Consider the following 115,343-nt stretch of genomic DNA (forward strand, 5'->3'; position numbering starts at 1 on the left):
TGGCACCAAGATCACCGTCAGCGGCGTGTCCATGGCCATGAGAAAGTCCCCATCTGTGGCCAGTAGGAAGTCCCCACTGGTGGCCAGGTAGAAGTCCCCACTCCTTTGCGGGCTCGTCGTGTCTTTTCCGGGAGCTGAGGGCCTGGGCGGTGACGGTGATAGCGCCAACTGTCACTTGATCACCGCCCAGGGAGCTCTATTGAAGTCTGCAAGGGAGCGTATGAACATCATTTCGGCGTATCACCAGGTCGGGTCGTATCGCGGCGCGGCCGAGCTGTGCGGTACTACGCACAAGACGGTCAAGCGGGTCATCGAGCGGGCCGAGGCCGGTGGCGCGCCCCGCGGGAACCACGGCCACGCAACCTCGACGCGTTCACCGATCTAGTCGCCACCCGAGTCGAGAAATCACACGGCAAGATGTCGGCGAAGCGGATGCTGCCGATCGCCCGAGCTGCCGGGTATCAGGGCTCGGCCCGTAACTTCCGCCGCCTGGTAGCCGAGCAGAAAGTATTGTGGCGCAACGCTAACCGGCATCAACGCCGTCCGGCGGTCTGGTCACCCGGTGACTATCTGGTGATGGATTGGGCCGAAGCTGCACCGGGGTTGATGGTGTTCTGCGCGGTGCTGGCCTATTCGCGGTGGCGGTTTGTGCGGTTCGCCGCCGACGAGAAAGCCTCGACCACGCTGGCGATGATCGCCGAAGCCCTCGAGGCGATCGGTGGGGTTCCGGCCAAGATCCTGGCCGACCGGATGGGCTGCCTCAAAGGTGGTGTCGTCGCCAATGTTGTTGTTCCAACACCGGATTATGTGCGATTCGCGTCCCACTATGGCTTCGTTCCGGACTTCTGCCACGGTGCGGATCCGCAATCGAAGGGCATCGTGGAGAACCTCTGTGGCTACGCTCAGGACGACCTTGCGGTGCCGCTGCTGACCGAAGCTGCGTTAGCCGGTGAGCAGGTCGACCTACGTGCCCTCAACGCCCAGGCGCAACTATGGTGCGCCGAGGTCAATGCCACGGTCCACTCGGAGATCTGCGCCGTGCCCAACGATCGCTTGGTTGACGAGCGCACCGTCTTGAGGGAGCTGCCCTCGCTGCGGCCGACGATCGGCTCGGGGTCGGTGCGCCGTAAGGTCGACGGCCTCTCGTGCATCCGTTACGGCTCAGCTCGTTACTCGGTGCCTCAGCGGCTCGTCGGTGCCACCGTGGCGGTGGTGGTCGATCATGGCGCCCTGATCCTGTTGGAACCTGCGACCGGTGTGATCGTGGCCGAGCACGAGCTCGTCAGCCCAGGTGAGGTGTCCATCCTCGATGAACACTACGACGGACCCAGACCCGCACCCTCGCGTGGTCCTCGCCCGAAAACCCAAGCAGAGAAACGATTCTGCGCATTGGGAACCGAAGCGCAGCAGTTCCTCGTCGGTGCTGCTGCGATCGGCAACACCCGACTGAAATCCGAACTCGACATTCTGCTCGGCCTTGGCGCCGCCCACGGCGAACAGGCTTTGATTGACGCGCTGCGCCGGGCGGTTGCGTTTCGCCGGTTCCGCGCTGCCGACGTGCGCTCGATCCTGGCCGCCGGCGCCGGCACCCCACAACCCCGCCCCGCCGGCGACGCACTCGTGCTCGATCTGCCCACCGTCGAGACCCGCTCGTTGGAGGCCTACAAGATCAACACCACCGACGGGACGGCCTCATGACCACCGCTGCCAAGCCGGTGGCACCGTCCTCGGCGGCACCGCTGGCTGCTGACCTTGACGCGGCGCTGCGGCGGTTGAAGCTGGCCACGGTGCGCCGCAACGCCGCCGAGGTGTTGCAAGTCGCCAAGACGCAACGCTGGACACCGGAGGAGATCCTGCGGACGTTGGTTGAGGCCGAGATCGCTGCCCGCGATGCCTCCAACACCGCCAACCGTCTCAAGGCCGCAGCCTTCCCGGTCACCAAGACCCTCGACGGGTTCGACGTCACCGGATCGTCGATCACCGCAGCCACGTTCGACTACCTGTCGAGCCTGGAATGGATTCGGGCACAACAGAACCTGGCGGTCATTGGCCCACCTGGTACGGGCAAAAGTCACCTGCTCATCGGCTGCGGGCACGCTGCCGTCCACGCCGGATTCAAAGTCCGCTACTTCACCGCCGCCGACCTGATCGAGGTCCTCTACCGCGGCCTGGCCGACAACACCGTCGGCAAGATCATCGACACCCTGCTCCGCGCGGATCTGGTCATCTTGGACGAGATCGGCTTCGCCCCGCTCGACGACACCGGGACTCAACTGTTGTTCCGGCTCGTGGCTGCCGGCTACGAGCGCCGCTCCCTGGCCATCGCCTCGCATTGGCCCTTCGAACAATGGGGGCGATTCCTGCCCGAGCACACCACCGCCGCCAGCATCCTCGATCGGCTGCTGCACCACGCCAGCATCGTCGTCACCTCCGGCGAGTCCTACCGGATGCGCCACGCCGACCACAAGAAGGGAGCCGCCAAGAATTAGCCAACCACCCGCAGCGGAGTGGGGACTTCTGCTGGCCACCAGCGGGGACTTCTACTTGGCCATTGACAGGTGTCGTCATCGCTGAGTGGGTACAGGCCGATATGTGTTTCGCCTCGCAGGTGGGCATCAACGACCTCAGGGTCAGTGGTAGGTAAGGCGCGTCGGCCCGGTTCATACCCTTGCGCCAAGATCCTTTGATCGCCGGCATCCAACCTGAACGGCCATCTCGACGATTTTCCCAGCGCAACGCGTAAACATCGGTGCGACAACGGAACAAATCGAAGAAGAACCGCACCTTATGAGCGGAGCTGGAGCCCATTGTCACCGGTGAGGCCCGCGCCCCCGTCAGCGTCGCCTGGTCACTGGAGGCCGCGCGTGCCTGTTCCTCACTCAATTGCAGGAGATGACGCAAACGCGCGTTGTCGGCACGCAGCGTGTCTAACTCACCGGGGAAACTCTCGACACCGCCAACGGCCAACTCCTTTGTGCAGCACACTCTTCGGCGGAAGGGTCTACTCCCGCCAGCGCTCCCCGAGCGCTTTCGCCGCTGTAGACACCTTCATGACCAGACGACGCTCGCGGTTCGTGACGGGGACGAAGTGGTAGTGCTCGTAGAAGGATTGCGCCTCGTCGTCTATGGCATCAACGACGATGAGCCGGCCGCCGCCGATTTCCGATGCGGCGACGGCTTTGCCTAGTGCGTCCAGAAGCAGCTGCTCGCCATATCCCTGACCCCGCAGCGATGTGTCGATCGCCAGGCGGGCAATCAAGTATCCGGGTATGCGGGAATAGCCACCGGCCATGGATCCCGAGATGCCGTCGTCGTTGCGTACTACTTCGGTGGGGCGGATGGCGAAATAGGCACTGACTTTCGGTTCGCCGAGCGGGGTCCACACGTAGACGTGCGCGACCCCGCTGCTGTCCGCGCGACGGGCATGGGCGATGAGCCAGGTATTCAGCGACTCCTTACCGCAGTCGAACCCTTCCAGCGTGTGGGCGTCAGTGAGTCGCGCGGACTCGAACACTGTTCAACGCCTTGTGAAGACCGCTGGTTTGCGTGCGGCTGCCGCCAGCCGCGGCGCGTCGTCAGCAGCCTCGAGTGAGGACATCAGTTTGTCAAACTGTTCGGGCTCCATTGCCGTTACCAGCTCTTGGCGCAGGATGTCTTCGGCCCGTTGCATCGCAGCTTTCCGCACGAACTCCGAGTTCTGCTCATGGACAAGGTTGGCGGCGCGCTGGATGCGGTCCAAGGTCGCTTCCTCAGCGCGAAGCTCGATGCGCTTCGTTTTGACTGCCACGACAACACTCCTTCTTCCTTTAGTCATCTCTGCTCGCAATTGCCGATCACTTTATTGTACGGTGAATGTACGTACAGGGCTAGGCAAGGCTGCGATCGGCGCTGGGGACCAACCGAGGACCACACGCGATGCGCGATGCCGAACGGCCTGCACGTCCATTAACTTGAAGCTCGATGCGATGGCGGCGGAAACCGCCAGCGACCTCGGAAAACGTGCTACCCCCACTTCCTGGGGGTCAAGTGGTCGCAGGTTCAAATCCTGTCAGCCCGACCAACCGGCTACGGCTGAAAGGCCGGGAGCACAGTCCCGGAATCGCGAATCTCCCAGATGGTGTTCGCCCGCACCCCATCGAAGTTGATCTTGTTCAACGTGGCCCGCGAATACGTCAGGTCGATGGCGACCTGCGTCGAGGTGTTGCCGTACGGATCGGTCATCGGGAAGGTGCCCTGCACATTCACCGCGGACGCGTTCGGGTAGGTCGCGTGCGCGTACTTGAGAATCTGAATGGTGTCCGAGCGCGCACCGTCCCTGATCATCTCTTCGCTGTAGTTGTCGCGGATGGCGAACCGGGCGTCCACCACGTCGCCGTCGGGGGCCGCGGCGGTGGTGAAGGTGACGCCGTCCGGCTTCTTGGGACCGGCCGGCGTCGGGGGTGCCGGCTCGGTGGATCCCGTCGCGGCCGAAGTCGCGGTGGCGCGGGCGGCCTTCTCCGGGTCGAAGGCCCAGCTCTTGGCGAAGATGAGCAGCAGGACGACGACGCCCAGGGCCGCCAGGGCCAGGGCCGCCTTGCCGGAGGTGCCGTTCTTGCGTTGCTCGGTGAAGAACGCCCACTCGCCCGTCCAGCTGGTGCCGTCGAAGTAGCGTTTCAGCCCATGACCGACCGCGGGATCGGGGTACCAGCCGGGCGCCGATTTGGGAGGGGGCGGCGCAGGTTCGGAAGGCATCCGTCCATTTTCATCGTGACGCCGACGTCCCGGCCACCCGGCCGACGGCTACCGCGCTCTGCGCAGGTCGGCCAGGGAGTTTCTCAGCCCACCGTCCATCCGGATCTGGACGGCCGCCACCGCCACCATCACCGCGGCGGTCACCAAGTGCACGACCGCGTCGGTGATGTTGTTGGGAAAGGTGAACAGGAACGCGACCTGGTGGGAGAAGAACGCCCAAATGCCCGGCAGCGCACCGGCTATCGCGGCCAGCAGCAGATAGAGCACCGACCAGGACTTGCGGGTGGCGAACACCAGGCCGGGAGCGAACAGCGCCAGACCGGCGACCGCGTGCCAGCCGTTGTAGTCCATCCCGAGCAGCTGGACGGTCGGGGCGTTCGGCCCGGTGGCGAAACTGGGATTCATGACCAGACCGACCACGGCCTGGATCACGTGGACCACGCAGATGACCAGCAGACCGACCTGGGCGACACTCCACCTCACACTGCACCTCCTTGTGCACCGGGGAACCACCTCGAATACTACGTTTCGTAGTAGACCGCCACAATGGTATTCGGGTTCTGTTCGGGGCGATCGGCCACGAAGGGCTTCCGAACACTCAGACCAGGTGCAGCCCCTGGGCCAGCTGGGACACCCCGACCACGGTGAACAGCGCGACCAGGATCTGCCGGTGGTAGGTGCGCACCCAGTCGTGCAGCACCAGCAGCAGCGACTGCGTCTTCCCCGGTGTGGCCAGGTACCCGACCAGGATGACCTCCACCACGGCGTACATCAGCACGACGAACGCCACCGACGCGCTGACCTGCGCGGTGACGGAGGCTCCCGAGGCCGCGATGATCGCGACGATGAACAGCACACCGTCGACGGGTACGGAGATGACGCCGATCACCCAGGCCACCCACGACGCCCCGCTCTCCCACGCGCCGTGCATCCGCCCGAGCAGCCGCCGCAGCACCGACCGGTCGTCGGGGGACACGTCCTGCGCCCGGGTCAGCAGCCGCGGCATCGCGATGGTGGCGCCCGGGGCCGCTGACAGTTCCGAGGTCCGGTCGTCGGGCGGTGGCGCGGCGGCGCGCTGGCGGGCCGCGAAGCGCACGGTCAGCACCGCGGCGATCGACAGCCCCACCACGCCAAGGCCGATCTGAATCTTCCCCAGGGCCGAGCCCGTGGACGGGGACGCGTGCGAGGGATGGCCGAACATCGGCGTGAAGTTCAGCAGCAGCACCGGGATCAGCAGCTCGGGCACGCACACGGTCAGCCCGCCGATCCAATACGCCAGCAGGCTCGGCCCGGGCCGCGGCCGCGAAATCATCAGCAGAGCCAGACCCAGACGAACCGGATTGAGCGCAGCCAGCATCCCCAAGCCCAGCACCGACCCCCACATGGGCGCAGCTCTACCCGCGGGTGTCGGGCTCTAAACGCGGCCTTCGCGCGCCGGGGTGCTGCGGTGATGCTCGAGCAAAGCGAACCTATGCGTCCGCTGTGAACGACGAATTGTGCTTGCGTGCAACGGTTTCGGACACCGCCTCCGATCGGCGCCCGGGCAGGTGAGGCGGCGGATCCGGGGCCGACGACCCAGTCGGTCACGGCGGCGCCGTGAAGCGGTTGGACCACGCGCGCCGGTGACCGGCCGGCGAACGCCCGACGAGTCCGAGGTCCGTGAGATCAATCACAAACAATCGGTGTGATTCCCCGGGGCGGGCGGCCACGGCGGACATCGGCGGGTCCAGGGGGCTCCCGCTGCGCCCACGGCCCCGTCAGCTACCACCGACCAGGCGCGCCGGCGCCGGGCAACGACGATCTCGCCCGCGACACAGCAACATCCGTACGTTTTCCCATGGTACGGCAGGGATTCGGCGCGTCGGGCGGCATGCGGCGCCCACCGGAGGGCGCCGGCTTAAAGGGCTGTTAAGGTCGCGTTCATGCCGCAGGCGCGGTCGCCAATTCGCCGGCCCCGCAGCCTATCGGGCCGATGACCGGCTGAGACGGGCGCCGGCGGGCAAACCCGCCGCCGTGGCCGGCGAGGTGGCGCATCTGAGCGCGGGCAAACCGCATCGGCGACCGCCGGCGACCCGGCCGCAAAAGCCGGTGGCGGCGGGAGCGGCCGGGCAAAAAGGCGTTTTGCTCAGTGCCGCACACGAGTCGAACAGTAGAATCGCCGCGGATCGGTTATGTAGGAACGGAATTCATATGTTTTGCACAGCATCGGTTGGGTATCCGCCGACCGAGGATCGCGGCGTCGACAGTCGTAATGCCAGTTCAACGGGGATGCACCGCCCGGCGAACGGCGGGTGTCGGCGCAGGGCCGGAATCGGCGCCGCCGCGTCACGGTGCCGGATCTTGGCGACCAGGCTCACCTGCACCGGTGTCCAGCCGGTGGGCTGGTTGACGTGGCGGCCCGGCCCGATGGGCTGAATCCTTATGCGCCGCAAGGGCGTTCATGCCACACGCGGTGCGACGGTGGTAAATCTGGAATCAGGTCTCGGTGCAAAGGGGGGTCCATCGCCATGCGGCTCAATCCGTTCGACGACGACGGCGGCCGATTTTTCGTCTTGGTCAATAACGAAGAACAACACAGTCTTTGGCCAACGTTTGCCGACATTCCCCCGGGTTGGCGGGTAGTTTTCGAGGAAGCCGACCGCACCGCATGCCTGCAGTACATCGAAGAGAGCTGGCCCGATATCCGGGCGAAAAGTCTGCGCGACACGCTGAGCGCCGGTTTGTGATGCGCCGACGGCTGTCGGTATGAAGGGTTGCGGGGTCGAGCTCTGGGGGTCAATTAGTGAAACGCGGTGACCGGGCATATCCGGTGACGCGAGGCCAGCTGGACATCTGGCTGGCGCAGCAGACCGGCCACTTCGATGTGGCATGGCAGCTGGGCGTGCTGGTGCGCATCGACGGCGCCATCGACCCCGCGCTGCTGCACCAGGCCATGCGACACGTGGTCGGCGAGGCCGAGAGCCTGCGCGCCAGCTTCTTCGAGGCCGACGGCCAGGTCTTCCAGAAGGCGGTCGAATACTCCGACGTCGACCTGACCTTCTACGACCTGAGCGGCTCGTCCGATCCGGAGCGGGAAGTCCGCGAGATGGCGGCGTCGATCCAGCGCACCCCGATGCCGCTGACCGGTCCGATGATCAAATTCGCTTTGTTCCGAACCGGTTCCGCCGAGTACTACTGGTTCACCACCTGCCATCACATCGCCATCGACGGGATGGGCATCGCGCTGGTGGGTCGGCGGATCGCGGCGGTCTACACGGCGCTGGCGTCCGGCAAACCGATTCCGCCCGCCTTCTTCGGTTCGCTGCAGGACCTGGTCGGCGGCGAGCTGGAATACGAGGCATCCGCGAAATTCCTTGAGGACAAGGATTATTGGCTTGCGCACCGTCCCGGCGACGGCACGGCCGGCCATCCGCCGCGGCCGGCCGACGACGGGCGAGACCCGTATTCGCCCTCCCCGCCGGTGCAGTTGGACGAGTCGGTGATCGGCAGCGTCAAGGAGTTGTCCAAGGCGTTGGGCGTCCGTCGGTCATCGGTGCTCACCGCCGCCTGCGCGTTGTTGGTGCGCGGATGGTGCGCCGACGGCTCCGACGAGGTGGTGCTCGACTTCCCGGTCAGCCGGCGGGTCGATCCCAAGTCGAAGACGCATCCCGGCATGCTGGCCGGGGTGGTGCCGCTGGTGCTGCACGCCCCGGCGACCGCCACGTTCGCCGACTTCTGTCGGCATGTCGATCAGCGCTCGCGAGAAGCGTTGCGGCATCAGCAATTCCCCACCCGCACGCTGGACGGGGAAGGCGACTTCAGCGGGCCGAGGCAGGCGCCGAACCGGGTTGTCGTCAACTTCGTCCCGGCGCGTCTCACCCTCAGCCTGGCCGACGTGCCGGCCACCGCGACGTACACCAGCTTCGGCCCGGTGGGGCACTTCGGGCTGTTCTTCCTGGGATTCGGTGACCAGCAATTCCTGAGCACGGTCGGCACCGGGCAGCCGTTGGCGAACTTCGACGCGACTGACCTGGCGGAGCGATTGCAACGCATCCTGGCGGCCATGGCCGCCGACCCGGCCCGGCTGCTGTCGTCGTTGGACGTGCTGCGCGACCCCGAGCACGCGCAGCTGGAAGCGCTCGGCAACACGGCGGTCCTGACCCGGACGCCGGGCCCGGCGGTGTCGGTGCCGGAGCTCTTCGCGACACAAGTGGCCCGGGCGCCGCAGGACGTGGCGCTGGTGTGCGAAGGCCGTTCGCTGACGTACCGGCAGCTGGATGAGGCGTCGAACAGGTTGGCGCATTTGCTGGCCGGGCTGGGCGCGGGCCCGGGACAGTCTGTGGCGCTGCTGTTTTCGCGGTCCGCCGAGGCGGTTGCGTCGATTCTGGCGGTGCTCAAGACCGGCGCGGCCTATCTGCCGATCGACCCGGCCGCGCCGGAGACCCGGATCGGGTTCATGCTCGCCGACGCCAAACCCGTTGCGGCGCTGAGCACCGCGGAGCTGGCCGGCCGGCTCGAGGCCCACGGCATGACGGTGATCGACGTCAACGATCCCCGTCTCCAGGACCGGCCCGCCACCGCGTTGCCGGTGCCCGCGGCCGACGGTGTCGCCTATGTCATCTACACGTCGGGCACGACGGGTGTGCCCAAAGGCGTTGCGGTCACGCACCGCAACGTGACGCAGCTGCTGGAGCCCCTGGATGCGGGACTGCCGTCGCCCGGGGTCTGGTCGCAGTGCCACTCGTATGCCTTCGATGTGTCGGTGTGGGAGATCTTCGGCGCGCTGCTGCGGGGCGGGCGCCTGGTGGTGGTGCCCGAAGACGTCACCCGCGCGCCCGAAGAGCTGCACGACGTGCTGGTCAATAAGCAGGTCTCGGTCTTGACGCAGACGCCGTCGGCGGTGGCGATGCTCTCGCCGCAGGGGTTGGAGTCGGTGTCGTTGGTGGTGGTGGGGGAGGCCTGCCCGGCTGAGGTGGTGGATCGCTGGTCGGGCGGGCGGGTGATGGTCAACGCCTACGGCCCCACCGAGACGACGATGTGCGTGGCCATTAGCGCGCCGCTGGCCCCGGGTATGGGGTCACCGCCGATCGGTGTGCCGGTGGACGGTGCGGGGTTGTTTGTGCTGGACGCGTGGTTGCGGCCGGTGCCGCCGGGTGTGGTCGGCGAGTTGTATGTTGCCGGTGCCGGGGTGGCCGCGGGGTATGTGGGCCGGTCGGGGCTGACGGCGTCGCGGTTTGTGGCGTGTCCGTTCGGGGCGCCCGGTGCGCGGATGTATCGCACCGGGGACCTGGTGTGTTGGCGTTCCGATGGGCAGTTGGACTATCGGGGTCGCGCCGACGAGCAGGTCAAGGTTCGCGGGTATCGGATCGAGCTCGGCGAGGTGCAGGCGGCGCTGGCCGGGCTGGATGATGTCGAGCAGGCGGTGGTGATCGCCCGTGAGGACCGGCCCGGCGGCAGGCGGCTGGTCGGCTACATCACCGGTACCGCCGACCCGGCCGAGGCGCGCACCGCGCTGGCCCAACGGCTGCCGGTGTACATGGTGCCGGCCGCGGTGGTGGCGCTGGACGCCATCCCGTTGACGCCCAACGGAAAACTCGACACCCGCGCCCTACCCACACCCGAATACAGCACCGGCGAATACCGCGCCCCCGAATCGCCCACCGAGGAGATCCTGGCCGGCATCTACGCCGAGGTGCTCGGTGTCGAACGGGTCGGCGTCGACGAGTCGTTCTTCGAACTCGGCGGCGACAGCATCTTGTCGCTGCAGGTGGTGGCCCGCGCCCGTGCCGCCGGGCTGACGTGCCGGCCGCGAGACGTTTTCGTCGAGCAGACCGTCGCCCGGCTGGCCCGGGTGGTCGGCTCCGGCGACCGGGCGGCCGAGGTGGCCGACGAGGGCGTCGGCCCCGTGCCGCCCACCCCGATCATGCGGTGGCTGCAGGCCGCCGAACGGGCCGGCGGGGCCACTGACCAGTTCAACCAGACCGTCCTGGTGCAAGCGCCCGCGGGTGTGACCGAGACCGAGGTCGCAATCGTGTTGCAGGCGTTGGTAGATCGGCACGCCATGCTGCGGTTGCGGGTCACCGACGACGGCGCCGACGGCTGGTCGTTCGAGGTGCCCGAGGCCGGGTCGGTGCAAGCCCGCGACTGCCTGCGGTCGGTGGACGCGCTGTCCGACGAGGCGCTGCTGGCGGCCCGGGCCCGGCTGAACCCGGCCGCCGGGACGATGCTCGCCGCGTTGTGGGTCGAGGCCACCGGCCAGCTGGCGGTGATCATCCACCACCTGGCCGTGGACGCGGTGTCGTGGTGGATCCTGTTGGAGGACCTCAACATTGCCTGGTCCCTGCACCGCGCCGGCCAGCCGGTGGAGCTGGCGCCGGCGGGCACGTCGTTCGCCCGGTGGGCCCGACTGCTCGACGAGCACGCACGCGACCCCGAGGTGGTCGGCCAGCTCGACCGCTGGAAGACGGTCACCTCCACACCGGCCGCGCTGCCGGCACCGCGACCCGACGTGGACACCTACGCCAGCGCCGGTCGCCTGTCGGTGGAGCTGGACGCCGAGACGACCGCGATGCTGCTCGGTGAGGTGCCGGCGGCGTTCCACGCCGGCATCCACGACATCCTGCTGATCGCGTTCGGCCTGGCTTGGACGGAATTCCTGGGCGAGCCCGGCGCTCCGATCGGCATCGACGTGGAGGGCCACGGCCGCCACGAGGAACTCGGCGCGGACATCGACCTGTCCCGCACCGTCGGCTGGTTCACCACCAAATACCCGGTGTCGCTGGACGTCGCCGGGTTGCGCTGGCCGCAGGTGGCCGCCGGCGACCCGGCGCTGGGCCCCGTCCTCAAACGGGCCAAGGAGCAGCTGCGCACCCTGCCGGAACCGCTGACCTACGGGCTGCTGCGTTACCTCAACACCGACGTCGACCTGGCCGGGGCCGACCCGTCGATCGCGTTCAACTACCTGGGACGCCAAGGCGCCGCGTCTGATTCGGCGGCCGACGGGTGGCGGATCAGCCAGGACATGTCGCTGCTCGGCGCCGCCGCGGCGGTGCCCATGCCGCTGATGCACGCCGTCGAGCTCAACGCCGGCACCATCGACACCGGCGCCGGCCCGCACCTGCACGCCGAATGGACTTGGGCGCCTTCGGTTCTCGGCGCGGAGCAAATCACCCGGGTGAGCCGGCTGTGGTTCGAGGCGCTGGCCGGTGTCTGCGCGCACGTGCGCTCCGGCGGCGGCGGTCTCACCCCGTCGGATATCGCCCCGGCCCGGCTGACCCAGCAGCAGATCGACGAGCTGCAAAGCCGGCACCGCATCGCCGACATCCTGCCGCTGACCCCGCTGCAGCAGGGACTGCTCTTCCACTCCAGCACCGCGCAGGGCAACGACGGCATGGACGACATGTACGCGGTGCAACTGGATTTCACCCTCACCGGCCCCCTCGACGCCGACCGGCTGCGCGAGGCGGTGCGCACCGTCGTCCACCGGCATCCCCACCTGGCGGCCCTGTTCTGCGACCAGTACGACGAACCGGTGCAGATCATCCCCGCCGACCCCGCCGTCGAGTGGCGCTACGTCGAGCTCGACGGCACGGGTGCGGCCGATGCCGACGACCTGATCGAGCAGCTGTGCGCCGCCGAACGCGCCGCGGTGGGCGATCTGGCCGGCCAGCCGGTATTCCGCACCGCGCTGGTGCGCACCGGAGGCGACCGGCACCGGTTCGTGCTGACCAGCCACCACATCCTGCTCGACGGCTGGTCGCTGCCGATCCTGCTGCGCGAGATCTTCGCCGGCTACTACGGGCAGCGGCTGCCCGCCGCCGGCTCCTACCGGGCCTTCCTCACCTGGCTGGCCGAGCGCGACCTCGACGCCGCCCGCCGGGCCTGGGGCGAGGTGCTGTCCGGTTTCGACACGCCCACCCTGGTCGCGCCGGAGGGCCGGTTGGGGCAGGGCCGCCGCGGCTTCGAAAAGTCTTGTGTCCCTGAGCAAACCACCCGGGCGCTGGGCGAGCTGGCACGCTCCTGCCACACCACGCTGAGCACCGTGCTGCAGGCGGCCTGGGCGGTGGTGCTGACCTCGCTGACCGGCCGGCACGACGTCGTCTTCGGTACCCCGCGCTCGCGGGTCGGCCAGCTCGAGGTCGACGACGCCGAACAGATGGTGGGCCTGCTGATCAACACGGTGCCGGTGCGCGCCGAGATCGCCGCGACCACCACCACCGCGCAGCTGCTGGCGCAGCTGCAGAACAGCCACAACGACACGCTCGAGCACCAGCACCTGGCGCTCAGCGAGATTCACCGCGTCACCGGGCACGACCAACTCTTCGACACGCTGTTCGTCTACGAGAACTACCCGATCGACAGCGGCATGACGTTGGGCGCGGACGGGCTGGCCATCGCCGAGTTCACCAACCGCGAGTACAACCACTACCCGCTGACGGTGGAAGCCCTGCCCGGCCCCGAACTCGGCCTGCACATCGAGTTCGACACCGACGTGTTCGACACGGCGAGCATCGAATCCCTGGTGCAGCGCCTGCAGCGGGTGCTGGTCGCGATGAGCACCGATCCGGCCCGACGGCTGTCGTCGCTCGACCTGCTGGATCGCGGCGAGCGGCAGCTGGTGCTGTCGACGATGTCCGGCGCCGGGGTGAGCGCACCGATCGGGGTGGCCCCGCGGCTGCTGGCCGCGGCGGTGGCCGCCGACCCGGACGCGCCGGCGATCGTCGACGGGGCGCGGGAGCTGTCCTACCGCGAACTCGACGAATGGTCAACACGCCTGGCGCGCAAGCTGATCCAGCACGGGGTGGGCCCCGAGCGCGCGGTCGGGGTGGCGATCGAGCGGTGCGCCGAGCTGGTGGTCGCCTGGTGGGCGGTGACCAAGGCCGGCGGCGTGTACGCGCCGGTGAATCTGGACCACCCGGTCGAGCGGGTCGCCTCGGTGCTGGACACGGTGGACGCGGTGTGCGTATTGACCTGCGGCACGGACGAAGTCGCCGGCGCGGGGCCGCGGCCGATCCTGCGGATCGACGGTCTCGACCTGTCCGGCCAGTCCAGCGAGCCGATCACCGACGCCGACCGGCGCTTCCCGCTGCGCGCCGACGACACCGCGTATCTGATCTTCACGTCGGGTTCCACCGGTGTTCCCAAGGGCGTCGCGGTCAGCCACACCGGCCTGCTGGGCTGGGCCGCGGCCCAGCGCGAGCTGTTCGGCCTGGGCGCGGACGCGCGGGTGCTGATGGTCGCCTCCCCGACCTTCGACGCATCCGTCGGGGAATTGTTGCTGGCCGCGGGATCCGGGGCGGCGCTGATCGTGGCGCCGCCGCAGGTGTACGCCGGTGAGGCGCTGACCGCGTTGCTGCACAACCAGCGGGTCGGCACGGCCATCCTGACCCCCACCGTGATCTCGACGCTGGACCGTGGCCGGCTCGACGGGCTGCACACCCTGGTCGCCGTCGGGGAGGCCTGCCTGCCCGAGCTGGTCGACGGCTGGGCGCCGGGCCGGCAGATGTTCAACGGCTACGGCCCCAGCGAGACCACCATCTGGGTCACCTGCGCACGGCTGACGGCGGGCCAGCCGGTGCGCATCGGCGCCCCGATCCCCGGCGTGTGCGCCCGGGTGCTGGACGGCTGGCTGAAGCCCGTCCCGGTCGGCGTGGTGGGCGAGCTATATCTGAGCGGGCCGGCGCTGGGCCACGGCTATCTCGGCCGGGTGGACCTGACCGCGGAACGGTTCGTGGCCAACCCCTTTGGCGGCCCGGGTGAGCGCATGTACTGCACCGGCGACCTGGTGCGCTGGACGCCCGAGGGGACGCTGGACTACCTCGGCCGCGCCGACAACCAGATCAAGCTGCGCGGGCAACGCATCGAGTTGGGCGAAATCGAGAACACCCTGCTGGCCTGCCCGCAGGTCACCCAGGCGGCCGTCACCGTGCAGGACAGCGCCGCCGGCTCCCAACTGGTCGCCTACGTGACACTCGATGACGGGCCGAGCGACGCGGACGTCCGCCACGACACCGACGACGCCGACGACGTCGCGCAGTGGCAGCACCTCTACGACGACCTGTACGGCGCCGACCTCGCCGCGACGTTCGGCGAGGACTTCCGCGGCTGGAACAGCAGCTACACCGGCGAGCCGATCCCGCTGCAGGAAATGGCCGAATGGCGTTCCGCCACAGTCGATCGCATCATGTCGCTGCGGCCGCGACGCGTGCTGGAGATCGGCGCGGGCTCGGGGCTGCTGTTGTCGCAGATCGCCCCGCGGTGCGACCGCTATGTCGCCACCGACTTCTCCGCGGTGGCGATCGACAACCTGGCCCGATCGATGGAACAGCTGCAGCTGCCCTGGCGTGACCGGGTCGAGCTGCTGACCCAGCCCGCCCACGTCACCGACGGGCTGCCGCCGGGCCGCTTCGACACCATCGTCATCAACTCGGTCGTCCAGTACTTCCCCAACGCCGGGTATCTCGCCGACGTCATCGACAACGCCCTGGAGCTGCTCGCCCCCGGCGGGTCGCTGTTCATCGGCGACGTCCGCAACCACGCCCTGCAGGGCGCCTTCCAAACCGGCATCGCCCTGGCCCGCGGCGGCGGCGCCGATGCGGCCGAGATCCGGCAGCGCGTCCGCCACGCCATGCTCGGTGAAACCGAATTGCTTTTGGCGCCTGAGTTTTTCACCAACTGGGCCGACTCCCGCCCCGCGGCGGCCGGACTCGACATCCAGCTCAAGCGCGGACTGTCCGACAACGAGCTGAACCGCTACCGCTACGACGTCCTCATCCACAAGGCGCCCGCGCCGGTGCGGTCGGTCGCCGCCGCGCCCACCTGGTCGTGGACCGACTGCACCGACTGCGCCGGACTGCGCGACCAACTGGCGGCGCGGCGCCCCGCCGTTGTCCGCGTCACCGACATTCCGCAGGCCGGGGTGATCGACGACGTCCGGGTCGAAGCCGCGCTGGCCGCGGGGCTGCCCGTCGCCGACGCGCTCGCCGCGGCCGGATCCGACACCGCAGCCGCCGTCGCCGAGGAACTGCATCGCGTCGGTGAGGCCACCGGTTACCGCGTCGCCGTCACCTGGGGCGCCCAACCCGGCACTCTCAGCGCGGTTTTCGTGCAGGACGGCGACCAGGCCGCCGAGCCGCTGACCGATCTCTACCTGCCGCCCGCCGGGGCCCGACAGCGCACCCGGCACACCAACGACCCGCGCGCCAACACCAAGATCGCGCAGGTGCGGGAGCGGCTGAACGCCTGGCTGCCCGAATACATGGTGCCGACGCACATCGTGGCGCTCGACGAATTCCCGATGACCACCTCGGGCAAGCTCGACCGCAAGGCCCTGCCGGCGCCGGACTACCAGGACGCCGACCGCTACCGCGCCCCGTCCACCGCCGTCGAGGAGATCTTGGTCGGCATCTACGGCCAGGTGCTCGGGCTGGAGCGGGTCGGCGTCGACGACTCGTTCTTCGATCTCGGCGGGGATTCCCTGTCGGCGATGCGGCTGATCGCCGCCGTCAACGCGAGCCTGAACACCGACCTCGGGGTACGGACCGTCTTCGAGGCGCCCACCGCCGCCGAGTTGGCGCTGCGCGTCGGCAGCGAGGCCGACCGGCCCGAGCCGCTGGTGGCGGGTGAGCGCCCGGCGGTGATCCCGCTGTCGTTCGCCCAAACCCGGCTGTGGTTCATCGACCAGTTCCAGGGCCCGTCACCGATGTACAACATCACCGTGGCGTTGCGGCTGTCCGGGCGGCTGGACGCCGACGCGCTGCGCGCGGCGCTGGCCGACGTGGTGGCCCGGCACGAAAGCCTGCGCACGGTCTTCGCGACCGCCGACGGAACCCCGCAGCAGGTGGTCATTCCTGCCGATCGGATCGGCTTCGCCTGCGACGTCGTCGACGCCCGCGGCTGGCCGGAAGACCGGCTGCGCGAGGCGATGTCGGCCGCGGCCCGCTACACCTTCGACCTGTCGGCCGAAAGTCCGCTGCACACCGAGCTTTTCGCCCGCGGCGACGACGAACACGTGCTGGTCGTCGCGGTCCACCACATCGCCGCGGACGGCTGGTCGATCACCCCGTTCGCCCGGGACCTCGGGGTCGCCTATGCGAGCCGGTGCGCCGGCCGAGACCCCGACTGGGCGCCGTTGCCGGTGCAGTACGCCGACTACACGCTGTGGCAGCGCGCGCATCTGGGTGACGTCGACGATCCGGGCAGCCGGATCGCAGCCCAGCTGGACTTCTGGACCGACGCGCTGGCCGGGCTGCCGGAGCGGCTGCAGCTGCCCACCGATCGGCCCTACCCGGCGGTGGCCGACCACCGCGGCGCGCGGCTGGCGGTGGACTGGCCGGCCGAACTGCAGCAACAGCTTCGCCGGGTGGCCCGCGAGCACAACGCGACCAGCTTCATGGTGGTCCAGGCCGCGTTCGCCGCCCTGCTCGCCAAGGTCAGCGCCAGTTCCGATGTGGCCGTGGGTTTTCCGATCGCGGGCCGCCCCGAACCCGTGCTCGACGAGCTGATCGGTTTCTTCGTCAACACGCTGGTGCTGCGAGTCGACCTCAACGAACTGGGCGGCGACCCGACCTTCGCCGAGCTGCTGGCCCAGGTGCGCCGGCGCAGCCTGGCCGCGTTCGAGCACCAGGACGTGCCGTTCGAGTTGCTGGTGGAGCGGCTCAACCCGACCCGCAGCATGTCCCACCACCCGCTGGTGCAGGTGCTGCTCGGCTGGGAGAACTTCCCCGGCGAGGTCACCGCCCCGGCCGCCGGGCTGGCCCTGGGCGACCTGCAGGTCACCCCGATGCCGTTGCACACCAACACCGCCCGCATGGACCTGACCTTCTCGCTGGCCGAACGCTTCACCGAGTCGGGTCAGCGCGCCGGCATCGCGGTGACCGCCGAATATCGCACCGACGTGTTCGACGGCAGAACCGTCGAGGGCCTGATCGAGCGGTTGCAGCGGTTGCTGACGGCGGTCACCGCCGATCCGCAGCGCCGCCTGTCGGCGGTCGACCTGCTCGACGCCAACGAGCATGCCCGGCTCGAAAAGTGGGGCAACACCGCGGTGTTGGCCCGGCCGGCCACCCCGGTGTCGGTGCCCGACCGGTTCGCCGCGCAGGCGGCGCGCACCCCCGACGCGGTCGCGCTGACCTGCGACGGCCGGTCCATGACCTACCGCGAACTCGACGAAGCGGCTAACCGCTTGGCGCACTTCATGATTCACCATGGCGCCGGCCCGGGTGAGCGGGTGGCGCTGCTGTTCCCCAGGTCGGCCGAGGCGATCGTGGCCATCCTGGCCGCGCTCAAGTCGGGGGCGGCCTATCTGCCGATCGACCCCGCCCTGCCGGCGGCCCGCGTCGAGTTCATGCTCACCGACGCCGCCCCGATCGTCGCGGTCACCACCGCCGCGTTGGCTGAGCGGCTGCACGGCTTCGACCTCACCGTCGTCGACGTCGCCGACCCCGCCGTCGCCACCCAGCCCGCGACGGCGCCACCGGTGCCCGACCCCGATGACGTCGCCCACATCATCTACACCTCCGGCACCACCGGTGTGCCCAAAGGCGTTGCGGTGACGCAATACAACGTCGCCCAGCTCTTCGACGACCTGCGGATCGGCATCGAGTTGTCGCCGCGGCAGGTGTGGACCCAGTTCCACTCCTACGCCTTCGACTTCTCGGTGTGGGAGATCTGGGGCGCGCTGCTGCACGGCGGCCGCCTGGTGGTGGTGCCCGAAACGGTGTCGCGCTCCCCGAACGAGTTCCACGACCTGCTCGTTCGCGAACACGTCACCGTCCTGACCCAAACCCCGTCGGCCGTCGGGCTGCTGCGCACCGACGGGCTGGACGGCACCGCGCTGGTGATCGGCGCCGAACCCTGCCCGCCCGAGCTGGTGGACCGCTGGGCGCCGGGCCGCACCATGGTCAACGTCTACGGCCCCACCGAAACCACCATGTGGGCCTGCAAGAGCGCACCACTGACGGCCGGGTCGGGCTTCCCGCCGATCGGCGCCCCGGTGACCCGGGCGGCGTTCTTCGTGCTCGACGATTGGCTGCGCCCGGTGCCGCCCGGGGTGGTCGGCGAGCTGTACCTGGCCGGCGACGGCGTCGGCGTCGGCTATTGGCGCCGACCGGGATTGACCGCCGCGCGCTTCCTGGCCTGCCCGTTCGGCGAACCCGGAACCCGGATGTACCGCACCGGCGACCTGGTGTGCTGGGGCCCGGACGGGCAACTGCGCTACCTGGGCCGCGCCGACGAGCAGGTCAAGGTCCGCGGCTACCGCATCGAGCTGGGCGAGATCCAGGCGGCGCTGTCGGCGCTGGACGGGGTGGAGCAGGCCGTCGTCGTCGCCCGCGAGGACAACCCCGGGGACAAGCGCCTGGTCGGCTACGTCACCGGGTCGGTGGCCCCGGCCAAGGCGCGCGCCGCGCTGGCCGAGCGCCTGCCCGCCTACATGGTCCCGGCCGCGGTGGTGGTGCTGGATTCGCTGCCGATGACCGTCAACGGCAAGCTCGACACCCGCGCCCTTCCCGCGCCCGACTACCGGCACACCGGCGGGTACCGCGCCCCCGAATCACCGACCGAGGAGATCCTGGCCGGCATCTACGCCGAGGTGCTCGGCGTGCAGCGGGTCGGCGTCGACGACTCGTTCTTCGACCTGGGCGGCGACTCGCTGACCACGATGCGGCTGATCACCGCGATCAACTCCGCGCTGGACACCGACCTGCCGGTGCGCACCGTCTTCGAGGCGCCCACCATCGCCCAGCTGGCGCCGCGCATCGCGCAGAGCGCCGGCGGGCTGGCGCCCCTGGTGGCCGCCGAGCGGCCGGACGTGGTCCCGCTGTCCTTCGCGCAGAACCGGTTGTGGTTCATCGACCAATTCCAGGGCCCCTCACCGCTGTACAACATGGCCGCGGCGCTGCGGCTGCGCGGCAGGCTCGACGCCGGGGCGCTGGGCGCGGCGCTGGGCGACGTGGTAGCCCGGCACGAGAGCCTGCGCACCGTGTTCCCGTCGCACCAGGGGACGCCCCGCCAGCTGGTGGTGCCCGCCGAGCGCGCCGAATTCGGTTGGGACGTCATCGATGCCACCGATTGGCCGGCCGACCGGCTGGACGACGCCGTCCAGGACGTCGCCCGCCACGCCTTCGACCTGGCCGCCGAAATACCAATCCGCGCAGAGCTTTTCGCGGTATCCGAGGATGAGCACGTGCTGGTGATCGTCGTCCACCACATCGCCGCCGACGGCATGTCGCTGACGCCGCTGGGCGTCGACCTGAGTCAGGCGTACGCCAGCCGGTGCGCCGGGCATGCCCCGGGATGGGCCGACTTGCCGGTGCAGTACTGCGATTACACGCTGTGGCAGCGTGCCCAGTTCGGTGATCTCGACGACCCCGACAGTCGCATCGGCACGCAGCTGGCCTACTGGGAGGACGCGCTGGCCGGCATGCCCGAGCGGCTGGCGCTGCCCACCGACCGGCCCTACCCGGCGGTGGCCGACCAGCGCGGCGACAGCGTGGCGGTCGACTGGCCCGCCGAGCTGCAGCAGCGGGTGCGCCGGGTCGCGCGTGAACACAACGCCACCAGCTTCATGGTGGTGCAGGCCGCCCTGGCGGTGCTGCTGTCCAAGATCGGCGCGAGTTCCGATGTGGCGGTGGGCTTCCCGATCGCCGGGCGGCGCGACCCCGCGCTCGACCGGCTGGTCGGCTTCTTCGTCAACACGCTGGTGCTGCGGATCGACCTGACCGGCGACCCCAGCTTCGCCGAGCTGCTGGCCCGGGTTCAGGCCCGCAGCCTGGCCGCCTTCGAGCATCAGGACGTGCCGTTCGAGGTGCTGGTGGAGCGGCTCAACCCGACCCGCAGCCTGACGCATCACCCGCTGGTGCAGGTGATGCTGGCCTGGCAGAACTTCGCCGGGCACGACGACCCCGCGGCCGCTTTGGCACTGGGTGACCTCGACGTGGCGTCGGTGCCGGTGCACGACCAGTCCGCCCGGATGGACCTGGTGTTCTCGCTGGCCGAACGCTGGAACCCCGACGGCGAATTCGCCGGCATCGGTGGGCGGGTGGAATTCCGCACCGACGTGTTCGACGCGGCCACCATCGAGACGCTGATCGAACGGCTGCGGCGGGTGCTGGAGGCGATGACGGGCGATCCGGGCCGGCCGCTGTCCGCGGTGGATCTGCTCGACGATGCCGAGCGCGCCTACCTGGAAGAGGTTGGCAACACGGCGATTTTGACCCGGCCGGCGAGCGGGCGGGTGTCGGTGCCCGAACTGTTCGCCACCCAGGTGGCCCGGGTGCCGGAGACGGTGGCGCTGGTCTGCGACGACCTGTCGGTGACCTACCGGCAGCTCGACGAGGCGTCCAACAGGCTGGCGCATCGCCTGGCCGCGGCCGGCGCCGGCCCGGGGCAGACTGTGGCACTGCTGTTTTCGCGATCCGCCGAGGCGGTCGCCGCCATCCTCGCGGTGCTCAAGACGGGGGCGGCCTACCTGCCCATCGACCCGTCGGCCCCGCAGACCCGCGTCGAGTTCATGCTCGGCGACGCCGAACCGATCGCCGCCGTCACCACCACCGAGCTGGCGCAGCGGCTCACCGGCCGCCCCGTGACCGTCGTCGACGTCGACGATCCGGGCATCGAGACCCTGCCGGACACCGCGCTGCCGCTGCCCGACCCGGACGGCATCGCGTACCTGATCTACACCTCCGGCACCACCGGTGCGCCCAAAGGCGTTGCGGTCACTCACCACAACGTGACCCAGCTGCTGGGGTCGCTGGACGCCGGCCTGCCGTCGCCGGGGGTGTGGTCGCAATGTCACTCGCTGGCCTTCGACGTGTCGGTGTGGGAGATCTTCGGCGCGCTGCTGCGCGGCGGACGCGTGGTGGTGATGCCCGAGGCGGTGGCCCGCTCGCCGCACGACCTGCACGACGCCCTGATCGCCCGGCACGTCACCGTGCTGACCCAAACCCCGTCCGCGGTGGCGATGCTCTCCCCGCAGGGGTTGGAGTCGGTGTCGCTGGTGCTGGCCGGCGAGGCCTGCCCGCCCGAGGTGGTGGACCAATGGGCGCCCGGACGGGTGATGGTCAACGGCTACGGCCCGACCGAAACCAGCATGTGCGTGAGCATCAGCGCCCCGCTGACCGCGGGATCCGGCATACCGCCGATCGGGTCGCCGGTCGATGGGGCGGCGCTGTTCGTGCTCGACGAATCGCTGCGGCCGGTGCCGCCCGGCGTGGTGGGCGAACTCTACGTCGCCGGATCCGGTGTGGCCGCAGGGTATCTCGGGCGACCGTCCCTGACCGCGGCCCGCTTCGTCGCGTGCCCGTTCGGGGCGCCGGGTGCGCGGATGTATCGCACCGGGGACCTGGTGCGCTGGCGCGCCGACGGGCAGCTGGACTACCTGGGCCGGGCCGACGAGCAGGTCAAGGTCCGCGGCTACCGCATCGAGCTGGGCGAGATCCAGGCGGCGCTGTCGGCGCTGGACGGGGTTGAGCAGGCCGTCGTCGTCGCCCGCGAGGACAATCCCGGGGACAAGCGGCTGGTCGGCTACATCACCGGCACCGCCGACCCGGCCGAGGCCCGCGCGCGCCTGGGCGAGCGGCTGCCCGCCTACATGGTCCCCGCCGCCGTGCTGGGACTCGACGCAATCCCGTTGACCCCCAACGGAAAACTCGACGCCCGCGCCCTGCCCGCCCCCGACTACGCCGCCGGCGAGTACCGCGCCCCCGAATCACCGACCGAGGAGATCCTGGCCGGCATCTACGCCGAGGTGCTGGGCGTGCAGCGGGTCGGGGTCGACGACTCCTTCTTCGACCTGGGCGGCGACAGCATCTCGGCGATGCGCCTGATCGCGGCCGTCAACGCCGCCCTGAACGCCGACCTGCCGGTGCGCACCGTGTTCGAGGCGCCCACGGTCGCCGCGCTGGCGCCCCGGATCGGGGAGGGCGGCAGCGGACTCGAGCCGTTGACGGCCGGTGAGCGGCCCGCGGTGGTGCCGCTGTCGTTCGCGCAGAACCGGCTGTGGTTCCTGGATCAATTGCAGGGCCCCTCACCGGTTTACAACATGGCGGCCGCGCTGCGGCTGGACGGCCCGCTGGACACCGAGGCGCTGGGCGCGGCGCTGGGCGACGTGGTGGCCCGGCACGAGAGCCTGCGCACCCTGTTCGCGGCCCCCGAGGGGCGACCCCAGCAGGTGGTGCTGCCCGCCGAGCGGGCCGACTTCGGGTGGGAGGTCGTCGACGCCAGCGGCTGGTCGGCAGACCAACTGGACGAGGCGATCGGCGCCACCGCCCGCTACACCTTCGACCTTGCAGCCCAAATCCCGTTGCGCGCAGAGCTTTTCCGTCTCCGCGACGACCGGCACGTGCTGGTGGCCGTGGTGCACCACATCGCCGCCGACGGCATGTCCATCACCCCGCTGGTGCGTGATCTCGGTGCGGCCTATGCCCGCCGGTGCGACGGGCGCGGCCCCGACTGGACGCCGCTGCCGGTGCAGTACGTCGACTACACGCTGTGGCAGCGCGCGCAATTCGGTGATCTCGACGATCCCGGCAGCCGCATCGCCGCCCAGCTGGCCTACTGGCAGCAGGCGCTGGCCGGCATGCCCGAGCGGCTGGCGCTGCCCACCGACCGGCCCTATCCGCTGGTGGCCGACCAGCGCGGCGCCACGGTGGAAATCGACTGGCCGGCCGAGCTGCAGCAGCGAATCGGCGACCTGGCCCGCCGGCACAACGCCACCAGCTTCATGGTGATCCAGACCGCCCTGACCGTGCTGCTGGCCAAGCTCGGCGCCAATCCCGATGTGGCGGTGGGCTTCCCGATCGCGGGGCGGCGCGACCCGGCGCTGGACGACCTGGTCGGGTTCTTCGTGAACACCCTGGTGCTGCGGGTGGACGCGGCCGGCGATCCCAGCTTCACCGAGCTGCTGGCCCGGGTCCGCACCCGCAGCCTGGAGGCCTTCGAGCACCAGGATGTGCCGTTCGAGGTGCTGGTGGAGCGGCTCAACCCGACCCGCAGCCTCACCCATCACCCGCTGGTGCAGGTGATGCTGGCCTGGCAGAACTTCGCCGGGCAGGACACCGGCCCGGCAGCGGGGCTGTCCCTCGGCGATGTGGAGATCACGCCGATACCGGTGGACACCCACACCGCGCGGATGGACCTGACCTTCTCCGTCGGCGAACGCTGGTGCGAGAGCGGCGAACCGGGCGGGATCGGCGGCACGGTGGAATTCCGCACCGACGTGTTCGACCCGGACAGCATCCAGACGCTGATCCGGCGACTGCAGCGGGTGCTGGAGGCGATGACCGCCGACCCGACACAATCCGTGTCGTCGGTGGACCTGCTCGACGAGCGGGAGCACGCCCGCCTCGACACCCTGGGCAACCGGGCGGCGCTGACCGGACCTCCGCCCCGGTTCGATTCCCTCCCAACACTTTTCGCCGAGCAGGCCGCCCGCACCCCGGACGCCGTTGCGCTGGTCTGCGGCGGCCGCCGGATGACCTACCGGGAGCTGGACGAGGCCGCCAACCGGGTGGCGCACCTGCTGCGCGTGCGGGGTGCCGGCCCGGGACACACCGTGGCACTGCTGTTTTCCCGGTCGGCCGAGGCGATCGTCGCGATCCTGGGGGTGCTCAAGTCGGGGGCGGCCTACCTTCCGATCGACCCGGCGCTGCCGGGCGAGCGGATCGGGTTCATGCTGGCCGACGCCGCGCCGCTGGTCGCGATCAGCACCGCCGAGCTGGCGCCGCGGCTGCACGGCCAGCACGACGTGCCGGTCATCGACGTGCACGACCCCGCGATCGAGGCCGCGCCCTCAAGCGCGCTGCCGCCGCCGGGTACGGACGACATCGCCTACCTGATCTACACCTCGGGCACCACCGGCGTGCCCAAGGGCGTTGCGGTGAGCCATCGTAACGTCGCCCAGTTGCTGACGGCCGAGTCGGGGCTGCCGCGCGAGGGTGTGTGGTCGCAGTGGCATTCGCTGGCCTTCGACGTGTCGGTGTGGGAGATCTTCGGCGCCCTGCTGCACGGCGGGCGGCTGGTCGTGGTGCCCGAATCGGTGGCCCGTTCACCCGAAGACCTGTACGCGCTGCTGATAACCGAACAGGTCAGCGTGCTCAGCCAGACCCCGTCGGCGGCCGGCGCCCTGTCACCCGAGGGCCTCGAGGACCTCACTCTGGTGGTGGCCGGCGAGGCCTGCCCGAGCGAGCTGGTCGACCGCTGGGCGCCGGGGCGGACGATGATCAACGCCTACGGCCCCACCGAGGCCACGGTGTACGCGGCGATCAGCGCGCCGCTGCGGCCGGGAGCGCTGGGTGGTGTGCCGATCGGCTCCCCGGTGCCGGGCGGGGCGGTGTTCGTGCTGGACGAGTGGCTGCGCCCGGTGCCGCCGGGTGTGGTGGGCGAGCTGTATGTCGCCGGCGCCGGGGTGGCCTGCGGCTATTGGCGGCGCGGCGGGTTGACCGCGTCGCGGTTCGTGGCGTGTCCGTTCGGGCGGCCGGGTGCGCGGATGTATCGCACCGGGGACCTGGTGCGCTGGCGCGCCGACGGGCAACTGGACTATCTGGGCCGCGCCGACGAACAGGTCAAGATCCGCGGCTACCGCATCGAACTCGGCGAGGTGCGCGCCGCCCTGGCCTGGGTGGACGGTGTCGACCAGGCGGTCGTCGTCGCCCGCGAGGACCGGCCCGGGGACAAGCGGCTGGTCGGCTACGTCACCGGGGCCGCCGACTCGGCCGCGGTGCGCGCCGCGCTGGCCGAACGGCTGCCCGCCTACATGGTCCCGGCGGCCGTCGTCACGCTCGACGCAATCCCGTTGACGCCCAACGGAAAACTCGACACACGCGCCCTGCCCGCACCCGAATACTCCGACGCCGACCGGTATCGCGCCCCCGACAACGCCGTCGAGGAGATCCTGGCCGGCATCTATGCCCAGGTGCTGGGCGTGGAGCGGGTCGGGGTCGACGACTCGTTCTTCGACCTGGGCGGCGACAGCATCTCCTCGATGCAGGTGGTGACCCGGGCCCGCGCCGCCGGCCTGGTGTGCAAGACCCGCGACATCTTCGTCGAGCAGACAGTCGCCCGGCTGGCCCGGGTCGCCGAGGTGGCCGACGCCGACGCCGCGGCCGACGAGGGTGTCGGCGAGATCACCGCCACCCCGATCATCCGCTGGCTGCAGGACGTGGAAAGCGCCGGCGGCCAAGTCGATCAGTTCAACCAGGCCATGCTGGTGCGGGCGCCCGCCGGCGTCACCGAGGCCGACGTGGTCACGGTGTTGCAGGCCCTGCTGGACCGGCACGCCATGCTGCGGCTGCGCGTCGAGCGCGACGACGCCACCGGCGAGTGGTCGCTGCAGGTGCCCGAGCCCGGGTCGGTGGACGCCGGCGCCTGCCTGCATGCGGTGGACGAGCTGTCCGACGCGGCCGTCATCGAGGCGCGGTCGCGGCTGAACCCCGCCGCCGGCGTGATGCTCAGCGCGGTGTGGGCGAACGCCACCGGGCAGCTGGTGGTGATCATCCATCACCTGGCCGTCGACGGTGTCTCATGGCGAATCCTGCTGCAGGACTTGAACATCGCCTGGGCGCAGCATCACGGCGGGCAGCCGGTGGCGTTGCCCGCGGCGGGCACCTCGTTCGCCCGGTGGGCGTCACGGCTGGCCGGGCACGCCCACCACCCGGACGTGGCGGACCGGGCCGGCGCCTGGCAGGCGGTGGCGGCGACCCCGCCGGCGCTGCCCGCGGTGCGTCCCGACGTGGACACCTTCGCCACCGCCGGCCACCTCTCGACCGAGCTGGACGCAGAGACCACCGCCATGCTGCTCGGTGAGGTGCCGGCGGCGTTCCACGCCGGCGTGCAGGACATCCTGCTGATCGCGTTCGCGCTGGCGTGCGCGGAGTTTTGCGGCACCCGCGGCACGCCGATCGGCATCGACGTCGAGGGCCACGGCCGGCACGAGGAACTGGGCCGCGACATCGACCTGTCCCACACCGTGGGCTGGTTCACCACCAAATACCCGGTCGCCCTGACCGTCGGCGCCCTGGATTGGGCGCAGGTCGTCGCCGGCGCGCCGGGGCTGGGCGACACCCTCAAGGCCGCCAAGGAACAACTCCGCTCGCTGCCCGACCCGCTGAGCTACGGGCTGCTGCGCTACCTGAAGCCCGGCGTGGACCTGGACGGGGACGACCCGCCGATCGGGTTCAACTACCTGGGCCGCCAGGGCGGGGCCACCGAGTTGACCGCCGACATGTGGCGGCCCGAGCCGGACGGCTGGACGGCCACCCGCGCGGCCGCCGCCATCCCCATGCCGCTGATGCACACCCTGGAGCTCAACGCGGTCACCGTCGACTCCGCGTCGGGCCCGCGGCTGCACGCCAACTGGACCTGGGCGCCCTCGGCGCTCGACGATCAGCAGGTCGCCCGGCTGAGCCGGCTGTGGTCGCAGGCGCTGACCGGCATCTGCGCGCACGTGCGCGCCGGCGGCGGCGGGCTGACGCCGTCCGACATCGCGCCGGCCCGGCTCACCCAGCAGCAGCTCGATCAGCTTGCGCGGCAACACCGTATCGCCGACGTGCTGGCGCTGACCCCGGTGCAGCAGGGTCTGCTGTTCCACGCCAACACCGCGTCAGGCAGCGACGACCTCTATGCCGGGCAGCTCGACATCGCCATCGCCGGCCCGCTCGACGCCGCGCGGCTGCGCGACGCGGTGCACGCCGTGGTTCACCGGCACCCCAACCTGGTGGCCCGGTTCTGCGACCGCTACGACCAGGCGGTCCAGATCATCCCGGCCGACCCGGCACCGGCCTGGCAGGTCGTCGAGCTGCACGGCGAGGAGCAGATCCGCCAGCTGGGCGCCGACGAGCGCGCCGCCGTGTGCGCCGATCTCACCGAGTCGCCGGCCTTCCGGGTGGCGCTCGTGGGCACCGCGACCGACCGGCACCGGCTGCTGCTGACCAACCACCACATCGTGCTGGACGGCTGGTCGATGCCGATCCTGTTGGGCGAGATCTTCGCCGCCTACTACGGTCAGCGGCTTCCGGCGCCGGCGCCCTACCGCGGCTTCGTCGACTGGCTGGCCGAACGGGACCTCGACGCCGCCCGCGCGGCGTGGGCCGAGGTGTTCGCCGGCTTCGACACGCCGACCCTGGTCGGGCCCCAGGACCCGGTCGAGCTCGGGCCGCAACAGGTCGAGACGTTCACCCTGCCCGCCGACCTGACCCGGGCCGTCACCGACCTGGCCCGGTCCTGCCACACCACCGTCAACACCGTGCTGCAGGCGGCGTTCGCGCGCCTGCTGTGCGCCCTCACCGGGCAACGCGACGTCGTCTTCGGCACCACGGTGTCGGGCCGGCCCGCGGAGGTGCCCGGCGCCGACACGATGGTGGGCCTGCTGATCAACACCGTGCCGGTGCGGGCGAACATCACCGCGACCACCAGCACCGCCGACCTGCTGCACCAGCTGCAAGGCGCCTACAACCACACCCTGGACCACCAGCACCTGGCGCTCAACGAGATCCACCGAATCACCGGCCAGGACAAGCTTTTCGACACGCTGTTCGCCTACGAGAACTACCCGATCGACGCCGGCGCGCTGTCCGGCGACCAGGAGCTGGCCGTCACCGACATCACCAGCCGCGAATCCACCCACTACCCGCTGACCGTGCAGGCTCAGCCCGGGTCGCAGCTGCGCCTCCAAATCGAATACGCCACACGGGTTTTCGACGACGAGGACATCGCGACGCTGATCGAGCGGATGCGGCGGGTGCTGGTCGCCATGACCGCCGACCCGGCACGGCCGCTGTCGTCGATCGACGTGCTCGACCCGGCCGAACACGAGCGGCTGCACGACTGGGGCGCCCGGGCGGTCCTGGACCGGCCCGCCACCCGGACGTCGATCCCGGCGCTGTTCACCGCGCAGGCACAGCGCAGCCCGCAAGCGCCGGCGGTGACCTTCGAGGGCCGCACCACGACCTACCGGGAGCTCGACGAGGCGTCGAACCGGTTGGCGCACTTGCTGATCGGCCGCGGGGTGGGCCCGGGGCAAGCGGTGGCGCTGCTGTTGCCGCGGTCCGCCGACGCGATCGTGGCGATCCTGGCGGTGCTCAAGACCGGGGCGGCCTACCTGCCGATCGACCCCGCGCTGCCGGCGGCCCGCATCGAGTTCATGCTCGACGACACCGCGCCGACCGCCGCGGTCACCACCGCCGCGCTGGCCGGCCCGCTGCGCGGCCGCGACCTGACCGTCGTCGACATCGGCGACCGCGCGCTGTCCCGCCAGCCGCACACCGCGCCGCCGGCGCCGGACCCCGACCACGTCGCGCACATCATCTACACCTCGGGCACCACCGGCGTGCCTAAAGGCGTTGCGGTCAGCCACCACAACGTGACCCGGCTGTTCGACGCGCAGGCCGTCGGCGTCGAGTTGTCCGCCGATCAGGTGTGGACGCAGTTCCATTCGTACGCGTTCGACTACTCGGTGTGGGAGATCTGGGGCGCGCTGCTGCACGGCGGCCGGCTGGTGGTGGTGTCCGACGCGGTGGCCCGCTCACCGATGGACTTCCACGCCTTGCTGGTGGCCGAGAACGTCACCGTGTTGAGCCAAACCCCGTCGGCGGTGCGGATGCTCTCCCCGCAGGGCCTGGAATCCGCGGCGCTGGTGATCGGCGCCGAGCCCTGCCCGCCCGAGCTGCTGGACCGCTGGGCGCCCGGGCGCGCCATGGTCAACGTCTACGGCCCGACCGAAGCCACCATCTTCTCGACGGCCAGCACACCGCTGGCGGCCGGTTCGGGGGCGCCGCCGATCGGCTCGCCGGTGCCCGGGACGGCGCTGTTGGTGCTGGACGGCTGGCTGCGCCCGGTGCCGGCCGGCGTGGTCGGCGAGCTGTACGTGGCCGGCCGCGGCGTGGGCTACGGCTACCTGCGCCGGGCCGGGCTGACCGCGTCGCGGTTCGTGGCGTGTCCGTTCGGGGCGTCCGGGCGCGGATGTATCGCACCGGCGATCTGGTGCGCTGGCGCGCCGACGGGCAGCTGGACTACCTGGGCCGCGCCGACGAGCAGGTCAAGATCCGCGGCTACCGCATCGAGGTCGGCGAGATCCGCTCCGCCCTGGCCGCGCTCGACGGCGTCGACGAGGCGGTCGTGATCGCCCGCGAGGACCGGCCCGGGGACAAGCGGCTGGTCGGCTACATCACCGGCGCCGCCGACCCGGCCGAGGCCCGCTCCCGGCTGGCCGAGCGGCTGCCGGCCTACATGGTCCCCGTCGCGGTGGTGGTGCTGGACGCGCTGCCGATGACCGTCAACGGCAAACTCGACCTGCGCGCCCTGCCGGCGCCCGAATACGCTGCGGCCGGCTACCGGTCGCCGACCACCCCCACCGAGGAGATCCTGGCGGGCATCTACGCCCACGTGCTGGGCGTGCAGCGGGTCGGGGTCGACGACTCCTTCTTCGACCTGGGCGGCGACAGCATCTCGGCGATGCGGGTGATCGCGGCCATCAACAGCGCCCTGGACGTCGGTGTCCCGGTGCGGGCCATCTTCGAGGCGCCCACGGTCGCGCACCTGGCGCCGCGCATCGGTGAGGACGCCGGCCGGCTGGACCCGCTGACGGCGGGCGAACGTCCCGCGGTGGTGCCGCTGTCGTTCGCGCAGAGCCGGCTGTGGTTCCTCGACCAGCTGCAGGGGCCGTCCCCGGTGTACAACATGGCGGCCGCGCTGCGGATGCACGGCCGGCTCGACGACCGGGCGCTGGGCGCGGCGCTGGCCGACGTGGTGGCCCGGCACGAGAGCCTGCGCACGGTGTTCGCCGCGCCCGACGGAACGCCGCAGCAGGTGGTGCTGCCGGCCGAGCGCGCCGACCTCGGCTGGCGGGTGGTGAACGCCCGCGACTGGTCGGCGAGCCGGCTGCGCGAGGCCGTCGACGCCGCGGCCCGCGAAACCTTCGACCTGGCAACCCAAATCCCGTTGCGCGCAACACTTTTCCGCATCGGCGAGGACGAACACGTGCTGGTGGCGGTGGTGCATCACATCGCCGCCGACGGCTGGTCGTTGCGGCCGCTGGTGCGTGACCTGGGGGTGGCCTACGCCAGCCGGTGCGCCGGTCACGCCCCGGGCTGGGAGCCGCTGCCGGTGCAATACGTCGACTACACGCTGTGGCAGCGCGCCCAGTTCGGCGAGCTGGCCGACAGTGGCAGCCGCATCGCCGCCCAGCTGGCCTACTGGCAGCAGGCGCTGGCCGGCATGCCCGAGCGGCTGGCGCTGCCCACCGACCGGCCCTACCCGCAGCTCGCCGATCAGCGCGGCGCGGCCGTCGACGTGGACTGGCCGGCCGATCTGCAGCAGCAGGTCGCCCGGCTGGCCCGCGAGTACAACTCCACCAGCTTCATGGTGGTGCAGGCCGCGCTGGCGGTGCTGCTGGCCAAGCTCAGCGCCAGCACCGACGTCGCCGTCGGCTTCCCGATCGCCGGGCGGCGCGACCCGGCCCTCGACGACCTCGTCGGGTTCTTCGTGAACACCCTGGTACTGCGGGTCGACCTGTCCGGCGATCCCAGCTTCACCGAGCTGCTGGCCCGGGTCCGCACCCGCAGCCTGGAGGCCTTCGAGCACCAGGATGTGCCGTTCGAGGTGCTGGTGGAGCGGCTCAACCCGACCCGCAGCCTCACCCATCACCCGCTGGTGCAGGTGATGCTGGCCTGGCAGAACTTCGCCGGCCAGGACACCGACCCCGGCGCCGGGCTGGCCCTGGGCGACGTGCGGGTCACCTCGATGCCGCTGGACACCCAGGTCGCCCGCATGGACCTGACGTTCTCGCTGGCCGAACGCTGGACCGAGGACGACGAGCCCGCCGGGATCGGCGGACGGGTGGAATTCCGCACCGACGTGTTCGACGCGGACACCATCGAGACGCTGATCCGGCGACTGCAGCGGGTGCTGGAGGCGATGACGGCCGACCCGACACAATCCGTGTCCTCGGTGGACCTGCTCGACGCCGGCGAGCACGCGCACCTCGACCGCATCGGCAACCGGGCCGCGCTCACCGGGCCGGTAGCCCAATTCGACTCCATCCCAACGGTTTTCGCTGAGCAGGCCACCCGCACCCCGGACGCCGTCGCGCTGGTCTACGAAGACCGCTCGTGGACCTACCGCGAGCTCGAAGAGGCCGCCAACCGGGTGGCGCACCGGCTGGCGGGCTTCGGGGTGGGCGCCGGCGAGCGGGTGGCCCTGCTGTTTTCCAGGTCGGCCGAGGCCATCGTCGCGATCCTGGCCGTGCTCAAGGCCGGCGCCGCCTACCTGCCGATCGACCCGGCGCTGCCGGACGAGCGGATCGGGTTCATGCTGGCCGACGCCGCGCCGATGGTCGCGATCAGCACCGCCGAGCTGGCGCCGCGGCTGCACGGCCACCACGTCGTCGTCCTCGACGTGCACGACCCGGCCGTCGACACTCAGCCGTCGACCCCGCTGCCGCCGCCGGGTGCGGACGACATCGCCTACCTGATCTACACCTCGGGCACCACCGGTGTGCCCAAAGGCGTTGCGGTGAGCCACCGCAACGTGACGCAGCTGCTCACCGCCGATTCCGGGCTGCCGCGCGAGGGCGTGTGGTCGCAGTGGCATTCGCTGGCCTTCGACGTGTCGGTGTGGGAGATCTTCGGCGCCCTGCTGCACGGCGGCCGGCTGGTGGTGATCCCCGACTCGGTGGTGCGCTCGCCGGACGACTTCCACGCCCTGCTGGTCGACGAACAGGTCAGCGTGCTCAGCCAGACCCCGTCGGCCGCCGGCACCCTCTCACCCGAGGGCCTCGAATCGACCGCCCTGGTGGTCGCCGGCGAGGCGTGCCCGGCCGAGCTGGTCGACCGGTGGGCCCCGGGCCGGACGATGATCAACGCCTACGGCCCCACCGAGGCCACCGTCTACACCGCGATCAGCGCGCCGCTGCAGCCCGGGTCACCGGCCGGGGTGCCGATCGGCTTCCCGGTCCCCGGCACCGGCCTGTTCGTGCTCGACGAATCGCTGCGGCCGGTGCCGCCGGGCGTGGTGGGCGAGCTCTATGTCGCCGGCGCCGGGGTGGCCTGCGGCTACTGGCGGCGCGGCGGGCTGACCGCATCGCGGTTCGTGGCGTGTCCGTTCGGGCGGCCGGGGGCGCGGATGTATCGCACGGGCGATCTGGTGCGCTGGCGCGGCGACGGGCAGCTGGACTACCTGGGTCGGGCCGACGAGCAGGTCAAGGTCCGCGGCTACCGCATCGAACTCGGCGAGGTGCGCTCGGCGCTGGCCGCGCTGGACGGGGTGGACCAGGCCGCCGTCGTCGCCCGCGAGGACCGGCCGGGGGACAAGCGGCTGGTCGGCTACATCACCGGGGACGCCGACCCGGCCGAGGCCCGCGCCCGGCTGGGCGAGCGGCTGCCGGCCTACATGGTGCCGGCGGCCATCGTCGCGCTCGACGCAATCCCGTTGACGCCCAACGGAAAACTCGACACCCGCGCCCTGCCCGCACCCGAATACTCCGACGCCGGCCAATACCGCGCCCCCGAAACCCCCGTCGAGCAGACCCTGGCCGCCATCTACGCCCAGGTGCTGGGCGTGCAGCGGGTCGGGGTCGACGACTCCTTCTTCGACCTGGGCGGCGACAGCATCTCCTCGATGCAGGTGGTGACCCGGGCCAAGGCCGCCGGCCTGGCGGTGCGCACCCGCGACATCTTCACCGAGCAGACCGTGGCCCGGCTGGCCCGGGTGGCAGGCGTGGCCGACGAGGACGGCGGGCCGGCCGACGAGGGCACCGGCGAGGTGACGGCCACGCCGATCATCGAATGGTTGCGCGGCGTGAACGGCCCGGTCGATGAGTTCAACCAGACGATGGTGCTGCAGGCGCCCGCCGGCGTCACCGAGGCCGACGTGGTGGCGGTGCTGCAGGCCCTGCTGGACCGGCACGCCATGCTGCGGCTGCGCGTCGACACCGCGGCGGACACCGGCGAGTGGTCGCTGCAGGTGCCCGAGCCCGGGTCGGTGGACGCCGCGCAGCGGGTGCACACCGTGGACGAGCTGTCCGACGCGGCGATCATCGAGGCGCGGTCGCGGCTGAACCCGGCCGCCGGCGTGATGCTCAGCGCCCTGTGGGTGGGCTCCACCGGCCGGCTGGTGCTGATCATTCATCACCTGGCCGTCGACGGGGTGTCCTGGCGGGTGCTGCTGGAAGACCTCAACATCGCCTGGGGCCAGCATCACAACGGCCAGCCGATCGTGCTGCCCGCGGGCGGCACGTCATTCGCCCGGTGGGCGTCGCTGCTGGCCGAGCACGCCTCCTCGCCGGCGGTGGTCGAGCAGGCCGACGCCTGGCGGCGGGTCGCCGCGACGCCGCCCGCGCTCCCGCCGGTGCGCCCCGAGGCGGACACCTACCAGAGCGCCGAGAACCTGGCGGCCACGCTGGACACCGAAACCACCCGCACGCTGCTCGGCGAGGCGCCCGCGGCGTTCCACGCCGGGGTCAACGACATCCTGCTCATCGCGTTCGCGCTGGCCTGGGCCGAGTTCCTGGACAGCGCGGACGCCCCGATCGGCATCGACGTCGAGGGCCACGGCCGGCACGAGGAACTGGCCGCCGGCGTGGACCTGTCGCGCACCGTCGGCTGGTTCACCACCAAATACCCGGTCGCCCTGACCGTCGGCGCCCTGGAGTGGGAGCAGGTGACCTCCGGCGCGCCGGGGCTGGGCGCACTGGTCAAAGACGCCAAGGAGCAACTGCGCGCCCTGCCCGACCCGCTGAGCTACGGGCTGCTGCGCTACGTCAACACCGACGTCGACCTGGACGGCGCCGACCCGCCGATCGGGTTCAACTACCTGGGCCGGCTGGGCGGCGCGGCCGCCGAGCTCTCCGACGAGCTATGGCGGATCAGCCGCGACGGCTCCTCGGCGACCGCCACCAGCACCGCGGTGCCCATGCCGTTGATGCACACCGTGGACCTCAACGCCGGCACCATGGACACCGAGCACGGCCCGCAGCTACACGCCAACTGGACCTGGGCGCCCTCGGCGCTGAACCGCGACCAGGTGACCCGGTTGAGCCGGCTGTGGTTCGACGCCCTGGCCGGCATCTGCGCGCACGTGCGCGCCGGCGGCGGCGGACTGACCCCGTCCGACATCGCGCCCGCGCGGCTGACTCCGCCGCAGATCGACCAGCTCGAGCGCCAACACCGGATCGCCGACGTGCTGCCGCTGACCCCGCTGCAGCAGGGCCTGCTGTTCCACGCCAACACCACCCGCGGCGGCGACGACCATCTCTACGTGGTGCAGCTGGATCTGACATTGACCGGCCCGCTCGACCGGGACCGGCTGCGCGAGGCCATGCACACCGTGATCAGCCGGCACCCGCACCTGGGGGCCCGCTTCTGCGATCAGTTCGACGAGCCGGTTCAGGTCATCCCGGCGGATCCGACGATGGCGTGGCGGTACCTCGAGCTGCATGCCAACGGCAGCGAGTCCGACGCGCAGATCCGGCGGCTGTGCGCCGGCGAACGTGCCGCGGTCTACGACCTGGCCGAGGCGCCGGCGGTCCGGGCCGTGTTGATCCGCACCGGGCCCGACCGGCACCGGCTGGTGCTCACCATCCACCACATCGTGCTCGACGGCTGGTCGGTGCCGATCCTGCTCAACGAGACGTTCGCCTGCTACACCGGGCAGCGGCTGCCCGCGCCCGCGCCCTACCGCAGGTTCGTGACCTGGCTGGCCGAGCGCGACCTCGACGCCGCCCGCGCGGCGTGGGGCGAGGCGCTCGCCGGTTTCGACACCCCGACACTGGTCGGGCCGCCGCATTCGCTGGAGCCGGGCGCCCGAGGCGTCCAAGCGTTTGCGGTGTCCGCGGAGATCACCCGGGCGCTCGGCGAGCTGGCCCGCGCCCACCACACCACGGTCAGCACCGTGCTGCAGGCCGCGTGGGCGCAGCTGCTGGTGTGGCAGACCGGTCAGCACGACGTCGCGTTCGGCACCACCGTGTCGGGCCGGCCCGCCGAGGTGCCCGGCGCCGACTCGATGGTGGGCCTGATGATCAACACCGTCCCGGTGCGCGCCCGCATCTCCGCGGCCACCACCACGACCGATCTGCTGGCCGAGCTGCAACGCGGTCACGCCGACACGCTGGACCACCAGCACCTGGCATTGAGCGAGATCCACCGAATCGCCGGCCAGGACAAGCTGTTTGACACGCTGTTCGGCTACGAGAACTACCCGCTGGACACCTCGGCGCTGGCCGTCGACCACGAGCTGACCATCAGCGACGTCAACCTGTTCGAGCGCAACCACTACCCGTTGACCATGCAGGCCGCCCTGTCCGGCGACCGGCTGGGGCTGCGGGTGGAATACGACGCCGGCATCTTCGACGCGGCCACCATCGAGGCGCTGAGCCGGCGGTTGGAGCGGGTGCTGATCGCGATGACCGCCGACCCGGCCCGGCCGCTGTCGTCGGTCGACCTGCTCGACCCGTCCGAGCGTCAGCGCTTGGACGACATCGGTAACCGGGCGGCACTGGCCGGGCCGCCGCCCGCGCCGCCGTCGATCCCGGTGTTGTTCGCCGCGCGGGCGGCGCAGACCCCGGATGCGGTGGCGATCAGCTGGGATGGCCTGTCGATGACGTACCGGGAACTCGACCAGGCCGCCAACCGGCTGGCGCACCTGCTGGCCGATCACGGTGCCGGCCCGGGACAGTCTGTGGCGCTGCTGTTTTCGCGGTCGGCGCACGCGATCGTCGCGATCTTGGCGGTGCTCAAGACCGGGGCGGCCTATCTGCCGATCGATGCGGCGGCGCCGGCCGCCCGGGTCAGGTTCATGCTCGCCGACTCCGCGGCGGTCGCCGCGGTCACCACCGCGGGTCTGCGGTCGCGGCTGGACGGCTGCGACGTGGCGGCCATCGACATCGAGGACCCCCGGATCCAGACCCGGCCGAGCACGCCGTTGCCGGCGCCCGCACCCCACGACATCGCCTATGTCATCTACACCTCGGGTACCACGGGTGTGCCCAAAGGTGTTGCGGTCACGCACCGCAACGTGACGCAGCTGCTGGAGCCCCTGGATGCGGGACTGCCGTCGCCCGGTGTGTGGACGCAAAGCCACTCGTATGCCTTCGATGTGTCGGTGTGGGAGATCTTCGGCGCGCTGCTGCGGGGCGGACGCCTGGTGGTGGTGCCCGAGGCGGTGACCCGCTCCCCGAAGGACTTTCACGCCTTACTGGTCGACGAAGAGGTCACCGTGCTGACCCAGACGCCGTCGGCGGTGGCGATGCTCTCGCCCGAGGGGCTGGAGTCGGTGTCGTTGGTGGTGGTGGGGGAGGCCTGCCCGGCCGAGGTGGTGGACCGCTGGGCGCCCGGGCGGGTGATGGTCAACGCCTACGGCCCGACGGAGACCACCATGTGCGTGGCCATCAGTGCGCCGCTGGCCCCGGGTATGGGGTCACCGCCGATCGGTGTGCCGGTCGATGGTGCGGGGTTGTTTGTGCTCGACGCGTGGTTGCGGCCGGTGGCCCCCGGCGTGGTCGGCGAGTTGTATGTTGCCGGCGCCGGGGTGGCCGCCGGGTATGTCGGACGGTCCGGGCTGACCGCCTCGCGGTTCGTGGCGTGCCCCTTCGGCGAGCCCGGAACCCGCATGTATCGCACCGGGGACCTGGTGTGTTGGCGTCCCGATGGGCAGTTGGACTATCGGGGTCGCGCCGACGAGCAGGTCAAGGTTCGCGGGTATCGGATCGAACTCGGCGAGGTGCAGGCGGCGCTGGCCGGGCTGGACGATGTCGAGCAGGCGGTGGTGATCGCCCGCGAGGACCGGCCCGGCGGCAAGCGGCTGGTCGGCTACATCACCGGTACCGCCGACCCGGCCGAGGCGCGCACCGCGCTGGCCCAACGGCTGCCGGTGTACATGGTGCCGACCGCGGTGGTGGCGCTGGACGCCATCCCGTTGACGCCCAACGGAAAAATCGACACCCGCGCCCTACCCACACCCGAATACACGGGCAGCCGCTACCGGGCCCCGTCCAACGCCGTCGAGGAGACCGTGGCCGGCATCTACGCCCATGTGCTCGGCGTGGAGCGGGTCGGCGCCGACGACTCCTTCTTCGAACTCGGCGGCGACAGCATCTCGGCGATGCGGGTGATCACGGCGATCAACGCCAGCCTGGGCGTCGAGCTCGCGGTCCGCACCTTGTTCGAGGCGCCCACCGTCGCAAGCCTGAGCCGGCGGGCGCAGACGGATACCGCTCGCGGCGGACAAGCCGAAGAGATCGTGCCCGTCCAGACCCTGAAAGAGGGGACCGGCGCACCGCTGTTCTGCATCCATGCCGCCGGCGGGCTCAGTTGGTCATATCAGGTGCTCGGCAATCATCTGGATTGCCCGATCATCGGAATTCAACAAGCCGAACCGCAGCACGCCGCGCCGCGGTCGATTCGCGAGATGGCGCAAAGCTACGCCGACAGAATCCAGGAAACCTATCCCGACGGCCCCTACCATCTCGTCGGCTGGTCGTTCGGCGGCGTCGTCGCCCACGAACTCGCGATCGAGCTGCAGCGGCGCGGGTGCGCAATCGCACGCCTTGTCCTCCTCGACGCTCAACCCGGTCTCGACGGCAGCGTCACCGCACCCGACGCTGCCCTGGCCGAGCAGCACATGATGGAAGAAGCCCTGCGGTCGCACCTGGCCGCCGCCGATCACGACCAACCGCACGCGCATCGGCAGTTCAACCAACTCGTCCGTGAAGCCGGAGCCGAAGGCATGTCTCGACACAAGCGCCTTTTCGATGTGCTTTTCGGGAATGCCCGAAACAATATCGAGCGCAGCAAGATTCACGAGCCCGGTGTTTTCCTCGGCGATGTGACCATCTTCTCCGCGGTGCGTGATCACGAGGATCGCAGTGCGCTCCTCGCCGAGAATTGGCGTCCGTACGTTGCCGGCGACATCGTCATCCACGAGATCGACTGCACGCATGACGAGATCCTCAATGCCGATGTGGTGGATTCGTACGGGCAGCGCCTCGGGCAACTGCTGGGCGCGCAACGTCGCCGGGAACTGACCCCACCGCAACGATTCGGGGCGGACCCCGGCGACGACGAGCCGCCCGTCCGGTGATGAGCGATTTCGCCGGCCCGTCGCGACGGTGCGATTCATTTCACACCGGCGTCGATCGCGGTGATCACCGCGCACGGATCGCGGCCGTAGCTGGGCCGTTGCAGCGCTTTTGGCGGAGGTCACGCGCGCTGGGAATCGGGCAACGGTAGGGTCGAAGAGGTGTGCGGAGTCACCGGGGAGGTACGACTCGACGGGCGGGCGCCCGATGTAGCCGCGGTCTCGGCGATGGCCGCCGTGCTGACACCACGCGGCCCCGACGCCGGCGGCGCCTGGTCGCAGGGCCGCGTCGCGCTCGGGCATCGTCGCCTCAAGATCATCGACCTGACCGAAGCCGGCGCCCAGCCGATGGTCGACTCCGAGCTGGGCCTGTCCATCGCTTGGAACGGCTGCATCTACAACTACAAGGAACTGCGCAGCGAGCTGTCCGGCTACGGCTACCGGTTCTTCTCGCACAGCGACACCGAGGTCCTGATCAAGGCCTACCACCGGTGGGGCGACGACTTCGTCAGCCATCTGTTCGGCATGTTCGCCTTCGCCATCGTCGAACGCGACAGCGGTCGGGTGCTGCTCGGCCGCGACCGCCTCGGCATCAAACCCCTCTACCTGACCGAGGACAGTCACCGGGTCCGGTTCGCCTCGACGCTGCCCGCGCTGCTGGCCGGCGGCGGCGTGGACACCCGCATCGACCCGGTCGCCCTGCACCACTACATGAGCTTCCACTCGGTGGTGCCCGCCCCGGCCACCATCCTGCGCGGGGTCCGCAAGGTGCCGCCCGCCTCGCTGGTCGCCATCGAACCCGACGGCAAACGCACCGTCACCACCTACTGGGCGCCCGATTTCACCCGGCACGCCGACCGCGCCGACTGGTCCGAACGCGACTGGGAGGACGCCGTGCTGTCCACCCTGCGACTGGCCGTCAAGCGCCGGCTGGTGGCCGACGTCCCGGTGGGCTGCCTGCTGTCCGGTGGTGTCGACTCCAGCCTGATCGTGGGTCTGCTCGCCGAAGCCGGCCAACACGGGCTGTCCACCTTCTCCATCGGCTTCGAGTCGGCGGGCGGGGTGAAGGGCGACGAGTTCCAGTACTCCGACATCGTGGCCCAGCGCTTCGAGACCAACCACCACCAGATCCGCATCGACTCCGCCCGGATGCTGCCCGCGCTGGACGGCGCCATCGGCGCGATGAGCGAACCGATGGTCAGCCACGACTGCGTCGCCTTCTACCTGCTCAGCCAGGAAGTGGCCCGGCACGTCAAGGTGGTGCAGTCCGGGCAGGGCGCCGACGAGGTGTTCGCCGGCTACCACTGGTACCCGCCGATGGGCGATCCGGCCGCCGCCACCCTGGACGGGGCCGTCGCCCAGTACCGGCGGCCTTCTTCGACCGAGACACCGCCGGCGTCGCGCAGCTGGTCGGACCCGGCATCCTCGCCCCGGGCGACCCCAGCCTGCGGTTCGTCACCGAACACTTCGCCCAGGCCGGCGCCGAGACCGGCATCGACCGCGCGTTGCGGCTCGACACCACGGTGATGCTGATCGACGACCCGGTGAAGCGGGTCGACAACATGACGATGGCCTGGGGGCTGGAGGGCCGGGTGCCCTTCCTCGACCACGAGCTGGTCGAGCTGGCCGCCACCTGCCCGCCGGAGTACAAGATCGCCCACGAAGGCAAGGGTGTGCTCAAACAGGCTGCGCGACGGGTCATTCCGTCCGAGGTGATCGACCGGCCCAAGGGCTACTTCCCGGTCCCGGCGCTGACCCACCTGGAAGGCCCCTACCTGGACATGGTCCGTGACGCGCTGTACGCGCCGACCGCCAAGGAACGCGGTCTGTTCAACACCGACGCGGTCGACGCGCTGCTGGCCAACCCCAACGGCAAGCTGACCCCGCTGCGCGGCAACGAGCTGTGGCAGATCGCCCTGCTCGAGCTGTGGCTGCAGCGGCACGGTGTGACGGGCCCGGTTGCATGACCATGACCGATCCGGCAGAGGATCACCCCTCCGAGGCGATCACCCTCGGGCTGCACGACGCGTCGCCGCCCGAGATGGTGGACGCGATGGCCAAGGACGTCGAGCTCGAATTGGGTTGGGGCCGACTGATTTTCGGGCAAACCTTCGCCAATTCCCAAGAGCTGGTCGAGGCGCTGCGGCGGGAAGGGCCCGGCCGGCGCGACATCTGCATCTACGCCCGCGAATCCCATGTCGTGGTCGCCGAGGCGCCCACCGAGCTCTTCATCGACCCCAGCCACACCTACCGGCTGCGGTTCACCGGTAAGGAGAAGAGCCTGGCGCCCACACCGCTGGGCGTCACGGTCCGCACGCTCAACGACCCGATCGACGCCGACGCGATGAACCGGGTGTACGTGCGCTGCGGCATGGTCCCGGCCGGGGTGGACGTGATCTGGGAGAACCATCAGCACGTGCCCGCGGTGAAATACCTGCTCGCGGTGCGCGACGAGGACGGCGCCGTGGTCGGCACCGTCACCGGCGTCGACCACGAGTTGCTGTTCAACGACCCCGAGCACGGGTCGAGCCTGTGGACGCTGGCCGTCGACCCGGCCGCCGGGCTGCCCGGGGTGGGCGGCGCCCTGACCCGGGCGCTGGCCGAGCACTTCCGCAGCGCCGGCCGCGCCTACATGGATCTGTCGGTGGCGCACGACAATGCCGCCGCCATCAGCCTGTACGAGAAGCTGGGCTTCCGCCGCGTGCCGGTGCTGGCCATCAAGCGCAAGAACGCGATCAACGAGCCGCTGTTCAGCCCGCCGCCGGAGACGGTCGACGACCTCAATCCCTACGCCCGGATCATCGCCGACGAGGCGCTGCGCCGCGGGATCTGGGTCGAGGTGCTCGACGCCGAGACCGGCGAGATGCGGCTAACCCACGGCGGCCGCAGCGTCATCACCCGGGAATCGCTGTCCGAGTACACCTCGGCGGTGGCCATGTGCCGGTGCGACGACAAGCGGTTGACCCGCCGCCTGGTCTCCGAGGCGGGCATCACCGTGCCGCGCGCCCGGCTGGCCACCTTCGACGAGGGCGACTTCGCGTTCCTCAAGGAGGTCGGCGAGGTCGTCGTCAAACCCACCCGCGGCGAGCAGGGCAAGGGCATCACGGTCGGGGTCACCGCCGAGAACGGGCCCGACGACCTGTCCGCCGCCCTGGCCCGGGCCCGGGCGCAATACCCGGACGTGCTGATCGAGCAGCGGGTGCCCGGCGACGACCTTCGGCTGGTGGTGATCGACGGCCGTGTCGTCGCCGCCGCGCTGCGGCTGCCGCCGGAGGTCATCGGCACCGGCGAGCACAGCGTGCGGGACCTGATCGCCGCCGAGAGCCGGCGCCGCTCGGCGGCCACCGGCGGCGAATCGCGCATCCCGCTCGACGAACTCACCGAGGCCACCGTCGCCGAAGCCGGCTGGAAGCTCGACGACGTGCTGCCCCAGGGCACCCGGCTGCGGGTGCGCCGGACCGCCAACCTGCATCAGGGCGGCACCATCCACGACGTCACCGCGCAGGTCAACAGCGAACTGTGCCGGGTCGCGGTGACCGCGGCCGAAGCGATCGGCATCCCGGTGACCGGCATCGACCTGCTGGTGCCGGACGTGACCGGCGCCGACTACGCCTTCATCGAAGCCAACGAGCGGCCCGGGCTGGCCAACCACGAACCGCAGCCCACCGCCGCGGCCTTCATCGACTTCCTGTTCCCCGGTCACCCCGGCCAGCCGCAGGCCTGGACTCCCGAGGAATCCCGCTTTGCCCGGGGCTGACGCATGAGCGCCGGCGCGCAGACCAACACCATCACCACACACGTGCCGGCGCGGCTGGACCGGCTGCCGTGGTCGCGGTTCCACTGGCGGGTGGTGATCGGCCTGGGCGGGGTGTGGGTGCTCGACGGGCTCGAGGTCACCATGGTGGGCAACGTCTCGGCGCGGCTGATGGAGCCGGGCAGCGGCATCGCGCTCAACCCGGCACAGATCGGCATGGCGGCCGCGATCTACATCGCCGGAGCATGTTCCGGTGCGCTGTTCTTCGGTCACCTGACCGACCGGTTCGGGCGGCGGAACCTGTTCATCCTCACCCTGGCCCTCTACCTGATCGCCACCGTGGCGACCGCGTTCGCGTTCGCCCCCTGGTATTTCTTCCTGACCCGGTTCTTCACCGGCGCCGGCATCGGCGGTGAATACGCCGCCATCAACTCGGCCATCGACGAGCTGATCCCGGCGCGGGTGCGCGGCCGCGTCGACCTGGTGATCAACGGAACCTATTGGCTGGGTTCGGCGGCCGGCGCCGGCGGCGCCCTGATCCTGCTGGACACCTCGAACTTCGCGGCCGACCTCGGCTGGCGCCTGGCCTTCGGCATCGGCGCCATCCTCGGCATCTTCGTGCTGCTGGTCCGACGCAACGTCCCGGAAAGCCCGCGCTGGCTGTTCATCCACGGCCGCGAGGAGGAAGCCGAGCACATCGTCGGCGAGATCGAGGAGGCGGTCCAGCAGCAGACCGGCCGGCCCCTGCCCGAGCCGCAGGGCAAGGCGCTGCGCATCCGTCAGCGCACCGCGATCTCGTTCCGGGAGATCGCCGCGGTGGCCTTCAAGCTCTACCCGCGGCGCGCGGTGCTCGGCCTGGCGTTGTTCATCGGGCAGGCGTTCCTCTACAACGGCGTCACGTTCAACCTCGGCACCCTGCTCAGCCAGTTCTATGCGGTGCCCTCCGGCATGGTGCCGGTGTTCTTCGTGCTGTGGGCGTTGAGCAACTTCGCCGGGCCGCTGCTGCTGGGGCACCTGTTCGACACGGTGGGCCGCAAACAGATGATCACGCTGACCTACATCGGTTCCGCCGTCGTCGTGGTGGCGCTGGCGCTGGTGTTCCTCACCCAGGCCGGCGGGGTGTGGGCCTTCATCGGCGTGCTGATCGTGGCGTTCTTCCTGGCGTCGGCGGGTGCGAGCGCGGCGTACCTGACGGTCAGCGAGATCTTCCCGATGGAGACCCGGGCGCTGGCGATCGCGTTCTTCTACGCGATGGGCACGGCGATCGGCGGTATCACCGGCCCGCTGCTGTTCGGTCAGCTGATCGACTCGGGCCAGCGCGACCACGTGGTGTGGTCGTTTTTGATCGGGGCGGTGGTGATGGCGGCGGCCGGGCTGGTCGAGCTGTGGCTCGGCATCGCCGCCGAGCAACGCCCGCTGGAGGACCTGGCCCTGCCGTTGACGGTGGACGACGCCGAAGACACTGAGCCCCAAGGGGATTCGGCGCCCGTCGACTGATCAGCCGGTGAGTTTGGTCAGCCAGCTGGGGTCCTGATAGTTCACCGCCCTGGTGCCGTCCCAGACGAACGGGGTGGAGTTGGCGTTGACCCCGGACAGCGTCGAGTAGCCGTTTGCCGCTTTGGTCTTGGCGGTGCCGAGCTCGTCGCCGGACTTGATGCAGGCGATCGCGTCGGCCCCCGCGCCGACCGTCTTGGCCAGTTGGGCGAGTTCGCCGTCGGTGCGGTCCTCGACGCCGTTGCCGGCCAGGTCCTTGCCGTCGATCAGCCGCATGTCGACGTAGAGCTGGCCGTCGATCTCCCCGAAGTCGTGGATCGGCACCACATGCGGTTCGTGCAGCCGCCCGGCGGTGCGCGCCTCACGCTGCATCCGCGACCGGAAGACCGGGTCGTTGGACAGGGCCGGCGACATCAGCTTCAGCGCCACGATGCGTTCGCGGACGGTGTCCTCGGCCGCGTAGACGTCGCCCATGCCGCCGCGACCGACCAACTGCCACAGGCGATACGGCCCGAATTGCGAGCCCTCCCGCGAATCCGTGCTCGTGTCATCCATCGGCGACTCCTCGTCCGCCAGCCATGCGCCGCAAACCGGCTGCCGGCGCCCGGGCAGTGGCGTGCAGGCATAAGGCGCGGGGCACGGCGAAGAGCGAAAGCCAGCTAATTCGGTGGGGCGCTCAACGCGGGTCGTCGTCGCCGATGGCGCGGTCGGTGAGCCCTTCCCGGGAAAGCGCCCGCACGAATCCGTAGGCCTGCATCCCGGACGGGCCGGGATTGTCCAGAATCCACTCGTTGATCTTGTCCAGCGCGTTGGCCAGGTCGTCGCGCTTGACCCGGATCAGGTAGGTCTTGCGGTCGTCACCGGGATCCTCGGTGGCCTCGGCGACGGCGACGGGATTCTTGAACGCATACGCGATGCCGTGCACGGCGTCGTGGTTGAGCGCCCATTGGATTTCGCTGGGGCGCAGCCGGTTCACCGCCAGGTTGCGGTAATCGCGGTCGTGGTCTGAACTGCTCACCTGGCCGGCGATCCTTTTCTGTGGGCACGGGTTGCGTGGGCGCTGGGCAGCGGTCAACTGAATCAACTGAAAGGTGATGTCGCGGGAGGCGATTCGATCACGTTTCGAGCCGGGCATTTTCATCATAGGAACAGGCGTGGCCGGCTGCATGCCGAGCGCGGCGGCTCAGCGGCGGTACCGCAGGAACAGATAGTCGTCGCAGACCAGTGCGTGCGCCAGATGCAGGCCAACCGGGGCGGTCAGCCGCGCCGGGTGCACCCGGTAGCCCAACGGCTGGCTGGCGGCCAGCTTGGGGGCCAGCGTCACGCACAATTCGGTGAGGGCGTCGGCCTCCACCAGCTCGTCGAGCAGGGTGGGGCCGCCCTCGCACAGGATGCGATGCATGCCGGCCTCGCGCAGCATCGCGACGGCGCGGGCCACATCCACCGTCTCCTCGCCGGCCACCAGCACGTGCTGTGCGTCGAGGTCGGGCCGGGCCGCGGTGCGCGCGCAGGTCACCAGGATGGGCGGCTGCTCGGGGTCGCTGAACAGCCGGGCGGGCAGCTCGCCGCTGCGGCTCACCACGGCGATCGGGGGCGGCGCGGCGCGCCCTTCGTGCAGCCGGCGGGCCCGCGCCGCGTCGGTCAGCCGCACCGGGCCGTAGTTCTCGGCCCGGGCGGTGCCGGCGCCGACCAGCACGACGTCGGCCAGCCCGCGCAGGATGCGCAGCAGCCGTTGATCGGTGCGGCAGGACAGCGGGCCGGCGCGGCCGCCGAACGCGGCGGCGCCGTCGGCGCTGAAGATCATGTTGGCGCGCACCCCATCCGGGGGATCGGCATAGAAGGGCGCGAGCTCGATGATGCCGGGCACGGCGCTGATCCGGGGCGGCGAGTTCACCCTTACGCCTCGTGTCCCGGTTCCAGGTGGCGCACGTCGCCGAAGGACACCCAGCTTTCCAGCTGCCGCGGCGGGCTCCCGTCGACGGGGGCGAGCAGGTGCCCGACGTGATCGCCCAGCGAGAAACGATCCAGGATCTCGCCGGCGAACCATGCGGCGGCGTCGTCGAGGATGGGCAGGCGGTGCGGGCCGGGATGCCAGGAACAGCGGTCGAACTTGTCGACCTTGTCGCTGGTCTGGCTGCCGAACAGCTCCGCCACGTCCAGGTGGTCGTGGTCGAACACGTGCACGGCCAGGTGGGTGGCGTCGCGCGCGGTGCGGAAGGTGTGGTTGCGCCGCGACAGGCCGACCAGGAACCGGGGCGGGTGGATGCTGGCCTGGCTGGCGAACCCCACCAGGCAGCCGGCCGGGGTGCCGTCGGACTGGGTGGTGACGACGAACATGGGGTAGTTCAGCAGCGCCACCAGCTTTTCGAACGGGTCGGTGCGGGGATCGGCCATTTGCTCAGTCTTCCCCGTCGCCCCGTCGCGGAACCATCCGCAGCGCCCGGCAGTCGCACCGCGCCGCGGCCGGCCCGTGTGACGTATCGTTTGACAGCATGGCGACAGCCAGCCGAGCCGCCGTTGCGCCGCTGCCATCCGCCGCACCGGGCGGCGTCGCCCGGCAATTCCGCGCTGCGCCAAGCGAATCGAGCCACGTGTTGCCGCCGGCCGGCGGCGGCCCCGGGCGGTGATGGTGGCGGTCACCCGGCGCGACTTCTGCAAGTGGGGTGGCATCGCGGCACTGGCCGCATGCGCCGGGCCGCCGCACGGTAAGGCCGATTACACGCTGCGGATCGCCACGGGGACAGTCGAATTGGCGCCCGGGCGGGTGGTGTCCACCCTCACCTACAACGGCCAGTTTCCCGGCCCGCTGCTGCGCTTCATGCAGGGCCGGCGCACCTGGGTGGACGTGTACAACGACACCGACGCCCCCGAGCAACTGCATTGGCACGGCCAGCACATCGGTGCCGACGTGGACGGCGCCGCCGAGGAGGGCACGCCGTACGTGCCCGCGCATGGCATGCGCAGGATTTCGTTCGTTCCCGGCCCGGCCGGCTTCCGCTTCTATCACACCCATGTGGTGCCGCGCGCCGATCTGTCCCGCGGCCAGTACAGCGGATTGGTCGGGCCGGTGCACATCGCGTCCAAGGACGATGACGCCGGTGCCTTCGACCAGGAAACCTTCTTGACGCTCAAGGAATTCGAGCCGTCGTTGAGCCGGGGCGGCGACATGGCCGTCGACTTCCTCGCCGGCGCGCAGGAGCCGGATCTGAGGGAGCGGGGCGAGTCGTCGATGGCGGCCTCGCGCGGCCGCGGCGAGCAACCCGGCTACGAGGTCGGCTACCGGGCCTTCGCGATCAATGGACGCATGCTGGGCCACGGCGATCCCATCCGGGTGCGCACCGGCCAGCTGGTGCTGCTGCACGTCCTCAACGCCGGCGCCACCGAAACCCGCAGTTTGGCCCTGCCCGGTCACGCCTTCACCGTCGTCGCGCTGGACGGCAACCCGGTGCCCAACCGGGCGCCGGTGCCGGTGCTGTGGCTCGGCGCGGGGGAACGCGTCTCGGCGCTGGTCAGCATGACCAATCCGGGCGTGTGGGTGCTGGGCGACCTGTCCGACGACGACCGCGAGCACGGGCTGGGCGTGGTCGTCGAATACGCCGGCCGCGCCGGGGAACCGCAATGGGTGCCCCCGCCGCCGTTCACCTGGGATTACCGGCTGTTCGCCGGCCCGCACCCGGCGCCGGTCGCGCCGCCCGATCACACCATCGACCTGCTGATCGAAAAGCGCAACGCCGCCGACAACGGTTTCAACGTCTGGACGGTCAACGGCACACCGTTCGCGATGGACAGCAACCAACCCGTGCTGGACGTCGAACGCGGCAGGCGTTACCGGCTGCGGTTGCGCAACGCCAGCGACGACCTGCACCCGATGCACCTGCACCGGCACACCTTCGAAATCACCCGGTTCGCCGGGACGCCCACCGCGGGCGTGCGCAAGGACGTCGCGATGCTCGGCGGCTACCAGAGCATGGAGATCGACTTCGTGGCCGACCAACCGGGCCTGTCGCTGCTGCACTGCCATCAGCAGATCCACATGGATTACGGGCTGATGCTGCTGCTCAACGGCGTCTGATCGGCGAAACTCTTTGTGTACCAACGTCATAGCGTTGGGGGAGTGGCCGTTTCCCGCCCCAGCGGGTCGTTGCGGCGCACCCCGCCGTACATGCCCCACCGCACGATCAGGGGCATCACCACGCGTTGCACCGACCAGGACGGGAAGCGCACGGTATGACCGCTGGGCAAGAAGACTTCCAGCCCGTCGGGCTGGATCCCCACCAGCGAACCCCAGCGCCGCCTCGGCGCCCGGAAGCCGCGCAGCGGCCGGCCGGTGAACTCGGCGACGACGTTGCGCGCCACCAGCGCGTCGCCGCGGTTGCGCGCCGAGCTGCGCAGCGGATCGGTGGCCGCGACGTCGCCGACCGCGAACACGCCGGGATGGCCGGGCACCCGCAACTGCGGGGTGACCCGGACGAAGCCGCGCTCGTCGAGCAGCTCGGCGGGCAGCCACCCGGTGTTGGGCCGCACCCTTCCGATCGCCCACAGCACGGCGTCGGCCGCGGCCGGCGGTTGCCCGGTGCTCCACTGCACGGGCCGGCTGGTGAGCTCGTCGCCGGCGAAGCCGTCGGGCAGCACGGCGCGATGCCCCGGGTGGACGCCGACCCCAGCCGGGTCAGCCGGGCGTGCAGCCGCCGCCAGGCGCGGGGATGATGCCCGCTCAGGGCGGTCTCGCCCGGGAAGTACAGGTCGATCCGCTTGTCCGGCCAGGTCCTCGCCATGTTCAGGGCGCTGCTGACCGCGGCCGCGCCGCCGCCCACCACGATCACCGACCCGGCGGCGGCCAGCCGCTCGTGCGCGTCGCGCAGGTCCGCGCCGATCTCGGCGGCCGACTGCAGGGTGGGGCGTCGCCAGAAGCCGTTGCTGACCCCGGTGCAGATGACCAGCGCGTCGTACGGCTCGGCGACGGGTGCGCCGTCGTCGCCGCGCCCGAATACGGTGCGGGCGGCCAAGTCCACCCCGGTGAGCGTCGCCTGCACCGTGCGGACGCCGTCCAGGCGCCGGAACCGGTCGAACGGAATCCAGTAATCGCGGGCCCAGTCGTGCGGGCGGGACAGCCGGACCCCGAGTTCCTGGCCGCTCACCAGGGCGGGTTTGGCGGAGATCCCGACGACGTCGGCGTGCCGGGACAACCGGATCGCCGCCAGGACGCCGACGTCCCCGAGGCCGGCGACAACGACACGCTTGCGGTTCATGCGGTTATCCTGCCCTGCGTAGCTGACCGCCGTTGACCGATCCGAGGAGGGAGGAGGCCACGCCAGTTGATCGTCTCGCGCCGATCCGTTCGTCCGCCGGCCGCGGCGCCGGCACCTCCCCGGGCGGGCGCCCTGCTGCGCGCTGCGGTGCGCGCCTCGGCTCCCCGTCCCGCCGCGGCGCGGCGCGCCGCCAAGGACTTCGAGAAGGATCTCCTTCCCGCGGTCCTCGCCGAGATCCGCTGGGCGTTCACCCCGCCGCGCACCTGGCTGATGGGTGTGTTGGCCAACGTGATCGCCGCCGCCGCCTGGCTGCTGGTGCAGCCGCTGACTCTGGGCCACCATCACGACTGGGTGATCCTGGTGGGCACCTACTTCTCGTCGTGGGTGCTCGCCGATGTCACCACCACCAACTTCCTGGGCGCCGATCACTACCGCATCCTGCGCGGGTTGGCCGACGGGGTGCCGTTCGGGCGAATCCTGCTGGTCAAGAACCTGGCCCTGCTCACGATCGTCGGGCTGCCCACCCTGGCCGCCGCGATGGCGCTGACGCTGTGGCTGGAAACGCCTGCGCGGCTTGCCATTACGGTGCCCACCGTGGCGGTGCCGATCCTGTCCTGGCTGGGCGTCGGCAACCTGATCTCGGTGCTGCACCCGGTCAGCGTCGAGCCGCTGATCCGGCGCTGGCGCCAGCGCGCCGATCTGCGCCGCACCCGCAGCTGGCTGCTGGCCCTGGCGCTGCCGTATGCGCTGTATTACGTGGCCGACCCGATGAACGGTGTGGAGCACCGGGTGTTGTGGCAACAGCTGCCCGCGCTGATCTGGCCGGTGTTCGGGCGCGACACCAAGAGCGTGGTCCATTTGGCCATCGCCGTCAGCGTCTGGATCGCCGGCAGCCTCGCGGCCGTGTCCTGGGTGCGCCGGCGCGGACTGCAGATCCGCTGACCTACGCCAGCTGGGGCTTGATCTCTTCGATGACCCACTGCGCGTAATCGAGGTATTCGTCCGCGCCGCCGACGGCGGGCACGGGCACCGCGGTCACCGTCACGCCCTGCTCGGCCAGCCAGCCCAGCCGGTCGACGATCTGGCCCGCGCTCATGCCCGGCCGGTCCCTCACGTCGCGGCGGGCGACGTGTCCCTCGCCGACCCGGTTGGTGCCCAGCCCGTGCATCACCTCGAAAGGCCGCCCGTCGTAACAGGGTTGGGACTTGATGTAGTCGAGTTTTTCCGCGATCTGCTCGGGTGGTGTCAGAAACGGCCACCACCCGGAGCCGAACCTGGCCGCCCGGCGCAGCGCGGCGTCGGCGTCACCGCCGATCCAGACCGGAAGGTGGGGTTTTTGAACGGGTTTCGGTTCGAAGGCGATGTCGGCGAACGACACGTAGCGGCCGTCGAAGCGGGGTGTGTCGCTGGTCCACAGCTCGACGATGGCGGCCAGATATTCGTCGGCGATGCGGCCGCGTTCCCCGAACGGCACGTCGAGCAGCTCGAATTCGCGGGCCAGCCATCCCACGCCGAAGGTGACCATCATCCGGCCGCCGCTCATCCAGTCCGCGGTGGCCAGCGCTTTGGCCAGCACGATGGGATGCTGCAGCGGCAGGATGGTGACGCAGGAGTTGATGGCCACCCGCTCGGTGGCCCCGGCGATGAACGCCTGCGCGGTGGTCGAGTGCAGATAATGCGACCCGGACAGCTCGACCTGGTCGACGGGGATGACGAGGTGTTCGGGCACCGCGATCATGTCGTAGCCCCACCGGTCGGCGCATTGCATCATGCGCCGCTGTTCGGGCCCGGTGACGGCCGCTTCCCAGGGCTGCGCAATCGCCTTGAGGCGCATCAGGTGCGGAACGGGAAAGGCGAATTTCACGGGCGTCCCAGCCAGCGGTCCATGACCCCCAATCTAGGGGCGGTGTTGTTAACCTGGCGACATGGCCTCCGAAACGGACCCTGCCAGCCAGAAGCCGGCGCTGGCCGCCACCAGCTGGGCGCTGCTGGGCATGATGTCCTACGAGGAGGAGGTCTCGGGCTACGACCTCAAGAAGTGGATCGACTGGAGTGTCGACCTGTACTACTGGAGCCCGTCCTACAGCCAGATCTACACCGAGCTGAAGAAGCTGGAGGCGCTCGGGCTGGTGACGTCGCGCGTCGAACGCGACGAGGGCACCCGCAGCCGCCGGCTCTACAAGATCACCCCGGCCGGCATGGACGCTGTCACGCAGTGGACCAACCATGCACCCGTCGACCCGCCGGTGCTCAAACACAGTGTGCTGCTTCGGGTTACGTTCGGGCACCTGAGTAATCCCGGTCGGCTCAAGGAATTGCTGCAGGAGCACGTGGCCTACGCCGAGGCCCGGCATCGCAAGGCCATGGAGGACGCCGAGGGAGCCGAGGCGGAGCCCGCCTGGGCGTATTCAGTGCTCGCATTGCGCTGGGCGGCAAAGTATTACGCTGCCGAGCGCGAGTTCGCGCTGGAGATGATCAAGGAGATCGACGAGGCCGACGCCATCCTGCAGCGCGCCGCAAAGGGTGGGTACGGTAAGCCCCGGCCCACGCCGGGTTACTGGCGTGAGGTCGAGAAGCAGGTCCAGGCGAAGCGCGAGGCGGAGTAGTACTCGGCTTTCCGGATATCAAAAACGCATAGCGAAATCCCTTGTGTTACTTTGGTTTCTGTGGTCACATTGCGGGGCTTTTTGTCGGTGGGCTCGCCTAGTTTGCGAGGTATGAGTAGTGATCGGGAGGCGGTGTCGGCGGCGTTCGACGCCATCGATGCCGCCCTGGACGATCTGCTCGACTGCGACTACGCCGCGTTGGCCACGCGCGAGAAGTTGGCGTTGCTGAACCGCTGCGAGAAACTGCGCCGGCGGCTGCCGGCGGTCGAGCATCCGCTGATCAACGCGCTGGCCCGCGACGCCAGCCCGGCGGAGTTGGGGGGCCGGCTTTCGCATGCGATCGCCGAGGCCACCCTGATCAGCCGCGCCGAGGCCGCCCGGCGGGTGCACACCGCCGCCGACCTGGGCCCCCGCGTCGGGCTGACCGGGGAACCGTTGCCGCCGGTGCTGGCGGCCACCGCCGCGCGGCAACGGGAGGGGTCGTTGGGCCTCGAGCAGGTGGCCGTCATTCGTAAGTTCTGCCACCAGTTGCCGGGCTGGATCGACCAGGCGACGCGGGAGCGCGCCGAAACCGACCTGGCCAGGGAAGGCACCCGGTATCGTCCCGAACAGCTCGCCGCGTTGGCCGGCACGCTGGCCGATTGCCTCAACCCCGACGGCCTCTACCGCGACGAAGACCGCGCCCGCCGCCGCAGCCTCACCCTGGGCAACCAACACGCCGACGGCATGTCCGAACTCCGCGGCTGGCTATCCCCCGAGCTGCGCGCCACTCTCGAGGCGGTGCTGGCCAAACTCGCCGCCCCCGGCATGTGCAACCCACTCGATGAAAACCCGTGCGTGGACGGCAGTCCCACCGAGCAGGCCATCGACGGTGATGCCCGCTCGGCGGCTCAACGCAACCACGATGGGCTGCTGGCCGGGCTGCGCGCCCTGCTGGCCTCAGGAAACCTCGGCCAACACAACGGCCTCCCGGCCTCCATCATCGTCACCACCACCCTGGCCGACCTCGAAGCCGCCGCCGGACGGGGTCTGACCGGCGGGGGCACCCTGCTGCCCATGTCCGATGTGATCCGGCTATCCCGGCACGCCCGCCACTACCTCGCCATCTTCGACCACGGCAAAGCCCTGGCCCTGTATCACACCAAACGCCTGGCCTCCCCCGCACAGCGCATCGTGTTATACGCCAAAGACCGCGGCTGCACCGCCCCCGGCTGCACCGTCCCCGGCTACTACGCCGAGGTGCATCACTGCACCGACTACGCCACCTGCCACACCACCGACATCAACGACCTGACCTTCGCCTGCGGACCCCACCACCGCCTGCTACAACCCGGCGCCTGGACCACCCACAAAAACGCCAAAGGCGAAACCCAATGGATCCCACCACCCCACCTAGACCGAAACCAACCCCGCACCAACACCTTCCACCACCCCGAAAAACTCCTACGTGGGGAAGACGAGGACGAGGACGAGGACAGCGACGACGCCGGTTAGTCGGGCTGAGCGGCGCTCGGGCGCGCCGCCTCTTGGGCGGCGATGTAGCCGTACACCAGCCCCTGCGCGATCGTCGCCCCGGCGCCCGGATACGTCGTGCCGAACGCATTGGCGGCGGTGTTGCCGATGGCGTACAGCCCGGCGATCGGCCCGCCGTCCTCGCGCAGCACCCGCGCGCGCTCGTCGGTCTTCAGCCCGCCGCAGGTGCCCAGATCCGACAGCACCATCCGCACCGCGTAGAACGGTCCGTCGAACAACGGCCGCAGGTTGGGGTTCGGCTTGACCGTCGGGTCGCCGTAGTAGCGGTCGTAGGCGCTGCGGCCGCGGCCGAAGTCGGGATCCTCTCCGGCGGCGGCGTTTTGGTTGAACCGGGTCATCGTCTCGACGAACTCCGGCACCGGCACGCCGATGCCCGCGCCCAGCTCGGCGAGGTTGTCGGCCCGCACGGCGATGCCGGCGTCATACCACGCCTGCGGGATACGCATCCGCGGAAACAGTTCGGCCCCAAAGACATAACTGTTGCGGTACTGCTGATCGAAGACGATCCACATCGACTCGACCGGGCTGCCGGACCGCTCCAACTCGAGCAGCCGCTGCCCGAACGACATGTAATCGGTTGCCTCGTTGACGAACCGGCGCCCGTGCTGGTCCACGATCAGGCAGCCCGGCAGCGAGCGTTCCGCGAGCATCACCGCGGGCGCCTTGCCGGGCAGCGGCGCCACCGCGGGGAACCACCACGCCTGATCCATCAGGTCGATCGCGGCGCCGATCTCCTGGCCGGCGCGGATCCCGTCGCCGGTGTTGCCGGCGGCGCCTAGACTCAGGTCGGCGCCCAACGATTCCGACTGAAACTTCCACCGCATCTCCATCCGATGGTCGAAGCCGCCGGTGGCCAGCACAACGCCGCGGCGCGCGCTGATCGTCACCTCGCGCCCGCCGTGCTCGACGACGGCCCCGCTCACCCGCTCACCCCGGCGCGTCAGACGCGTCAGGGTGGTGCCGGTCCAGATCGGGATCCCGGCGCGCAGCACCCCGGTGAACAGCCCGGCCATCAAACCCTGACCGCCGGCCGCGTAGCGCCGGCCCAGCATGCGTCCGCCCACGCCCTGCACCAGGCGCTTGGCGTAGACGGGAATCCCCTTGCGCGGCAACCGGGCCACCAGGTTCATCCACCGGTAATCGGCGCCCGTCGTCGGCATCGGAACCGTCACCTCCATCAGGCCGGGCTCCAACCGGGTGCGGTACTCGCCGAGCAGCGAAGTGTCGAAGGGGCGGCATTCACAGGTGCGCCCGGCCGCACTGCCGCCCGGCTCCTCCGGGTGATAGTCGGAGTAATCGCGGGCCCAGAACAGCCGCAGCGGCGTGGTCCGGCGCAGCATCTCCACCGTCGCGGACACCTGCGCGACGAACGCCGCCGACCGCTGCGGCGGCGCCGAACCCGCGACCACCGAATCCAGGTAGGTGCCGGCGCGTTCCGCGGTGTCGCCGGCGTTCGCCTCGTCCAGCACCGGGCTGGCCGGCAGCCACAGCGCGCCGCCGGAGCGGGCGGTGGAGCCGCCCACGTACGATGATTTCTCCACGATCAGCACCGACAACCCCAGTTCGTGGGCGGCCAGCGCCGCGGCCATGCCGGTGCCGGAGCCGACGACGAGCAGGTCGACGGCGGTGTCGGCCACGGGAAGTCCGGCAGGAATCGTCGCGCTGTGCGTCGTCACAGCGAAAACGGTATGTCGCGGCACCGTGATACCGGAATAGCCGTCCTGATGAGTGGAACAGACACCCCCACGGGCGGGTCCGGCTGCGTTGAATCGTGCGCATGCATGACACCGACGAAATCCGGCTCATCGAGGCCCAGGCCGTCCCGACCCGGTTTGCCCGCGGCTGGCATTGCCTGGGCCTGATCCGGGATTTCGGTGACGGCAAGCCGCACCCGATCAACGCCTTCGGGCAGAAACTGGTCGTCTTCCGCGGCGGCGACGGCGCCATCAACGTGCTCGACGGCTATTGCCGGCACATGGGCGGCGACCTGTCCAGGGGTGAGGTGAAGGGCAACGAGATCGCCTGCCCCTTCCACGATTGGCGCTGGGGCGGCGACGGCCGGTGCAAGCAGGTGCCCTACAGCCGGCGCACGCCCCGACTGGCCCGCACCCGGGCCTGGACCACCCTGCAGCAGGACGGCATGTTGTTCGTGTGGAACGACCCGGAGGGCAATCCGCCGCCGCCGGAGGTAACGATCCCGCGCATCGAGGGTGCCGGCAGCGACGAATGGACCGACTGGCATTGGTATAGCACTGTCGTGCAAAGCAATTGCCGCGAGATCATCGACAACGTCGTGGACATGGCGCACTTCTTCTACATCCACGGGTCGCTTCCCAAGCAGTTCAAGAACATCTTCGAAGGCCACGTGGCCACCCAATACATGAACAGCGCCGGGCGCCCCGATATCGGCGGTGAGGGCGCGAGGATGCTCGGCACCACTTCGGTGGCCTCCTATTGGGGACCGTCGTTCATGATCGACGACCTGACCTATCACTACGAGGACGCCGACCACCAAACGGTGCTGATCAATTGTCACTACCCGATCGACGCGAATTCTTTTGTGCTGCAATACGGCATCATCGTCAAGAAATCGGATGCGCTGCCCGACGACCTGGCCATGCAGACCGCGATCGCGCTCGGCGACTTCGTCAAGCTCGGCTTCGAGCAGGACGTCGAGATCTGGCGGCACAAGGCGCGCATCGACAACCCGCTGCTGGTCGAGGAAGACGGGCCGGTGTATCAGCTGCGCCGCTGGTATCAGCAGTTCTACGTCGACGTCGCCGACGTGCAACTCGACATGGTCGACCGCTTCGAATTCGAGCTGGACACCACCCGACCCTACGCCGCATGGATGAAAGAGGTCGAGGCCAACTTGGCGGCCAGGACCTGAAGGTGCTGAAAATGCCTGTGCGCGAGGATGTTCGGCTCGTCGACATGCCCATGGCGCCGGTGATGTGCCAAGACTGCGGAGCGCGGGTCATGGCCCGCAAAAGCAGCTGGAACCAAACCAGCGTGCAATGGGATGCCGACGCTTCGGCTCGCTGCATCGAGCGCCGCGACGCCGAATGCCTGGCCGGCCATCACCGGGGGCCGTTCCTGGGATGTACCGCGCTGCGGGAGTCGATCCAGGCCGCCGTCGCCAGAGGAGAATTGGCGATCGTCGACCCCCTCGGCTGACGTAGTCTGACCGCATGAGTGGTGTGAGGCGGGTGGCCGTGGTGACCGGCGCGAGCCGCGGCGCGGGACGCGGCATCTCGGCCGCGCTGGCAGATCGCGGCTGGCGGGTGTACGCGACGAGCCGCACCATCGGCGACACCCCGTCCGGTGTGGTGCCCGTCCGCGTCGATCACCGCGACGACGCGGCCGTGTCGGACCTGTTCGACCGTGTGCGGCGGGAGAGCGGGCGGCTCGACCTTCTGGTCAACAACGCCGCGACGATCTCCGACAATTTGGTCAGGCCAAAGCCCTTCTGGGAGAAGCCACTCGACTTGGCCGATGTGCTCGATGTGGGATTGCGGTCGTCTTATGTGGCGTCCTGGTACGCCGCGCCGCTGTTGGTTGCGGGCGGACGCGGGCTGATTGCGTTCACGTCGTCGCCGGGGTCGGTGTGCTACATGCACGGTCCCGCGTACGGCGCGCAGAAGGCCGGAGCCGACAAGATGGCCGCAGACATGGCGGTGGACTTCCGGGGCACCGGGGTTGCGACGGTGTCGATATGGATGGGCATCCTGCTGACCGAAAAGCTGCGCGCCGCTTTCGGTGCGGATCCGGCCGCGCTGGCCGCGACCGCCGAGCATGCCGAAACCCCGGAATTCACAGGCTATGTGATCGATGCGCTGTTCGACGACCCGGGTCTGGCGGAGCTCAGCGGGCAGACGCTGATCGGGGCGGAACTCGCGCAGCGCTACGGCATCACCGACGAGGGCGGCCGCCGCCCACCGTCCCATCGGGACATGCTCGGCTCGCCCCGGACGCCGAGCAGCGTCGTGGTGCGCTAGTGCGCTAGCGCCGGTCAACCCTCAAAGACGCCGAGCGCTCCGACGTACGCGCGGTCGCCCATGGCCCGCTCGGTCAGGCACCACGATCCGTCGGTCGGCAGTCGTGTCAGGCGTGTGCGCCGCCGTCGACGCGAATCTCCGTCCCGGTGATGAACGCGCCGTCGTCGGAGGCCACCATCGCGATCACCGAGGCGACTGCGCTCGGGTCGCCCAGTATTTCACTGTCTTTGCCGTGCAGGAGCGGGGTTTGCTTGGCCCACAGGCCGACGTCATACCCGTCGGGCATTTTGTCCAACGTGCTGTTGGCCAGTGCCGTCGAGACTCCGCCGGGTTGGATGTTGACCGCGCGCAGCCCTTGCTTCGCGTACTCCAGCGCCAGCGAATGGGTGAAGCTCAAGATGCCGCCCTTGCTGGCGGCATACGCGGCCATGTAGGGATGTGCGAACGATGCGGCGGTGGAGGTGAAGTTCACCACCACACCGCGCCCGGAGTCCAGCAGCGCCGGCAGCGCCTGGCGGGTCATCAGGAAGGTGCCGGTCAGATTGACGGCCAACGTCCTGTTCCAGTCGGCCAGCGTGGTCTGGTGAGTGTGCGAACACGTCTGTATGGCCGCAACATTCACCAGCACCTCAAGGCCGCCGAGGTCGGCTACCGCGGCATCGACGGCGGCAATGACATCCCCTTCGACCGAGATATCCAGGACGGCGGTGGTCAGGCGTTTGCCGGTGCCGGCGTCGTCGGCGGCGGCCCTCGTGCGCGCCAACCCCTCCGCGGAGATGTCGTAGGCCACGATGGTGGCGCCCTCGTCGAGCAGCCGGGCTGCGGTGGCCGCACCGATCCCGGAGCCGGCCCCGGTCACGATTGCGCGGCGGCCTGCGAAACGGTCCATGACGCAATGCCTCTCGGTGATCAGGCCGGCTGAAACGCGCTCAGCGGCGCTTGGTCGGGATAGCTGGTCGGACCCCCCACGTCATAGGCGGCGTTGAGGGCAGCGATGAATTCTGGGTCATGCAGTGGCGCGCTCGGGGCGTCGAGTTTGATGCCCTTGGCATGGAGGTCGTCCAGCATCATGTCGATCGCGCGGTCGATGGTGATGTCGTCGGAGCCTTCCATATTTTTCTTGAGCTCGTCATAGTCGGAGAAAACCTCGGCCGACCAGTGGACCAGGAATCGCAACTCGTCAGTGTGGTGGCGGGCGATCACGTCCTCGCCGTTCTTGAGCAACCAGTGGTTGCGATCGGACGGGTCACCCGTGAACACGGTGTCGAACGCCAAACCGGACGGAATCTGTTGTTCCAGTGGCCCGTTGGCTTCGCCGCGGTGAACCATCATCTCGTTTTGCACCACCACGCCGCGGTTGTTGATCGGCGGCAGCACTCGCGCCGGGGCTTTCAACGGACCGTCGGGCCAGTAGGTGAAGCCACTTCCGGTGTCCAGGCAGAACCACGTGATCACCTGGGCCATTTTGATCAGGTAGTCGGAGAACAATCCCGACTTGCCCATGACGCTGCACAGCCAGGTGGGTGCGTTCTCGTGGCGCACGCCGCGAAAACTCGGCGAATCCAAGTGGCCGGGATCGCGGTTGGCGCAAGGCCCATTGATGTTGAACAGCATCATCTCCGGCTTGGCGTACTCAGCGTTCCAGTAGCGCTTGGCATGTTCAAGGAAGGCGGCGTTGTAGAAGCAGTCGTGTAGTTCCGGGTACAGCACGGTGCCATAGTTGGCGAGGTAGCCGCGGAACGTCGGCGTGAGAAACAGGTCCAGCGAGGGCGTGAACCCCTCGGGAAACGCACCGCTCATCGTCGCCATCAGTTCGTCGGCCGACGCGAAGTGCTGCGCGATGATGAGGCGCCACGGACCGCGCGTGTGCACCACATTCAATAGGCGCTCACGCTGATCGTCGGTGTACACATTGTCGATTTCGCGGGGCGGCGCGACCGGCCGCAGTACGTCGGAAAGCTCCATCCGGCGCTCGTCGCTGAGCATCACCTGCCTCCTTTGCGGTCACGATCGGTCGATTGTGCGCAGCGTTACCGCGTTGGGGTGGAATGCCGTCCGGTGATCGGGACGTCAAACCGGAGCGGATGAGTAAACTTGGCCCGCAGCAACCCACCGATCTCCGCGATGGCCAGCCGGCCGCGTGCTGTGGCATCGGAGCGCATCAGGAAGCCGTGGTACATGCCGGGATATCGGGTGACGGTGGTCTGGACGCCGGCGTCACGCAGGCGGTCCGCGTAGCGCTCGCCCCAGTCCCGGATGGGGTCGCAGCCCGCGGTGACCACGATCGCCGGCGGCAGACCCGACAGGTCGGCCGCATACGCCGGGACCAGATACGGGTCGGTCGGAGGACCGGCATCGCCGTCGACCAGCGCGTGCATGTAGTCGATGTCGTCGCGAATGAGCAGCGGAGCGTCGGGCATTGCCGCGATCGAGGCAACGGACATGTCGCGGTCCAACCCGGGATACAGCAGCACCTGCGCGCAGATCGGCGGTCCGCGGCGATCGCGCGCGGCCAGGGCGACGGCCGCGGCCAGCGAGCCGCCGGCGCTGTCGCCGATGACCGCGAGCCGATCGGCATCGACGCCTAATTCCCCGGCCTTCCGCGATACCCATTCGGTGGCGGCGTAGGCGTCGTCGAACTGGGCGGGCGGCGGTGACTCCGGGGCCAGCCGGTAGTCCACGGCGACGACCGTGGCCGCTGACGCGGAGGCGAGCTCGCGGGCCAGTGGTTCGAATGAGCGGTTGGATCCCATCACCAGTCCGCCGCCGTGCAGATACACCAGCACCGCCACACCGGAATCCGTTGTGGGCCGGTAGATCCTGACGGGGATGCCGCCGGCGGCGCTGGGCACGAGCGCCTCGGTGACGCTGGCCATCTCGGGCATGGTCGCCGGCCGCGGTGCGGACTCCAGCCCGGCGCGCACCGCGGGCAGACCCCGTTGCCGCATCGGAGCGGTCTCGCCGAACGAGGCGATGCGGGCGGCCGCGTCGGGATCCAGTGGGGGAGAAGTCATGTCTTGTCAGTCTGGCGCGGAGTCGAACCGTGTCTCGGTCCGCAGTCGTGGGGCCTGTTGCGCGGCAAGCACTTTGGCCCGTTCGCGCATCGCCGCGCCGACGCTTTCCGGATGAGTGTGCAGGTAGAAGTGACCCTCGGTCGATTGCCTGAAGATCATCTCGGCGGCTTCCAGCGCATCCATGGACGCGGCCTTGATGCCGAGCATGGCCGAGCGGTGGGCTTCGGCCGCGGCCGCATCGGTGGCTGCATCGGGGTCGACGCCGCCCGCCGACTCGAAGATGTTGGAGCGCACCGGCCCCGGCAGCACGGCCTGGACGTGAACGTGATCGTCGTGCCCGGTGGCCTGCACCTCGAGGTGCAGGCATTCGGTCAGCGACAGCACCGCGTGCTTACTCACGATGTAGGGCGCCTGCAACGGCATCGCCACCACCGCACCCACCGATGCGATGTTCCACACCCACGCCTGCTGTCCGGCGGCCATCATCTTCGGCAGAAACGCGCGTACGCCGTAGAACACGCCGCTGACGTTGACGTCCATGACGCGCTGCCAGTTGACCACCGGTGTGTCCCACAAATAGCCGAACTGTTCGATGCCCGCATTGTTCACCAGCAGGCGCACCGGCCCGATGTCATAGGCGCGGTCGGCGAGGTCCTGCACGGCGGCGGGATCGCGGACGTCGCAGGCGGCGTCGTGCGCCGCGCCGCCTCCCGCGGCCAACTCGTCGCGCAACGCCGCGACGGCGTCGCGGTCGATGTCGGCCAGCACGACCGTCATGCCCAACCCACAGGCGTAGCGGGCCAGGCCGGCGCCGAGGCCGGACCCGGCGCCGGTGATCACCGCGACTCCACCCGCGAAGGTGCTGCGAGCGTCCATCCTTATGAGCCCACACCGCTTTCGGCGTGCAGTTCGGACAGGAGCACCGAGCTGGTGGTGTCGAGAATTACGTCCATCTGGCTGAACTCCAGTCCGTGGGCACCGCGCCGAACGCCGACGTTGACGACGGCGCTGGACACCGCGAACGGCACGAAGTTGGCGATCTGGTTGACAAAGAGGTAGAACCGCGCCCGGGTGATGTCGCCGTCGGACCCGATGCGGTGCACGTTGGTGGCGTGATGCCGCAATGGGTACGGACTCTGCTTGCGGTGCTCCGACAGCCATTCCATTACCGCGTCGCGACCGCTGAGTTTCGGTGACATGAGCTCCTCGAAAGGGCTTGCACCGGAATCGCTTCGGGTCAGGTAGTGCACATCCTCGGCGTAGCTGGCCGCGAGCTCGTCGTAGTGCGCCTCATCGTAGTGGTACCAGAAGGCCCCGATGAATTCCTGTAATTCGGGCAGCGTGATGTCGTCGCTCATCCCGTCAGTCAACTCCGAGCGTGCAGTTGCTAGCACCTCGGATGCCCGGTCAGTGGAACACCGTCGGGGCTCAGTTGGTGATCAGCCTGCGCGGCGAGACTATTTTTCTGGATTACGGTAGGTGCCCGTGCGCGCGTGGGTCGGCCGCGTCCCGCTGAGTAGGCACGGGCCTGCTGAAGGCGGCGGACCGCTTCGATACTCGTAGGCATGAGCACTGGCATGCCCGTCACGACTGAAAGCGCAAGAGCGGCGGGTCCGGACCCCTACGACGTCGGCGAACTGCGGGCCAACCTGCGGCAGGCGGATCCCGGGGTGCTCGTCGCGGTGCTCGCCCAGCTGACCGGGGACCCGGCCGTCGCCGATCGGTTCGCGCCGAAAATCACCCATGTGCCCGACCCGCCGGAGCAGGCGGGCGTCACCGACCCGGAGACGGCCGCCCAGCTCGTCGACGAGATCGTCACGGCGTTGAGGACGCCGCGGCGAGCGGACGCGGTACCCGCCGACGACCTCGACCTCTTCGCTCGTGTGGCGCCCGTCGCGCTGGGCGGAGAAGTCGGCCCCGAGTATCTCGGACTGCTCCTCGAGCAGGGCGGTTTCCAGCCTTCCCAACCGGTACTTCCGCGCACCGCAAAGCTTCCCGCGGGATTCCGGGTGGTCATCATCGGCGCCGGGATCGCCGGCATCACCGCCGCGCTCGCCTGCGCGGACGCCGGCATCGAGTATCAGATCATCGAGCGCAACGACGAGGTGGGCGGAACCTGGTACACCACCAGGTATCCCGGCATCGGGGTGGACACCCCCTCGGCGTATTACTCACTGTCCCGCGACATCAACGGTGACTGGTCGAGCTACTACCCGCAGGGTGCGGAGTATCAGGCCTATCTGGTATCGGTGGCGGACAAAAACGACCTGCGCAAGCACACCCGGTTCGGCACCGAGGTGGAAGCGTTGTGGTGGCAGGAGCGGCGTCGGCAGTGGCAGATCCATTCGGTCGGCCCGGACGGAACCCGCGACGTCAGTTACGCGAACGTGGTGATTCCGGCCGCCGGCTACCTGAATCGGCCGCGGTGGCCGGAACTGGCCGGCCGCGAGACGTTCTCGGGGATTTCGATCCATTCCGCGCACTGGGACCTCGAGCTGGATCTCACCGGTAAGAGGGTCGCGATCATCGGAGCCGGGTGCACCGCGGTCCAGATCGTCGACGCCTGCGTGGACCAGGTTGCGCACCTGACGGTCTTCCAACGCCAACCGCACTGGGTCGCACCGCGCCGACGGGCATCCGACGACGTCCCCGCCTATCAGCGCTGGTTGGGCACCCGACTTCCGTACTACGCCAACTGGATTCGGCTCAAGTCATATTGGGGGACGGCGGACACCAACTATCCGGTAATCCTGCATGACCCGCAATGGGCGGCCGAGCACCTGTCGGTTTCGCCGGCCAACGACGTGTTGCTGCGCATGTGTCTGGATTACATCGATCGCGTGTTCGGCGCGGGCAGCGAGCTGGCCCGCAAGGTCACCCCCGACTTTGCGCCCTACGGCAAACGGATCATCCGCGATCCGGGCGGCTATTACGCGGCGCTGGCCCGCGAGCACGTGGACGTCGAGGCCAGCGAACCGGCCCGCGTCAATCAGGCCGGAATCGTCACGGCCGACGGCCGCCAAATCGACCTCGACGTCATCATCTACGCGACCGGTTACTATCTGGATTTCCTTTCCACCGTGGACATCCGGGGCCGCGACGGCAAGAAGCTGACCGACGAGTGGGGCGACGCCCCCCGGGCCTACCGGGGCGGAATGGTGCCCGGGTTCCCGAACATGTTCATCTCCTCGGCCCCCAACTACAGCCCGGGTCACGGGGCCGGGCACAACTTCGGGGTCGAGGTGATGGTGCACTACGTGATGGAATGCCTGCAGTTGATGGCGCTGCGCCGGGCCACCACCGTGGAGGTGACGCAGCGCGCCTACGAGGAATACGTCGCGGACATCGATGCCCTCATGGCGGGCACCGTGTGGTGCCACACGCCCTCGGCGCACACCTATTACCGCTCGGGCGGAGGCCGGATCGTGACCGCGTTCCCCTATCGGCTCGTCGATTTCTGGCGCGACCATCGTGCGCCGAGCGAGGAAGATCTCGAGTTGCGATGAGCCGCTTACTGTCCGGCAAAACGGCGTTGGTCACCGGTAGCAGCCGCGGCATAGGTCGCGCGGTCGCGCAGCGCCTGGCCGCCGCAGGGGCCACGGTCGCGGTGACCGCACGCTCGCACTCGTCGTCCCCATCGACGCGGGCCGGTACGGCCACCGCGCTGCCCGGCACCATCGGCGAAACGATCGAACTGATCGAAGCCGCCGGTGGTTCGGCGTTCGGGATCGCGGCCGACCTCGAAGACGCCGACCAGCGGGACGGTTTGGTCGATGCGGTCCTCGACCGCACGGGCCGCATCGACATTCTGGTCAACAACGCCGGTTTCGCCGACTACTCGTTGGTCGAAGACATGAGTTTGGAAACGTTCGATCGCACCGTGGAGCACTACCTTCGCGTCCCGTTCGTCCTGACGAAATGCGCTGTGCCGCATATGCGCAAGCAAGGGGCGGGGTGGATCGTCAACATCGGATCGGTCACGGGCGTGGCCCCGGTCAGGCCGTACCGGGAGTACAACAAGGCCTCCGGCGACGTGGTCTACGCGGCCATGAAAGCCGCCCTGCACCGGTTCACCCAGGGAGTGGCCGCCGAGTTGCTCGACGCCAACATCGCCGTGAACTGCGTCGGCCCGTCGACGGCGGTCCGGACACCCGGTGCCGCGCAACTGATCCCGGAGTCTTTCCCTACCGAACCGGTGGAGTATCTGGCCGAGACCGTGCTGGCGATGTGCCATCTGCCCGCCGCGGAGCGAACAGGGCTGGTCGCGTTCAGCCTGCATTATCCGTGGTCACAGCAGCTACCCGTGCACAGCCTGGACGGCGCGAACCTGTTGCCGCCGTTGCGTCCCCCGGCAAATGCCAATCCGAACATTCTTCCCGCGGGGGTCTAGGTCAGAACCGGATCGGTGCTGATGCAGAAGCTGTGGCAGACGCGGTCGCGCACGATGACGTCGGGACACTCCGGGTCGAACCAACGGTCCACCACCGCCCAATGGATCGGGTGCATCAGGTAGGGCCCCATCAACCCGTCCACGTCGGTGAAGAGCTGTTCGAACACATGGGTCCACGCCGAAGCTCCGGTCGCCTCCTCCACCCGGCTCAGCTGCCAGCCGGTGATGGTGCGCACGTATCGCGGCATCAGCCGCAGGTCCGCCTCGAACCGGGCGACGGTGTCCTCGGCGGTGTCGGGCGACACCGCCAACAGCAGCGTCCGGTACACGGTGCCGGGTTTTTGGCCGGCGTGAACGGGCGTTCCGGAGTAGGTCGTACCGTTCACCCGGCCGACGGCGGGGTCGTCCAGGATGGCCGCGAAACATGCGGCCGTGCAATCCCATTGGCGTTTGGAGGCGAAGCGAAGGTGCACCAGGAGGTCGCCCCCATTGCGGGAGCCGGGCAGTGTCGGCCCCGCCACCCAGTGCAGCGCGCCGGCGTCGGACGCCGCCCGACGCAGTGCGGCAGCCATCCGGTCGCGGTCCTGCTCGGCGATATCGATCAGCCGGGTGACGCTATACATCGCAGAGTACGTCGACGTCCGCGGCGCGCGCGGCGAAGGACCGGGACCGCTCGGCCACCAATTCCCCGATCCGCGACCACCATTCGCCCACGGCCGGATCGGGCCGGCCTTGCCACGTCATCTCCCACCACGCCCGGACGTTGGGCAGTGTCCAGGTGATGGTGACGGTGTTCACCTGGCCCTCGGATGCGTCGAACCAGATGGGTGGACTCACCAGGACGTCGTGCAGCGTCATGCCGCGTTCGCGCGCGCCGGGGGCGTACTCGGCCAGATAGGTGTCGACGAATCGCCGGGCGCATCCGGGCCGGGTCACCACCCGGTCGATGACGAAGACTGCACCGTCGGCCATGAGCCGACCGTATGACACCCGGGGGACGCAGCGGGGCCGGCTCCCGACCACCGGGAACCTCCGGTCAACCGTCGAAGCCGTCGCGTTACCGCCGCAGCAGATCGGCCAGGGCGGCCGCCGCCTCGTTGCGCGCCCGGTGCGCGATGTCGAGCATCGGCATCGTCATGAACCCGTGGATGCCGCCCTCATAACGCAATTGCACGGTCGGCACGCCCGCCGCTTCGAGCGCGGCGCCGAAGGCCAATCCTTCGTCGCGCAGCGGATCGTGGCCGGCGACCACCACGACCGCGGGCGGGAGTCCGCGTAGGTCGGCGTTCAGCGGCGTGGCGTAGGGGTGCGCGCGGTCTCGGGTCGAGGGCACGTAGCAATCCCAGTACCACCGCAGCGCCGGCGCCGGGTTGTAGTAGCCCTGGCCGAAGAGGCGGTACGACTCGGTGTCGAAATCGGCCGCGATCACCGGATAGATCAGCAGTTGGGCCGCCGGCGCCGGGCCGCCGCGGTCGCGACACATGACCGTGGTCACCGCGGCCAGGTTGCCGCCCGCGCTGTCGCCGCCCACGACCAGTCGTGCGGGGTCGGCCCCGAGCGCGTCGGCGTGGTCGCGGGCCCAGCACGTCGCCGCGTACACGTCTTCGGCGGCCGCCGGCCACGCGTTCTCCGGGGCCAACCGGTAGTCGACCGAAACGACAACGGCGGGAACAAGATTGGCAAGATTGCGGCACAGGCCGTCGTGACTGTCAAGGTCGCAGAACACGAAGCCACCGCCGTGGGCGTACACGAGGGCGGGGAGCGGCGCCGCCGCTTCGGGTCGGTATACGCGTATGCGGAGGGGGCCGCCCGGACCCTCGACCAACCGATCGGCCACCTCGGCGACGGGCTCGGGCTGGGCCGGCGGCACCAGCCTGGATCGGATCAGCGCTCGGGCCTCGGCGCCGCTCATCTGCTGCACGGGTGGAAACCCGCTGTCCAATTGCTCGATGATCGCCGCGATCTGCGGCTCGAGGCTCACGCGTACTGCAGGGCGGGGCGCGGCTTGGGCACCGGATGCTGCGGCCGCATCGGCGGCAACGGCCGCAGGCGCTGCAGGGTCGGCGCGACCCGTTGCGGGCCTCCCTCCACGTTGCGCCACACGCCCATCGCGGTCATCCGTACCGGCGCTGCCAGCCGCTGGTCGAGCGCCATGCGCTGCAGCGGACCGCACACCGACACGGCTGCGGCAGCTTCGCCGGGACCGCCGATTGGAGCTGCGACACAGCCAAACCCGAGCAAGGATTCTTCGCGTTCGAAAGCGACGCCGTGCGCCCTGACCTTGGCGAGTTCGGCCGCCAGTTGCGGGGCGCTGGAAATCGAGTATTTGGTCGGGCGAGCCCCCAGGTCGAGGTCGGTCGCCTCGTCGCGGTAAGCCAGGATCGCCTTGCCGACGGCCGTACAGTGCGCCGGCTGACGGCCCCCGACCCGGCTCGGGATCACACTGTTCAGCCGGTCACCGACCTTCTCCAGATAAACGACGTCGGGGCCGTCCAGCACCGCCAGGTGCACGACAAGCCCGGTGGCACGGTGCAATTCGACCAACAAGGGGGTGGCTGCGCGCACCAGACGATCCTGGTGCACGGCCAGCGAGCCCAGCTCGACGAGGCGCATGCCGAGTTCGTAGTCACGGCCGCTGCGGCGCAGCCAGCGCAACTGGACCAACCGCTCCAGCATCCGGTGCGCCGACGAGCGCGGCAGGCCGGTGCGGCGCACGATCTGGGCCAGCGTCAGGCGTCCCGGCCCGTCGAATGCGTCCAGCACCAGCGAGATGCGGTCGATGACCGCGGTGGGGGTTTCGGCGGGCGCGGGCATATGTCCTCCTGGATGGCATATTCCTATTAGGAATATCTTCCTACCACACCGCTGTGTTCGTTGTCACACAGGACACGCCCCGGGGCGACATTCGCGCGTGTAACGCCACGGCGGGTTCCGGGGTGATTTCTCCGCCGTGGCGTTACACGCGCGGCAAGCGACAACCGGCGGCCGAGGCGCCGGCGCGGCGGCCGTAGAAGCTGCCGTCGCCGAGCGAGATGCCGCTGGCGTAGCCCCAGGCGGCCAGCCCGGCGGTGCACCGGCCGGCCGCGAAGAGGCCCGGGATGGGCTGCCCGCTGACGTGCAGCACCTCGGCGTCCAGCGTGGTGGCCAGCCCGCCCAGGGTGAAGCCGCCGGTGCTTTCCCGCAGGTCGACCGCGCCGACGGGGGAGCCGATCGGCCTGATCCACTCGGGCTTCTTGTGCAGCAGCGGATCCTCGCCGCGGGCGGCGCCCGCGTTGTAGGCGGCCACGGTGTCCTGCAGCGAACCGGGCGGCAGGGCCATGTCGCGTTCCAGGTCGGCCACCGTGTCGGCCACCCAGGTCGCCGGGCGCAGCATCAGCTTGGGCGACCACGAGGCCATCGCCTCGTCCTGGGCGTCGCCGTCGATGATCAGGTAGGCGGTGTTGTCCTGCTGGTAGAGGGTGAGCTGCCCGATCCGGCCCGGGTAGGTGTCCTCGGCGACGTAGCGCTGGCCGCGGCCGTTGACCAGGATGCCGCGCACCAACTGCTGGGGATCGATGAAGATCGCCACCTCGGTGGCGTCCATGTGCGCGAGGTCGGCGCCCAGCGCCTGGGCCATCCGGATCGCCTGCCCGTCGTGCTGCTCGATCGAGGCGGCCGGGCGTCCAGCGATGCGCGGCGCGTAGCGGGCCACCATGGAGTCGTTGTAGGCGAAGCTGCCGGTCGCCAGCACCACGCCGGTACGCGCCCGGATGTTCATCTCGGTGCCGTACCTTCGCGCGCGCATGCCGACGACCCGGCCGTCGGACTCGGTGATCAGCCGCTGCACCCGCACGTCGTAGAGCGCGCGGGCGCCGGCGGCGGTGGCGCTCTCGACGAGCGGCTTCATCAACATGTAGCCGGCGCTGGCTTCGCCCTGCTTCTTGTTCTGCATCTGCGGGACGTGCCCGCGCGGAGCGGGGGAGGCGATGGTGTTGAACGGATACGAGTTCTCCCCGCCGCTGTACATCAACCCCTGATCGCCCATCGGCTCCCAGCCGGGCTCGCCGAAGAACTCCGCCTTGAACGGCACTCCGCAGCCGACCAGCCACTCGAAGTGGGCGAGGCTGCCCGCGCAGTAGTCGGCGATCCGGTCGGCGTCGGCACCCGGGCCCATCGCAACGTTGAGGAACGCCGCCATGTTGTCGACGGAATCGGTGAAACCACAAGCCTTCTGGATGGGCGTGCCGCCGCCCAGGTAGATGAATCCGCCGGCCATCGCTGCCGCGCCGCCCCAGGATCCGGTGCGCTCCAGCACCAGGACGTCGGCCCCGGCGCGGGCCGCTTCCACCGCCGCGGCCGCACCGGCCACGCCGTAGCCGGCGATGACGACGTCGGCCTCGTGGTCCCACGAGGTGATCGACGACGCGGGTATCGGTGTGACGTCGGTACTCACATGCGCATCGCCGCGGGTGGTTCCGGAATCCACTCGTGGCCCCAGTAGCTGTCGGCGGTGATTTCCTCTGCGGTGTAATAGGTTTCGTCGACCCGCATCCCGTCGGTGCCGAATTCGATGTCCCAGTCGCCGGGCGCGCGGACGTAGAAGGACACCATCTTGTCGTTGGTGTGCCGGCCCAGGGTGGACGCGACGGTGAAGCCGTCGGCATTGACCCGGTCCAGCGCCTGCCCGACGGCGTCGAGGCTGTCCACCTCCACCATGACGTGGACCAGCCCCGGGTCGCGCTGTTGGGCGGCCGGGCAGATCGCCAGGCTGTGGTGGCGTGCGTTGATGCCCAGGAACCGCACCCGGATCGGGCCGAACTCCGCGGGCAGCGGCACCCGGAACGCGCCACGAGACCGGAATCCCAGTACCTCGGTGTAGAAGTCGAACAGACCGTTCGGGTCGGTGGCGGGCACCACCACGTGGCCCAGACCCTGGTCGCCCGTCACGAACTTCGCGCCGAACGGGGTGATGACCGGGCTGTGGTCGAGCACCGCGCCGTGGAACACCTCCAGCGTCGTGCCGGCCGGATCCTCGAAGGTGATCACCTCTTCGACGCGGCGGGCGTCGGCCTCTTGGAGCGACAATTCCTTGAAGGCCACCCCGGCGCCGTCCAGCGTGGCCTTGACCCGCTGCAGTGCCTGGTGGTCACGCACCTCCCAGCCGACCGTGACCACCCGGTCAACGTCGCCGGGCACGACGATGATCCGGGCCGCGCGTTCGTCCATCCGCAGGTACAGGGCCGACTCGTCGGGTCCTTTACCCTCCGCGAACCCCAGCACACCGAACGCGAAATGGCGCCAGCGCTCGATGTCGGCCGTCGAAACTGTGATGTAGCCAAGGCTTTTCAGGTCAGACATGGAAAACCTCTCAGATCAATGCTCGCAGCGGGCCTTCGGGCGGGTCGATGCCGATCGAACTCAGCGCCGACGCGTGATAGGTCGTCCCGGGGACGTGGATGGCGTGCATCTGGCCGACGTGCACGTCGCGCCAATACCGTTGCAGCGGCTTGTCCATTCGCGCCGCGTTGCCGCCGGAGCGGGCGAAGATCTCGTCGACCGCCGACACCGCCCGCCACACCGCGCGGACCTGGGTGCGCCGGCCGGCCGCGCGGTCGGCGAAGGACACCTCCTTGCCGGAGGCGACGATGTCGTAGATCCGGTCGGCGTTGGCCAGCAGTTCCTGGCGGGCGGCGTTGATGTCGGCCGCGGCCTCGCCGATGGCGTACATGACGTAGGGGTCGTCCTTGATCGCCGTTCCGGTGGCGCCCACCCGGGAGCGCTGGTAGTCCAGGTGTGCGGCCAGCGCGCCCTCGGCGATGCCGATGGTGGCCGCCGAGATGCCCAGCGGGAACATCGTCGACCACGGCATCAGATACAGCGGCTCGGTCATGCCGGCTTCGCGCTGGGCGGTGCCGTCCATCACCTTGGTCGCGTCCATGGTCCGGTAGCTGGGCACGAACGCATCCTTGACGATGACGTCCTTGGAGCCGGTTCCGCGCAGCCCCACCACATTCCACGAGTCCTCGACGATCTCGTAGTCCTTGCGGGGCAGGATCATGTGCAGCATCTGCGGCGGCATCAACGGCACACCCTGCTCGTCACCGAGCATGGCGCCCAGGATGATCCAGTCGCAGTGGTCGGTGCCCGAGCTGAACTGCCAGCGCCCGTTGAAGATGTACCCGCCGTCGACCGGCTTGGCCACGCCCTGCGGCGCGTACGGCGAGGCCATCCAGGTGTCGACGTCGTCGGCCCAGACTTCGGCCGCGACCTTCGGGTCCGCGTAGGCCAACTGGTAGGGGTGCACACCCACCACGCCGACGATCCAGCCGGCGGCCGGGTCCAGCGCCGCGGTGGCCATCACGGTCTCGGCGAACTCGCGGGGGTGGACCTCGAAACCCTGGTACTGCTTGGTTTGCAGCAGCCGGATCAGGCCGGCGCCCTTCATCAGCTTGACGGTGTCGTCGGTGAGCCGGCCGAGTTGTTCGGCTTCGGCGGCCTGGTCGCGCAGCTGGTCGGCCATGGCCATGACCCGGTCGATTACCCGCTCACTCATGTTGTTGTCCTTACCTGTGGGTGCTTAGTAATGGTCTACCGCAGTCGTGGCCCGTCCCAAAGGAAATCCCGATGAGCGGACGAAATTGGGCGCCGCGGCATGTGTCGTCGTTGCAAGGCTTGCGTCCTAAGCCTTGGCCAGCAATCCGGCGTCGACCACGATCTGGGTGCCGGTGATGTAGCGCGCCTGGTCGGACGCCAGAAACACCACGGCATTGCTCACGTCGACCGGCTCCACCCAGGGAACCGGCAGCAGGTGCCGGGCGCTGAGCGCCTCGGCGGCGTCGTCTGCCGTCGGGTTGTCCAGGTCGGGCCGCAGCCGCCGGAAGGTGGCCTCGTCGAGCACCATCGCGGTCGCCACCGCCCCGGGGTGAACGGTGTTGACGCGGATGCCTTGCGGTCCCAGCTCGTTGGCGAGGGTGCGCGCCAACCCCACGACGGCGTGCTTGCTCGCGGAGTACGGGGCGGCGCCGGGCGTTCCGCGAATACCACTGGTGGAGCTGATGATCACGATCGATCCGCCTCGGGCGGTCCGGCTCATGTGGGGTACGCCCGCCTTGACGGTGTGCCACACGCCGGTGAGGTTGACATCCAACGTCTGCTGCCAGTTCTGCGGGGTGATCTCCCACGCGGGCGCGGCGGCCGGGTGGATTCCCGCGTTGCCGACGAGCACGTCCAGGCGACCGAGTCGGCCGACGGCCTCGTCCACCGCGGCCGCCAACGCGGCGAAGTCGCTGACGTCAGCCAGAGCGGTCGCCGCGCGCACGCCGCGCTGTTGCACCGCGGCGGCGGTCTGCGCGAGGTCGGGAGCCGCCGCGGGCACATCCACCGCGATCACGTCGGCGCCCTCCTCGGCGAACCGCTGGCAATGGCTGCGACCGATCCCGCGACCGGCGCCGGTAACCAGCACTACCCGTCCGCGCAGACCCGACATCAGCGGGCCTTGACCAAGGAAAACCCCTTGTAGCCGGCATTGGCGACCTCGGCGCAGATGTCGAGATAGACGCCGAACCCGCCGACGAAAAGCATGAAGACGCGCGGCTTTCCGGGCACGTTGGCACCCAAATACCACGAGTCGGCTTTGGTGAACAGGGTGGCGTCGGCGCGGCGCGCGCACTCGGCGCCCCAGTCGTCGACCGCATCCGTCGTCGCCTCGACAGCGGTGTAGTCATGGGCGTCGAGATATGCGATGCAGTCGGCGATCCAGTTCACGTTCGCCTCGGCATGCAACACCATGTTGGCCAGCACGGCGGGCGCGCCGGGACCCGAAACCAGGAACAGGTTGGGGAATCCGTCGACGCCGAGGCCCAGGTACGTGCGCGGGCCGCCGGACCAGTCGTCGCTCAGCCGCCTTCCGTCGCGGCCCACGATGTCGATCTTGGCCAGCGCGCCGGTCATCGCGTCGAATCCGGTCGCCAGCACGATCGCGTCGAGGTCGTAATGGGCGTCGGTGGTGTTGATGCCGGTCGCATCGATGGACATGATCGGCGTCTTGCGGACGCTGATCAGCTTCACGTTCGGGCGGTTGAAGGTCTGAAAGTAGTTGCTGTCGGTGCAGATTCGCTTGGTGCCGATCGGATGGTCATTCGGGATGAGCAGGTCGGCCAGCGCCGGGTCGTCGATGACGGCGCGCACCTTCTCCTCGTAGAACTTGCGGGCCTCCTCGTTGGCGACCGGGTCGATCATCTGGTCGGCGAATGTCTTGGAGAACAGCACTCCGCCGAGCTCCCAGCGCTTTTCGAATGCCTCACGCCGTTCCTCGGGGGTTGCCTCCATCGTCAACTTCGGGTGGGCGACGTGGGGCGAGCCACCCCCGCTGCGCCACGACATCCGTCGTCGTTCCGCGTAATGGGCTTTCACCTCGGCACGGTCGGAGTCGCTCAACGGCCGGTTACCCGCCGGCACACTGTAATTCGGGGTGCGCTGGAACACGTACAGCTGCGATGCGGCCTCGGCGATGATCGGAATCGATTGGATGCCAGAGGATCCCGTGCCAATGACGGCGACGCGCTTGCCGGTGAAGTCCACCGGTTCGTGCGGCCAGGCCGCGGTGTGGTAGACCTGCCCGGCGAAGGTATCCAAACCGGGGAACGGCGGAGTCATCGCCGCCGACAACGGGCCGGTGGCCATCACGCAGAACCGGGCGGTGACGCGCTCGCCCGCCTCGGTGGTCACCGTCCAGCGCAGCTGCACTTCGTCGAGCACGGCGGAATTCACGCGGGCGTTCAGGGTGATGTCGCGGCGCAGATCCAGCCGGTCGGCGACCCAATTGATGTAGGCCAGAATCTCGGGTTGGGTGGCGTACTTCTCCGACCAATCCCACTCCCGTTGCAGCGCGTCGGAGAACGAGTAGCAGTAGTCCACGCTCTCGACGTCGCATCGGGCCCCGGGATAGCGGTTGAAGTACCAGGTGCCGCCGACGTCCGGCCCGGCCTCGAACACCCTGACCCGCAGGCCGTTCGATCGCAGTTTGTGCAGCGCGTACAGGCCGGCGAAGCCCGCGCCGACGACCACCACATCGACATCCGGGGTTGCGCGCCGGTCACTGCCACTGGTCACGGATGCCTACGTTAGGTCCCGGCGGTCGTCCTCGGCCGGGATATCCCGGTGACCGGTACGCCGGCATGATCGTCTCCCGGCCATCGGACACACACCGACCCCGGTGCCGCCCGCGCCGGCAGAATCGCCGGATGCCACAAGTCAGTGCCACAGGGCGGCTGGCGGGGAAGGTCGCGTTGATCACGGGCGCGGCGCGGGGAATCGGGCGCGCCCAAGCCGTGCGGTTCGCGCAGGAGGGCGCCGACATCGTGGCCCTCGACCTGTGCGGACCGGTGGACACGGTGATGGTTCCGCCCAGCACACCCGACGATCTCGACCACACGGCCTCGCTGGTCGGCGAGGTGGGCGGGCGAATGCACGCGGAGCTCGTCGACGTTCGTGACCTCGATGGCGTTCAGGCCGCCACCGAGCGCGGTGCGCGACGGTTCGGCGGGTTGGACGTGGTCTGCGCGACCGCCGGCATCACGTCGCGCGCGATGACGGTCGAGATGGACGAGAGCGTCTGGCGCACCATGCTCGACGTGAACCTCACCGGCGTATGGCACACGTGCCGCGCCGCCGCGCCGCATCTGATCGCACGCGGCGCCGGTTCGATGATCTTGACGAATTCCATTGCGGGACTGCGTGGTCTGGTCGGCGTCGCGCACTACACCGCCGCCAAGCACGGCGTGGTCGGCCTGATGCAGAGCCTGGCCCACGAACTCGCGCCGCACCGGGTGCGCGTTAACTGCGTGCACCCGACCAACGTCGACACGCCGTTGATCCAAAACGACACCGTACGAAGCGCGTTTCGGCCCGACCTGGATCGGCCGCCGACGCGAGCCGAGTTCGCCGAAGCGGCGCGAGCGATGAACCTGCTTCAGGTGCCGTGGGTCGATCCGGTCGACGTCGCCAACGCCGCGCTGTTCCTGGCCTCCGACGAGGCGCGTTACATCACCGCCGTGACCCTGCCGGTCGACGCGGGCGCCACTCAGCGATAGGAGGGTTCGTGACCGACGTTGCGAAGTACGGGGTGCCTGCCGGGCACCGAATCAGCCGCGCGAAAGGAAGGCCAGCACGGTGCTTTCGAACGCCTCTTTGGCCTCGATCATCGCCCAGTGCCCCGAGTTGGGGAAGATGTGCAGCTCCGCGTTGGGGATGGTGCGCATCGGGATCAGTGCCATGTCCGGCGGGCTCACCCTGTCGTCGCGGCCCCAGGTGAGCAGGGTGGGCGCGGTGAGCTTGTGCATCACGGCCCACGGCAGCGGCCGATCGGATGCGTTCAGCGCGGCGTTCATCGCCGAGAACGCCGCCTTGCCGTACATGCGCCGCGCCGCGGCCAGCGTGTCCGGATCGGTGGCCAGCGCCCAGCGCTCCTCGATCAGCTGCTCGGTGATCAGCGCCTGGTCGTACACCATCGACTTGAGCCAGTCGACCAGCCGTTGCCGGGTCGGGTCTTCGACGAACTCCTGCAACAGCCGGATGCCCTCGCTGGGGCTGGGACTGAAGATGTTGGTGCCGATGCCGCCGATGGTCACCAGCCGCCCGACGCGGTCCGGATTGTGGGTGGCGAAGTTGATGCCGACGCCCCCGCCCATCGAGTTCCCGATGATGTGCACCTTCTCGACGCCCAGCGCGTCGAGAAACGGCGCGACGGTGCCGAACGCGGTGACCATCGGGTGGCCACCGAAGTCGTCGCTGACCCCGAACCCGGGGAATTCCAGCACCAGGCAGCGATAGTGGGCCGCGAAGGCGGGCAGTATCCCGCGGAAGTTGCGCCACCCGGTGACGCCGGGGCCGGAGCCGTGCAGGAAGAGCAGCACGGCTGCCGAATCCGGGCCGCCGGTGTCGTAGTAGCGCAAAGCGCCCTTCTCCGTGCTGATTTCACGCAGGTCTTGCTCGGTGATGCCGGTTCGTCCAGGAGTGTCTGCCACGGGTATCACCCTGCCATGCCGTGCCGGCGACGGCGGACGCGGTTCCGCTGAACGGGCGCGGATGCGCTCAGGTCCGGGCGCGGCCGGACCTGACGCAGTTCGTCAGCTCTTTGAGCGCGGCGGGAAACGCGTCGGCGAGATCCCACAGGTCGGGCACCAGGTCGGGGCAGGAGAGGATGCCGACGCCGAGCCGCCCGCCCAGAGACATCACGGTGATGTTGAGCGCCGCGCCGGCGATGATCGGCCCCAGCGGGTACATGCCGTCCAGCCGGCAGCCCAGGAAGTAGAGCTGGTGTCGTGGCCCGGCCACGTTGGACAGCACCAAATTGTGCGGCGGTTTGTCCGGCAGCGGGATGCGGGGCAGCAGTTTGCGCGCCACGCCGAACACGGTCTGCCCGGCCACCTGCGTCCAGTCCTGCAGCAGGGTCGGCCCCATCGCGGCGGCGTGCTCCTTGGCCGCCGCGTTTTTCTCCGCGATCGTGGTCAGCCGGTGCACCGGGTCGTCGATGTGGGTTTCCAGCCGGCACAGCATCCAGGTGGTCTGGTTGCGGCCGGGTCGAGAGGACTTGCCGTGCACCGACACCGGCACGCTGGCCACCAGCGGCACCTCGGGCAGTGCGTCGCGGTCGGCCAGGAACTGGCGCAGCGCGCCCGCGCAGATCGCCGTCACCACGTCGTTGACCGTCACCCCGAAGTGCCGCTTGACCGCTTTGACGTCCTCGGGGTCGACGCCGGCCAGGGCGACGTTGCGGCGCCGGGTGAACGTTCCGTTGAACGGTGTGGCCGGCGCCGCGAACGGAGCCGCCATGGTCTGCCCCCCGCCGCGGGCGCGCAGCACCGTTTCGGCCAGCGTCAGCGCGGTTGTCGGCAGCACCCTGGCCAGCCGCCAGGGCCGCAGCGCCGCCCCGATCAATCCGCCGGCGGCGATCTGCAGCCGGTTCGCCGTGCCGGCGCGGGCGGCCGGCTCGGGCGGCGGCGCGTCGGGCGCCGTGCCGCACAACTGCGCGAGCAGGTTGGCGCCGCCCACGCCGTCCACCACGGCGTGATGGGCCTTGAGGACGACGGACAGCGTGTCGTTGCCGTGCCGGCCTTCGACCACCCACATCTCCCACAGCGGATGGTCGCGATCGAGCGGCAGCCCGGCGACGTGGCCGCAGATCTCCGCCAGTTCTTTCGGTCCGCCGGGTGACGGCAGCGCGATGCGGTGCAGGTGCCGGCCCAGATCGAACCGGTCGTCGTCCACCCACACCGGGTGGTCGAGGTTGAGTGGGGTGTCGGCCAGCTTGAGCCGGAATTCGGGCACGGCTTCCAGCTGCCTCGACAGCGCGGTCCTAAACCGCTCGAAGGTGTAGCCGCCCGGCATCGTGGCGGGGTCCAGCTCCATCACACAGCAAATGTTCAGCAGCTGCGTCGGTGATTCCAGGTACAAGAAGAACGCGTCTAGCCCGCTGAGTCGTTGCATGTCTGCCTGTCTTTGTGTTTCGCGGCCGTGACCTGTGGTCACATGACCGGCGGTCATTCCGCTGCCGTCGCGCGGATGGGGCCATCGGGGTGGCCGCGATCCGCTGGTGCGCCGTGATGTCTGTAGCCGTTGCGGGGCGTTCGGCAAACATTCGCCCCGGCATTGACCGGAATCGCCGGCCGGCCGGTGCTACCCGGCCATGACCGAGCCGGGCGCCGCCCAGTCGGTGGACACCGCGCGGTGTTGGATCAGCCAGCCCCCGCCGTCGGGCACCAGCAGGTCGCGGTAGCGGCCGCAATGGTCCAGCCCGATGTGGGTGACGACGGTGAAGTAGGACCGGACCCGCGCCTCGCCGGGCCGCAGCTCGGTGAACAACACGTTGGAGACGTTGTGGCGCACAATCGGTTTGACGCCGACGTCGACGGCGATGCCGCCGGTGACACCGCGCAGGAAGGCCGCGATCGCCGCTCGGCCGCGCAACGGCTCGAAGCCCCGGATTTCGAGGACCCCGTCGCGGCAGAAGTTCTCCGCGAGGTCGTCGACCCGGCCCGCGTCGCCGGACCAGTTGTAGCGCGCCAGGGTGTCCCGGATCTGCTCGCGGGCGACCAGCTCCCACATCTCCATCGTCGCGACTCCTCGCTGTCGATCCCGAACAGCGTAAGCGGCCGTGCCGGTGCCCGGTGCGGTGAGGCGGGGCGGCGCCGGCTCGATCGGGACGCGATGACAGTCAATTCTGTTGCACAGCGAGGGAATTGGAGGTAGACCGGGCGGGATCGGGATGAGGCTGTGGTGCAGGCTACTGCTCGCCGACGTTTTGCGACGGCGCCGGCTGGCAATAACTGGGGTCGAGACGTACGACACGGAGGGAGGACGCATGTCGGACAAGAGCGGTCCCGAGGAGGCCATCGAGGGCGTCGTCGAGGGCGTCAAGGGCAAGGTCAAGGAAGTGGCCGGCGCGGTCGCCGGACGCGACGACCTGATGCGTGAGGGTCAGGCCCAGCAGGACAAGGCCGAGGCGCAGCGCGAGGCCGCACAGAAGGAGGCCGAGGCCGAAAGCGCCCGAAAGGCCGCCGAGATCAACGAGGCTCGCCAGAAGGCCGAACAGTAACCGTACTCGTCGATGGCCCGGCCACTCCTGTGGCCGGGCCATCTCTCGTCTGGCAAGAACTCAAAGTTATTGGTGCACAGGCACTCCGGACATCGATCAGGGGTCGGCGGGCCGATTCGTCCACTCCCGGCCGGGCCGACGTGAGGAGCGGAACCAGCCGCCGGCCGCGGTGGTGCCGCCGTCGGTGGGGATGGTGTGTCCGGTGATGAACGACGAACAGTCGGAGGCCAAGAACAGGATCACCCGGGCCTGATCCTGGGGCAGGCCCATCCGCCCGACCGGAACCCAGCGCGGCCACTGGCTCTGCTCCTCGGCCGAAAGCCATTGCGAGTAGGGCACTTGCAGCGATTCCGTGACGTCGGGAGCGACCGCGTTCACCCGCACCCCATGATTGCCCACCTGGACCGCGAGGCTGCGGGTGAATCCGATGACGGCGGCTTTGAAGGCCGCGTACACCGGGTCCTCGGGATAACCGCGCAGCCCCTCCACCGACGAGACGTTCACGATCGCACCGGCACCCCGGTCGATCATGGTCGGCAGGAACGCGTGGGTCACAAGGAAAACGTGATGCAGGTTGATCCGGTAAAGCTCGTCCCACAGCTGCGGGTCGGTGTCGGCGAAACCCCCGGGGTGGCGCAGCCAGTGGCCCACGTTGTTCACCAAAACATCGATCCGGCCATAGCGGTCCAGCACGGTCCGCGCAAAGTGGGTGACCTCGGCCGCGTTTCGCACGTCGGCGGTGATGGGATGCGCGGATCCGCCGGACGCCGCGATCGCCGAGGCGGTTTCGTCGGCGAGTTCGGCGTCGATGTCGGCGATGACGACATGCGCACCGTGCTCGGCGAAAAGCCGCGCGGTGGCCGCGCCGATACCGCCGCCACCACCGGTCACCACCGCCACCCGGTCGCTCAGCAGCGGATCAAAGTGTTTGGGCTGCGTCATCGCTCATATCTTCGGCCATTGCCCGAGAACGGCGACAACCAGGCCGGAAGACAACCAGGCCGGAAGACAAGCCAGTGATACCCATCTCAGCCCGCGGCAAACGGTGATGAACCCGACATTCGCCGCATGTACTTCTCCCGTTAGCCCGTCGCCGTGACGGGTACCCGGTGTCGACTTAGGAGGTTGATGCAGATGGTGAGTACAGCCGATCCGAGTCATATGTCGCCCCGTCGGGTATTGCCCAGCGTGGCAACGATCCGGCGGGTGCATCATCGCCATAGTCCGCAGTCGGTAGCGGTGTCGCTCGCCAGCCGCTTGATCGTGAAGAACGCGGTGCGCGCATGGGCGCTGACGCCGAATCTGCACTGGCCCCTCGAATATGTCGACAGCTTCGCCGGATTGGTGCCGCGGCTGGGATCGGCCGGCACCACCCACCCCGTGCGGCTCGAGCACTGCGCCGCCGAATGGGTGCGCGCACCCGGGGTATCGGGGGAGCGGGCGATTCTGTACCTGCACGGCGGCGCCTTTTTGACCTGCGGCCTCAACACCCACCGCCCGATGGTGACCCGCTTGTCGAAGGCGGCGGATGCCGCCGTGCTCGCCGTGGCGTACCGCAAACTGCCGGCGCACCAGATCACCGATGCCATCGACGACGGCCTCGACGGACTGCGCTGGCTGCAGGACCGCGGCTTCGACGGCGACCGCGTGGTCGTGGCCGGCGACTCGGCCGGGGGATACCTGGCGTTCATGACCACCCTGCTGGCGATTCAGAACGAGGTCATGGAGCCGGCCGGCATCGCGACCGTGTCACCGTTCACCGACACGGACCCGGCCCGAAAACTCAAGCACCGCAACGCCCGCAAATGCTCGATGTTTACCTGCCGGGCGTTCTCGCGGTTCGCTGAGTATCTGAGCAACGCCCAGGTGCTGGAGGGCCACGGCGATTCCACGGTCGCCTCGCCGGTGGACGCCGACCTGTCCTCGCTGCCGCCGGTCACCATCCATGCCAGCTCGGACGAGTTGTTGGTTGCCGACGCCGAGCTGATGGCGAAACGCCTGGAAGCCAGCGGAATCCACTGCGATCTCCATCTTTGGGACGGACAGATCCACGACTTCCCGCTGGCCGCCGACGTGTTGCCGGAGGGCAGGCGCGCGATCAAGTACCTCGGCGATTTCGTCAAGGACGTCACCGCCGCCGGGACTCGATTCTCGAACGTGCGCAGACTGCGCACCGCGGCGGCCGGTTGAAGAGCCCGAAAGTAGCTGCGCTGCACCGTGATTCGTCGCCCGGGCGTCCCCCGCCGCAGGCGCCGGAATCGGCGGAACACGAAGCAGCCGCCCAAACCCTCCCGACGTGGTCCGGGCCGGGAAACGCATAGCGCCTAACAGGCGCCGCTGCCGTTAGAGTTGGTCCTGATGACCCCACCAGCCACGCCTGCGTTGACCGTGCGCTACGACGGAGCCGAGCGCACCTTCGCGGCAGGCAACGATGTCGTGATCGGGCGTGACCTTCGCGCCGACCTGCGCGTCGCGCACCCACTGATCTCCCGCACCCACCTGATCGTGCGCTACGAGCAGGGGCGATGGGTCGCCATCGACAACGGCAGCCTGAACGGGCTGTACGTGAACAACCGTCGCGTCCCGATGGTCGACATCAACGACGGAACCCGGGTCAACATGGGCAACCCGGACGGCCCGGCCCTGTCCTTCGAGGTCGGCCGCCACCAGGGGTCGGCCGGCCGGCCTCCGCTCACCACGTCGATACCGATCGTCAGCACGCCCAGCGGGCCGATGACGGGCGCAGCGCAGGGCCAGCCGCCCGGCACCCAGCGGATCAGCCAGCCACAGCAGCCGGCGTCGTCCTCGTTCCGCCAGCCGGTGCAGCCGCCCACCGGCGCGCAGCCGAGCCACCCGCCCAGCGGACCGACCCGGTATCCGCCCAGCGGTCCGCAGCACGCGCCGCAGATCTACCGGGCGCCGTCGGGGCACGCCGCGCCGCCGACCACCGCGCAGCCCGCCCCCGCCCAGACCGGGCGCATCGGCGGCGACTCGTCGAACCTCGCCACGTCGATGATGAAGATCCTGCGGCCGGGCCGCGCGGGGCTGGAATCGACACCGGGCGCGGTCAAGATCGGCCGCGCCAACGACAACGACATCGTCATCCCCGAGGTGCTGGCGTCGCGTCACCACGCCACCCTGATCCCGACGCCCGCCGGCACCGAGATCCACGACAACCGCAGCATCAACGGCACCTTCGTCAACGGCGTCCGGGTCGATTCGGCCGTGCTGCGCGACGGCGACGTCGTCACCATCGGCAACATCGACCTGGTCTTCCACGGCGGCACCCTGGCCCGCCGCGACCAGACCGCGGCCGCGACCCGCACCGGCGGCCTCGACGTGCGCGGCGTGACCTGGACGATCGAGAACAACAAGACGCTGCTGGACAACATCTCGCTGACCGCGCTGCCCGGCACCCTGACCGCGATCATCGGGCCGTCCGGCGCCGGTAAGTCCACGTTCGCGCGGCTGGTCGCCGGATACACCCACCCGACCACCGGCACGGTGGCGTTCGAGGGACACAACGTGCACGCCGAGTACGCGTCGCTGCGCAGCCGGATCGGGATGGTGCCGCAGGACGACGTGGTGCACGGCCAGCTCACCGTGCAGCAGGCGTTGATGTATGCCGCCGAACTGCGGCTGCCACCCGACACCACCAAGGAAGACCGCGCCCAGGTGGTGGCCCGGGTGCTCGAAGAACTCGAGATGACCCAGCATCTGCACACCCGGGTGGACAAGCTGTCCGGCGGTCAGCGCAAGCGTGCGTCGGTGGCGCTGGAGCTGCTCACCGGGCCGTCGCTGCTGATCCTCGACGAGCCGACGTCCGGTCTGGACCCGGCGCTGGACCGGCAGGTGATGACCATGCTGCGCCAGCTCGCCGACGCCGGCCGCGTGGTGCTGGTGGTCACCCACTCGCTGACCTACCTGGACGTGTGCGACCAGGTGCTGCTGCTCGCCCCCGGCGGCAAGACGGCATTCTGCGGGCCGCCCGGCCAGATCGGCCCGGCCATGGGCACCACCAACTGGGCCGACATCTTCAGCACCGTCGCGGGCGACCCGGACGGTTCCCGGGCGCGCTACCTGGCCCGCACCGGCCCGCAACCGCCGCCGCCACCGGCGGAGCAACCGCCGAACTCGGCGACCCCGCGCACACCAGCCTGGTCCGGCAGTTCTCCACGATCGCCCGCCGCCAGATGCGGTTGATCGTCTCCGACCGCGGCTACTTCGTGTTCCTGGCGTTGCTGCCGTTCATCATGGGTTCGCTGTCGATGTCGGTGCCCGGTGACGTCGGCTTCGGCATCCCCAACCCGATGGGCGCCGCGCCCAACGAGCCGGGACAGATCCTGGTGCTGCTGAACGTCGGCGCCGTCTTCATGGGCACCGCGCTGACCATCCGCGACCTCATCGGGGAGCGCGCCATCTTCCTGCGCGAGCAGGCGGTCGGGCTGTCCACGTCGGCGTATCTGTTGGCCAAGGTCTGCGTCTACACCGTGTTCGCGATCGTCCAGTCGGCGATCGTCACCACGATCGCGGTGCTCGGCAAGGGCGCGCCCACCCAGGGCGCCGTGGCCCTGGGCAAGCCCGCGCTGGAGCTGTTCGCCGACGTCGCGCTGACCTGCGTCGCCTCCGCCATGCTGGGGCTGGCCCTGTCGGCCGTCGCCAAGTCCAACGAGCAGATCATGCCGCTGCTGGTGGTGGCGGTGATGTCGCAGCTGGTGTTCTCCGGCGGGATGATCCCGGTGACCGGGCGGGTGGGGCTCGATCAGATGGCCTGGGCAACCCCGGCGCGCTGGGGATTCGCCGCGTCGGCGTCGACCGCCGACCTGACCAAGCTGGTGCCCGGGCCGCTCACACCCAAGGACTCGCACTGGCGCCACGCCCCGGGCACCTGGTGGTTCGACGTGGGCATGCTGGTCCTGATCAGCACCGTCTACCTGGGGTTCGTGCGCTGGAAGATCCGCCTCAAGGGCGGCTGAGCGGTTACGCCCCCTTGCGCACCAGCTGGTCGGCCGCGGCGCGCATCCGGTCGGACAACTGCAACAGGTCGTGCTCGCCGACGCCCAGCGGCAAGGTGTAAGCCAGTTGCCGCAATTCGACGGCGTAGTTGCGCAAGTCTTCGCGGAGCCGCATCTCAACCGTGGGCATGACTTCTCCTCGAGTCCTTCGAGTCCCTCGACCCGGCGGTGTCTGGTCCGCGCCGACCAACCGATCTGAAAATCCTCCCAGCCCCCGCACGGAACCGCGAGCGTGTCGAGGGGTTTTAACGGGAGCTTGACAGCGCATTAACAGGCGCGGCGTCAATCCTTCGGGACCCTTCCCGGCCCTTCGCGGTACGCCGGGCGTAACGCCACGGCGAAATCCCGGGCGCATTCTCGCCGTGGCGTTACGCTGGCGCTGCTCGGTGTAAGGCTCGGTGTGAGGCCGACGGAAAGGCACCCGCAGAAAGGCACAGGCGCCGGAATGGATTTCGAACTCGACGCGGGGCAGCGCGCCTGGCTGGCCGAGATTCGCGAATTCCTGCGCGACAACGTCACCGAGGAGTTGCGGGCCGAGCTCGCCCAACACGATCTCGAGTTTCCCGACGGCGAAGTGGCCCGGTTCCGGCGCAAGATCGGCGCCAAGGGCTGGTTCGGGCTGAACTGGCCCCGCGAGTACGGCGGCCTGGGGCTGGGCGCCGTGCACCTGCACCTGCTGATGAGCGAATTCGAATACTGGGGCGTGCCGGGCCCCGACCTTACCGTGACGTCGGTGGCGCCGATGATCATGCGGCACGGCACCGAACGCAACAAAACCGAATGGCTGCCGCTGATCGCCAAGGGCGAAATGATCTGTGCGGTCGGCTATTCCGAGCCCGACGCGGGAACCGACCTGGCCAACCTGCGCACCAGCGCCGTCCGCGACGGCGAGGAGTGGGTGATCAACGGCACCAAGATCTGGAACAGCGGGGCGCAGCGGGCGACGCACGAATGGCTCTGTGTGCGCACCGATCCCACCGGCACCCGGCATCGCGGCATCTCGGTCGTCATCGTCCCCATCGACAGCCCCGGGATCGACATCCGCCCGCTGTACGCGTGGTCGGGCTACCGCACCAACGAGGTGCACTTCCATGACGTGCGGGTGCCGGTCACCAATCTGATCGGCGAAGTCAACCACGGCTGGACCTACATCACCGGCGCGCTCGACCTCGAACGGGGAGCCCTGACCAACGCGGGCGACCTGCGCCGCGCCGTCGAGGAACTGCACGAGCTGGCGCGGCGGCCGCGCCGCGACCGGACGGTGCCCGCCGACGACCCGTGGCTGCGCCGCCGGCTGGCGCAGGCCGAAGCCGACGTGGCGGTGGCCACCCTGATGGGCTACGAGGCGGCGTCGATCCTGGACAGCGGCGTCATCCCGACCGTCGAGGTCAGCGTCGAAAAGATCTTCACCAGCGAGCTGCGTCAGCGCATCGCGGATCTGGCGCTCGACCTGCTCGGAGTGGACGGGCTGCTGGCGCATCGCAGCGAAAACGCCCCGCTGGCAGGCAAATTCGAGCGGCTCTACCGGGCGGCCCCGCTGATGCGCTTCGGCGGGGGCACCAACGAGGTGCTGCGCGACATCATCGCCCAGCGCGGGCACGCCATGCCGAGCTACGGACGCTGACCCGGACCCGACCACCCAGATGAAACTGACACCCACCGCCGAACAGCGCGACTTCGCGGCGTCGCTGCGCGCGCTGCTGGCCGCCCAGAACCCGCTGCACCTGGTGCGAGCGCTGAACGAACCGGACGCCGACCGCCGCACCCCCGCGTTGTGGAAGGCGCTGAGCGGCGCGGGCGTCTTCGGCCTGGCCATCGCCGAGGAGTACGGCGGCTCCGGCGGCTCGCTGGACGACCTGGCGGTCTTCTACACCGAAGCCGGCCGGGCGCTGTGCCCGACGACGGTGCATAACAGCGTGCAGGCGGCCCTGGCCGTCGACCGGCTCGGCTCCCGGGACGCCAAGGCCCGGTGGTTGCCGCCGCTGGTGTCGGGCAGTCTGCGCGCCACCACCGCGCTGTGGAGCGCCCGCGACGCCGCGCTGGTGTCCCCGGTGCTGCGCGCCGATCGGGCCGGTGCACCGGCCTCCCAGTGGCGGGTGAACGGAACCGTCGACTACGTCGCCGACGCCGACGTCGCCGACCTCGTCGTGGCATCGGCCGCTGCGGCCGGGCGGACACTGGTGTTCCTCGTCGACCCGCACACCGAGGGCGTGAGCCTGGCGCCGCTGGACATGGCCGGCGGGCACCGGGCCTTCGCGGTCCGCTTCGACGACGTGGCGATCGGCGACGACGCGGTGCTCGACGCCGTGGCCGCGGGCGTCACCCCGACCGACCTGCGCCGGCTGGCCAACACCGCGGTGGCGTTGGGCTCGCTCGACCTGGTCGGCGTCGGGCAGGCCGTGCTGGACCGCACCGTCGACTACACCAAGCTGCGTCACCAATTCGGCCGGTCCATCGCCTCGTTTCAGGCCGCCCAGCACGTGGTCGCCAACATGCACATCGCGCTGACGGCGGCACGCTTGGCCGCGCACGCTGCGGTGTTCTGGCTGGGACGCGGCCGCACCGCGAGCCGGGAGACGGCCGTCGCGCGCATGCATGCGGCCACCGCCGCCCGGCTGATCACGCTCGACGCGCACCAACTGCACGGCGGCATGGGCTATGTCACCGAGACCGACCTGCATCTGTGGAGCGAACGGGCCCGGCTCGGTTCGACGCTGGGCGGCGGCGCCGACGTCGCCGCATCGTGGCTCGAACAAACCTGGGAGGAGATCGGTGAGTGAGGACAGCTTGGTCGACGCCGAGTCGGCGGCGCGGGTGGGTACAGTCGCCGCGTCGGCGACCGGCGAAGTGAACCAACGGGATTGGCAGCGCTGGGCCGCGGCGGTCGGCGACCACAACCCGTTGTATTTCGACCCGGATTACGCGCGCGCCAACGGCTTTCGCGACATCATCTGCCCGCCGCTGTTTTTGCAATACGCGATCCTCGGCGTCTCGCGGCTGGACTCGCTGCGCCCCGACGGATCCTCCGGCGCGGTCACGGGCAGCCTCGCGTTTCCGCGCGCACCCAAGCGGATGGCCGGCGGGGAAAGCTTCACCTTCCACCTGCCCGCCTATCACCGCGACCGGGTCGACATGGTCCGCACCATCGCCTCGATCGTCGAAAAGCAGGGCCGCTCCGGCAGATTCGTGCTCGTCACGTGGCACACGGTGTACCGCAACCAGCACGACGAGCTACTGGCCGAGGCGTCGACGTCGATGATCGCCCGACCCTAGCAAGACCCGACCGAGAAAAGGCCGCCATGACCGAGCTGTTCTACGACGACGTCAGCGTGGGCGATCACATCCCCACCTTGACCGTCACCGTCGACGAAACCCAGATGTTCTTCTTCAGCGCCGCCACCTACAACGGTCACCGCATCCACTACGACAAAGAGTGGGCCCGCGCCGAGGGATACGACGATGTGCTGGTGCACGGCCCGCTTCAGGCGGCGCTGCTGGCCCGCGCGCTGGGGGACTGGATCGGCGGACGCGGACGACTGGTGTCGTTCTCGGTGCAGAACCGGGCAGTCGCCTATCCGGGCGAACCGCTCAGTTTCGGCGGCCGGGTCACCGGCAAGCGGCTGGACGAAAGCGGCTCCGGCCTGGTCGATTTGGACATCGCCGGCCGGCGCGACGACACCGTGCTGATGCCCGGCACGGCCACCGTGCAGCTGCCGCGGCGGGAAGCCCGATCGTGACCGGGCTGCGCGGCGAAGCGGCGATCGTCGGCATCACGGAGCTGCCGGCCGAGCGACGGCCGACCGGTCCGCCGCGGTTCACCCTCGACCAGTACGCGTTGCTGGCGAAGCTGGTGATCGAGGACGCCGGCGTCGACCCCGGCCGGGTCAACGGGCTGCTGACCCACGGCGTCGCCGAGTCGGCCATGTTCGCACCGGCCACCCTGTGCGAATACCTGGGCCTGGCATGCGATTTCGGTGAGCGCGTCGATCTGGGCGGGGCCAGCTCCGCGGGCATGGTGTGGCGGGCCGCGGCGTCCGTCGAACTCGGCATCTGCGAGGCGGCGCTGGCCGTGGTCCCCGGGTCCGCATCGGTGCCGCACTCCGCGCGCCGACCCCCGCCCGAACCCAATTGGTATGGGGCGTCATCCAACAACTACGGCTCGCCGCAGGCCGAATTCGAGATCCCGTACGGCAACGTCGGCCAGAACGCGCCCTACGCGCAGATCGCCCAGCGGTACGCCGCGGAATTCGGCTACGACCCCGCCGCGCTCGCCAAGATCGCCGTCGACCAGCGCACCAACGCGTGCGCCCATCCCGGCGCCGTCTTCTTCGGCACCCCGATTACGGCGGCCGACGTGCTGGGCAGCCCGATGATCGCCGACCCCATCCACATGCTGGAAACGGTGATGCGCGTGCACGGGGGAGCCGCGGTGTTGATCGCCAACGCCGACCTCGCCCGCCGCGGCCGCCACCGCCCGGTGTGGATCAAGGGCTTCGGCGAACACATCGCCTTCAAGACCCCGACGTACGCCGAGGACCTGCTGTCCACCCCGATCGCGCGCGCCGCCGAACGGGCCTTCGCGATGGCCGGGCTGGACCGGCCGGATGTGGACGTCGCCTCCATCTACGACTGCTACACGATCACGGTGCTGATGAGCCTGGAAGACGCCGGATTCTGCGCGAAAGGCCAAGGCATGCAATGGATCGGCGACCACGACCTGACCCATCGGGGCGACTTCCCGCTGAACACCGCCGGCGGCCAACTGTCCTTCGGCCAGGCCGGCATGGCCGGTGGCATGCACCATGTGGTCGACGGCGCCCGCCAGATCATGGGCCGGGCCGGCGACGCCCAGGTGCCCGGCTGCCACACCGCCTTCGTGACCGGCAACGGCGGCATCATGAGCGAGCAGGTCGCCCTGCTGCTGCAGGGGGAGTAGCGATGACACCGCGCCCGATTCCCGAGCCCACCCCCGTCTCGCGGCCGTTCTGGGACGGCCTGGCGCAGCATCGGATCCTGGTGCAGTACTCGCCGTCGCTGCGGCGCTACGTGTTCTATCCGCGCATCCTGTCACCGGGAACGCTGGCCGACGACCTGGAATGGCGGGAAATCGACGGCGCCGCAACGCTGTACACGTTCACCGTCGCACGCCGGCCCACCGGCCCGCCGTGGGCCGACGCGGTGCCGCAGCTGCCCGCGGTGGTGCACTGGGATGCCGGGCCGAAGTTCAGCACCGAGCTGGTCGACGTCGACCCCGGCGACATCAGGATCGGGATGCGGGTCAGCCCGGTGTTCTACGATCTGCAGGACGGGATCACGCTGTTGAAGTACCGGCCCGCATGAGCGCGACGATGCGGTCGGAGGTGCACATGGACGACCCGCTGGACGGCATGGTGCGGGCCATGCCGGAGCAGCTGAACGCCGGATTCCCACGCGTCCGCATCTACTGCCCGCACGGCGCCCCGGCCGGCGACGGGTTGTTGCATCCGGCGCACCGAGAGGCCCCAGCATGACCGACGTCAGCGATGTCCTCGTCATCGGCGCCGGATTCGGCGGGCTCTACGCCGTGCACCGTGCCGCCTCATCCGGCCTGTCGGTGACCGCGCTCGAGGCGGCCCCGGACGTCGGCGGCACCTGGTACTGGAACCGCTACCCGGGTGCGCGTTGCGACGTCGAAAGCGTGGACTATTCCTACTCTTTCGACGAAGAGCTGCAGCGCAGCTGGCAGTGGACCGAACGCTTCGCCGCACAGCCGGAGATCCTCGCCTATCTGCGGCACGTCGCCGACCGCTTCGACCTGCGCCGCCACTACCGCTTCGGTGCGGACGTCGTCGACGCCGCGTTCGAACACGGCCGCTGGCGCGTCGGCGCCAGCAACGGGCAGACCTTTGCCGCACGGTTCCTGATCTGCGCCACCGGCTGCCTGTCGGCGGTCAACCGGCCCGATATCCCTGGGGCGCAGGACTTCTCGGGCGAGGTGTACTTCACCGCCGCCTGGCCGCGCGAGGATCCCGCCCTGCGCGGCAAGCGGGTCGGCCTGATCGGCACCGGATCGTCGGGAATCCAGGCGACCCCCATCATCGCCGCGCAAGCCGAAAGCCTGGTCGTCTTTCAGCGATCCGCGAACTACACCATTCCCATGCCCAACCGGCCGTTTTCGGCCGAGGAGCAGCAACGGATTCAAGAGCAGTATCCCGAGCGCCGCCGCGTTTCCGCCTACGCAACGTCGGGCACCCCGCACGGCACGTACCACAAGAACGCCGTCGACACCGACCCGGCCGAACGGGCCGAAGCGCTGTGGAAGCGGTGGCGCGAGGGTGGCGTGCTGTTCGCCAAGACGTTCCCCGACCAAACCAGCGATCCGGCCGCCAACGACATCGCCAGGACGTTCGCGGAGGAGCGGATCCGGGAAATCGTCACCGATCCCGACGTCGCGGCGGACCTCATTCCCGTGGATCACCCGATCGGCACCAAACGGATCTGCACCGACGACGGCTACTACGCCACTTTCAACCGCGACAATGTGCGGCTGGTGAACCTGCGCCGCGAGCCCATCGAAGCAATCACCGCAGACGGAATACAAACCAGCACAACGACATATCCCTGCGATGTGCTGATCTTCGCGACCGGCTTCGACGCGCTGACCGGAGCGTTGACCCGCATCAACCCCACGGGGCCCCGCGGCGACCGACTGCGCGACATCTGGGCCGACGGGCCACTGACCTTTCTCGGCATGATGGTGCCGGGCCTGCCGAACCTGTTCAGCATCAGCGGGCCCGGCAGCCCCTCGGTGCTGGCCAACATGGTGCTGCACGCCGAAGTCCAAGTCGACTGGGTCATGGATTTGCTGTGTGCGGCGCGCCGACTGGGGGTGACCGAGGTCGAGCCGCGGCGGGACGCGGCCGTGGAGTGGACCCGGCACGTGGCCGAGGTGGCTGAGCGGACGCTGTTCCCCAAGGCGGCCTCGTCGTGGTACCTGGGCGCCAACATCGAAGGCAAGAAACGAGTGTTCATGCCCTACATCGGAGGGTTCGGCACGTATCGGCGGCACTGCGAGCAGGTGGCCGACCGCGGCTATGCCGGGCTGGTGCTGACGACACGATGATTGAGACGGTGCAGCAGCTGTTGCGGCAGCGCCGACACGACGACACCCCGGCGGTCGCATACGGCGACAAGACCTGGACGTGGCGCGAGCACCTGGCCGAGGCCGAGGCCGAGGCGGCGGCGCTGATCGCCCGCGCCGACCCCGCCCGCCCGCTGCATGTCGGTGCGGCGCTGGGCAATTCACCGGCGATGCTGCGTGCCATGGCCGCCGCGGGGCTCGGCGGTTACGTCCTGTGCGGGCTGAACACCACCCGCCGGGGATCAGCGCTGCTGTCCGACGTCCACCGCTCCGACTGCCAGATCCTCCTTGTCGACGACGAGCACCTGCCGTTGCTGGACGGGTTGGACCTCAACGGAATTCAGGTTCTCGAGGTCGGGTCGCCGGCCTATGCCGATGCGGTTGCCGCGGCGCCGCCGCTGATTCCGCACCGCGAAGTGACGGCGGCCGACCCGTTCATGATGATCTTCACGTCCGGCACCAGCGGCAATCCCAAGGCGGTGCGGTTCGCGCATGGGATGGCGATCATGTGCGGCGCCAGCCTCATCTTTCAATACGACGTCACCGCGGACGACGTCTGCTATCTGGCGATGCCGCTGTTTCATTCCAACGGCGTCGCCGCCGGGTGGGCCGTCGCGGTCGGCAGCGGCGCGTTGATGGTTCCCGCCAAGTTCTCGCCGTCGCGGTTCCTCGACGACGTGCGCCGCTACCGGGTGACCTATCTGAACTATGTCGGCAAGCCGCTGGCGCTGATCCTGTCCACTCCCGAGCGACCCGACGACGCCGACAACACGCTGCGGGTGGCCTTCGGCAACGAGGCGACCGATCGCGACATCGCCGAATTCGCACGGCGTTTCGGATGCCGGGTGGTGGACAGCTTCGGCTCCAGCGAGTTCGCGGTGATCGTGGTGCGCGAAGACGGCACCCCGCCCGGCTCCATCGGCAGGCCGTATCCCGGGGTCAGCATCTACAACCCGACCACCCTGAAGGAATGCGCCGTCGCGCAGTTCGATGAGCATGGCGCGCTGAGCAACTTCGAGGAGGCGGTCGGCGAGCTGGTCAACACCCAGGGCGCCGGCCCGTTCGTCGGCTACTACAACGATCCGGAGGCGACGGCCGAGCGGATGCGACACGGCATGTACTGGTCGGGCGATCTGGCCTACCGCGACGCCGACGGGTGGATCTATCTGGCCGGCCGGACCGCGGATTGGATGCGGGTGGACGGGGAGAACCTGGCGGCCGCGCCGATCGAACGGATCCTGGCGCGGTTGCCCGACATCAGCCAGGTCGCCGTCTACGCGGTCCCCGACGAGCGGGTCGGTGACCAGGTGATGGCCGCGCTGGTGCTGCGCGCCGGGGCGCAGCTGAGCCCGGAAGAATTCGGGCGGTTCCTTGCGTCGCAGCCCGACTTGTCACCCAAGGCGTGGCCGCGCTACGTGCGCATCAACGACCGGCTGCCCACCACCGCCACCAACAAGATCCTCAAGCGGGCGCTGATCTCCGCGGGCGTCACCGCGCACGACGGCGTGTTGTGGTCGCGTGCGCCGCGGGGCACCCGGTACGCCGTGGCGGGTGAAAATGCCGACGGCCCTGCAGCTTCCGTGATCGCGGGGCAGTGACGCTACGCCGCCTCGTCGTCATCGCCGTCGCTGTCCTCGTCTTCATCCCCGTTCTCCCCGCGTAGGAGTTTTTCGGGGTGGTGGAAGGTGTTGGTGCGGGGTTGGTTTCGGTCTAGGTGGGGTGGTGGGATCCATTGGGTTTCGCCTTTGGCGTTTTTGTGGGTGGTCCAGGCGCCGGGTTGTAGGAGGCGGTGGTGGGGTCCGCAGGCGAAGGTGAGGTCGTTGATGTCGGTGGTGTGGCAGGTGGCGTAGTCGGTGCAGTGGTGCACTTCGGTGTAGTAGCCGGGGACGGTGCAGCCGGGGGCGGTGCAGCCGCGGTCTTTGGCGTATAACACGATGCGCTGTGCGGGGGAGGCCAGGCGTTTGGTGTGATACAGGGCCAGGGCTTTGCCGTGGTCGAAGATGGCGAGGTAGTGGTGGGCGTGGCGGGATAGCCGGATCACATCGGACATGGGCAGCAGGGTGCCGCCGCCGGTGAGCCCTTTGCCGGCGGCGGTTTCGAGGTCGGCCAGGGTGGTGGTGACGATGATGGAGGCCGGGAGGCCGTTGTGTTGGCCGAGGTTTCCTGAGGCCAGCAGGGCGCGCAGGCCGGCCAGCAGCCCATCGTGGTTGCGCTGGGCCGCCGAGCGGGTGTCCCCCTCGATGGCCTGCTCGGTAGGCGTGCCGTCCACGCAGGGGTTTTCGTCGAGGGGGTTGCACATGCCGGGGGCGGCGAGTTTGGCCAGCACCGCTTCCAGGGTGGCGCGCAGCTCGGGGGATAGCCAGCCGCGGAGTTCGGACATGCCGTCGGCGTGTTGGTTGCCGAGGGTGAGGCTGCGGCGGCGGGCGCGGTCTTCGTCGCGGTAGAGGCCGTCGGGGTTGAGGCAATCGGCCAGCGTGCCGGCCAGTGCCGCGAGGTGTTCGGGACGATACCGCCCACCCTGGTTGGCGAGGTCGGTTTCGGCGCGCTCCCGGGTTGCCTGGTCGATCCAACCGGGCAACTGGTGGCAGAACTTACGGATCACCGCCACCTGCTCGGGACCCAACAACCCGGCCCGTTGCGCGGCCGCGGTGGCCGCCAGTGCCGGGGCGATCGGCTCGCCGGTCAGCCCGACGCGGGGGCCCAGGTCGGCGGCGGTGTGCACCCGCCGGGCGGCCTCGGCGCGGCTGATCAGGGTGGCCTCGGCGATCGCATGCGAAAGCCGGCCACCCAACTCCGCCGGGCTGGCGTCGCGGGCCAGCGCGTTGATCAGCGGATGCTCGACCGCCGGCAGCCGCCGGCGCACCGTCTCGCAGCGCTGCAACAACGATAGACACTCGCGGGGCGTCAACGCGTCAAAACTCAACTCGCCCAGGCGGTCGACCGCAGCATCCAGCGCATCGAAGACCTTGACGATCTCTTCACGGCTGCTGCAACCCATGCCTCGAAGTGTATGAAGGGGCACCGACAAGAATCGCCGCCATGTGACCACAGAAACCAAAGTGACACAAGGGATTTAGGCGGGCGGCCTGAGGGTGCCGGGGGTGGTGGGACGCATCCGCCCGCGCCACCGAATCTGAACCATCAACGCCGCTGCGTCGTGAAAGATCATCAGGATGAAGCCCAGCCACACAGGAACCCGATGAAGCCGACACGGACAACCGGGCGCAGCTTCCCCGGGCGGCTGTGGCGCAGCCCGCTGCGCGGGCCCTGGTTGACGTCGGTGTTCGGTTCGATCCTGCTGGTGACCCTGCCCGTCGTCATCGTCACGGGACTGCTGTCCTACATCGCCTATGGGCCGCGGTTCGGCCAGGCCGTCCCGGCCGAGGTCGCGTGGCTGAGGCTGCCGGTCTTCGACTGGCCCACCGACCCGCCGTGGCTGTACCGGGCAACCCAGGGACTGCATGTCGGGCTGGGACTGGTGCTGATCCCGGTGGTGCTCGCCAAGCTGTGGTCAGTCATCCCCAGGCTCTTCGCATGGCCGCCGGCACGCTCGATTGCCCAACTGCTGGAACGTGTTTCGGTGCTGATGCTGGTCGGGGGCATCCTGTTCGAGATGGTCACCGGCGTGTTGAACATCCAGTACGACTACATCTTCGGCTTCAGTTTCTACACCGCACACTATTTCGGCGCCTGGGTGTTCGCCATCGGATTCCTCATGCACGTGACGATCAAGGGCCGGCGGATGTGGGCCGGGCTGCGCTCGATGTCGATGCGGGCGGTCCTGCGCACCGCAGCTGCCGACACCCAGCCGGAGCCCTGGCGGCCGGGCGGGCTCGCCGCCGCCGAGCCGGGCCCCGCCACGATGAGCCGGCGCGGCGCGTTGGCGCTGGTGGGCGGCGGTGCATTGTTTCTTGCGCTGATCACCGCCGGCCAGACCCTCGGCGGCCGCACCCGACCGGCCGCCCTGTTGCTGCCGCACGGGCGCGACCGCGGGTCGGGAGCCAACGACTTCGACGTCAACCGCACCGCAGCCGCCGCCGGCATCGCCGCCGCGGACATCGGCGCGCGCTGGCGACTCACCCTCGGCGGTGGAGCGCGACCGGTGGTCCTGGACCGTGCCTCGCTGCTGGCGATGCCGCAGCACACCGCGGTATTGCCGATCGCCTGCGTGGAGGGCTGGTCGACCACTCAGGCGTGGACCGGCGTGCGACTGGCGGATCTGGCCCGTCTCGCCGGTGTTCCTGCACCGCGATCGGCGCGGGTGTCCTCCGTGGAACGGGCCGGCGCCTTCAACGCCGCGACGTTGCACGGCAGCCAGGTGCTGCACCCGGACGCGCTGCTGGCGCTGCGGGTCAACGGCGCCGAGCTGTCCGTGGACCACGGCTTTCCCGCACGCATCGTCGTGCCCGCGCTGCCCGGCGTACACAACACCAAATGGGTTGCCGCCATTGACTTTCGGGCCGGCGGCGATGCGTAGCGCATTCATCCGGTGCTACGGTTCGCACCCGATCCACCTGCTGACGATGATCTGCGGGTTCGCGCTGCTGGGCTATGTGGTGGCCGTCATGAAACCGGACGCGCTGTACAACCCGCGGTCGTGGTGGCAGTCGATCATCGTGTGGTTCGTCGCGGCCGTCGTCGGGCACGATCTGCTGTTGTTTCCCGTCTACGCCGGCCTGGACCGGCTGTTGCGGAACCGAACCCGGCGACCGCAGCCGCCCGGTGTGCCAGTGCTCAATTACCTTCGGGTGCCCGCGCTGGGCGCCGGCCTGACGCTGCTGGTGTTCCTTCCCGGCATCATCGGCCAGGGCGCCGGAACCTACCGGGCCGCGACCGGCCAGACACAGGACCCGTTCCTGGGGCGGTGGCTGCTGCTGACCGCGGCGATGTTCGCGCTCAGCGCCGCCAGCTACGCCGTGCGCCTGGCACTCGCGAGCCGGCGAGCGCGTCGGCGAGCGCGGCGGGGCCGAGCCGGGTCGCCCGCATGACGCGCACGTCAGGCACGCGGCACCCGCCGCGCCGAATCCCTGACACGGTTTTCCTATCATTTGGTGATGAGTGCCGGTGGGCTGCACACCGAGTCCTCGCCGGCCTTCTCCGACGAGGACGTCGCCCGGTTCCGCGCGGCGGGCTGGTGGTGCGATTCCACACTGTCGGACGCGGTGCGCCGCAACGCCCAACGCACACCCGAGCGTCCGGCCTACATCGACCACGGCGGGCGGACCTTCACCTGGCATGAATTCGACTGCGCTGCAAGCAATCTAGCCGAGACGCTTGCCGGACTCGGCGTCGGCCCGGGCGATCGAGTCGCGGTGTGGCACGGCGACTGCGCGGCCATCCACGTGCTGTTCGTGGCGATCGAACGGCGCGGGGCGGTGGTCGTCGGTATCGGCGCGCGCGCCGGCGCCCGCGAGGCCGGCGCGATACTGCGCAACGCGCAGCCGAAAATCCTGCTCAGCGATCAACCGCGCAGCAAGCCCGCCGCGGAGGTGGCCGGCGAACTGCGCATCCCCGCACTGGTATTGACCCAGCCACTCGACACCGAACCCAGGGCGTCGGACCGCGACTGTCAACTGGGCCCGGACGACGTTTTCCTCATCAACTCCACGTCCGGGACCACCGGGCTGCCCAAATGCGTCGTGCACACCCAAAACCGTTGGTACTACTTCCACCAGAAGGCTGTCGCGAACGGGATGCTGACGCCCGACGACGTCTTCCTGCCCGTCATACCCACCCCATTCGGCTTCGGGATCTGGACCAGCCACACCACGCCGATCCACCTGGGCGCCACCGCCGTCATCCTGGACCGGTTCACCCCCGCGGCCACCTGCGAGGCGATAGCGCGGCACGGGGTCACCGTACTATGTTGTGTCAGTACACAATTGACCATGCTGATGGCGGACCCGGCCAGCCGCCGTCACGACCTGAGTTCGCTGCGCATCGTCTACACCGGCGGCGAAGCCCTGCCGTACCGGCCCGCGGCCGAATTCGAGGAACTCACCGGCGCTACCATCCTGCAGTTCTACGGCTCCAACGAGACCGGGATGCTCAGCGCCACCACCGTGCACGACCCACGAGACCGGCGGCTCGGCACCGCGGGCCGCATCGTCCCCGAAATGGCGGTCCGGTTGTTCGACGGGGACACCGACGTCACGGCGACCCGGCGCGGCCAGCCCGCGTGCCGGGGCCCGGCGACCAGCCTGGGCTATCTCGGCGGCACCGACCACGACAAGCTGTTCACCCGCAACGGCTGGATGCGCATGGGCGACATCTGCGAGATCGACGCCGACGGGTATCTGCGGGTCACCGGGCGGACCTCCGATTTCATCCTGCGCGGGGGCAAGAACATCAGCGCAAGCCAGGTCGAAGACGCGGCCATGACACATCCCGCCATCGCCGTCGCGGCCGCCGTCGCCATGCCCGATCCGGTGTTCGGCGAAAAGGTCTGCCTCTACGCCGAACTCGCCGGGCCCGCCACGGATCCCGCCACCCTGGACCTCGCCGACCTCACCGAACACCTGCTGGCACAGGGGTTTTCCAAGGAACTGCTGCCCGAGCGGCTGATCGTCGTCGACGAGCTGCCACGGTCATCCGGCGGAAAGGTAGCCAAAGGCCGACTTCGCGAGGATATTAGAGCCAGGATGGAGGCTGGTGATGAACGCTCCTGATGCGCGGCGTGGCGGGTTGGAAGTCTGGGCGCCGTCGGTGGTTCCGCCCATCGGCGTCGAACTCTCCGACGAGCAGGCACTTGCCGTCGCGTTCCGTCACCTGGCCGGCATCGGATTCGCCGAGAACATGGCCGGACACATCACCTGGCAGCGCGACGGCCGGACCGACATGTTCGTCAACCCGTGGGGGCTGTGGTGGCAGGAGATCACCGCGTCCGACATCTGCGTGGTGGACGGCGACGCGCGCGTGGTCCGCGGCCGTTGGGACGTCACCCCGGCCATCCACATCCACACCGAGCTGCACCGGGTGCGCGACGACGCCCGCGTCGTCATCCACAACCACCCGTACTACGTCTGTGTGCTCGCCGCGCTGGGCACGCTGCCCGAGCTGGTGCACCAAACCGGCTCCCTGTTCCTCGACGACCTGTGCCTGGTCGACACCTACGACGGCGAAATCGACACCCCGGCCCGGGCCGCCGACCTCGCCGCCCGCATCGGCGGCGCGAACCTGACCATTCTGGCCAACCACGGCGTCATCGCCACGGGTCGCAACCTGCCCGAGGCGGTCTACCGCGCCGCCTCGATCGAACGAGTGTGCAAACTGGCCTACGACGTCATGCTGACCGGCAGGGAACCGGTGAGCATGAACTGGTCGGACATGGCCGGCATGCAGCGTTCGCTGATCGAACGGGCCGCCGACGTGTATTGGGCGGGGGCGGCGCGGATGACCATCAAGGCCGATCCCGACGTGCTCCGGTGAACGGCATCGCCGAGTGTGCGCTCACGGCGGCGACACGCCGAGACGCGTCGCCGCCACCGCACATTGAAAGCCGTCAGTTCACACTCAACGACCCACATTCAACACTGCTGCGGTGCAAGGGGATCAGGGCATGAAATCCATCGATGAGCTGGCCACCGACCTGAACTTCACCACCGCGAAAACCGGCGCCCAGCGCACGGTCACCCTGTTGCCCGATCCGCCCCGCGCCCCGCGCCGCTACACGCTGATCTCGGTCGACGACCACATCGTCGAACCCCCGGACACCTTCGCCGGGCGGGTGCCCCGCAAGTTCGCCGACCGGGCGCCGTGCGTCGTGGACACCGACACCGGGGGACAGACCTGGGTGTACGACGGCCGGCAACTGCCCAATGTCGGGTTCAATGCGGTGGTCGGGCGGCCGGTGGCCGAGTACGGCTTCGAGCCGGTACGATTCGACGAAATGCGCAGGGGCGCTTGGGATATCCATGAACGCGTCAAAGACATGGACCTCAACGGCGTCTACGCCTCGCTCAACTTCCCGTCGTTCCTGCCGGGATTCGCCGGCCAGCGGCTGCAGCAGCTGACGGACGATCGTGACCTCGCCCTGGCCTGTGTACGGGCCTGGAACGACTGGCATTTCGAGGTCTGGGCGGGCTCGTACCCCGACCGCATCATTCCTTGCCAACTGCCCTGGCTGCTGGACCCCGAACTCGGCGCGAAGATGATTTATGAGAACGCCGAACGAGGCTTTCACGCCGTGACCTTCAGCGAGAACCCCGCGATGCTCGGCCTGCCCAGCATCCACACCGGCCACTGGGGCCCGATGATGGCCGCCTGCGCCGAGACCGGCACCGTCGTCAACCTGCACATCGGATCGTCGGGGTCCTCGCCGTCCACCACCGCCGACGCGCCGCCGGACGTGCAGGGAGTGCTGTTCTTCGCCTACGCGATCTCCGCGGCGGTGGACTGGCTCTACTCCGGGCTGCCCAGCAGGTTCCCCGACCTCAAGATCTGCTTGTCCGAAGGCGGAATTGGTTGGGTCGCAGGTCTTCTGGATCGCCTCGACCACATGCTCAGCTACCACGCCATGTACGGCACCTGGCAGGCACTCGGCGAGCGGCTGACTCCGGCCGAGGTGCTGGTGCGCAACTTCTGGTTCTGCGCGGTCGAAGACAAGTCGTCGTTCGTGCAGCGCGACCGGATCGGCGTCGACAACATCATGCTGGAAGCCGACTACCCGCACTGCGATTCGACGTGGCCGCACACCCAGCAGACCGTTCACGAACAAATCGGTGATCTGCCTGCCGATGTCATCCGTAAGTTCACCTGGCAGAACGCCTCTCGTTTGTACCAGCATCCGGTGCCGATCCAGGTGCAGCAAAACCCCGACGCGTTCTAATCTGACCCCAAGGCTGGGTTCCGTGACAAAGCCCGCTTGCATGTTGTACGTTAAGTATGTACTTAACGATGCAACCCAACGTGGAGGCCCATGTCCCCGGACGAGGCCGAGTTCGTCGACCGCCTCGGGCTGTTCTTCGAGTTGCTCGGCGCCACCCGCACGATGGGCCGGGTCTACGGCTGGCTGCTGATCTGCGAACCGCCGCAGCAGTCGCTGACCCAGCTGGCCGACGCGTTGTCGGTGAGCAAGGCCTCGATCAGCACGGTCGCCCGGCAACTGCTGGACGGCGGCATGGTGGAGCGGTTGCCCAGCCCCAACCGTCAACACCTTTACCGGGTCACCCCGGGCGGATTCACCAGTGTGCTGGAAACCCAGCTGTCGCTGATGCGGGTGGGCATCGAGCCCGCCGAGTTCGCGCTGTCGGTGCTGGGTGACGACCGCGCCGAGCAACGCCGGCGGGTCGAGGACTTCCGCGACTTCTGCGAGTTCTGCACCCGCGACTACCGCGATCAGCTGATGCGGATGTGGACCGAATACCGCTCGGCCAAGACGGCCGGTCCGACCAAGGCCGCCAAGGAGGCCGGTTCGACCAAGTCGGCCAGGAGGAGGCAATCGTGACGGCCACGGAGAAGGTCGACTTCAGTTCGGTCGCCTGGGGATCGGTGGAATGGACCAACCTCGTCACGCTGTACCTGCGAGCCTGCGAAAGCCGTTCGCGGCAGCCGATTCTGGGGGACACGGCGGCCGCCGAGGCGGTGGACCGGATCCGGTACGACTTCAAGAGAATCCATCGCATGTCGTTGCCGGCGTCGAATCAGTACCTCGTCGCGCTGCGCGCCGTGCAGTTCGACGACTGGTGCGCCGAGTTGTTGGGCCGCCATCCCGACGCCGTCGTGCTGCACCTGGGCTGCGGCCTGGACGGCCGGGCCTTCCGGGTGTCAGTGCCGCCGTCGGTTTCCTGGTTCGACGTCGACCAGCCCAGCGTCATCGGGCTGCGCCGCCGGCTCTACGACGACACCGAGAACTATCGCATGATCGGCTCGTCGGTGACCGAGCTGCAATGGCTGGACGAGGTTCCGGCCGGACGTCCCACCCTGATGGTGGCCGAGGGGCTGCTGATGTACCTGCGCGAGGACGAGGTCCGGCTGCTGCTGCAGCGCCTGATCGACCGATTCCCCGGCGGCGAAATGCATTTCGACACGCTCTCGGCGCTGGCCCCGCTGCTCTCCAAGGTCTTCACCCGCGGAATCATCACCTGGGGCATCCGCGACGCGCGCCGGATCGCCGACTGGAATCCCCGGCTGCGCTTCCTCGAGCAGTCGCCCGCCCTGGCCGGCTACCAGCGGATCCCGTCGGCCGTCGTGCGGTCGATCTACCGGCTGACGTGGCTGACCGGCGGGCGCGGCTACGACGTGCTGAACCGCTTCGAATACTGAGCTGTCACAGGGCGGATGTCAGCCGGCGCAGAATATCGGCGGCCGGCTCGGCGGTCGCATGACGGTATCCGGTGCCCGCCCACAGGTGCACGTACTCCGGCCTCGCCGCCGCCGCGGCGGCCTTACGCAGCGGGCTGGTGAGGTGGTGGATGGCGGGGTAGCCCAGGGGAGCCTCGGCCTCGTGCGCGTCGATGAACGCGTTCCGCAGGCCGCGCGCCGGGCGGCCGGTGAAGGCTCGCGTCAGCACCGTCTCGGTGTACGCCGGATCGGCCAGTGCCGCTTGATGAGTGGCCGAGGCGCCGCTTTCGGTGGCCCGCAACAGCACGGTGCCGACCGCGGCGGCGTGCGCGCCCGCCCGGATCACCTCGGCCACCGCGGCCGGGGTGGCCAGCCCGCCGGTGGCGATCACCGGCAGCGGCACCCGGGCGGTGACCTGCCGGACCAGATCGGCGATCGGGACGGACGGCACCGGCCGCTGCGGCGACAGGGTGGCCGAATGCCCGCCGGCGGCCGTCGCCTGCACCACGAGCATGTCCACCCCGGCATCGTGCGCCTGCGCCGCCTCGTCGGCCGTGGTAACGGTCTGGGCCACAACGGTTTCCGCGCGCCGCAGCGCGGCAATCACCTCGCGCGGCGGGATGCCGAAGGTGAACGACACCAACGGCACCGGATCGTCGAGCAGCAGCGCGATCTTCTGGTCGAAGGCGTCGTCATCCTCGACGGGTTGGGGCGGCAGCGTCAGGCCGAACTGGTCGGCTTCCCGCTGGATGATGCCGTGGTAATCCCGGTAGCGTTGCGGGTCGACCGGGACCGGGTTGGGCGCGAACAGGTTGACCCCGAATGGGATCGACTCGGCGCGAACGGCTTTGATCTCCGCCTCGATGCCCTGCACCGTTTTGTATCCGGCGGCGAGAATGCCCAGCGCGCCCGCCCGGGCGGCCGCCGACACCATCGCCGGGGTGGTCGGTCCGCCCGACATCGGGGCGGCGACCAGGGGTATGGACATCCCGAACTGCGCCAACATCTGCCTGCCTTTCGCCGTTCCCGCGCGCGTGCGCTCACGCGCCTGCCCCGACCCTAGCGAGCCGCGGCATTCCGCCCTGGCGGCGGACCTGGCAGGATGCTTGACCGTGAAGCGCCCCAACTTCCTGGTGATCGTTGCAGACGACCTCGGCTTCTCCGACCTCGGCGCATTCGGCGGGGAGATCGAGACGCCCAACCTCGACCGCCTGGCCTACGCCGGGATCCGGCTCACCGATTTCCATTCGGCGCCGGCCTGCTCGCCGACCCGGGCGATGCTGTTGACCGGGACCGACCACCACATCGCCGGCATCGGCACCATGCTCGAGGTCGCGGCCCCGCAATTCCACGGCGCACCCGGCTACGAGGGCTACCTGAACGACCGGGTGGTCGCGTTGCCCGAACTGCTGCGCGACGCCGGCTACCTGACCCTGATGTCGGGCAAATGGCACCTGGGCGCCACCATCGAGACGTCGCCGTGGGCGCGCGGCTTCGAGCGCTCGTTCGCCCTGCTGCCGGCCGGCGCCAGCCACTACGGCGGCTCGGGGGCGCGCGGGTTTTCGCCGGTGCCAACGCTTTACACCGAAGACGATCGGTTCGTCAGCGTCGGCGACGACTTCTACTCGTCGGACTCCTACACCGACACGCTGTTGCGGTATCTGGACGAACGTGCCCCCGACGACGACCGCCCGTTCTTCGCCTATCTGCCGTTTCAAGCGCCGCACTGGCCGCTGCAGGCGCCCGACGAGTCGATCGCGAAATACCGGGGCCGCTACGACGAGGGGCCGGACGTGCTGCGGGCCGAACGGCTGGCCGCACTCAAGCGGCTGGGGCTGTGCCCACCCGACGTCACCCCGCACCCGGTGGTCGCCGACGGCGCGCCGGAGTGGGCCGACATGACCGACGAGGAGCGGGCCCGCTCGGCCCGCACCATGGAGGTCTACGCCGGGATGGTCGACCGAATGGACTACAACGTCGGGCGGGTGATCGACTACCTGAGCCGTTCCGGCGAACTCGACAACACCGTCGTCATCTTCCTGTCCGACAACGGCGCCGAGGGCGCCATCGTCGAGGCGATGCCGCTGCGCGGCCCGCAGATCGCCGCGCAGATCGAAAAGCATTGCGACAACAGCCTGGACAACCTCGGCCGGCCCACCTCGTTCATCTGGTACGGCCCGCGCTGGGCGCAGGCGGCCACCGCGCCGTCGCGGCTGCACAAGGCGTTCACCACCCAGGGCGGCATCCGGGTTCCCGGCTTCATCACCTGGCCCGGCTTCGCCCGGCAGGGCCAGATCGGCACCGCGTTCAGCACCGTCATGGACATCGCGCCGACGCTGCTGGAACTGGCCGGGACCAGCCATCCGGGCACCGCCTACCGGGGCCGCGAGGTGGCGCCCATGCGCGGCCGCTCATTGGTCGGGTATCTGTCCGGCGCCGCGGACACCGTTCACGACGCCGACACCGAAACCGGATGGGAGCTGTTCGGCCGCCGCGCCATCCGTCAGGGCAACTGGAAGGCGCTGCATCTGCCGGCCCCCTACGGTCCGGGCAGCTGGCAGCTGTACGACCTGGCGTCCGACCCCGGCGAGGTCGACGATCTGGCCGCCGCGAGGCCGGACAAGCTGGCCGAGCTGCTGGCCCTGTGGGACCGCTACGTCGAAGAGACCGGCGTGATCCTCGATCCCATCTCGGTGTTCGACGCCGAGCTCTGACACCGGGCGCGGCTGCTCGGTTATGCGCTGGGGCGGACGGCCTCAAACAGCTCGACCGAACCACTGTGCCGTGCGGCCACGATCTCGAGTCCTGCCTCCCCGAGCCAGCGCGATACGTCACCGGCACCGGGCGTGTTCCCGAAAAAACCCGCCGCCTGCAACGCCGTGACAAAGCGATCCTGGCGCCAGCCGCGACCACGTACACATGTTGTGCCGCGAAGGATCCCACCGGGCTTGAGCACCCGGGCAAGCTCGAACACCGCCGCTCGGGGGTCCGGCAGGCAATGCAGCCCGTTGAAAGTCAACGCCAGGTCAAAGGTGTTGTCCGGGAACGGCAAACACGTGATATCGGCCTCGGTGAACTCCATCAGGTCGGCCACGCCGAACCGAGTGGCCCGACTGCGTGCCCGTCTCAGCATGTCCGAGGAAATGTCAGCGGCCACATAACGGCAATCCTGCCCGGCGCGCAATCCGCGAAAGGCGAACCCTCCGCCGCATGGGATGTCCAGCACATAGGCGCCCGGGGGAGCTGTACCGACACGCCGAACCTCGGCGAGCAGGTCGCGCAACGCCAACCCCCACAACGCTTTTGCGCCCACCGCAGCGACGCGATCGTGCATTGCGGCGGTGTCATACAACGCCGACGCGAGCCGAGCGGCACGCCAGTGGTCGGTTACCTGCCCCATCCGCCGACTCTAACCGCAGCTGGCTACCATGCGCGTATGGCACGGCGAGTGCAGATGACAGTCGACTTGGTCCCAGTTCACTTGGGTAAGACCGATACCGTGGCGGCGCCGGCGTTCGCCCACCGAGGGCCGGGTGAGCGCAATGGCTGAAGTGCATGCGCCCAAGCTGCGGATAGGCATATTGGGTGCTGCCCGCATCGCGCCGCTGGCGCTGATCAAACCGGCCGCCGAGAATCCCGATGCCGTCGTGGCCGCCGTCGCGGCCCGGGACGCATCCCGCGCCCGCGCCTTCGCGACCCGCCACGGCATCGCCACCGTGCACGACCATTACGAGGCGCTGATCGCCGACCCCGACATCGACGCGATCTACAACCCGCTGCCGAACGGCTTGCACGGCCGCTGGACCAGGGCGGCGCTGGCCGCCGGCAAACACGTGCTGTGCGAGAAGCCGTTCACCGCCAATGCGGCCGAGGCGCGCGAGATCGCGGACCTGGCGGAGCATTCGGACCGCGTCGTGATGGAGGCCTTCCACTATCGCTACCACCCGCTGACACTGCGCGCCGAGGAGATCATCGCCTCCGGCGAGCTGGGCAGGCTGCAGCACGTGGAGGCCGCGCTGTGCTTCCCGCTGCCGAAGTTCTCCGACATCCGCTACGACTACGCCCTTGCCGGCGGGGCCACCATGGACGCCGGCTGCTACGCCGTGCACATGGCCCGCACCTTCGGCGGTCGTTCCCCGGAAGTTGTTTCCGCACAAGCGAAATTGCGTGGCCCGAAAGTCGACCGAGCCATGACGGCCGAGCTGCGGTTCCCGGCCGGCCACACGGGCCGGGTGCGTTGCTCGATGTGGTCGACCCGGCTGCTGCAGATCAGCGCCCGGGTGGTCGGCGAGCACGGGGAGCTGCGCATCGTGAATCCGGTGCTGCCGCAGGCCTTCCACCGGCTGACGGTCCGCTCACGCGACGGCAGGCGGACGGAACGGTTCGAGCGCCGGGCCTCCTACGCCTACCAGTTGGATGCCTTCGCCGCGGCGGTGCTGCGCGGCGAGCCGGTCAAGACCAGCGCGCGCGACGCGGTCGACAACATGACCGTCATCGATGCGATTTACCGCGCCGCGGGCCTGCCGCTGCGCTACCCGACCTGAAATCGCTTGGCCGCGAAACGGATACGCGCCGAGATCAGCCGGGGCGCCCGACCAGTTGAGCCAACTGCGCGGCGCCCTGGGCGGTTTGGGTGGTCAGCGCGATCCGCCCGGAGGTCACCTGCTCTTCGATGATCGGCGCTTCCACCACCAGGTTGTCCCGGATGAAGGCGATGTGGTCCTTGGGATGCTCGCCGGTGAATGCCGCCCATGCCGACGCCGACGCAGGATCGAGTACCAACGTCACTTCGTAGTAGTCGGCGGTCAGCGACTTCGGCGGGTCGACGTTAATTAGCCCGAGCTGCATGGCCTCCGGGCCCAGTGTGTACACCGTGGCCCTGGCGATGTCGCAGGTGGTGAGGCCGTCGGTCGGCGGCACCGGGACGGTCGGGTCGATGGCCGGGCACTTGACGGCGGGGGTAGTCGGCTGCGACTTGGTCACCGGCCGGACCGGCAACGGCGCGATCCGCACGGTCGGCGGCGGTGCGGCCGGCGCGGCGGGACTCGCCGTGGTGGTGGGGGTGGTCGACGAGCTCGTCGGCGCCGGCTTGTGCGGTTGCTGGCAACCCGCCAGCGCCGCCGCGCACAGCGCGACGCACGCCAGGCGGGCGACGGGAGTGCTCGCGAAGCTTCGGCGGTCATTCATCCGGACACACTGTACCCACGACAGCGCTGCTTTCCGCCCGCCGGGAAGCAGCGCACACCAGGTACGGCACGCTTTACCGGCACTACGAATATAGAGTAGGGTCGGTTTCTCGGGAAATGCATTCTCAAGAAATATGGATAAACGACGCAAGCCCAATCCCGCCGAACGCCGCCGCGATCTGTGCGATGCGGCGATTCGGTTATTGGCCGACGAAGGCGCGAAAGGGCTGAGCCACCTCAAGGTCGACCGCAAGGCCGGGGTGCCGGACGGGACCACCTCGTTCTATTTCCGCACCCGGTCGGCACTGCTGCGCGCGGCGGCCGAGCGGCTGGCCGAGCTGGACCTGGCCGAGCTGCAGGAGATTGCGGACAGCTCCGGCCCCGGACCCTCGCCGTCGCGGTTGTCGCAAGTCGTCACCCAGGCCGGCGCCGACCCGCAGCTGTACCGGACCCGGGCCCGATACGAACTGACCCTGCAGGCCACCCGCGACCCCGCGCTGGCCGCGATCCTGCAGCAGGCCACCGACGCGTTCACCAAGCTGCACCGGGAGATTTTGGTGCAACTGATGCCGCACGGCGCCCAGCTCGATCCGGCCGTCGTCGAGGACCTGAGCAACGTCACGCTGACGTTCATCAACGGCCTGCTGCAGCGACTCGTCCACGGCGACCGGATCGTCGACAGTCCCGAACAGCTGGACGGGATCCTGTCGGCGATCGCTACGGGGATTTTGAAGAGCCCGGACAAGGGGCGGCTGACGCGAACCGGTGGTCAAGCGGCGGCGCGCCGCCGGGCGGCCGACTCGGAATGAAACCCGGCGGACACGGTGTTCGGATGCGCTGGCTCTTGCCAGTTCATCCGCTGTATCGTTCTCTACGAGAATAGAGTGAGCCCATGTTCATGCACCGCTTTCAACGGAACCGGCGCGCACGTGTTAGCGACGCAATTAAGCGGAGTGTAGAAATTGCCTTCAACCGAATCCGGCGCGCCGGTGCGGGCAGGGCAGCGAGAACTGCAGCGGCAGGAGGGATTTCGTGACAGCTAGCACCGACAGTGATGTCCGATTCGATCCGTACGACGTCGGGCTGATCGCCGACCCTTATCCCATGTTCGCGCGGTTGCGCGAGGAGGCGCCGCTCTACTACAACGCCGAATACGACTTCTACGCGGTGAGCCGGTACGCCGACGTCAGCAAGGCACTGGTGGACCACGAGACCTACAGCTCGGCGCGCGGCGCGATCCTGGAGCTGATCAAGGCCAACCTGGACATCCCGTCGGGCATGCTGATCTTCGAAGACCCGCCCATTCACGACGTGCACCGCAAGCTGCTGTCCCGGATGTTCACCCCGCGCAGGATCGCCGCGCTGGAACCGATGATCCGCGACTTCTGCGCCCAATGCCTGGACCCGCTGGTGGGCACCGGCCACTTCGACTTCGTCACCGATCTGGGCGCGCAGATGCCGATGAAGGTGATCAGCATGCTGCTCGGCATTCCCGAGGACGACCAGGAATACATCCGCGACCGCGGCAACGCGCAACTGCGCACGGAGGCCGGCAAACCAATGAAGGCCGCCGAGCAGGGGCTGTCGGTGGGCGAGCAGTTCGAGGTCTACATCGACTGGCGCGCCGAGCATCCGTCCGACGACATCATGACCGAATTACTCAACGTCGAATTCGTCGACGAAACCGGCACCACCCGCCGGTTGACCCGGGAAGAAATCCTGGTGTACCTGAACGTCGTCGCCGGGGCGGGCAACGAAACGACGACACGCCTGATCGGTTGGACCGGAAAGGTTCTCGCCGAGCACCCCGATCAGCGTCGCGACCTCGTCGAGAACCCCGCGCTCATCCCGCAGGCCATCGAGGAGCTGCTGCGCTACGAGCCGCCGGCGCCGCACGTGTCCCGGTATGTCACCCGCGACGTGGTGGTGCACGACCAGGCCGTGCCCGAAGGCAGCGTGATGATGATGCTCATCGGGTCGGCGTGCCGCGACGAAGCCCAATTCGGCCCGGATGCAGGCGAATTCAATATACACCGGGCGGTCCGTCCGCACCTCACGTTCAGCATGGGCACGCATTTCTGCCTTGGATCGGCGCTGGCCCGGCTGGAAGGCCGCGTCGCACTGGAAGAGATCCTGAAGCGATTCCCCGAATGGGAGGTCGACCTGAGCAGGGCCACCCTCAGCCCGACCTCCACGGTGCGGGGCTGGGAGTGTATGCCGGCGCTGGTGCCGTGATGACCGGCCGGGTAGCGGGCAAGGTGGCCTTCATCAGCGGCGCCGCCCGTGGTCAGGGCCGCAGCCACGCCGTGCGGTTGGCGCAAGAGGGCGCCGACATCATCGCCATCGACATCTGCGGGCCGATCGAGAACCTGGCGTATCCGCACTCAACACCCGAAGACCTCGCCGAAACCGCGGACCTGGTCAAGGATCTCGATCGTCGCATCGTCACCGCGCAGGTCGACGTGCGCGATTTCGAGGCGCTGAAGTCCGCGGTGGACAGCGGGGTGGAACAACTCGGCCGCCTCGACATCATCGTCGCCAACGCCGGCGTCGGCACCGACGGCAGGAAGCTGCACAAGATCCGCGACAACGTGTGGCAGGACATGATCGACATCAACCTGACCGGTGTCTGGCACACCGTCAAAGCCGGTGTCCCGCATGTCCTTTCCGGAGGTCGCGGCGGATCAATCGTGCTCACCAGCTCGGTGGGCGGCCGCAAGGCCTACCCGAACACCGGTCACTACATCGCCGCCAAACACGGCGTCATCGGCTTGATGCGGGCCTTCGCCGTCGAACTGGGCCCGCACCTGATCCGGGTCAATGCGGTGCTGCCCACCCAGGTCAGCACCACGATGGTGATGAACGACCAGACGTTTCGCCTGTTCCGGCCGGACCTGGAGAATCCCGGGCCGGACGACTTCGCCCCCATCTCGCAGATGATGCACACGCTGCCGGTGCCCTGGGTGGACGCCAGCGACATCAGCAACGCCGTTTTGTTCCTCGCCTCCGACGAATCACGTTATGTCACCGGCGTTTCGCTTCCCGTCGACGCGGGCAGCTTGCTCAAGTAGACGCGAAAACTCCGCATCAACCGAAAGAAGAGAACCATGCCCGAATACGACTACGAAGAATTGAAGAAGGAAGCTGAGCAGTACATCAAGTTCGAAAAGGACAAGAAGAACCGGATCGCCTACATCACCTTCGACCGTCCCGACGCGCAGAACTCCGCCACCCTGGGCATGCGGCAGAATTACGCCGACCTGATCCACAAGTGCAACGTGGACGACGACGTCAAGGTGGTGGTGATCCGCGGCGAGGGGGAGGACTTCGGTAGCGGCGGGGACCTGCCCGAGCAGCGCGGCATGCTGGAAAACCCGGGCATGCCGCTGCTGCACGAGCTCGCGATCAACGACGACGATGTCAAGTACCCGCCCGGCGGCTCCTACCGCTACCTGTCCACCGTCACCGACTTCTACGCCAAGGCGCGCGCCGGAAACCGTCCGCTGCAAGAGCTTCGGAAGATCAGCATCATCGAGGCCAAGGGCTACTGCTACGGGTGGCATTTCTACCAGGCGGGCGACGCCGACCTGGTGATCGCCAGCGACGACGCCCTGTTCGGTCACCCGGCCTTCCGCTACGTGGGCTGGGGGCCGCGGCTGTGGTGGTGGGCCGAGACCATGGGGCTGCGCAAGTTCTCCGAGATGCTTTTCACCGGAAGGCCGTTCAGTGCCAAGGAGATGTACGACTGCGGGTTCGTCAACAGTGTGGTGCCGCGCGACAAGCTGGAGGCGGAGACCGAGAAGTACGCGCTGGCATGCTCCAAGGCGCGCCCGACAGATACGGTCGCCGTTCAGAAGACCTTTCTGGAGCTCTACAAGCAGCACAAGGGCGAGTACTTCGGCAGCCTGCTGACCGGCCTGGTGGAGGGCATGCTGCCGCTGATCGCCAACGACGCCGCAGAGGTCGACCTGACCGCGGGCACCTTCGAGAAGGGCCTCAACAACGTGGTCAAGGACAACGACCTGAACTTCCCGCCGGAGTGGCGGCTGAGCCGCTCCGGCCGCGCGAAGCCCTGAACACATTGGGAGAGCGGGCATGTCGGCGCTGACCGGGATCAGGGTCATCGAGCTGGCCGATTCCGTCGCGGGGGAGTACTGCGGAAAGCTGCTGTCCGACTTCGGCGCCGAGGTGATCAAGGTCGAGCCGCCGGAGCGCGGCAGCGCCACCCGGGCCATGGCACCCGTGCTGGCCGGCGGATGCGAGGGCAGCGTGCTGTTCGCCTACCTCAATACCAACAAGCAGTCCGTGGTTCTCGACCTCGCCTCGGCGTCCGGCACCGCGCGGCTGCACCAGCTCATCGAGACCGCCGACGCGGTGATCGGACCACCGGCCACCGATTGGGCCGCCAGACACCCGTCGGTGGTGTTCTGCACCATCACCCCGCACGGCCAGGGGGCACCTCCCGAGTTCGACAATGCCCGCAGCATCACCGTGTTTCATGCCAGTGGCTGGGGGTATCACACGCCCAGCCATGCCGATCCGGCCAAGCCGCCGCTGCAGGGCCCGGGCCGATTCCTGGCCGACTACGAGGCCGGGCTGGAGGCCGCGCTGTGCGTCGCGTCGTCGCTGTTCGGCCGTCTGCACACCGGCACCGGAGAGTGCATCGACATCTCGGCCCATGCGGTGCTGGTGTCGCGCGCCGACTGCATCCTGGGCCGGTTCATCACCGGCGAGGTGCCGGCCGACGGCACCCGCGATGACTACGACCAATCCGGGCCGGCGGCGTTCTTCGCGTGTGCGGACGGGTACGTCTACCTGTACATGACCAGCCGCGCGCACTGGCACGGGATGAAAACCCTGATGGGCCAACCGGAATGGCTGGACGAATTCGACGACGACTGGCTGGAGTTCTCCGTCACCGCCGACAAGGTCGCCACGTTCCGGCGCGGCTTCGCCGCCTGGGTGGCCGGGCTGCCCAGGGAGGAAGTTTCCGAGCGGGCCCAGCGGTTGGGCGTGCCGCTGGTGCCGGTGAACGGCGCCGCGGATCTGCACCGCTCGCCGCAGTATCGCCACCGCGGCTTCGTTCAGCGGGTCCGCCATCCCGTGTTGGGCGAAGCGGCGTACCCCACCGTGCCGTATCTGTTCAGCGCGTCCCCGGCCCGGATCTCCACTGCCGCACCCAGTCTCGGACAGCACACCCGACCGGTGCTCGACGGCATCGCCACCGGGCGGCCCCGGCCGGCGGTCAAGGCGGCGCAGCTCAGAACGCCCAGGGATCGGCGCGGCGGACCGCTGGAAGGGGTGCGCGTCGTCGAACTCACCAAGGTCTGGGCCGGCCCGTACGCGGGGAAGCTGCTGGCGATGCTGGGCGCCGAAGTCATCAAGATCGAAACCGCCGACAGCCCCGAGGAAATGCGCGCCTACGGCGGCACCGACATCAACCATGCGCCTTACTTTTTGAGCATCAACCCCGAGATCCTCAGCGTCGACCTCGACATCAAATCGACCGAAGACATGGCCCGGCTGCGCGACCTGATCGCCCGCAGCGACATCGTCATCAACAACCTGCGCCCGGGCGCGATGGAACGCCAGGGTCTGGGCTATCACCAGCTCACGCAGATCAAACCCGACATCATCTCGGTGTCGATCAAGATGTGGGGCAATGACGGGCCGCTGGGGCATCAAACCGGTTATGCGCCATGCTTTGCCGCGCTGGCCGGGCTGGCCTCGCTGGTGGGCTACCCCGGCGGGCCGCCGCTGGGCACCAGCATGCGCTACGGGGATTCGACGGTCGGGGCCGCCGCGGCGTACGCGGCTGTGGTGGCGCTGCTGCATCGTGAACTCGGCGGCACCGGGCAGTTCGTCGACGTCTCGGCGGTGGAAACCCTCTCAGCGCTGAGCGGTGACTGCTTGCTGGAACACGCCGTGACCGGAAAGCCGCTGACGCCCAACGGCAACTACCATCACGACATGTGTCCGCACGGTTGCTACCCGTGCGCCGACGGCGCCTGGATCAGCGTGGCCGTCGCGACCGACGCGGAATGGGGCGCGTTGTGCGACGTGCTCGACGCCCCAGCCCTTTCCGGCGACGGCCGCTACGCCACGCGGGACGCGCGGCACCGGCACACCGACGCACTGGACGCCGACCTCGGTCGACTTACCCGTGGGCACGATGCCGAGCGGCTCGCGGCGCGGCTGCGCGCGGCGGGGGTGCCCGCCGCCAAGAGCGCCACGGTGCCGGACGTGATCGGCGACCAGCGGCTCTGGGATCGGGAGCTGTACCGCTTCGTCACCGATCACCGCGAGGGTCAGCGACCGATCGTCGGGCCGTCCTGGCGGATGACGCGCCGGCCGGCCCGGATCACGCGCGGGGCACCCGATCTGGGCGAGGACACCGATTACGTGCTGCGCGAAATCCTCGGCGCACCGGCGCCGGCGGCCGGATCACGGGCGACGGGCGGAACATGACGACACTGGCCCACACGGCGGCCCTGGTCACCGGTGCGAGCAGCGGCATCGGCGCGGCGACGGCCACAGCCCTGGCCGCCGAGGGCGCCGCGGTGGCGCTGCTCGCGCGACGCGCCGACCGGCTGGCGGAGCTGCAAGCCGAGATCGAATGCTCCGGTGGCACAGCCCTTGTCGTGCCCGCCGACGTCACGGACGCCGAGCGGGTGGCTGCCGCCGTGCAGCGCACCGTCGCGGAATTCGGGCGGCTGGACATCCTGGTCAACAATGCCGGCCTGATGCAGTCCGGGCCCGCCACCGAAGCGTCGCTGCGGGACTGGGACCGGATGGTGGCCGTCAACGTGCAAGGCGTGCTGTACGCGACCTGCGCGGCGCTGCCGCACCTGGTCGACGCCGCCGCCGATTCACCGCGCGGCGTCGCCGATCTGGTCACCATCAGCTCCACCGCCGGGTGGGTGGCCCGGCCGAACACCGCCGTGTACTCGTTGACCAAGTTCGGTGTGAACGCGTTCAGCGAGGGCATTCGCCAGGAGGTGCTGGGCAAGCGGGTGCGGGTCGGCGTGGTGGGGCCCGGAACGGTCGACACCGAGATCTTCGGCCATCTGTCGGAGCCGTCTCGGGAGGCTTTCGAACGCCAGACCGCGGGCATGGTGATGCTGCGCCCGCAGGATATCGCCGACGCGGTGCTGTTCATGGTGACCCGCGATCGGCGGGTGGCCGTCAACCACATGCTGGTGCGCGCCGCCGAACAGACCTGGTAGTCGCGTGACTCCGCATTGGGTGGTCGGCGATCAGTACGGCTTGCCGTTTCCGGCCGACCCCGCGACGTTGCTCAGTGACGGAGCGTCCTTTCTCACCAAGGCATTTCGTGTCGCCGGCGTGCTCGGGGAGAACAGCGTGACGGGCATCGGCGACTACCGGGAAATCGAGGCCGGCAGCACCGGGCGCAAGGCCATGCTGTCGGTCGACTACGACGAGCCCGCACCGGAGCTGCCCACTGAGTTGTTCGTCAAGTTCTCCCGCGATTTCGACGACCCGGTGCGCGACCGCGGCCGGACGCAGATGGAATCGGAGGTCCGATTCGCCGTGTTGTCACGCGCGCCGCGCTTTCCCATCGCGGTGCCTCGCCCGCAGTTCGCCGACTACCACCGCCGGACCGGCACCGGCATTCTCATCACCGAACGAATCATGTTCGGCGCCAATGGTGTCGAACGCCAGTACCACAAGTGCCTCGACTACGAGATGCCGGAGCCGCTGGAGCACTATCGGGCGTTGCTCGTCGCGCTGGCCCGGCTCGCCGGCACCCATCGTGCCGGCGGCCTGCCGGCCGCATTGACCGCGCACTTTCCGCTGGACGTGCGGGCCGCGACGGTGGGGCCGCGGGCGGCGCATCCCGGCGCGCAGCTCGGTCGGCGGGTGGCCGAACTGGTCGAGTTCATCCAGACCCACCCCGGGCTGGTGCCCGCCGGGGTCCGCTCACCCGGGTTCCTGGCGCGGCTGACCCGCGAGGCTCCCCGCTTGGCGGAGTGCGAAAGCGCGGTTGCCGGCCACCTGGCGGCCGACGCCGACTACGTGGCGCTGTGCCATTGGAACGCCAACGTCGACTGGGATTGACCCCTGATGGTGGACACCTAACTGGTGGGACTGCTGGTCCTGCGGGAAGGTTGTCTGTATGTCGGGCAAGCGTCGGAAGTACACCCCGGAGTTTCGGGAGCAGGCTGCCCGCCTGGTGATTGAGACCGGTCGGCCGGTGGCGCATGTAGCGGCCGAAATCGGTGTTGGTGAACAAGTGCTGGGTCGTTGGGTGCGCCTGGCCAAGGAGACGGCCGCAGCTGGCGATACTGGCGCGGTGTTGGATACCGATGAGCGCGCAGAACTGGAGCGTTTGCGCCGGGAGAACGCCGAATTACGTTTGGATCGTGAGTTTTTGAAAAAAGCCGCGGCCTTCTTCGTCTCCGAACAACACCGGTAGAGGCATACCGGGTGATCGAGTCGGAGAAGGCCATCTACGCGGTCAAGCGGATGTGTGAGCTGCTGCAGGTGTCGCGATCGGGGTTCTACAAATGGCGCAAAGCAGCCGCGCAGGGGCCCTCGTCGGCAGCGCAGCGGCGTGCCGAGCTCGACGTCGCGGTTGCCGGGTTCCACCAAGCCTCCGACGGCGTGTACGGCGCCCCGCGGATTTTGGCCGATCTGCGTGCTGCCGGGGCGGCGGTGTCGCGAAAAACGGTGTCGGCCTCGCTGCGTCGTCAGGGTCTGGCCGGGATCTGTCCGCGCCGCTTCGCCCCAGCCACCACCATCGTCGATCTCGACGCACCTGTGCCCAAGGACCTGGTGGGGCGCCGGTTTGACACCGGCACGCTCGACCGGGTGTGGACCAGTGACATCGAGCGCCGTGAGGCGCTGTTCAACCGAACGGAGGTGAGAGACCACCGTCGCCGAGCCATCGCAGTGGCCCGGTAGAAGCTGGGGGCAGCCTGATCTAAAGAGACTTTGGTGAGGGTGGGAAGCAGCCCCGACAACGCCGGGACGGCCTGGTACTGCCAGACGGGTCGGGTCCGGCTAGCGAGACGGGAAGGTGTACGCGAGGAACCAGCGGCTGAACGCCTCTTAAGAGAAGACCACCAGCTCCAACCTGGCGGATGCGGGCTGGGCAGCGACGCGCACCCGCCCTGAGGGCGGGGAACTCGTGGGCCGGTTGATGTCGCCGGTTCGGGAGGTCACGGTGAAGGACTGCGGCGTAGCCGTGACGAGGTCGCAGGGGCATAGCTGGACACCTCACCCGTCAAACGGTTGACAGTGAACACGGGAACCACCGCGCCGGTCCCCGGTCAGATCCGGCAGCCAGCCGGGCTGGAGGGGTAGGCAGTCGTCGGCTGATGCCGGTGTGGTGGGG

General features: G+C 69.4%; 79 protein-coding genes and 8 pseudogenes. 51 read left to right on the plus strand and 36 right to left on the minus strand.

The annotated features are described in order from the left end of the window. Window positions 1-220: 220 nt before the first annotated feature. The 4 genes and pseudogenes from NF20_RS28860 to istB all read left to right on the plus strand — a co-directional run bounded on the left by NF20_RS28860 (window position 221) and on the right by istB (window position 2,489). Complete coding sequence (locus NF20_RS28860) at window positions 221-385, plus strand: helix-turn-helix domain-containing protein (RefSeq protein WP_023864714.1); 165 nt, start codon at window positions 221-223, stop codon at window positions 383-385. Continuing rightward, a pseudogene (istA, locus tag NF20_RS28865) lies at window positions 331-1,029 on the plus strand (IS21-like element ISMav1 family transposase); the annotation flags it as partial. The gene NF20_RS28860 and the pseudogene istA, both read left to right, overlap by 55 nt. A gap of 147 nt (window positions 1,030-1,176) precedes the next feature. Next, window positions 1,177-1,698 carry a hypothetical protein gene (locus tag NF20_RS28870; protein ID WP_413540616.1) on the plus strand — a complete coding sequence of 174 codons (522 nt, stop codon included), beginning with the start codon at window positions 1,177-1,179 and terminating at the stop codon, window positions 1,696-1,698. Beyond that, the gene (istB, locus tag NF20_RS02905) at window positions 1,695-2,489 is read left to right on the plus strand and encodes an IS21-like element IS1612/ISMav1 family helper ATPase IstB (RefSeq protein WP_009979999.1); all 795 of its coding nucleotides are present in this window, start codon (window positions 1,695-1,697) and stop codon (window positions 2,487-2,489) included. The genes NF20_RS28870 and istB overlap by 4 nt, the downstream gene beginning before the upstream one ends. Here istB and NF20_RS28875 read toward each other — a convergent pair. From NF20_RS28875 to NF20_RS02930, 6 genes are all read right to left on the minus strand, one after another. Next, window positions 2,425-2,808, minus strand: a complete 384-nt coding sequence (locus NF20_RS28875; RefSeq protein WP_416332316.1) for a TOTE conflict system archaeo-eukaryotic primase domain-containing protein — start codon at window positions 2,806-2,808, stop codon at window positions 2,425-2,427. The genes istB and NF20_RS28875 overlap by 65 nt on opposite strands. 193 nt (window positions 2,809-3,001) lie before the next feature. Beyond that, window positions 3,002-3,514: a GNAT family N-acetyltransferase gene (locus tag NF20_RS02910; protein WP_014711788.1), complete on the minus strand. Its 513-nt coding sequence runs from the start codon at window positions 3,512-3,514 to the stop codon at window positions 3,002-3,004. A 3-nt stretch (window positions 3,515-3,517) separates the two neighbouring features. After that, entirely contained in the window at window positions 3,518-3,787 is a 270-nt protein-coding gene (locus NF20_RS02915; protein ID WP_014711787.1) for a DUF1778 domain-containing protein, read from the minus strand. Between the two features lie 278 nt (window positions 3,788-4,065). Then, entirely contained in the window at window positions 4,066-4,731 is a 666-nt protein-coding gene (locus tag NF20_RS02920; RefSeq protein WP_003876330.1) for a DUF2510 domain-containing protein, read from the minus strand. A 48-nt stretch (window positions 4,732-4,779) separates the two neighbouring features. Next, window positions 4,780-5,214 carry a DUF4383 domain-containing protein gene (locus NF20_RS02925; RefSeq protein ID WP_019732783.1) on the minus strand — a complete coding sequence of 145 codons (435 nt, stop codon included), beginning with the start codon at window positions 5,212-5,214 and terminating at the stop codon, window positions 4,780-4,782. A 115-nt stretch (window positions 5,215-5,329) separates the two neighbouring features. Next, window positions 5,330-6,115: a GAP family protein gene (locus NF20_RS02930; protein WP_019732784.1), complete on the minus strand. Its 786-nt coding sequence runs from the start codon at window positions 6,113-6,115 to the stop codon at window positions 5,330-5,332. A 1,123-nt stretch (window positions 6,116-7,238) separates the two neighbouring features. On the opposite strand from NF20_RS02930, the gene NF20_RS02935 reads away from it, so the two are divergent. From NF20_RS02935 to NF20_RS02955, 7 genes and pseudogenes are all read left to right on the plus strand, one after another. Then, window positions 7,239-7,457, plus strand: coding sequence for an MbtH family protein (locus NF20_RS02935; RefSeq protein WP_019732785.1), 219 nt, complete (start codon window positions 7,239-7,241; stop codon window positions 7,455-7,457). A gap of 56 nt (window positions 7,458-7,513) precedes the next feature. Continuing rightward, window positions 7,514-29,824 carry a non-ribosomal peptide synthase/polyketide synthase gene (locus NF20_RS02940; protein ID WP_255343428.1) on the plus strand — a complete coding sequence of 7,437 codons (22,311 nt, stop codon included), beginning with the start codon at window positions 7,514-7,516 and terminating at the stop codon, window positions 29,822-29,824. Beyond that, window positions 29,719-37,587: pseudogene (locus NF20_RS27955) on the plus strand (amino acid adenylation domain-containing protein); the annotation flags it as partial. The gene NF20_RS02940 and the pseudogene NF20_RS27955, both read left to right, overlap by 106 nt. 177 nt (window positions 37,588-37,764) lie before the next feature. Beyond that, window positions 37,765-38,775 (plus strand): annotated as a pseudogene (locus NF20_RS28880) (alpha/beta fold hydrolase); the annotation flags it as partial. A gap of 159 nt (window positions 38,776-38,934) precedes the next feature. Beyond that, window positions 38,935-40,739, plus strand: a pseudogene (locus NF20_RS02945) (N-acetylglutaminylglutamine amidotransferase). Beyond that, window positions 40,736-42,529 (plus strand): N-acetylglutaminylglutamine synthetase, encoded by a 1,794-nt coding sequence (gene ngg / locus NF20_RS02950; RefSeq protein WP_009977198.1) that lies wholly within the window; start codon window positions 40,736-40,738, stop codon window positions 42,527-42,529. Before NF20_RS02945 ends, ngg begins: the two are co-directional and overlap by 4 nt. A 3-nt stretch (window positions 42,530-42,532) precedes the next feature. Continuing rightward, window positions 42,533-44,023, plus strand: a complete 1,491-nt coding sequence (locus NF20_RS02955) for an MFS transporter (protein WP_003876371.1) — start codon at window positions 42,533-42,535, stop codon at window positions 44,021-44,023. 239 nt (window positions 44,024-44,262) lie between these two features. Here NF20_RS02955 and NF20_RS25910 read toward each other — a convergent pair. From NF20_RS25910 to NF20_RS02975, 4 genes and pseudogenes are all read right to left on the minus strand, one after another. Beyond that, window positions 44,263-44,575 (minus strand): annotated as a pseudogene (locus NF20_RS25910) (serine/threonine protein kinase); the annotation flags it as partial. Window positions 44,576-44,696: 121 nt separating this feature from the next. After that, window positions 44,697-45,038 (minus strand): hypothetical protein, encoded by a 342-nt coding sequence (locus NF20_RS02965; RefSeq protein ID WP_044089410.1) that lies wholly within the window; start codon window positions 45,036-45,038, stop codon window positions 44,697-44,699. A 165-nt stretch (window positions 45,039-45,203) separates the two neighbouring features. Further along, the gene (locus NF20_RS02970; RefSeq protein ID WP_003876373.1) at window positions 45,204-45,914 is read right to left on the minus strand and encodes a pyrimidine reductase family protein; all 711 of its coding nucleotides are present in this window, start codon (window positions 45,912-45,914) and stop codon (window positions 45,204-45,206) included. Between the two features lie 2 nt (window positions 45,915-45,916). Then, window positions 45,917-46,414, minus strand: a complete 498-nt coding sequence (locus NF20_RS02975; protein ID WP_009977188.1) for a flavin reductase family protein — start codon at window positions 46,412-46,414, stop codon at window positions 45,917-45,919. A 229-nt stretch (window positions 46,415-46,643) separates the two neighbouring features. Here NF20_RS02975 and NF20_RS02980 point away from each other — a divergent pair, with 229 nt between their 5' ends. Next, window positions 46,644-48,092 (plus strand): multicopper oxidase family protein, encoded by a 1,449-nt coding sequence (locus NF20_RS02980; RefSeq protein WP_011725222.1) that lies wholly within the window; start codon window positions 46,644-46,646, stop codon window positions 48,090-48,092. A gap of 26 nt (window positions 48,093-48,118) precedes the next feature. On the opposite strand, the pseudogene NF20_RS02985 reads toward NF20_RS02980, so the two are convergent. Beyond that, window positions 48,119-49,269: pseudogene (locus NF20_RS02985) on the minus strand (NAD(P)/FAD-dependent oxidoreductase). Between the two features lie 66 nt (window positions 49,270-49,335). Between NF20_RS02985 and NF20_RS02990 the strand changes: the two are divergent. Beyond that, a complete protein-coding gene (locus tag NF20_RS02990; RefSeq protein ID WP_170925430.1) occupies window positions 49,336-50,211 on the plus strand; it encodes a hypothetical protein in 876 nt (291 codons plus the stop codon). A 1-nt stretch (window position 50,212) separates the two neighbouring features. Here the strand turns inward: NF20_RS02990 and NF20_RS02995 are convergent, their stop codons facing one another. Beyond that, complete coding sequence (locus NF20_RS02995) at window positions 50,213-51,133, minus strand: TIGR03619 family F420-dependent LLM class oxidoreductase (protein WP_033712826.1); 921 nt, start codon at window positions 51,131-51,133, stop codon at window positions 50,213-50,215. 61 nt (window positions 51,134-51,194) lie between these two features. Between NF20_RS02995 and NF20_RS03000 the strand changes: the two genes are divergently transcribed. Together NF20_RS03000 and NF20_RS03005 are read left to right on the plus strand one after the other, a co-directional pair. Then, window positions 51,195-51,875: a PadR family transcriptional regulator gene (locus NF20_RS03000; protein WP_003876380.1), complete on the plus strand. Its 681-nt coding sequence runs from the start codon at window positions 51,195-51,197 to the stop codon at window positions 51,873-51,875. A 111-nt stretch (window positions 51,876-51,986) separates the two neighbouring features. Next, a complete protein-coding gene (locus NF20_RS03005; protein ID WP_033717205.1) occupies window positions 51,987-53,369 on the plus strand; it encodes an HNH endonuclease signature motif containing protein in 1,383 nt (460 codons plus the stop codon). Here NF20_RS03005 and NF20_RS03010 read toward each other — a convergent pair. Further along, a complete protein-coding gene (locus tag NF20_RS03010) occupies window positions 53,366-55,084 on the minus strand; it encodes a 3-ketosteroid-delta-1-dehydrogenase (protein WP_081215357.1) in 1,719 nt (572 codons plus the stop codon). The genes NF20_RS03005 and NF20_RS03010 overlap by 4 nt on opposite strands. Before the next feature lie 101 nt (window positions 55,085-55,185). Here NF20_RS03010 and NF20_RS03015 point away from each other — a divergent pair, with 101 nt between their 5' ends. Genes NF20_RS03015 through NF20_RS03025 form a run of 3 tightly spaced genes read left to right on the plus strand, consistent with a single transcriptional unit; the run spans window position 55,186 to window position 57,406 of the window. After that, window positions 55,186-56,298 carry a Rieske 2Fe-2S domain-containing protein gene (locus tag NF20_RS03015; RefSeq protein WP_009977174.1) on the plus strand — a complete coding sequence of 371 codons (1,113 nt, stop codon included), beginning with the start codon at window positions 55,186-55,188 and terminating at the stop codon, window positions 56,296-56,298. A 2-nt stretch (window positions 56,299-56,300) separates the two neighbouring features. After that, window positions 56,301-56,585, plus strand: coding sequence for a hypothetical protein (locus NF20_RS03020; RefSeq protein WP_024637064.1), 285 nt, complete (start codon window positions 56,301-56,303; stop codon window positions 56,583-56,585). A 14-nt stretch (window positions 56,586-56,599) separates the two neighbouring features. After that, complete coding sequence (locus NF20_RS03025; RefSeq protein ID WP_031351670.1) at window positions 56,600-57,406, plus strand: SDR family NAD(P)-dependent oxidoreductase; 807 nt, start codon at window positions 56,600-56,602, stop codon at window positions 57,404-57,406. Window positions 57,407-57,512: 106 nt separating this feature from the next. Here the strand turns inward: NF20_RS03025 and NF20_RS03030 are convergent, their stop codons facing one another. From NF20_RS03030 to NF20_RS03050, 5 genes are read right to left on the minus strand one after another with little or no spacing between them, the layout of a single operon-like run. Then, a complete protein-coding gene (locus tag NF20_RS03030) occupies window positions 57,513-58,295 on the minus strand; it encodes an SDR family NAD(P)-dependent oxidoreductase (RefSeq protein WP_009977170.1) in 783 nt (260 codons plus the stop codon). A 20-nt stretch (window positions 58,296-58,315) separates the two neighbouring features. Next, complete coding sequence (locus NF20_RS03035; RefSeq protein ID WP_009977168.1) at window positions 58,316-59,392, minus strand: hypothetical protein; 1,077 nt, start codon at window positions 59,390-59,392, stop codon at window positions 58,316-58,318. A 44-nt stretch (window positions 59,393-59,436) separates the two neighbouring features. Beyond that, window positions 59,437-60,420 carry an alpha/beta hydrolase gene (locus NF20_RS03040; RefSeq protein WP_011725211.1) on the minus strand — a complete coding sequence of 328 codons (984 nt, stop codon included), beginning with the start codon at window positions 60,418-60,420 and terminating at the stop codon, window positions 59,437-59,439. 6 nt (window positions 60,421-60,426) lie between these two features. Then, window positions 60,427-61,296 (minus strand): SDR family NAD(P)-dependent oxidoreductase, encoded by an 870-nt coding sequence (locus tag NF20_RS03045; protein ID WP_009977166.1) that lies wholly within the window; start codon window positions 61,294-61,296, stop codon window positions 60,427-60,429. Between the two features lie 2 nt (window positions 61,297-61,298). After that, on the minus strand, window positions 61,299-61,778 hold the full coding sequence (locus tag NF20_RS03050) for a nuclear transport factor 2 family protein (protein WP_009977164.1): 480 nt from the start codon (window positions 61,776-61,778) through the stop codon (window positions 61,299-61,301). Window positions 61,779-61,985: 207 nt separating this feature from the next. On the opposite strand from NF20_RS03050, the gene NF20_RS03055 reads away from it, so the two are divergent. Both NF20_RS03055 and NF20_RS03060 read left to right on the plus strand, forming a co-directional pair. Further along, the gene (locus NF20_RS03055; RefSeq protein WP_009977162.1) at window positions 61,986-63,926 is read left to right on the plus strand and encodes a flavin-containing monooxygenase; all 1,941 of its coding nucleotides are present in this window, start codon (window positions 61,986-61,988) and stop codon (window positions 63,924-63,926) included. Next, window positions 63,923-64,810 (plus strand): SDR family oxidoreductase, encoded by an 888-nt coding sequence (locus NF20_RS03060; RefSeq protein WP_009977161.1) that lies wholly within the window; start codon window positions 63,923-63,925, stop codon window positions 64,808-64,810. Before NF20_RS03055 ends, NF20_RS03060 begins: the two co-directional genes overlap by 4 nt. Here the strand turns inward: NF20_RS03060 and NF20_RS03065 are convergent. From NF20_RS03065 to NF20_RS03105, 9 genes are all read right to left on the minus strand, one after another. Further along, entirely contained in the window at window positions 64,807-65,433 is a 627-nt protein-coding gene (locus tag NF20_RS03065) for a Dabb family protein (RefSeq protein ID WP_011725208.1), read from the minus strand. The genes NF20_RS03060 and NF20_RS03065 overlap by 4 nt on opposite strands. After that, on the minus strand, window positions 65,426-65,782 hold the full coding sequence (locus NF20_RS03070; protein WP_009977159.1) for a hypothetical protein: 357 nt from the start codon (window positions 65,780-65,782) through the stop codon (window positions 65,426-65,428). The genes NF20_RS03065 and NF20_RS03070 overlap by 8 nt, the downstream gene beginning before the upstream one ends. Before the next feature lie 85 nt (window positions 65,783-65,867). Beyond that, window positions 65,868-66,791, minus strand: coding sequence for an alpha/beta hydrolase (locus NF20_RS03075; protein ID WP_009977158.1), 924 nt, complete (start codon window positions 66,789-66,791; stop codon window positions 65,868-65,870). After that, the gene (locus NF20_RS03080; RefSeq protein ID WP_009977157.1) at window positions 66,788-67,624 is read right to left on the minus strand and encodes an IclR family transcriptional regulator; all 837 of its coding nucleotides are present in this window, start codon (window positions 67,622-67,624) and stop codon (window positions 66,788-66,790) included. Before NF20_RS03080 ends, NF20_RS03075 begins: the two co-directional genes overlap by 4 nt. Before the next feature lie 142 nt (window positions 67,625-67,766). After that, the gene (locus NF20_RS03085) at window positions 67,767-69,275 is read right to left on the minus strand and encodes an FAD-dependent oxidoreductase (RefSeq protein ID WP_050485457.1); all 1,509 of its coding nucleotides are present in this window, start codon (window positions 69,273-69,275) and stop codon (window positions 67,767-67,769) included. Continuing rightward, window positions 69,239-70,147: a biphenyl-2,3-diol 1,2-dioxygenase gene (gene bphC, locus NF20_RS03090; RefSeq protein WP_009977156.1), complete on the minus strand. Its 909-nt coding sequence runs from the start codon at window positions 70,145-70,147 to the stop codon at window positions 69,239-69,241. The genes NF20_RS03085 and bphC overlap by 37 nt, the downstream gene beginning before the upstream one ends. A 10-nt stretch (window positions 70,148-70,157) precedes the next feature. Beyond that, entirely contained in the window at window positions 70,158-71,342 is a 1,185-nt protein-coding gene (locus tag NF20_RS03095; RefSeq protein WP_003876394.1) for an acyl-CoA dehydrogenase family protein, read from the minus strand. 126 nt (window positions 71,343-71,468) lie between these two features. Next, the gene (locus NF20_RS03100; RefSeq protein WP_033711681.1) at window positions 71,469-72,275 is read right to left on the minus strand and encodes a mycofactocin-coupled SDR family oxidoreductase; all 807 of its coding nucleotides are present in this window, start codon (window positions 72,273-72,275) and stop codon (window positions 71,469-71,471) included. Then, window positions 72,275-73,900: a flavin-containing monooxygenase gene (locus NF20_RS03105; protein WP_033711683.1), complete on the minus strand. Its 1,626-nt coding sequence runs from the start codon at window positions 73,898-73,900 to the stop codon at window positions 72,275-72,277. Before NF20_RS03105 ends, NF20_RS03100 begins: the two co-directional genes overlap by 1 nt. Before the next feature lie 131 nt (window positions 73,901-74,031). Between NF20_RS03105 and NF20_RS03110 the strand changes: the two genes are divergently transcribed. Continuing rightward, window positions 74,032-74,880 carry a mycofactocin-coupled SDR family oxidoreductase gene (locus tag NF20_RS03110; RefSeq protein ID WP_033711684.1) on the plus strand — a complete coding sequence of 283 codons (849 nt, stop codon included), beginning with the start codon at window positions 74,032-74,034 and terminating at the stop codon, window positions 74,878-74,880. Between the two features lie 51 nt (window positions 74,881-74,931). On the opposite strand, the gene NF20_RS03115 is transcribed toward NF20_RS03110, so the two are convergent. The 3 genes from NF20_RS03115 to NF20_RS03125 all read right to left on the minus strand — a co-directional run bounded on the left by NF20_RS03115 (window position 74,932) and on the right by NF20_RS03125 (window position 77,899). Further along, window positions 74,932-75,813: an alpha/beta fold hydrolase gene (locus NF20_RS03115; RefSeq protein WP_033711686.1), complete on the minus strand. Its 882-nt coding sequence runs from the start codon at window positions 75,811-75,813 to the stop codon at window positions 74,932-74,934. Between the two features lie 67 nt (window positions 75,814-75,880). Further along, window positions 75,881-77,275, minus strand: a complete 1,395-nt coding sequence (locus tag NF20_RS03120; protein WP_033711688.1) for a WS/DGAT/MGAT family O-acyltransferase — start codon at window positions 77,273-77,275, stop codon at window positions 75,881-75,883. A 189-nt stretch (window positions 77,276-77,464) separates the two neighbouring features. Next, window positions 77,465-77,899, minus strand: a complete 435-nt coding sequence (locus tag NF20_RS03125) for a nuclear transport factor 2 family protein (protein ID WP_033711690.1) — start codon at window positions 77,897-77,899, stop codon at window positions 77,465-77,467. 250 nt (window positions 77,900-78,149) lie between these two features. Between NF20_RS03125 and NF20_RS03130 the strand changes: the two genes are divergently transcribed. Beyond that, on the plus strand, window positions 78,150-78,383 hold the full coding sequence (locus NF20_RS03130) for a CsbD family protein (RefSeq protein ID WP_003876401.1): 234 nt from the start codon (window positions 78,150-78,152) through the stop codon (window positions 78,381-78,383). A gap of 96 nt (window positions 78,384-78,479) precedes the next feature. Here NF20_RS03130 and NF20_RS03135 read toward each other — a convergent pair whose 3' ends face one another. Continuing rightward, window positions 78,480-79,325, minus strand: coding sequence for an SDR family NAD(P)-dependent oxidoreductase (locus NF20_RS03135; RefSeq protein WP_033711692.1), 846 nt, complete (start codon window positions 79,323-79,325; stop codon window positions 78,480-78,482). Between the two features lie 192 nt (window positions 79,326-79,517). On the opposite strand from NF20_RS03135, the gene NF20_RS03140 reads away from it, so the two are divergent. Then, window positions 79,518-80,573, plus strand: coding sequence for an alpha/beta hydrolase (locus tag NF20_RS03140; RefSeq protein WP_080691842.1), 1,056 nt, complete (start codon window positions 79,518-79,520; stop codon window positions 80,571-80,573). Between the two features lie 168 nt (window positions 80,574-80,741). After that, window positions 80,742-83,359, plus strand: a pseudogene (locus tag NF20_RS03145) (FHA domain-containing protein). Window positions 83,360-83,363: 4 nt separating this feature from the next. On the opposite strand, the gene NF20_RS27555 reads toward NF20_RS03145, so the two are convergent. Beyond that, window positions 83,364-83,528, minus strand: a complete 165-nt coding sequence (locus tag NF20_RS27555) for a hypothetical protein (protein WP_003876406.1) — start codon at window positions 83,526-83,528, stop codon at window positions 83,364-83,366. 315 nt (window positions 83,529-83,843) lie between these two features. Here NF20_RS27555 and NF20_RS03150 point away from each other — a divergent pair, with 315 nt between their 5' ends. The 9 genes from NF20_RS03150 to fadD1 are packed head-to-tail and all read left to right on the plus strand — an operon-like array spanning window position 83,844 to window position 92,116. Next, window positions 83,844-85,022 carry an acyl-CoA dehydrogenase family protein gene (locus NF20_RS03150; RefSeq protein WP_009977138.1) on the plus strand — a complete coding sequence of 393 codons (1,179 nt, stop codon included), beginning with the start codon at window positions 83,844-83,846 and terminating at the stop codon, window positions 85,020-85,022. 19 nt (window positions 85,023-85,041) lie between these two features. Then, a complete protein-coding gene (locus tag NF20_RS03155; protein ID WP_033711693.1) occupies window positions 85,042-86,178 on the plus strand; it encodes an acyl-CoA dehydrogenase family protein in 1,137 nt (378 codons plus the stop codon). Then, on the plus strand, window positions 86,171-86,671 hold the full coding sequence (locus NF20_RS03160; RefSeq protein ID WP_033711695.1) for a MaoC family dehydratase: 501 nt from the start codon (window positions 86,171-86,173) through the stop codon (window positions 86,669-86,671). The genes NF20_RS03155 and NF20_RS03160 overlap by 8 nt, the downstream gene beginning before the upstream one ends. A 26-nt stretch (window positions 86,672-86,697) precedes the next feature. Next, on the plus strand, window positions 86,698-87,135 hold the full coding sequence (locus tag NF20_RS03165; protein ID WP_019732365.1) for a MaoC family dehydratase: 438 nt from the start codon (window positions 86,698-86,700) through the stop codon (window positions 87,133-87,135). Further along, window positions 87,132-88,334 carry a thiolase family protein gene (locus NF20_RS03170; RefSeq protein WP_033711696.1) on the plus strand — a complete coding sequence of 401 codons (1,203 nt, stop codon included), beginning with the start codon at window positions 87,132-87,134 and terminating at the stop codon, window positions 88,332-88,334. The genes NF20_RS03165 and NF20_RS03170 overlap by 4 nt, the downstream gene beginning before the upstream one ends. Window positions 88,335-88,336: 2 nt before the next feature. Continuing rightward, window positions 88,337-88,738 (plus strand): Zn-ribbon domain-containing OB-fold protein, encoded by a 402-nt coding sequence (locus tag NF20_RS03175; protein ID WP_033711698.1) that lies wholly within the window; start codon window positions 88,337-88,339, stop codon window positions 88,736-88,738. After that, on the plus strand, window positions 88,735-88,908 hold the full coding sequence (locus NF20_RS27560) for a hypothetical protein (RefSeq protein WP_162936200.1): 174 nt from the start codon (window positions 88,735-88,737) through the stop codon (window positions 88,906-88,908). The genes NF20_RS03175 and NF20_RS27560 overlap by 4 nt, the downstream gene beginning before the upstream one ends. Then, window positions 88,905-90,500 carry a flavin-containing monooxygenase gene (locus tag NF20_RS03180; RefSeq protein WP_033711699.1) on the plus strand — a complete coding sequence of 532 codons (1,596 nt, stop codon included), beginning with the start codon at window positions 88,905-88,907 and terminating at the stop codon, window positions 90,498-90,500. The genes NF20_RS27560 and NF20_RS03180 overlap by 4 nt, the downstream gene beginning before the upstream one ends. After that, window positions 90,497-92,116 (plus strand): fatty-acid--CoA ligase FadD1, encoded by a 1,620-nt coding sequence (fadD1, locus tag NF20_RS03185; RefSeq protein WP_033711700.1) that lies wholly within the window; start codon window positions 90,497-90,499, stop codon window positions 92,114-92,116. The genes NF20_RS03180 and fadD1 overlap by 4 nt, the downstream gene beginning before the upstream one ends. Window positions 92,117-92,118: 2 nt before the next feature. Here fadD1 and NF20_RS03190 read toward each other — a convergent pair whose 3' ends face one another. Continuing rightward, entirely contained in the window at window positions 92,119-93,516 is a 1,398-nt protein-coding gene (locus NF20_RS03190; RefSeq protein ID WP_033717206.1) for an HNH endonuclease signature motif containing protein, read from the minus strand. A 201-nt stretch (window positions 93,517-93,717) separates the two neighbouring features. Here NF20_RS03190 and NF20_RS03195 point away from each other — a divergent pair, with 201 nt between their 5' ends. The 7 genes from NF20_RS03195 (at window position 93,718) to NF20_RS03225 (ending at window position 100,781) form a co-directional block, all read left to right on the plus strand. Then, window positions 93,718-94,995, plus strand: a complete 1,278-nt coding sequence (locus NF20_RS03195; protein WP_033712870.1) for a molybdopterin-dependent oxidoreductase — start codon at window positions 93,718-93,720, stop codon at window positions 94,993-94,995. Next, window positions 94,988-95,506 carry a hypothetical protein gene (locus tag NF20_RS03200; RefSeq protein ID WP_033712871.1) on the plus strand — a complete coding sequence of 173 codons (519 nt, stop codon included), beginning with the start codon at window positions 94,988-94,990 and terminating at the stop codon, window positions 95,504-95,506. The genes NF20_RS03195 and NF20_RS03200 overlap by 8 nt, the downstream gene beginning before the upstream one ends. Before the next feature lie 66 nt (window positions 95,507-95,572). Further along, complete coding sequence (locus tag NF20_RS03205) at window positions 95,573-97,186, plus strand: class I adenylate-forming enzyme family protein (RefSeq protein ID WP_033717208.1); 1,614 nt, start codon at window positions 95,573-95,575, stop codon at window positions 97,184-97,186. Then, window positions 97,173-97,946, plus strand: coding sequence for a class II aldolase/adducin family protein (locus tag NF20_RS03210; RefSeq protein ID WP_024637546.1), 774 nt, complete (start codon window positions 97,173-97,175; stop codon window positions 97,944-97,946). Before NF20_RS03205 ends, NF20_RS03210 begins: the two co-directional genes overlap by 14 nt. Before the next feature lie 130 nt (window positions 97,947-98,076). Beyond that, on the plus strand, window positions 98,077-99,345 hold the full coding sequence (locus NF20_RS03215; RefSeq protein WP_033712873.1) for an amidohydrolase family protein: 1,269 nt from the start codon (window positions 98,077-98,079) through the stop codon (window positions 99,343-99,345). 90 nt (window positions 99,346-99,435) lie between these two features. Next, the gene (locus NF20_RS03220; RefSeq protein ID WP_033712874.1) at window positions 99,436-99,963 is read left to right on the plus strand and encodes a GbsR/MarR family transcriptional regulator; all 528 of its coding nucleotides are present in this window, start codon (window positions 99,436-99,438) and stop codon (window positions 99,961-99,963) included. After that, window positions 99,960-100,781 carry a class I SAM-dependent methyltransferase gene (locus NF20_RS03225; RefSeq protein ID WP_033712876.1) on the plus strand — a complete coding sequence of 274 codons (822 nt, stop codon included), beginning with the start codon at window positions 99,960-99,962 and terminating at the stop codon, window positions 100,779-100,781. The genes NF20_RS03220 and NF20_RS03225 overlap by 4 nt, the downstream gene beginning before the upstream one ends. A 4-nt stretch (window positions 100,782-100,785) precedes the next feature. Here the strand turns inward: NF20_RS03225 and NF20_RS03230 are convergent, their stop codons facing one another. Beyond that, entirely contained in the window at window positions 100,786-101,805 is a 1,020-nt protein-coding gene (locus tag NF20_RS03230; protein WP_033712877.1) for an NAD(P)H-dependent flavin oxidoreductase, read from the minus strand. A gap of 106 nt (window positions 101,806-101,911) precedes the next feature. On the opposite strand from NF20_RS03230, the gene NF20_RS03235 reads away from it, so the two are divergent. Continuing rightward, entirely contained in the window at window positions 101,912-103,513 is a 1,602-nt protein-coding gene (locus NF20_RS03235; RefSeq protein WP_011725184.1) for an arylsulfatase, read from the plus strand. A 20-nt stretch (window positions 103,514-103,533) separates the two neighbouring features. On the opposite strand, the gene NF20_RS03240 is transcribed toward NF20_RS03235, so the two are convergent. Further along, window positions 103,534-104,199 carry a class I SAM-dependent methyltransferase gene (locus NF20_RS03240; protein WP_023864577.1) on the minus strand — a complete coding sequence of 222 codons (666 nt, stop codon included), beginning with the start codon at window positions 104,197-104,199 and terminating at the stop codon, window positions 103,534-103,536. Window positions 104,200-104,341: 142 nt separating this feature from the next. On the opposite strand from NF20_RS03240, the gene NF20_RS03245 reads away from it, so the two are divergent. Continuing rightward, on the plus strand, window positions 104,342-105,343 hold the full coding sequence (locus tag NF20_RS03245; RefSeq protein WP_033712878.1) for a Gfo/Idh/MocA family protein: 1,002 nt from the start codon (window positions 104,342-104,344) through the stop codon (window positions 105,341-105,343). Window positions 105,344-105,377: 34 nt separating this feature from the next. Here the strand turns inward: NF20_RS03245 and NF20_RS03250 are convergent, their stop codons facing one another. After that, window positions 105,378-105,986, minus strand: a complete 609-nt coding sequence (locus tag NF20_RS03250; protein WP_003876429.1) for a SecDF P1 head subdomain-containing protein — start codon at window positions 105,984-105,986, stop codon at window positions 105,378-105,380. Window positions 105,987-106,119: 133 nt separating this feature from the next. Between NF20_RS03250 and NF20_RS03255 the strand changes: the two genes are divergently transcribed. From NF20_RS03255 to NF20_RS03290, 9 genes and pseudogenes are all read left to right on the plus strand, one after another. Then, window positions 106,120-106,794: a TetR/AcrR family transcriptional regulator gene (locus NF20_RS03255; protein WP_033712879.1), complete on the plus strand. Its 675-nt coding sequence runs from the start codon at window positions 106,120-106,122 to the stop codon at window positions 106,792-106,794. A 223-nt stretch (window positions 106,795-107,017) separates the two neighbouring features. Then, window positions 107,018-108,220 carry a cytochrome P450 gene (locus NF20_RS03260; RefSeq protein WP_033712881.1) on the plus strand — a complete coding sequence of 401 codons (1,203 nt, stop codon included), beginning with the start codon at window positions 107,018-107,020 and terminating at the stop codon, window positions 108,218-108,220. Then, the gene (locus NF20_RS03265) at window positions 108,220-109,056 is read left to right on the plus strand and encodes a mycofactocin-coupled SDR family oxidoreductase (protein ID WP_033712882.1); all 837 of its coding nucleotides are present in this window, start codon (window positions 108,220-108,222) and stop codon (window positions 109,054-109,056) included. The genes NF20_RS03260 and NF20_RS03265 overlap by 1 nt, the downstream gene beginning before the upstream one ends. Before the next feature lie 36 nt (window positions 109,057-109,092). Continuing rightward, on the plus strand, window positions 109,093-110,061 hold the full coding sequence (locus NF20_RS03270) for an enoyl-CoA hydratase/isomerase family protein (RefSeq protein WP_033712883.1): 969 nt from the start codon (window positions 109,093-109,095) through the stop codon (window positions 110,059-110,061). 19 nt (window positions 110,062-110,080) lie between these two features. Next, on the plus strand, window positions 110,081-112,453 hold the full coding sequence (locus tag NF20_RS03275) for a CaiB/BaiF CoA transferase family protein (protein ID WP_033712884.1): 2,373 nt from the start codon (window positions 110,081-110,083) through the stop codon (window positions 112,451-112,453). After that, window positions 112,450-113,211 carry an SDR family NAD(P)-dependent oxidoreductase gene (locus NF20_RS03280; RefSeq protein ID WP_033712885.1) on the plus strand — a complete coding sequence of 254 codons (762 nt, stop codon included), beginning with the start codon at window positions 112,450-112,452 and terminating at the stop codon, window positions 113,209-113,211. Before NF20_RS03275 ends, NF20_RS03280 begins: the two co-directional genes overlap by 4 nt. A 19-nt stretch (window positions 113,212-113,230) precedes the next feature. Further along, a pseudogene (locus NF20_RS03285) lies at window positions 113,231-114,055 on the plus strand (hypothetical protein); the annotation flags it as partial. 67 nt (window positions 114,056-114,122) lie between these two features. Next, window positions 114,123-114,422 carry a transposase gene (locus NF20_RS25915; protein WP_033719977.1) on the plus strand — a complete coding sequence of 100 codons (300 nt, stop codon included), beginning with the start codon at window positions 114,123-114,125 and terminating at the stop codon, window positions 114,420-114,422. An 11-nt stretch (window positions 114,423-114,433) separates the two neighbouring features. Continuing rightward, entirely contained in the window at window positions 114,434-114,910 is a 477-nt protein-coding gene (locus NF20_RS03290) for an IS3 family transposase (RefSeq protein ID WP_050593738.1), read from the plus strand. Window positions 114,911-115,343: the final 433 nt, after the last annotated feature.

The organism is Mycobacterium sp. MAC_080597_8934, from assembly GCF_000523975.1.
Taxonomy (GTDB): domain Bacteria; phylum Actinomycetota; class Actinomycetes; order Mycobacteriales; family Mycobacteriaceae; genus Mycobacterium; species Mycobacterium avium.

What these genes read in the sequence shown, in the direction of transcription:
- NF20_RS28860 (WP_023864714.1), top strand. Translation starts at nt 221, where the DNA reads ATGAACATCATTTCGGCGTATCACCAGGTCGGGTCGTATCGCGGCGCG.
- istB (WP_009979999.1), top strand. Translation starts at nt 1,695, where the DNA reads ATGACCACCGCTGCCAAGCCGGTGGCACCGTCCTCGGCGGCACCGCTG.
- NF20_RS28875 (WP_416332316.1), bottom strand. Translation starts at nt 2,808, where the DNA reads ATGGGCTCCAGCTCCGCTCATAAGGTGCGGTTCTTCTTCGATTTGTTC.
- NF20_RS02920 (WP_003876330.1), bottom strand. Translation starts at nt 4,731, where the DNA reads ATGCCTTCCGAACCTGCGCCGCCCCCTCCCAAATCGGCGCCCGGCTGG.
- NF20_RS02930 (WP_019732784.1), bottom strand. Translation starts at nt 6,115, where the DNA reads ATGTGGGGGTCGGTGCTGGGCTTGGGGATGCTGGCTGCGCTCAATCCG.
- NF20_RS02935 (WP_019732785.1), top strand. Translation starts at nt 7,239, where the DNA reads ATGCGGCTCAATCCGTTCGACGACGACGGCGGCCGATTTTTCGTCTTG.
- ngg (WP_009977198.1), top strand. Translation starts at nt 40,736, where the DNA reads ATGACCATGACCGATCCGGCAGAGGATCACCCCTCCGAGGCGATCACC.
- NF20_RS02955 (WP_003876371.1), top strand. Translation starts at nt 42,533, where the DNA reads ATGAGCGCCGGCGCGCAGACCAACACCATCACCACACACGTGCCGGCG.
- NF20_RS02975 (WP_009977188.1), bottom strand. Translation starts at nt 46,414, where the DNA reads ATGGCCGATCCCCGCACCGACCCGTTCGAAAAGCTGGTGGCGCTGCTG.
- NF20_RS03000 (WP_003876380.1), top strand. Translation starts at nt 51,195, where the DNA reads ATGGCCTCCGAAACGGACCCTGCCAGCCAGAAGCCGGCGCTGGCCGCC.
- NF20_RS03005 (WP_033717205.1), top strand. Translation starts at nt 51,987, where the DNA reads ATGAGTAGTGATCGGGAGGCGGTGTCGGCGGCGTTCGACGCCATCGAT.
- NF20_RS03015 (WP_009977174.1), top strand. Translation starts at nt 55,186, where the DNA reads ATGCATGACACCGACGAAATCCGGCTCATCGAGGCCCAGGCCGTCCCG.
- NF20_RS03025 (WP_031351670.1), top strand. Translation starts at nt 56,600, where the DNA reads ATGAGTGGTGTGAGGCGGGTGGCCGTGGTGACCGGCGCGAGCCGCGGC.
- NF20_RS03030 (WP_009977170.1), bottom strand. Translation starts at nt 58,295, where the DNA reads ATGGACCGTTTCGCAGGCCGCCGCGCAATCGTGACCGGGGCCGGCTCC.
- NF20_RS03035 (WP_009977168.1), bottom strand. Translation starts at nt 59,392, where the DNA reads ATGCTCAGCGACGAGCGCCGGATGGAGCTTTCCGACGTACTGCGGCCG.
- NF20_RS03040 (WP_011725211.1), bottom strand. Translation starts at nt 60,420, where the DNA reads ATGACTTCTCCCCCACTGGATCCCGACGCGGCCGCCCGCATCGCCTCG.
- NF20_RS03045 (WP_009977166.1), bottom strand. Translation starts at nt 61,296, where the DNA reads ATGGACGCTCGCAGCACCTTCGCGGGTGGAGTCGCGGTGATCACCGGC.
- NF20_RS03050 (WP_009977164.1), bottom strand. Translation starts at nt 61,778, where the DNA reads ATGAGCGACGACATCACGCTGCCCGAATTACAGGAATTCATCGGGGCC.
- NF20_RS03055 (WP_009977162.1), top strand. Translation starts at nt 61,986, where the DNA reads ATGAGCACTGGCATGCCCGTCACGACTGAAAGCGCAAGAGCGGCGGGT.
- NF20_RS03060 (WP_009977161.1), top strand. Translation starts at nt 63,923, where the DNA reads ATGAGCCGCTTACTGTCCGGCAAAACGGCGTTGGTCACCGGTAGCAGC.
- NF20_RS03065 (WP_011725208.1), bottom strand. Translation starts at nt 65,433, where the DNA reads ATGTATAGCGTCACCCGGCTGATCGATATCGCCGAGCAGGACCGCGAC.
- NF20_RS03070 (WP_009977159.1), bottom strand. Translation starts at nt 65,782, where the DNA reads ATGGCCGACGGTGCAGTCTTCGTCATCGACCGGGTGGTGACCCGGCCC.
- NF20_RS03080 (WP_009977157.1), bottom strand. Translation starts at nt 67,624, where the DNA reads ATGCCCGCGCCCGCCGAAACCCCCACCGCGGTCATCGACCGCATCTCG.
- bphC (WP_009977156.1), bottom strand. Translation starts at nt 70,147, where the DNA reads ATGTCTGACCTGAAAAGCCTTGGCTACATCACAGTTTCGACGGCCGAC.
- NF20_RS03095 (WP_003876394.1), bottom strand. Translation starts at nt 71,342, where the DNA reads ATGAGTGAGCGGGTAATCGACCGGGTCATGGCCATGGCCGACCAGCTG.
- NF20_RS03100 (WP_033711681.1), bottom strand. Translation starts at nt 72,275, where the DNA reads ATGTCGGGTCTGCGCGGACGGGTAGTGCTGGTTACCGGCGCCGGTCGC.
- NF20_RS03110 (WP_033711684.1), top strand. Translation starts at nt 74,032, where the DNA reads ATGCCACAAGTCAGTGCCACAGGGCGGCTGGCGGGGAAGGTCGCGTTG.
- NF20_RS03120 (WP_033711688.1), bottom strand. Translation starts at nt 77,275, where the DNA reads ATGCAACGACTCAGCGGGCTAGACGCGTTCTTCTTGTACCTGGAATCA.
- NF20_RS03125 (WP_033711690.1), bottom strand. Translation starts at nt 77,899, where the DNA reads ATGGAGATGTGGGAGCTGGTCGCCCGCGAGCAGATCCGGGACACCCTG.
- NF20_RS03130 (WP_003876401.1), top strand. Translation starts at nt 78,150, where the DNA reads ATGTCGGACAAGAGCGGTCCCGAGGAGGCCATCGAGGGCGTCGTCGAG.
- NF20_RS03135 (WP_033711692.1), bottom strand. Translation starts at nt 79,325, where the DNA reads ATGACGCAGCCCAAACACTTTGATCCGCTGCTGAGCGACCGGGTGGCG.
- NF20_RS03140 (WP_080691842.1), top strand. Translation starts at nt 79,518, where the DNA reads ATGGTGAGTACAGCCGATCCGAGTCATATGTCGCCCCGTCGGGTATTG.
- NF20_RS27555 (WP_003876406.1), bottom strand. Translation starts at nt 83,528, where the DNA reads ATGCCCACGGTTGAGATGCGGCTCCGCGAAGACTTGCGCAACTACGCC.
- NF20_RS03150 (WP_009977138.1), top strand. Translation starts at nt 83,844, where the DNA reads ATGGATTTCGAACTCGACGCGGGGCAGCGCGCCTGGCTGGCCGAGATT.
- NF20_RS03155 (WP_033711693.1), top strand. Translation starts at nt 85,042, where the DNA reads ATGAAACTGACACCCACCGCCGAACAGCGCGACTTCGCGGCGTCGCTG.
- NF20_RS03165 (WP_019732365.1), top strand. Translation starts at nt 86,698, where the DNA reads ATGACCGAGCTGTTCTACGACGACGTCAGCGTGGGCGATCACATCCCC.
- NF20_RS03175 (WP_033711698.1), top strand. Translation starts at nt 88,337, where the DNA reads ATGACACCGCGCCCGATTCCCGAGCCCACCCCCGTCTCGCGGCCGTTC.
- NF20_RS27560 (WP_162936200.1), top strand. Translation starts at nt 88,735, where the DNA reads ATGAGCGCGACGATGCGGTCGGAGGTGCACATGGACGACCCGCTGGAC.
- NF20_RS03180 (WP_033711699.1), top strand. Translation starts at nt 88,905, where the DNA reads ATGACCGACGTCAGCGATGTCCTCGTCATCGGCGCCGGATTCGGCGGG.
- fadD1 (WP_033711700.1), top strand. Translation starts at nt 90,497, where the DNA reads ATGATTGAGACGGTGCAGCAGCTGTTGCGGCAGCGCCGACACGACGAC.
- NF20_RS03190 (WP_033717206.1), bottom strand. Translation starts at nt 93,516, where the DNA reads ATGGGTTGCAGCAGCCGTGAAGAGATCGTCAAGGTCTTCGATGCGCTG.
- NF20_RS03195 (WP_033712870.1), top strand. Translation starts at nt 93,718, where the DNA reads ATGAAGCCGACACGGACAACCGGGCGCAGCTTCCCCGGGCGGCTGTGG.
- NF20_RS03200 (WP_033712871.1), top strand. Translation starts at nt 94,988, where the DNA reads ATGCGTAGCGCATTCATCCGGTGCTACGGTTCGCACCCGATCCACCTG.
- NF20_RS03205 (WP_033717208.1), top strand. Translation starts at nt 95,573, where the DNA reads ATGAGTGCCGGTGGGCTGCACACCGAGTCCTCGCCGGCCTTCTCCGAC.
- NF20_RS03210 (WP_024637546.1), top strand. Translation starts at nt 97,173, where the DNA reads ATGAACGCTCCTGATGCGCGGCGTGGCGGGTTGGAAGTCTGGGCGCCG.
- NF20_RS03215 (WP_033712873.1), top strand. Translation starts at nt 98,077, where the DNA reads ATGAAATCCATCGATGAGCTGGCCACCGACCTGAACTTCACCACCGCG.
- NF20_RS03220 (WP_033712874.1), top strand. Translation starts at nt 99,436, where the DNA reads ATGTCCCCGGACGAGGCCGAGTTCGTCGACCGCCTCGGGCTGTTCTTC.
- NF20_RS03230 (WP_033712877.1), bottom strand. Translation starts at nt 101,805, where the DNA reads ATGTTGGCGCAGTTCGGGATGTCCATACCCCTGGTCGCCGCCCCGATG.
- NF20_RS03240 (WP_023864577.1), bottom strand. Translation starts at nt 104,199, where the DNA reads ATGGGGCAGGTAACCGACCACTGGCGTGCCGCTCGGCTCGCGTCGGCG.
- NF20_RS03245 (WP_033712878.1), top strand. Translation starts at nt 104,342, where the DNA reads ATGGCTGAAGTGCATGCGCCCAAGCTGCGGATAGGCATATTGGGTGCT.
- NF20_RS03250 (WP_003876429.1), bottom strand. Translation starts at nt 105,986, where the DNA reads ATGAATGACCGCCGAAGCTTCGCGAGCACTCCCGTCGCCCGCCTGGCG.
- NF20_RS03255 (WP_033712879.1), top strand. Translation starts at nt 106,120, where the DNA reads ATGGATAAACGACGCAAGCCCAATCCCGCCGAACGCCGCCGCGATCTG.
- NF20_RS03265 (WP_033712882.1), top strand. Translation starts at nt 108,220, where the DNA reads ATGACCGGCCGGGTAGCGGGCAAGGTGGCCTTCATCAGCGGCGCCGCC.
- NF20_RS03270 (WP_033712883.1), top strand. Translation starts at nt 109,093, where the DNA reads ATGCCCGAATACGACTACGAAGAATTGAAGAAGGAAGCTGAGCAGTAC.
- NF20_RS03275 (WP_033712884.1), top strand. Translation starts at nt 110,081, where the DNA reads ATGTCGGCGCTGACCGGGATCAGGGTCATCGAGCTGGCCGATTCCGTC.
- NF20_RS03280 (WP_033712885.1), top strand. Translation starts at nt 112,450, where the DNA reads ATGACGACACTGGCCCACACGGCGGCCCTGGTCACCGGTGCGAGCAGC.
- NF20_RS25915 (WP_033719977.1), top strand. Translation starts at nt 114,123, where the DNA reads ATGTCGGGCAAGCGTCGGAAGTACACCCCGGAGTTTCGGGAGCAGGCT.